This is a genomic window from Candidatus Dependentiae bacterium (assembly GCA_016191325.1).
In the GTDB taxonomy this organism is placed as follows: Bacteria; Babelota; Babeliae; order Babelales; family JACPOV01; genus JACPOV01.
This window is the reverse complement of record JACPOV010000008.1, coordinates 1,038,087-1,153,429: the sequence shown is the minus strand read 5'-3', so window position 1 is coordinate 1,153,429 and position 115,343 is coordinate 1,038,087. Positions and strand designations below refer to the sequence as shown.

Sequence of the window (115,343 nt, the reverse complement as noted above, 5' to 3'; positions counted from 1 at the left end):
GCGTTCTGCAAATACGCGAGTATTATCTGGAAAATAGATAGATGATGGTGCTTTTTTTGCTCCTAAAATGCGCGCTGCAAGCCCGCGAGGATCTTCAGCTTGAGTCAATTTATCGTAAAAAGCTTTTACTTCTTCAGCATCCGCATGTTCTAGTTTAAGAACAGAAAGCGCTTCAGGAGAACTTGTACTATCAAGTTCCTCAACAATTTGCATCACAGAACGAACGTTTGTTCCCTTATCGGTTAAAACGAACGCATTGAGATCGGGCAATGGATTTACGGTTCCTGTATTACTTCTAAACGCATCTACGATTCCTTGAAGCGTTGCTAGCGTACTGTTACGAATAAAATAAATATAGCGAATCCGTTCATCACTATTTGGCAAGCAAGACCAATGAACGTTTAAAAAAGAAGTAAGTGTTGAACGAGCCGCAGAACGAACTGCCTTAGGATCGGTTGAAACAACCTTATAAAGATTCGGCGTCGGGCCTTTAACAATGCTCAAACCAAAAAGATCGAGAAAGGTGATAAACAGATCCCATACTTGCCTTCTTGTGAGCGGCTTTTGCGTTTTAAACGTAATTTTATTACCACTCACTATTCTTGCGTTTGCTGGCTGCGGATTAATTGCATCATCAGCTAGAAAATTAACTTGGAACACATCAGAAACCCACAATAAAACATTCTGGAGATCAGTGTTATCAAAATTTATTTCGATTGCTTCTTTAGGATCGTCGGTTGCGGTTATCGGGCGGGCTAACGCACCAATAATGGCTGTTTCCTTCGCCTCATCTTTATCAATCACAAGCCGCTCACTTTGATCGCCCTCATTTATAAGGCAAACTTGCTCAAAACGGGGATCTTGATCAAATACAGGAGTATTATGAATATCGCTATTTTCAATTGGTGGGTTTGTCGGTTGATCGGGGGAAACCGGAGCCGCAGCAACTTCATTTTTTCCATTAAGCTTTTTTGCCGGAGTTTTTTGCTCAGCGGAGAAAATCGTACCCGTAAGCACGAAAGTAGATAACGCTAAAAAAACAATATACTTATTCATAATGTATCCACGCGGTTATATGTTGCGCTCAAAGCTATCCTGCAATTTGCCACGCAATGTTCGCTGCGGTTTTTGGGAGACCATAATTCGTTTTTCATGTTTATTATTTTCATTAACCACTGATCTGTATTTTTCTTGCTTGTGGCGCAGCGCCAAACGTTGTTCTTCAAGCTCAAACGTGCCCAAATCTCGAGCTACCGTTATACGATCGGGCTCTTTTATTGTGCGTTGCGCAGTTATTGTTGAATCGGCCGTTTGCACATCCTGAGAGGCTGGCGGAACGACTTGATCCATCTTTTGCAATGTATAGAATAAACTAATTGGTATATTTTTGCGCAATAATTTTACTGCAATCGTACCGCCAATAGGCAATGCAGAAACTTTTTCATACGCTTGCATGCGTCCATTTACCGTTGCGCAAGAAATACCATTTATTTCCTGAACAATGTCTCCAGGCAGAATACTTAGCGCAAATCCTGGCGATGTCGCCTGCATTTTGCCAATGCGGCATCCAATGCTCACGCCTTGCTGGAAAACCGTGGTGATATTGAACATATCAATAAATTGTGCAAGGTTTTCAACGCGCTCTACAAACAGATCTGGATCAACCAGATATTCTGTTTCATTCACTTTCTTAATAACTGAATCCCAATTCGTTTTTGGCGAAAGAAGTTGTTCAAGCTCAGCATCAAATTGGTTCACATAGAGCGTTTCTTGTTGTCCATTTGCACGAATCAGAATAATTTTATTTTTATAAATCTTTATCAGCTGTGCATCTTCAATTTTCTCGCCAAGGCGATAATTTTTCGATCTTCCTTCTTTGGTGCTTTCAATGATCGCAACGTCAAGGCGCTCATCAGAACCAACTACGATACCTTTTAAATTGATTGCTAATGGTTCAAGGAATCGAGGAGGAGGGGCTTGTGGAATAGTGCTTACCTTAGGCGTCGGAGGTGGAGGCAATGGCGTGCCCAAAGAATCTGGAACTTCAGGCTGCATTACTGCCGGTGCTTTATACGTATCAAAAAGATCATTGGCATAAATTTTTGCCAAATCGATTTTTGTTATCTCTTGTTTGTGTGCACGAACTTCACTCGTCGGCTGAAAAGAAACTCGCGCCGGTAGCTTTGGCCGTGCAAAAAACATAAATGCTATTGCTAACGCTGCCACTAAAACAAGAATACTATTTATTAACCACCATGGCTGTTTCATCGCGTCCCTTCGTGAGAACTACCTTCAAACAATAACCCTCTAGGTCTGAGTTTGTCAAGCGGAATATAACGATGAATGCCGCATTTATTCCTCATCTTCTGCGATACAAGTTAGTTAAGCCAATAGAGAGCTCGAACGTCATTGATTTTCATAACTCCTAAAAACATTTACGCAAAATAATTTTTACGGCGTTGGCACTGTTTGAATAATTGTGGTAATTACATCATCCGGTTTTATAGCATCCGCTTGCGCATCATACGTTAGTGTAATGCGATGACGCAAGAGTGGATGTACCACCGCCTTAACATCATCTGGAGTTACAAAATGCCGTTTTCTCAAAAAGGCGTGTGCTTGCGCAGCTTGAAATAAACCAAGTGTTGCGCGAGGTGAAACACCATACTCAATGAGAGATTTCAGCTGAGGCATTTTATAGGCACCTGGATTACGCGTCGCAAAAACAATAGAAATAATATAATCAATTACTTTTTCATCGACATATATTTTTTTTACGAGTTCTTGCGCTGCAAAAATATCATCGTGCGTTAATACTTGATGCACGGGAGTTGTTACCGAACTTCGCTGCAAAAGCTGTTTTTCTTGTGCTGGCGTCAGATAATCAATAAGCAATTTAAACATGAAGCGATCTATTTGCGCTTCCGGCAAACGATAGGTGCCTTCTTGCTCTAATGGATTTTGTGTAGCAAAAACCAAGAACGGTTTATCGAGCGGAAAAGTATTTGAACCGATTGTTACTTGTTGTTCCTGCATCGCCTCTAGAAGAGCCGCCTGAACCTTTGCAGGAGTACGATTGATTTCATCAGCTAGAATAAGATTTGCAAAAATAGGGCCTTTTTTCGTTTCGAATTCTTGCGTTTTGGGATTATAAATTAATGTACCAATCAAATCTGCCGGCAACAAATCGGGAGTAAATTGAATCCGCTTAAAATGAAGCCCTAACGCTTGAGTAATTGTTTTTATCATCGTTGTTTTAGCAACGCCGGGAACCCCTTCAAGGAGAATGTGCCCATTTGAAAGAAGAGCAATCATGATAAATGAAATCGTATGTTCATTGCCCACGATTACTTTCTGCACTTCTTGCTGCAGCGATTGAAATCGCACGCTTTCAGATTTTAACTGTTCGATAATTTCTTGATTCAACAATTCCATATAAATCCTTATTTATCTGTCCGCATGGTTCGATACATTTTGTTCACAAAATTCGCAAAACACTCACCACGAGCGGACTGCCCAACTCTCTCAGAAAACTGATCTCTCAAAACTCTAAGGCCGCTCGCCCTGAGTGATTTCGAGCATAGCGAGAAATTGTATCGAAGGGTGTGCATACTTTTTATTTCACTACAAAATTTATTAATCGATCAGGAACAAAAACAACATTAACAAGTTGTTTTCCCTCAACATATTTTTGAACAAATGTGTACGCTTGCGGTTCAATAATCGCACGATCAGATCCTGGCACAATCATTAATTCGCCGCGCAATTTTCCGTTTACTTGAATCATAAATGAAATTTCATCACGCAGTGCAAGTGCAGGATCAAAATGCGGCCACGAGCAATTTTGCAATTCTTTGCCAAGTAATTGTTCCAACAATTGTGAAGAAAAATGAGGAATAAGAACCGATAACGCTACTAATAATTTTTCCATCGTTTCGCGGCTTAATTTCATTTTCTGCGCAGAAGCATCGTTAAACCATTCCATGCAAGCCGAAACTGCCGTGTTAGGTTTAAAATGCGCAATGCGCTCTTGATAATCTTTCAAAAAGCGATTGAAGCGTTTTGTAACTTCACTCTCTTCACGCTCACCTGCAGGCAACATGCGCTCTTTATCTGTCAAAAAGAGCCAAAGTCGATTGAGGAAACGCTTAACGCCTTCAAGCCCTAAATCCTGCCATTCGCAATCAAGTTCAGGAGGACCCATAAATAAAATGTACATGCGAAGCGCATCGGAGCCATATTCTCCAACGATTTCATCAGGATTAACCACGTTCCCTTTTGATTTAGACATCTTCTCAACATGGCCGGATAGTTCAGAATATTTGCATACCATTCCTTGATTAAATAAATGCGCAAACGGCTCATCAAAAGAAAGATAGCCCAAATCATAAAGCACTTTTGTATAAAATCGTGCATAAAGCAAATGCAATATCGCATGCTCAATCCCGCCAACGTATTGATCCACTGGAAGCCAATATTCCATATCTTTTTTATCAAAAGGTTTATCTTTAAGATGTGGATTAGGATAGCGCAAGAAATACCAGCTTGATCCTGCCCATTGCGGCATCGTATTAGTTTCTCGTTTTGCCGGGCCGCCACATTTTGGGCATGTTGTATTTACAAAAGATTCAATAGCTGCAAGCGGTGATTCTCCAGTGCCTGTTGGCTGATATTCTTTTACCCGAGGCAATACAACCGGCAACTGATTTTCAGGAACGGGCACAACGCCATCTTTTGGGCAGTGAATTATAGGAATTGGCTCACCCCAATAGCGCTGACGCGAAAAAATCCAATCGCGTAATTTATACGTTACTTTTTCCTGAGCTTTACTTTCTTTGGAGAGCGCTTCTATCATTTTGCGAGCGCCAGCTTTTTCTTGAGTGCCGGTAAACGCACCGCTATTAATAAGCGTTCCTTGATAAGGATAACAGCCACGCGGGCCATTTTTTTGCTCACGCACTTGATCATTATCAACGACGTATACTATTGGAAGATCATACTGGTTTGCAAATTCATTATCTCGCTCATCATGCCCCGGCACGCCCATAACAGCACCGGTTCCATAACCGCTCAGCACATAATTAGTAACCCAAATAGGAATCTCTTGGTTATTTATTGGATTAATTGCATAGCTTCCAGTAAAAAATCCAAATTTATTCGTATCATGCTCAGATTGTTGATGCAATTGATTCATGAAACTCGTTAATTCTTTCTCTTTACCTGCAGCCAAAATCTCTTTGATATCTTTGTAATCATGAGCAATCGCGACGAACGTAACGCCAAAAAGTGTTTCTGGGCTTGTAGTAAAAATCGGCATCGGTAATTTTTTGCCGGCGGGCGTGACAACGATAAATTGAATTTCAGCTCCGTGCGATTTACCGATCCAGTTTCGCTGCATGAGTTTTACTTTTTCAGGCCAATCAAGACGATCCAAACCTTCAAGTAATTTCTCGGCATATTCGGTTATCTTAAGTACCCACTGCCTAATTTTCTTTTCTGTAACAATAGTTCCGCATCGTTCACATTTTCCGTTAACCACTTCTTCATTTGCAAGACCGGTTAAGCACGATGGGCACCAATTGATCGGCAATTCTGCTTGATAAGCAAGGCCGGCATCGTACATTTTGAGAAAAATCCACTGCGTCCATTTATAATAATCGGGATCAGTGGTGTTTATTTCTTTAGACCAATCGTAAATAGCGCCGATTTTATTAAGTTGCTCCTTAAAAACGGCAATATTTTTGGCAGTACCTACTTCCGGCTGGATGCCTTTTTTTATTGCATCGTTTTCAGCGGGAAGCCCGAACGCATCCCAACCCATAGGATGAAGAACGTTAAATCCTTCAAGCCATTTAATACGCGCATAAATATCAGAAAGTACATAGCCGCGCCAATGGCCGACATGAAGTCCTGAGCCTGAAGGATAAGGGAACATATCCAGACAATAAAATTTTTTACCGCTGCCCGTCGGTTTGGTTTTTGCTGGATTATTTTCAGCCCATCGCTGCTGCCATTTCTCTTCAATCGCTTTAAAATCGTAACTCATGCCAGACCTTTTTGAATGCGCCCTTTAAGTACTTATTATCTAGTTACTATAGCAGATTTTTCATGATCATAAAGCGCGGTACAAATTCTATGACATGTGCTATGATAGATTTGTGTTGGGTGAGTTAAAAAGTTGTAAGGCCATTTTGGGAACTCTATGTATATTCTAAAAGAAAAAATCTCGATTGCCGATTTAAAAAAAATGTCCGAGAAGATGTATCATCGTTTAGTAAAAGCGGTCGTTGATATTGAAAAAGAGATTATAGCGATCGACGCAGAACTACACTCTGATGAGGAAATGCTCCTTTTAGAAAACGGATCGCAACAAGAGAATCTTTGGGGTATCAATATACATCCCGGCCTAGCAGAAACGACAGACTGGATCGAATTTGACTCCATGATAAACCTGCGCCCTTCGCATGGCAATAGTAGCCGATCAGTAAACGATCCAAAAATTAGAGAGAAAATTGTATTAATCGTGAACAAATGGATACAAAAATGACGATGCGACACGATGGGCTTGCAGCTGGGCGTTGGTTTGAACTTCCTCTCGTGGAGCAATTAGCAAATGTTGGTAGCGACATTGAACGAACGATCCGATGGAGAGATAAAGGAAATCTTGAATATAGCCGCGATGCCTTTGAAAGGGCTCTAGAGCTCCTTTTTTTAACTGTTGCTGACCCAAAAAATAGAAAAAGATTAAAAGAAATCGTTCGCGCGCGAGAAATGCTCATCGATTACTTTGTCTATGATAACAGCTATTCATCAACCGATAAATTCTGGCAAGATTATTTTATGGATTTTAATTATGCGGTAGCACTTGCCCGCGGTAAATAAAGCCATTATTTTATATAATTTTTTATCTCTACAAAAAAAATAATTTCTGCTTAACTTAAAATTATATAATTTTCCCCTACTAAGCGTGCAAGCGCTATCAATAAGGATTACCCATGGTAAATCAAACCCAAATTACCCCTTCTCAATTAGCTCAAAAACAAGATGAGCTTATTCTTGTTGTTCCCCGCGCAGAAATTTTTAAACACCAACCTGCTTGGAATGGATTAAAAGCGGTTAATTTTGATGATTATCTAGCAATTATCAAACAACATAAAGAATTCTTGCCCCGCTCATTGATGGAGCAAGATTCAGCTTACAAACAAATTATCCCCTATCTCGTTTTTGAGCACGAAGGGCGCTATTTTTTAATGCAGCGAACGGCGCAAGCGACCGAAAAGCGTCTTCAAAACAAATACTCGCTCGGCATTGGCGGCCATATTCGCCAAGAAGATATGGAAACCGATTCTCTTTTTGACTGGGCACGTCGCGAGTTTCATGAAGAAGTGAATTATTTAGATGAGTTCTTCATCAAACCGCTTGGCATTTTAAATGATGATTCAAACGCTGTCGGGCAAGTGCACATCGGATTTGTATTTTTGCTTCAAGGAAAAACGCCAAACATTTCAGTAAAATCTGAACTCAAAAGTGGAGAACTACTTTCGCTTGAAGAGCTAGGGACTTATTTTCCAAATATGGAAAGCTGGTCTCAATTAGTAGTTGAGTTTATAAAAAAATAGTCTTTTTAGTTATTTATTGTGTGCAATTGCAAAGAGGGCTCTCTCGAATTCGAGAGAGCCCTTTTTAGTATAAGCCTGTCGCTTTAAACCTGAACAATGTTGTGAAAAGGGGACAATGGCGGTTGCGAGATTCCTCCAACCCCTACAGTAGTACTATAATTGTATTCCGCAACCACGCCGCCAGAAGCCGGTTTGTCATATTTATTTTGTATGATCAAAGCAGCGCCGGCTACTGTTTGAATCGGACTGCCAGCCCCATAGGTGTTACCAAAAATGGTATTTTTGGAAACCACTCCTGATCCGTTTGCTGCTATACCAAATAAATTTGCTGCAGCTCCAGGAGTATTTCGCGCCACAGTACAATGTCTTATGAGACATGTTCTATCACCAGTTAATGAATTTATGACATACAGATTACTACCACCTACCGGCGCTGAATTATCATTCACTTCGCAACGCTCGATCACTGTATTACTACTATTTGCAGAGAGAATAATCCGTGGAGAATTGGCAGCGCTTCCGCCGGACTGAAGGAAGACGCTATTAGAATACCAGGATGAATCTTGAAGGATGGTGTTAGTGGATGCCGATACGGCAGTAATCGTATCATAATTTGTGTTATTAAATAAAACACAGTTATCCATAACGGTGCCGGTGGATCCAATTATCAAGACTGTTTGCGACGTAGGGCCCCCCGCGGTTGTTCGTCCGGTATTATCGCGAAGAGTGCAGTTTTTTAACATCGTATCAATTGAAGATGCAATACTTATTGGCAGTACACACCCAATAAAAACACAATTAGTCACCTGCACATTTTCACAACTTGAAATTGACAATGCAGTGTTAGTAATAGTGCTCAGCAGAATATTATCAAAGGTTACGTCGAAACACGAAGATATCTGAATGCCTTGACCACCAACGCCAGGACTAGTAATCCGTCCATTCTTTACTAAGATGTTCTGATGGGAGCTGATGACCAAGGGAACTGCACCCGTGATCTGTTTATTATTCATATCAAGAATAACGTTGTCTGCATTGATAGTTATCGTTCCCACGATATCTTGAGTAAGACAATAAGTGCCAGACTGCGTAATTACAGTTGAGCTACTTATAGGAGTTGGAATCCCACATACGGTTAGTGTATCTTTCAGTTCAAGAATCAACGAAAATGTAGATACATAACTGAGCGGTTGGGGAACCATTGAAAGATTATGATAAGAAGATAGAGGAGCATCTACAGGAACTGGTACTATTATCCCGTTGGCATAACTCAGTTCAGCAATCGGAATAATTAAGCCACCAGTTGTAATATAGTTATTTGTATGTTGCTGGGATTCGTTCATCGTAACCATACCCCTGCTTGCGCTTATTTGAATACCAGTGCTCGTAGATCCTATATTTCGTGTGACTATATTTTTTTCAATAACCGAGTCTTCTCCGACCACACTTATTCCAATCATCTGAAGCGGGCACTGGTTCAAATTAAGAACGTTTCCTCTAACAATCGCATTACTAGTTGCTTGAATTCCAAACGCAGCACCGGTGCTGCTTGAATTCTCGATCATTATATTGTCTTCAATAAGCGCTACAGCTGAAGTATTAATATAAGAAGCGACTGAACTAATGCCATCGTTAAACATATTAGAATTGATTGTATTTTTCGTTATAGTCGCATTAGTAGAAGCTGAATCAGCTATAATAATATTTTCTGATGCGCTAACAGCATTGATGACGTTATTGTTAATAATATTACCAGAAACGTTCAAGCTCTGCACGCCCGTCGCTTCGATCAAATTTAATGAAACGACAGGTATTCCGGATGTATTGAGAGCATTATTCTCTATTCGACAATTTGTCACCTCGCATCCCGTAACTGTTAATAGAACGCCCGCACTAAAAACAATTCCGTTTTGGCCTCCAGCAAAGGTGTTGTTTTCAATCACAACATTATTAATTCTGATAAAATCACTAGCCTGAGCAGTAATGATATTGTCAGCAGTGTTTGATGCATTATCGGAGAAAATGCAGTCATCAAAAATTACTTTCGGCGAGTTTGTAACTCTTGCAAAACTAATCGAACTCAATGAGTTATTGTTTGTAACTTTAAATCTGCTAATTTGAATATCTGGAGCGGTATTGATATTGAATACTGAAATAAGCGCGCACTCATTTAATGTCCAATTATCAAATGTTAATTGAGCACCAGTAGTCGTTCCAGAAGAGGTATTATCTACCACAATAGCAGGAGCAGATAAAACACATTCTGAAGCATTATAATTTTCAAATACACAGTTAGTAATATCTGTGGCTAAAATTACTTCATTCCCAACACAATTCTCTACGTTAAAATTTGAAACTCGGATATTGGTTCCCGTAACAATATTTTGCAGCACGCCGCCCACAACATCAGAATCTCTGCATATACAATCTGCTATGCTAACGTTTCGAACGTTGTTCATAAAAGAAAAACCATTTGTCGATAAGCTTGATTGAACATTTTCTATTATAATACCTGTAGATGTTACAACGAATATAGCACCAGCTTCGGTTATTACATTTCTAATACTTAAATTCGTGACGCTCGTGGCAGCGATAGACGAGGCATTGATAGTCGCGCTTGGCGTGCTGGGATTATTTAAGAAGAGGTTCTCTACCTCAAAATTATCAATAGAAATTATAGTAAATCCTTGGGCATATTGCGAATCATTCACATTAAAATTTTCAAATGAAATATCATTACTTAGTTCTGCACTTACACATGAAGAAAAACCATAATGATTAAAAATTGAATAATTAGACACGCTTAGGCGATTCATTCCCGTACAATTAATATCCGGCACTCCGCAAGAGAAGGAGGCTATCGAATCGATCAGTACATTTGTGCATGTGCTCGCAAAAATGCCGAGTTTATATAACTGACCGTTACGAACCGATACGTTTTCAACATTATTCATACTTATTGCACCCCATTGAATAATAAACGGAGGCGTAGGAATTTCAGCAATTCCCGTTGTGTCTGTGCTAATGATCGAGAAACCATTTAAATCTAAATGAACTTCATTTGATGAAATCGTTATCGTTCCGATAATATCATTCGCTAAACAATAGTTACCAGACATCGTAATTTCTGTCGATGTAAAAATCGGTATAGCGCCGCAGGCCGTCAGCGTATTTTTTATATCAAGCGGTTGCGGTTACCGTTAAATTCGCAAGCACGCTGAACGTGCCATTGCAGCACGCATTAATTACACTAAACGTTCCAATCACTTCTCTATCTATTTTATCTAACATCGAAAATGTGCTTTCACAGCATGCGTTCAATGCAGTAAATACTGGATTGAAGTTCACCGTGATTGCCGTCAATGATGATTTAATATCGGCGATTGCAGAGAATGTGCCATTGCAGCATGCAGCGATCGCCGTAAACGTTCCTTGTTCATTTATGATAATCGTATTCAATACTGAGAATGTACTAATTACTTCTGTGTCAATTTTATTGAGCATTGAGAACGTGCCATTGCAGCACGCATTGAGCGCAGTAAATACTGGATTGAAATTCACTTGGATCGCGGTCAGCGATAATTTAAGATCTGCTATTGCTGAGAATGTGCCATTGCAGCATGCATTAATAACGCTAAAAGTGCCAATCACTTCTCTATCTATTTTATCTAGCATTGAGAAAGTGCTATTGCAACATGCGTTCAGTGCGGTAAACACTGAGTTGAAGTTTACTTGGATTGCGGTCAGCGATAATTTAAGATCTGCTATAGCACTAAAAGTTCCATCACAGCACGCGTCAATCGCACTAAACGTACCCTGCTGATTGATAATAATTTGATTCAGCACAGAGAATGTTGCGATCACATTATTATTTACATTATTGATCGCCGTAAATGTTCCATTACAGCATGCATTAAGCGCGGTAAATACCGGATTTAAATCTACGACTGCAGTAAAACTCAGATTTGCAAGCGTACTAAAGGTACCATTACAGCAATCAGCAATAACTGAAAACACTGGGTTTAAATCTACTGTTGCAGTCACATTCAAATTCGCGAGAATACTCCATGTTGCTTGAAAATCGAAACGAATTTCATCGCAGCATTCCACAATCAGATTATTTATTATTACTAATTTTGCTTGTATTGAGCCAAGCACCGCCAGAATCTGAGATAAATCGCAGCATCCGCAGCATCCGCTTATTGCGCCGTTGCCCAGTGCATCAGGCGCATCTGGCCGCGCTGCTCTTTCTTGCTCAGCTTTCATGCATTCAAGCATTACTGGCAGCAGTTCATTGAGATCTTCTATTTTAATTTCGGTTTTTTCTGTTACTGCTTGATAAAGCCGCAATATACTTTCAGTTGGCTCTTCATTATTTTCCGCCATGCGCATCAGCATATGTTCAAGCGCATGTTCTATTACCGTCGATTCTTCATGCGTGACGAACTGGGCGGCAGAACCCGCTTTACCGGCTACTTGATTGGGTTCATTGCCAAATGCCGCTCCAAAGAACGTCAGTAAAATCCCAATTATAATCTCGCGACCTCTACTAAAAAAAATCTGCTTCATCATCATCCTTTTTTTGCTTCTTTTTATTTCTCTCTATCAAATACTCAGCTACGAGGTAAAAAATCAACAAACTAATACAAGGGAATTATTAAAATCAGGGATTATCTGTTATTGCGAAATTGCTAAATTGCTCCATGGCGCCGTTACCGTCTGTATCAAATCACTCGTGATCTGAATTTGAGATCCGGAATTTACGTTAACAAACTGATTTGCAGCAATTGTTCCGTTATTATATGCAATATTTCTCGTGACTAGAGAGGCGCGTGTTCCACTGAACGAGAAACCAATCGAGCCTGCATTAGTAGGTCCTTGGTTTCGATGCGCTATATTCTCATAAAGCACTACATGCGCCGGTGTTTGTGGCAGATTGAATCCGAGACTTGTATTTACTGAAGAAGTATTATATGCCGCTATACAACTCTTAAATAAGGAGTTCGTATCTGGACAATTAAATCCATCAGTCGCGCCGGTAATAGGAAAACTACTATTTCCAATGGCGCAACAGCCATTGAACACGTTTGCATTCGATCCATTAATCGTTCTCAGCCCATTTAATCCCAAATTATTTGTAGCCGAACAACTCACTATAAAACAACGATCAAAAATTGAATTTGTCCATATTCCAAAAAAACCGTTCATATCTTGCGACTGAGAATTTGCCATAACATTTGAAACAATTTGACAATTTACATATCTATTAGAATCGCAAACCGAGGGAGCGGCGAATCCATTAAAACGATTATTCGCGCCAAGAGTGCCCGTATTAAAACATTGATTATTGCGTATTAATACAAAATCAAATTCACAGTTATTGTCGCCCGATTCTTGGATGAGGCTAACGTTGGGAATTTGGCCCGTTGCTCCAAAAGCTCTAAAAAAATTGTTTTGTATCCATATATTCTTAAACGTACACATACTGCATGAAGCAAGACTCAGCATTGCAAACTGAGTAGTTTGCGTGTTGATTCCAATCAAAGTGTTAACAGTATTATCAAGCACGCAGTCAAGCATTCGCGAACGGTTACAACGTGAAAGAAGCACCACGTTACGATCGGTACCATTCGAGCAGCAGCCGCTCATGATGCAGCTACGAATTTCCAGATTATTAATGGTGCCGCTCGTTCCATCTGCCACGAGTGCCGCGGCGCTACAATTAGTGAACGTCATGTTAATTATTTCGATACGCATATCAGATGCAGTTACCACGATTCCGGTGCCCGAGATATTTTGAATCAGACCATTTTGTATAACAATATCATTGAGCGCAGGATTAATAAAAACGCCAGCAATATTTTGAGTGGTATTCAGTTGCGAAATAAAATGGCCATTGAAATCAATGGTCACGTCACTTGAGGCGACCCTTATCACCGCATCGCCATTTGCGGTTGGAGATACAAGAAAATCTTCCCCAAGTTGATAGAAACCTGGACGAGTGATAGTTAACTGCGTACTGCAAATTTTAGGCGCAGTGGCGCACAAGAGCGCAATGAATGATAATTTAAATAAATTGATTTTCATAAAACTCTTTCTTTTTTGCAGTAATTTTTCACGCAATAATATTCAAATTTGTCCAATAAATGAGAGCCGTATTCATATTATCGGTCGCTGGGGCAGTTGGCGTAGTGAACGAAGTGCCTATGATGCCAGTTATTGGGCTTTGGGCACTGCCCGTGCTCCCCTGATAGGCAACATTGCGCGTGAACAATGAAAAGCTATTGGTTTGACTTATGATTCCACGAGATGAAACGCCTGCATTGACGCCTAAATTATTAAAAAAAATCCCATTCCGACAAGCATTATTTGCGCTACTTATTCCATTCAGTCGCTGCAAAATAATTCCTGCGGTATTTCCTACGACCGTACTGCCAATATTATTAGCGCCAATGCATGCATCAAAAAATATGAAATTAGCGACCGGCCCCGTTACATAAAATCCCACGGTTGAAGCAAATACGTTGGTCAACCCTCCAACAGGCGTCGTGCCAGTATCCTGATTAAAATTAGTATTGCTTAAGGCAAAACAATTAAAAAAGGAATTATTGGGGGCATCGATATAAAATCCAAAAAGACCTTGTTGCGCCACTGAGACATTAGACATAGCGGCGCAATTTTGGAAAATATTATTCTGCGCATTATTTGATCCCGTAATCGCAAAGCCATAGAAAGCACCATTTACACCGTTTGAATTACTCATGCACAAACAATTGGAATAGAGATTACCAGAAGATACTATTAAAAATCCGTTAAAAGTACTGGTCACAGCGAGGTTCTTGCGTACGATGACCTCATTGAATGTGCATGCCGTGTTACTAAAATCTGCCAATCCGACAAAAGCGCTCGCCGTGGACACATTATCTTCAATGCGCAAATCATTTATCGTTATGAGAGAACTGCTTAAAATGGAACATGGAGCAAACGTTGTCGTTGAACTGTTGGATGATCCAGCAATTTCACATTCATTTATCGATCCATCGATACAACTAACTAATGCAAGAATTGTAGTTGAAGTACTATTTGATCCGCAACCAATAAATTTGCATCCGGAGATGCCAATATTGTTTATAGAGCCAGCAGAACCGTTTGCAGAAATTCCCGTAGCGCCACAGTTTTCAAACATCATATTGATAACCTGAATTTGCGTATCGCTCGAAGTAACTGATAAACCGTTGCCGGTGACATTGCGAATAACACCGTTTTGAATCGTAACGTCTGTTAATCCTGGATTGATACGCACGCCATCAATAGGGGAAGTAGCATTATTTTGCACGATTGGATTACCGTGAAAATCAAGAACCACGTTGCTGGCAGCGATTAAGATGAGCGCGTCGCCGGGAGTTGAAGGTGACGCAGCTAATGTTTGCGATAATTGATAAAATCCTGGCTGAGAAATGGTCAGACTCGGCGCATAAAGTTTGGCACAAATGAATACCATGCTGGCTATTGCCGTGCTTATTACTATTTTTTTCATCACGTTCCTACTTTTTACCAGTATTAATTCGCTACAGGCACACTACTCCACGGTAATGTTGCGCTGTTAATATTACTCGTTTGAACCGCTGGAATAGTATTGACCGATCCGGCCGCAACGTTAAATAACTGCTGTGTCTGCGTCTGGCCGTTGTTATAAGCAACCAGTCGAACATATAAGTTTTGAATTCCCGAAACCTCTAGTACGCCAAATGAGGTCGGATCACTTGCGCCCACATCTCTCATGAGGATTCCCCCAAGAACCGCATGGCGCTGAGTACTATTTACAAACATACCGTACACGGTATTATCACTCTGCTGAGTGCCGATACAATTTAACAACGTATTTGCCGCGCCACCGCTTTGGAGCAGAAAGCCAGCAGAAGCTGTATTCCTTGATGGGTTGAATAAATGGCTGGAAATACAGTCAATTAAAGTACATGAAAAGCCACTTATTAAAAACCCAGATCCTGTGACGCCATTATTTATATTATTGTTAACGAGGCACCGTTGTAATACACAAAGACTTGCGTTTGGCTGAATAACGAAGCCATTAAAAAGGCCGCCAGCGGTATTTGCAACGCATGAGCAATCAGTGTAAATGCCATACGTTGATGTTGTGCTCAATCCATTAAAATTGCCAGAGGCTTGATTAAATTTTACGTTAACATCAAAAAATTGGCAGCCTACGCAGATTTGATCATTCAACCCATTAAAGGCGGTTCCAGCGGCAGAACAATTTTGTATAGTAACCGATTCAAAATTACATGCATTGCATCCGTTAATAAGCATTCCTGAAAAAGTACCAGGTGATGTATTTATGGTATTATCGATTACGCAATTCTTTATAGAACCATTGCTCACGCTTGTAAGTAATACCACATTGGTGCTTGTACTGTTTGAACAACAACCGACACAATAAACATCTTTTATGTAAAGATTTTTTACTACCGTACCGGTAATTGCAGTTGTGCCGCACGTCTCAAAAGTCATGTTAGTTATAGTAATATTCGTGGTAGTTGAACTTATCGATAACCCATTTCCAGTGACTTGCCGAACGACGCCATTTTGAATCGTGACGTCAGAAAGATTCGAGTCAATTAAGATGCCATCGATTCCGGTTGTTGTATTGAGCTGCGAAATAAAATGGCCATTAAAATCGAGCACTACCCCGCTGGAACTAATTCTGATTATTTGATCGTTTGAAGCAGTTGGGGTCAATGTTAAATTTGATCCGAGTTGATAAACGCCAGGCTGCGCTATTGTTAGCTGCGTTCCATTGGAACTATTAAAAGCTACCAGCAGGAATAATATAACTTTTTTCATCTCACCCTTTTTATCGTTAAGTACTTACCCCTAAATTAGTCCAAGGTGCATTTCCTGTAGCGTTAATCGTATTGAAGCTTACCGCAGAAGTCGCACTAGCTGCCACATTCAAAAATTGATTAGCGCTGGTCGTGCCATTATTAAACGCAACATTCTCACAAAGCGAAATACGCGAGGCGGTAGTTGGCTGTGCGTAACCAAACGAAGTGGCAGCAGTTGCCCCAATATTACGCCCAAAATAGGAGCGAACAATAAGCGAATTTGTCGAATTTGTCTCAATCATACCTGTCGCACTTGCACTCGACACATTATAAGATCCTATGCATTCAACATATGTTTGGGGCCCGGTGCCGATATTTAAATATCCAACTGAATTGTTTCCAGTGCTTGCTAAGCCATTTGAAATGCATTTTAAAAAAACATTGCCGGTACCGGTAATTGAAAAACCTGCATTGGCAATAGTGCCGCTCGCCCGATTTGAAATGACCGAGCAACCAGAAAAAATATTGAACCCATTGGTTGCATTGATAATAGAAAATCCGCTAAATGTTGTTGCTAAACTTGCATTACCATTGATATTTCCAATGCATGAACAAGCGGTATATATCCCGCCAAAAACTTCGTTGAGCAAGAAACCGGTTAAGGAAAGAGCAGCAGTATTATTGCGCACTGCAACTCCTTTTAATCCACATGCATTATTGAGGGTTTGTGAAATTGCTACAAAGTTGCCTGAGTTGTTCGCATTATTTTCAACGGCGGTATTAATCACATCGCAAGCGGTGCAATTACTCATGGTAATAGCCGTAGCAGTGCCGCCATTATTAATCGCGTTACTAAAAACGCAGTCCGCTATTCTAGATCCTTGGCAGTTTTGCAGATCCGCCACGCGCGCGTTTGTAAAAGTAGTTCCGCATGAAATGAATTGGCATCGTTGAATATCAAGATCATTAATAGTTCCGGTCAATCCGTTAGCAAGCAAACCTCCAGCTCCGCAATTTTCAAACGACATGTCGATAATCTTAATACGTGCATTGCTTCCAGTAAGAATTATACCAGTACCAGTGATGTTCTGAATAATGCCGTTTTTAATGATAACATCGTGCACATTGGAATTAATAAGGACACCATTAAAGCCGGTCGTCGTATTAATTTGGGAAATACTATGAATGTTAAAATCTAAAATGACGTTACTTGCCGCAATAACAATTGAATTATCGTTAGGCGCAGCAGGCGTTGCGAAAAAATTACTACCTAATTGATACGAGCCGGGCTGAGAAATAGTTAATTGCGTTGCGCTGCACGGCGCACTGCAAACTAGTAATGCATAAATTAATAACGCATATTCTCTAAGACGCATTCACTACTCCTTGAACCTTTTTTTTGCTCAATTTTTAATCGTTATACCATGGTGCGTTCGCTTACGCAAGAAACCATAATCCCTAAAAAGCCCCTCGCAAATGCAAAGGGCTTTTTAGTGCTTTTTTATGGCAATAAAAGTAGATTATGGAAAGTGGTCGCTGGCATCATGAGCGTTGCGGTCGTTTTAATAAGTGATGCAGTTAATATTGCACCAGGCGAAATATCATAGTTTGTTGCGCTGCCATTATCTGCTTGGTTGCCAATAATTGTTGCAGTAAATGGATTAGTATGATCAGAAATGCTGAATGACGTGCCGCCCGTTAACGTATTATTGCGAATCAGGTTATTGCGAATTGTTGAAAGTGAACCGGCGTTAAAGATCGCTGAAAATATTCCCGTTGCTGCACGATTGCCATTAATATCGCAATTTTGCACCGCTATATCCCCATCAGTACTTGCAATTCCAATTCCTATAAATCCATCAGTTGACCTATTATTATAAAGAATGCAACTATCGATGAGCGTTGTATTATTATTTCCCGCACTTGCAATAATCGAACCGGTGATCGCATTATCGTGGAAGTTACAGTTTTGCACGATCGTATTTGAGCTGCTTCCGACACCAATCGTATTTTGGCTACTGTTATTATACAATCGGCAACCAGCCATTTGTGCGCCGCCTGCTCTCAAAATATTAACAATAGTGCCGGTAATCGTATTATCAAAAATATCGCAATTGACAAATCGAGCTCCGGTAGAAGTATTTATAAATAGTTGCCCAGTGAGTGCGTGAATTGTATCTTGATTGAAAAGTACGTCGTCCGAATTGACGATGTTAATAGCAACACCTGAAGGGCCCGCTACGTTAACTATTTCAACATGATCGAATGTAACAGCCGTGGAGCTTGAAACAAGTGCGCCGTTTCCATTATCAATAACACCATTATAAATATTGATATTTCGAACGCCACTTACCTGAATACCCCCATTCAATAAGCGACGCGAATTCATATTTATAGAAACATTATTCGCGCTAACAGTGATTGTACCTACAATGTCATTTTGCAAACAATATGGCCCTGAAACGACGATATTAGTTGGGGCAGTAATTGGCGCTGCTTGGCATGTTAAACTACTTCTTAAATCGGCCAAAGAAGAGAATGTGCCATTGCAGCAGGCGGTAAGTGCGCTGAAAGTGCCGTTAAATCCGGCAGCCACTTGCGTGAATACTGGACTCAAATTTAAATTGAGGTTCGCAAGAACACTAAAGGTACCATTGCAACATGCATTCAAAGCAGTAAACACAGGGCTGAAATCAACCGTTGTAGTGATACTAAGATTGGCAAGAACCGTAAATACAGTACAAATATCACACGGAGGCGTGAGCGCGTTCGAAACCATTTCAAGATTGTGATAAGAAGAAAGTGGTGCATTTGAAGGAATCGGAAGTATAATACCGTTAGCATAACTTAGTTGCGCAATTGGGATGACCAATCCGCCTAGCGCTCGATAGTCCTGCGTGTGCCCCTGAGCTTCGTTCATGGTAACCATCGATGTGCCAGCTACATCAAGACCAATAGAACCCCCAGCACCTCCAATGTTGCTATTGAGAATATTTTTTTCGACTACAACATCAGCACCACTAGCTACAATACCTGTTGCAGCTCCAGATCCTGTTGCAATTGGGAAAGCCCCGCAACGATTAAAATTAACAACGTTTCCTCTAATAATCGCGTGATCGACTGAGGCAGCAGATATCCCAATTAAATCATTACCGACTACGTTGCCAGTTATTGTATTATATTCAATAGAAGCAGCCGTGGTCGTTTCAATCAAATTACAATCTACTGATGTCGTCCAGAGATTCCCAAGAAGAGTATTCTCTCTTATGATTGCATTAACAGATCCAGCATTTAAAATACCATGGAAGATGTTAGCAGCACCGAAGTCACCGCGGATTATAGTGTTGCCGCTTATATTATTGTTAGCAATAATCGAATTAGCTATCCCACTGACTTGTATAAGATTGCATTCAGGTAAACCATCCCCAGCAATACTATTATTCTCCAAGCGGCAGTTGGTAATTTCAGCCGCTGATACGGTGAGCATCAAGCTTTGCAAAACGATACCATTTTGACTTCCTGCATAGGTGTTTTTTTCGATCACAACATTATTAATCCTTGTAGCATCACAATCGGTAGCCAAAATTATATTTCCAGTCGCTACCGCAGATGAGCTATTATCACTAAAAATGCAATCATCGATGAACACTTTTGGCGCTAAGTCCATAGTTGCAAAACTGATTGGGGTAATTGTCGACGAGTTATGAGTGACTTTAAATCTACTCATACCCACATCCGAAACCAGATTCAGATTTATTGCTCTTGGTAGCGTACAGTTATTAATCGTAACGTTATCAAATGTGAACTGAGCACCAAGAGCGGTACCACCAAAAGCCGCATTGTTAGCCGAAATAGCTTCACTCGAGAAAACACATTCTGATGCGTTCACATTCTCAAAGATCACGTCGATTGCTGGCACCAGGCTTAATAGATTCAATGCTGAACAATTTTCTACATTTAGATTTCTAATTACAATATTAGTGCCTGTGATGATTGAGCATACAGGAACCAATGCCACACTATCAAAATAGGTACAATCTACTATGCTGACATCCCGAATATTAGCAAGACTAGCCAGACCGTTCGTTGAGCCAGCCATTTGTACATTTTCCATTGTGATTGCAGTTCCGGTAGTGACCGATATTACTCCGGCTTGCGACAGAATATTGGCAAAACTGAGATTGCGCATGTTGCTCAAAGCTGCCGTACCAGCACTTGAAACGCCGGGATTATTTAAAACAGCATTGATTATTTGGCATGTATCGATACTGTCCATAGCAAAGGCATTGGCATACCGCGAATTATTTATACTGAAATTCTTAAATAAAAGATTGTTACTCGAAGCGGATGTGACGCAGATACTGCTATCTCTAAAATGGTTAAAAATGGAATAATTGGTTACCGCGAGTCCATTGATTGCAGAACAATCAATATCCGCATTACTGCATGAAAATGATCTAATCGAATCTAACGTTAAATCATTACAATTACTAGCTATAATACCCAGCCCATACAGTTGACCATTGCGTACTGATACATTATCAACGTTGGCAATATTAATTGTCCCAACGCCCGAAGCAACGCCTGGAGCGATAACGGAGAACCCGTTTAAATCCAAATGAACTTCGCTCGATGAAATAGTAATAGTGCCAATAATATCGTTTGCTAAACAATAATTACCCGATGCTGTAATATCCGTTGATGTAAATATTGGAATAGCGCCGCATGCAGTGAGCGTATTCTTTATATCAAACAGTGAACTGAATGTGCCATCACAACAAGCAGCGAGTGCGCTGAAAACGCCACTCAAATCGGCTGTTGCGGTTACCGTTAAGTTTGCAAGCACCGAGAACGTCCCCTCGCAACATGCATTCAACGCGGTAAACACTCCGCTCAAATCGGCAGTTGCAGTTACCGTTAAATTCGCCAGCACGCTGAACGTGCCATTGCAACACGCATTAATAAAAACGTTCCAATCACTTCTCTATCTATTTTATCTAACATCGAAAATGTGCTTTCACAGCATGCGTTCAATGCAGTAAATACTGGATTGAAGTTCACCGTGATTGCCGTCAATGATGATTTAATATCAGCAATCGCTGAGAAGGTGCCGTTACAGCACGCAGTCAGCGAACTAAAAGTTCCTTCGCAGCATGCATTCAATGCGGTAAACACCCCACTCAAATCGGCAGTTGCAGTTACCGTTAAATTCGCAAGCACACTGAACGTGCCATTACAACATGCATTAATAACACTGAAGGTGCCTATTACTTCTCTATCTATTTTATCAAGCATCGAGAAGGTGCTATTGCAGCATGCATTAAGTGCTGTAAATACAGGATTTAAATCTACAACCGCTGTAAAACTCAAATTTGCGAGCGTGCTAAATGTTCCATTGCAACACGCATTAATTACACTGAAAGTACCTATTACCTCTCTATCTATTTTATCAAGCATTGAGAAGGTGCTTTCGCAGCATGCATTCAACGCCGTAAACACCGGATTAAAATTCACTTGAATAGCCGTTAACGATAACTTAAGATCCGCTATTGCACTAAACGTTCCATTGCAGCATGCATTAATAACGCTGAACGTACCTATTACCTCTCTATCTATTTTATCCAGCATCGAGAAGGTGCTATTGCAACATGCATTAAGTGCTGTAAATACAGGATTTAAATCTACAACCGCCGTAAAACTCAAATTTGCGAGCGTGCTAAATGTTCCATTGCAACATGCATCAATTACCGAAAATACTGGATTGAGGTCTACAGTTGCTGTTACATTCAGATTGGCCAGAATACTCCAGGTAGCCTGAAAATCGAAACGGATCTCATCGCAGCATGCTATCAAAATATTAATCTTTGCTTTTATCGCATTGAGAATCGCTATTATCTGACTAAAATCGCAACATCCGCAGCAACCCGAAATTGCTCCATTGCCAATTCCAGGCGCGTCCGGGCGCGCTACTCTCGCTTGCTCATCTTTCATGCATTCAATCATTGACGGCAAGAGCTCACTCAGATCCTGTATGGAAATATGGCCACCCTCGGCTATCACTTTGCAAACGCGGAGTAACGTTTCACTTGGCTCATCAGTGCGCATCAGCATGTGTTCAAGGACGTGTTCTATTGCCGTCGATTCTTCTTTCGTGACGAGTTCAGTTGCAGAACCTAACATTTTATCGTTTGATTCAAGCTGCTCATTGCCTTTTGCAAATACTGAAATGCACAATAATAGAATATAAAGAATTTTTCTACTCTTAAAAATAATCTGCTTCATCTTTTTCCTTTTTATTTTTTTGCTTCTTTTTTCATTCTATCAATACAAATAATGACACTGAAAATCAATAATTGATGCAACCACTTAATCTTTATGGCAAACTCGCACTGTATTTAGAAGTAATAGCAGCGCATATTAGCGCTGCCTGAGTTCTCTTTTGCCTTTCTTTTTTATTCACAACATGTCAGTATTGTATTTACTGAATCAAAAATGCAATGGCTGATTTTAAAGATTCTGGGGGGAATAAAAAAATGATCAAATTATCGCGCATTATCGGCAGATCATCCTTTTTTTCTGCCAGCCTTACTGCTTTATTTTTAGCGCTGACTTTGTGGAGCGGACTTTTTCCTACGAACACTGCACTCTCGATTTATCGGCATTTTATTTCCAGTTCACAGAATTATTTGGAATCTCGAACGGCGCAATACGGCCTTGCGTTAAATCTGCACTCAGAGTATGACCAATTAGCATTGATAGCGACGATCATTATAGCAATTTCCGGCATCATACTTTGTATCCAAACAATAAGAACTCCAATTATAGGCTGGTTGAAAGAACTTATCATAAACGGAGGCGCAATTTGCTGGCGAATGGTTCTTTATATTTCAATACTCTGTATAGTTTCTTGGGCCGCAGTCGCTGTCTATTTTGGTACGCAGCTTTCTGCGCTTTCGCCAGCGAAACCAAGCACCAGTTATTGGCAAGCTTTTTTAACGTATGTAAATCCAATAACGCTGGCCAAAATGGGATGGCGATCGATAAACAAACTTTTTAAAGCACAAAATCTTTTTGATTCGATGAACTATGTAAGCTTTGCGGGCTATTGCATCAGCTTAGCAATCGATATTATCAGCACACTTATTTTTTTTCTTTTGCTGTATAAAGCGCTTTCAGCAAACAAAAAAGCCACGTCATAATCGACGTGGCCCATTATTTTAATTGCAAACTTATTATGCACGCGCTGCGTGTTCACGCATTAGATTAATAAACGGTTTTGCATTTTCAGAGAGCATGCGTTCACAGGTTTTATTTTCGTAATCGACGTCACAAAGACCATAATGCTCCGCATAACCTTCATTCCACTCAAAACCGTTAATGAAACACCAATAAAAATAGCCGCGAACATCAAAACCATCTTTTATAGCTTTTGAAATGACATAAAGATGCTTTTTAATAAATTCATCGCGGATCGTTCCCTCACGATCACTCACGCCATTTTCGGTGATATAGATCGGCTTTCCAACCGCTGCAGCTTTTTCTATACATGCATAAAGACCTTCAGGATACATAGATTTCCCGTGATTAATTTTTTCAAATTCACGATGAGCACCCGAAGATAATCCTAAAAAACTTGCCGCAAGCAACAGAGGAGAAAGAAGCAATGCGGTTGATTGATTAATAACGCCTGTAATTGCAAGAGCAATAAATAAAGCGCCGCCAGCTGCTGCGGCAATCAAAGATTTTTTTTGATCTTGTTTGATAATTATATGCGTATAATAATTGAGGCCCATATAATCGATAGATTCAGATGCTTCTGGGTTATAAGATTTTACGAGTGATCCCCAATTAAAATGACCAGTTTTGAAAAATTCAAGTATTGTTTCATTCGTTAACTTTCCAAAATAACTACATATCGCATTCTCAAGAGGATTATAATCATGATAAGGATGAAGTGGCTGCATCACATGCGCAATACCAATTTCTGCGTATTTGTCTTTTTGATGAAATACTTTTGCTATACGCACATGAGCGTCCAACATATTTTTTAAAACATGGCCCGCTTTTATTAAATACCCACTTTTGCTCGGTGCCAAATTGCCGCGTAAATATCCTTCCAGAACAACTACCGTTGGCTCATTGAATGTCATCCACCAATGAACACCAATCGGCATCATTGCGTCAAAAACATAATGCGCAAATCTATCAAAGTAATATGCATTTTCTACTTTTTCAAAACCACCAAGGTCGGCAAACCAGCAAGGAATTACAAAATGGTGTAAGCAGACAACAGGTATAATTTTTTGGCGTAAACATTCGCGCGCAATATCAACGTAATGATCCAAAGCATCTTGATCCCAAATACCTTCTTGTGGTTCTATCTTGGACCAATCTACGGAGAATCGATATATCTTAATACCTGCTTGGCTCATTAATTTAATATCATCTTTGTATCGGTTCCAATGATCGCAGCCAATTCCTGGCTGAGGCCGGAAAGTTTCACGAGTCCAGGAATTTTGGGAAAATTCGCCGCGCGCCGTTTGATTTCCTTCAAGCTGAAATGCCGAAGACCCAGTTCCCCATAGAAAACCAGCGGGAAATCTTGATGCATCATAATTATATGAAAGCTCATTCCAGTTCCAATAATCTTCGATTGCGTCACTTGTTGGTGCAATAAAATTAAGAGCCATTAGAATAACTATTAATTTATTTTTCATCATTAATTAATCGGATTCATGCCAGTATGTTTACGCATCAGTGCAACAAACCATTTTGCATTTTCGCGTAATGTACGAGTTAATGTATTACCTTCGTAATCAACTTCATAAATTCCATATTTTTTCTTAAAACCTGCAGTGCTCCAGCTAAAATGATCCATGAAGCTCCAATAATGATAGCCACGAATATCATAACCATCCTTAATTGCTTCTGAAACAATATAAAGATGCTTTTTGATATATTCTTCGCGTTTATCACCAGAACGATCACTAATACCGTTTTCAGTTATGTAGATTGGTTTACCCGCAGAAGATGCTTTTTCAATACACCCTCTCAACCCTTCTGGATAAATTTGTTTTTCATCAGAAGCAGATGTTCCCTCGCGATGGGATTTAACCGATAAACTCAAACATGAGCTCACAATGGCCGAAATAACGCCCAGGCCTAATCCGGTTGATGGTTTAATCAATCCCTTTTGCACAAGCCCAGTAATTGCCAAACTGCTTGCGCCAAACGCGATTGCTGTTTTTTTCATATTTTGTTTAATCAAACTATGCGTATAGTAATTTAAACCAAAATAATCGATCGAGGCCGGAGCAGCTTTATTTTCATCTTTAACCAATCCGCCCCAATTGAATTTACCGGTTTTGAAAAATTCAATAATTGTATCATTATTTAAGCCACCAAAATAACTGCATATAGATTTTTCAAGCGGATTGTAATCATGATAAGGATTGAGTGGCTGCATAATATGGGCGATACCGAATTTAGCATCTTTGTCATTTTTCTTGAACTCTTGCGATATTTCAACGTGCGTATTAAGCATATTACGCAAAACTTGCCCTGCTTTTATTAAATGCCCAACTTGCCCAGGTGGCAATTTGCCGCGTAAGTACGATTCGAGTACAACTCCAACTGGCTCATTGTATGTCATCCACCAATGCACGCCAGCAGATTGCATATTTTTTTGCACATAATATGCGAAATTTTTGAAATCTTCTTTGTTTTCTATTTTTTCAAATGCACCTTGATCGGCAAACCACGTAGGCCAAACATGATGAAATAGACAAACAATTGGCTCAATATTTCTTTTTTTACACTCACGCGCGATAGCAGCATAGTGATCCATAGCATCTTGATCGATCTCACCTTTTTTCGGTTCGATTTTCGACCAATCTACAGAAAATCTATAGTGGCGCATTCCGGCCTTTGCAATATTTTCTATATCTTCTTCGTATCGATTCCAATGATCTGCCGCAATGCCCGGCTGTGGGCGAAATTTATCACGGGTCCAATTATTTTCAGAAAACTTTCCATTGGCAGTTTGATTTCCCGCAATTTGAAAATCGGATGATGCAGTGCCCCACACAAAATCTTTGGGAAAATTAAGCGTTTCTTCGGAAATTAGAATATTATCCCAATTTCGATACTCTTCAACAGCATGCGTCATTGCCGTAAAAAGATTAATCGCGCACAGCGCTATGATCATCATTCTATTTTTTCTCTGTTTCATAATAAAACCTCATGTTTTTTACTGCGCTGTTTGCGTTTGTTCATTTCTAATTTTTTCATTTTCTAAAATAATACCGCGCTTTTTAAGCTCATCCCGTAACTGTGCAGCACTTGCAAATTGAATACCATCAATGCCGACTTTTACTGAAGCTTCAGTATTATCCTTTCTATCATCGATAAAGATAATCTGCCCTTGATTCCACTTGTGCTCTACTAAAAATTCTTTTAATGCTTGGAAATATTCTATTGTAGGCTTTACTTTATAGGTGTAACGCTCTCCATCCATTTTCAAAGCGCCATCGTAAAACAATCCATCAAATAATAAAAAAAGTTCAGGATATTTTTTTCCATTCTCATCAATGATTCATGGCCAATATTGGATGCAAGCACCTGAACATACCCTAATGCTTTTAAACTTGTGATGATATCGACCATTTCAGGGCTAATATAATGGAGCGTGGCAATGTTATAAATTTTTTCTTTATGTTCAGCAAGCTCTGCAGGATGAAGCGCAACAATCTCTTCAATCATGCGATCGCCAGATTTTGTTTGCCCCAATCCATACCAAAGTTCTTTAATAAATGAGGGCGAGAAAATGAGTTTAATTAAATCCCAACGATTGTTTGCATCTTTAACAACTCTGATGCTTTCCCACGTCATTGCGCCAATTGGTTTATAAGCAATAACATCATGGAAATCCCAAGCAATAACCGTATTTTCGGGTGTGTATTCTTTTTTTTGGATCGAGAGAGCAAGCGCGAGTCCTGCAATAATCAATGCACAACTATAAAAAAATTTCTTCAAGAGGGATCCTCATCTGTAGGGGGCGCTTTTTTTAGTTTCAGCCTAAGAAAACCCGTTTGCAAAATCAATTAATGCCAAAACGAATGCCCACATCTTGAATAGCGTCGCTTAAATTAGCATCTTGTGACAAAAGTCCACGCGCTTGAAGTTCACTCCAAACCTGCTTGCCAGATTTAAATTGAATAGATTCAATTTTTATTGGTGAGCCGTCATTAGATTCCTGTGCGGCAGAAATATAGTTAGGATTATCATCGATAAAAATAATATTTTGCCCATCTTTGATCAAATTATTGTCGTTCAAATATTTGCGCAAACCTATAAAAAAGCGCGCATCGAGCTTTTCGTAGGAGCTATAAGGTTTTCCTGTTTTTGGATCAATTAAATTTTTGCAAAAACCACCATCAAAGTTTTTGAAAAAACTCGGATAATGTTTTTGGCTAATATAATTGTAAGAATCAACACCAATATTTGAAACGAGCGCTTGCTTCATTCCTCGCTTCTTTAACTCATTCACGATCGCTGCCATCTCAATATTAAGCTTGTGCGGATTTGCAAGACGATAGAGATTGTTGCGATGCTGTGCCAAAATAGTAGGATATTTTTCAATTACATGATTGAGAATATCGTCAACACAACGCGTTTCTTTTCGTTTTTCTTTATACTCTTTATAAAATGTTGGTATAAATTTGATGAGCGCCGCTCGATTTGGTGCGCCATACAAGAATCTGCACACATCGACCAACGACCCAATATAATCTGAGGTGCTGTCATACCGCTTTGATAACGTATCGTTCCAATCAATTGCGCCGACCGGCAATGGCAATTCCATTGCGAACGCAAGATTCACTATGCAAAATATACTTATTACTAATACTTTAAGCGTCCGAAACATATAATTCTCCATTTACGGTATATATTTTACGGCAGAAAACACTGCGCTATACTTCCTCTTTGCTCATACGCTTCAATCGCATTTATTTCTTTATCGCAATCAGAGATGGTTTTGCAAATATTTGCGTGAAGTTCTTTGCCACCTTCTAAATATACCAGATCAGCGGAACGCTTTTCTAACGATCTAAGATCCCATCTTATATTGAGTATATTTTTTTTTGTTTTATCATAAGTAGCGACCTTCAAAAGCCATTGGGCATAAAGACAAAGTACGCTTGCAGCACTAACGAAAATTTTTTCACTCAATCGCAAAGATTCAATTTTGAATTCAGAGAATGGCATTGCCATGATCGCAATTGAGCCAGCCTGGATACCCCGCCGGGCTATCCACTGGCCGTTCAATCTTGTTCTAAGGTCGTGATATTCACGCTGGATAGATTTATATTCTTTGAGAGCATCTTCCACAGAATAAGGAACAGATTGCATTATTTGCATAATAACTTGTTCATCTGCATGAGAAAAATGAACTGGAACCAAGAGAGAAATCAACAAATAAAAGTATTTATACATGAAAAAAACCTCGCATTTACCTGGAATAATCTACGTATTAGATACTACCACAATTTAAATCCCTTGAAAACCGCTATTTCTTTTTGATTTATTTTATAGCGGAGGAAATGCAAATAGTTACAGACTGAAAACATACTTCGTCCATATTACATACCTCTTTAAGGCTTTATTTTTACTCATCCCTCGATACAAACGCAAGGCGTTCACTCGGGACGAGCGCAATTGATGCTATTTTTTTTTACCTTAATTTGGTTTTTATAATTTTATTAATCAGAGTCTTTTCCTTCGCGCTCGTCCCGAGTGATTTTTAACCGCGTTAAAAATTGTATCGAGGGATGCGCGCATTTAATTTTGATAATTTCAGAATAGATGTAAAAAAACGCCCAGCACATTTCTGCGCTGGGCTTAATTGCGAGATTTATCCCGAGTGATTTCGACGCGAAGCGAGAAATTGTATCGAGGGATTACGCTTCGTAGATTCTTCTGCTAAAACCTCGGCTGCTGCCACTGCGACCACCGCCAAAGCCACCGCTGCTACGACGTCCGCCGCCTCTGTTGCCGCTAAATCCACCGCCAAATCTTCTTGGGCGGTATGAACGATCGCCACCGCGATCATCGCTTGAAGGAGCGACATTAAGATCTTCACCTTCTTGGGCTACTGCACCATAAAGTTGCTGCGAGCAGCTCACAAGCGCTTTGATCAGTTCACCTTGAGAAAGTGATGATAGTTGCTCAGAGAGTGCAACTTCAGCTGGCTTTGAAAGTTCTTTTCTAGCTTGCTGAGTAATTGCTGTGTAAATTTTTTGTACACGTTTTTGGTTTATTTCTTCAGCCGTAGGAAGCGACATCGGTTCAATAGTTACATTATAACGACGCGCGAGCGAATTAACACGATAGCGCATTTGCGGATCAATAATAGTAATTGCTACGCCTTCTTTTCCTGCACGGCCAGTTCTGCCGATACGGTGAATATAGCTTTCTTGATCTTCAGGAAGGCCATAGTTAATAACGTGGGTAATACCGGCAACGTCGATTCCGCGAGCTGCAACGTCGGTTGCTACTAAAAAGCTGAATTCGCGATTTTTAAATCCTTTAATAACCTGATTTCTTGCAGATTGGCTCATATCGCCATGAATAGGCTTTGCTTTGTAGCCACGTTTACCGAGTAATTCGGCAACTTCGCCTGTAATAATTTTTGTTGGGCAGAAAATGAAGCCGTACATATCTTCTTCACTTTCAAGAATACGAGAAAGTGCTTCAAAGCGTTGACGGCGAGAAACGACAGCATAAAACTGCTTGGTGCTTGCGTTTGCAATGCTGGTTGAGTTAATGCGAACCGAAACAGGGTTTGGCATATGCGATTTCATTAAATCGCTAATTCCTGATTTCACCGTTGCAGAAAACAACCAAATACTGCGATTTGCTGGGGTCATGTTAATAATTTCTTCAACTTCATCTTTAAAACCCATATCAAGCATCGTATCTGCTTCATCAAGAACGACTATTTTAATGTCGGCCAAGCTGAGCGTACGGCGTTGAATATGATCGTTAAGACGACCCGGTGTTCCAATAACAAGATGAGGCTTTGCATTAAGCTCTCTCATTTGGCGATCAATAGGCATACCGCCATAAATAGGAACAATAGAAATGCCGCGATAGCGTGCTACCTGAATCAAACTTTGATAAATTTGATCGGCCAATTCGCGAGTTGGCGCAACAACCAGTGCCTGTACTTTTCTTATAGCAGGATCAATATCCTGTAAAAGTGGTAAACCAAAAGCGAGCGTTTTACCTGTACCTGTTTGCGCTTGCCCGTGGAAATGGGTGCGTGAATTATCAAGAAGCACAGGAAGAGCTTGAGCTTGAATAGGGGTTGGCGTGGTTAAACCAAGGCTTGTAAGAGCCTGTTTAATCTGCGCGTGGAGAGAAAAATCGTTAAAAGAACCAAGAGAATTTGTACTCATAAAGTATCCTTGCGTAAGGTAATCCTAGGCCCCCGCAGGCCCACTCTAGTACAACTATTGGTGATCCCTTACGAGGATAACATCGAAGCGATATGCTACGATCTTTTCAGATAGGAAAATATATATATAAAAAAGGCCTTGTTTAGCCTCTTTATTAGAATAACAAAATCCGGGAAATTGACAAGCTCACAATATTGATTAGAATGAAGGATAGAGGTTTTGCCCTGGAAATGGCATGGCAAAATTACTATAAAATGGAACTTTCGGAGGTTATTCGCATGTTTTTTAAAAGATCTTTTACTATTGTTTTAATAGCTTTACTGGCTATTTCTACCCAATCGCCCCTGGCTGAGGCGTTTCCAACCCAAGAAGCATCAACTCTCTTAGAGCAGTTGGCTGAAAAAACGAGTTTTAATATAAAAATTAGCCCTATCATGGCGCCATATCAAGTAGGTGTTGGTATATACAACCACCCCTGGGTTGCCTTTGGGTCTTTTTTAGGGCTAGTTTTACTCCGCAACTATTATCAAAACAAAATTCACCAAATAGCAGGCTATGCTGACCAGCAAACGTTTGCCGCAAAAGGGCGTAAGGGTTTAAACAAAGACTGCACTGATCTTATTTGGCCAGTAAATAAGCTTTTATGTATATATCCAGCCGAATAGATTCTTCTATTAAATGAGAAGAGGCGCCTTGGAGCGCCTCTTTTATTTGATGCTATTTGTGGTGATGGTGTGGTGGGGGTGGCGCCATTAGATGGCGAATCACTGAAGCTATAAATGAAATGACGAAGATAAAAAACAGAACTTTGACAATAAGCAGTCCTGCACCTACAAACATCGTCGTGAAAAAACCCAAAAATCCGGTCGCACCTGCCAAAAGCAGGAATAAAATAATTAATCCGATCATAAACATAACTCCTCTTTATCGTTTTTTAGCTTTTACCGTCTTTTTGCGGCTAACAGTTTTGCGTGCCGCTGTTTTTCTTTTAGCTGAAGCGGCCTTTTTTTTAGGCGCAGCTTTTCTTTTTGTAGGAGATGCTTTCTTTTTTGCAGATGGCACCTTTGCTCCTTCTGCGCGAGCCTCAGAAAGACCTATTGCGATAGCTTGCTTACGGTTGGTCACCGTTTTGCCGCTTTTTCCGCTTTTTAGAGTTCCCTCTTTCATCTCTTCCATCGCATGTTTTACTTTTGCTTGTGATTTTTTGCCGTATTTGGCCATCGCAAACCTCTTTTTTTAATAGATTCAACAGAGCTCATAAGCTTTAATAATTTTCAGAATTACGCATTTTCTACTCATAAAACAAGAGAATTAAGAGCCGAAAAAACCTGAGCCGCGCATAAATCGATCTAATCGAGCTAAATTTGCCAATTGGTCAATCTCTTGGTATGCTATTTTCTAATTATTTTATAGTTATATGTTTCACCTTCTAACCATCTCTCGATCAGAGGATTACATGTCCAAAGAATTAATGCGCCCGCAGCAGTACCGCAAAGTACAAACGTCATGGGCACAAGACGAATCAATCCAACTCAATCAAGATCAACAAACCGAACTTGCTTCCTTGTATGAAAGCCAAACAGATAAGCTTTCTCAAGGAAAAATCGTTACCGGAAAAGTTATTCGCGCCGATAATGATGGCGTTCTTGTGGATATTGGATTCAAATCATACGGACTTATTCCTCCGTATGAATTTAATAAAATGGATTTGCAAAAAATCACTCCCGGCACCGATATTGAAGTGTTGCTTGAAGATTTAGAAAACGTTGATGGTAACGTCAGCCTTTCTTATGAACAAGCTAAGGCGCTTCGTGCATGGGATACTATTATGAAGCTCTTTGAAGAAGGCAAACCTGTTGAAGGTATTGTTACTCACAAAGTTAAAGGTGGCTTGAGCGTTGATATTGGTATTCCGGCATTCTTGCCTGGTTCACAAGTTGATTTGCAACGTGTTGCTGATTTTGATCAATTTGTTGGTCAGCCAATTACCGCTTACATTATTAAGGTTAATAAAAAACGTGGAAACGTTATTATTTCCCGTCGCAAATTCCTTAATGAGTTGCGTTCCGAATCTCGCAAGAAGATCTTGGGTACACTCTCTGAAAACCAAGTTATTCAAGGCGTTGTCAAAAATATTACGAATTACGGAGTATTTATCGACATCGGCGGCGTGGACGGATTGCTTCATATTACCGACATGACCTGGGGCCGCATTGCTCACCCAAGCGAACTTGTTCGCATCGGTGACAAAATTACGGTAAAAGTCCTTTCGTTTGATAAAGATAACGAGAAGATTTCTCTTGGCATGAAGCAGCTTACAGAAAATCCATGGGATAAAGTTGCTGGCGGTCTTGCTATTGGCGCGAAAGTCAAAGGTAAGATTTCAAGCATCGCTGACTATGGTTTCTTTGTCGAGATCGCAAAAGGCGTTGAAGGCTTGGTCCACATTTCAGAAATTTCATGGACCGACCGCATCGAGAATTTGCATAAGCATTTCAAAGTAGGCGATGAGGTTGAAGCGGTTATTGTTTCGATCGATAAAGAAAATCGTCGCATGTCGCTCAGCATTAAACAGCTGCAAGATAATCCTTGGAAACAAGTGAGCGAGAAATTCAAAATTGGTCAAACTATTAAAGGGCCAATCACGAATATTACCGATTTCGGTATCTTCATTCAGTTAATGCCAGGAATCGACGGCCTTGTTCATATTTCGGATCTTTCATGGACCGAGCACATTGCGCATCCTGCTGACGTTTATAAACGCGGACAAGAAGTTGAAGCGGTTATTTTGGGCATTGATGAACAAAATAAGCGTGTATCACTTGGCATCAAGCAACTAACGCAAGATCCATGGGCAACAATTGAACAACAATATCCAGTTGGCAGCATCGTTGAAGGTGAAGTTTCAAAAATCATCAACTTCGGCGCATTCGTTAAACTTCCAAATGGTATTGAAGGGCTTGTACACATTTCAGAACTTTCAGATCAAAATATCGAAAAAGTAGAAGATGTGCTTAAAGTCGGCCAAAAGAGCGAGTTCCGCGTTATCAAGATCACCAAAGAAGATCATAAACTTGGTTTGAGCTTGAAAACAAAAGAAGAACCTGTAGAAAGAGAAGTTCAATCTTCTCGCCATCAAATGCCGCGTGAAAAACCGGCAATGATGAAAAAGCCAAGCAAAATGCGCACAGAAGAACCGGCTATCAAGCCAAAATCTCTCTTGCAAATTGAGCTTGAAAAGCATGCAGCTCGTCAAAAATCTGGCGATGATAAGGAATAACCAGTATGGAAAGAACACTCGCTATTATTAAACCGGATGCAGTTGCGGCGAAAAACAGCGGAAAAATCATCGATCTTATTGAGAACAATGGTTTTACGATCGTCGCAATGGAAAAAAAACAATTGAGCACAAAACAAGCTCAAGAGTTTTATGCGGTTCATAAGGAAAGACCGTTCTTTGGAGAAATGACGACGTTCATTTCTTCAGCGCCGGTTGTTATTATGGCACTTGAAAAAAATAATGCGATAAAAGCATGGCGTGATTTGATGGGAGCAACCGATCCTAAAAAAGCGGAAGCTCACACAGTTCGCGCGCAGTTTGCCACCGATATTGGCAAAAATGCAGTGCATGGTTCTGATGCGCCTGAAACGGCTGCAGAAGAAATTGCATTCTTCTTTCCGCATTTAAAAAAATAAACGTTTTAAAAAGCGTTTTATCAGGGGCAGCATTTTTGCTGCCCCTTTTTTTGTTTTGTTTTATAAAAATAATTCTGGCAGATTGGCATTTTAACCAATATTCATTATGATTAAGCGCCATAATACAATGTAACTTTATTCCATTAAGGGTGCTTAGAAATGCTAAAAATAATCTTACTGCCCATTATTTTAATTTCCGCATTTTCATCTGCGATGGAACAAACAAATGAAACTGCTCCCGCACCCTTAACTGAAGGTACAATCAAGTATTCTTCCCTCTCTGAAAAATTTATAAAAGACTTTTCAGAAGGTTTACAAAAAAATCCGAAAAAGCTCCTCGAGCTAATCAACTTGCAATGCAATAAAGCTGAAACATCAAAACAACTTGCTCAAGCAAATCCATCCATAGTTAATTTTCTGGTTGAACAATCTCCACTCTCGTGCACCAAGCATCTCTATGAACTTCCTACTGAACCACATTCCTTTGCAGCTTGCGCAAAATATTCGGCAAATGGCTATCAAGATAGTATTCATCTAATAGATGGACCAATAAAAAGACCTTTGAAAGGACATCGTGGAACGGTTTCATGTCTTAAATTTATTAAAGATGGAGACCAACTTATCTCAGCGGACCACGAAGGCAATATTTGTATCTGGGATACAAAGTCAGGAACAATCGAGAATGTTTTTAAGACGAAACAAGCAGTTACCGATCTTGTATTGAATCATAAAGAAACACTTTTTGCGTCGGTAGGTCGCGATACGAATGTGAATATCTGGGAGATCCCAACAGCCAAATCTCCAGAAACTACGAGTGCAGAAATCTTGAGTTACGATAAATCGGTTGATAGCACCATAGTGAGCGTTGCATTTGGTGAGCAGGATACCCAAATTGCGGGCGGGCTTGCTAATGGAAAAATTGCTTTTTGGGATATTGACGATAAAGATAATCCTCATATTTCAAAGCAAACACATTCTTCACAAATAAGTTCTCTCGCCTACAAAGGAAATCTTTTGGTTTCTGCTGCATGTGATTCGACCGTGAATTTATGGGATGCCAAACAAAAAAAACTTATAAAAAAAATCAAACCATTCGATAATGAGTACGTAACAAATTTTAAGCCCCTAGATTTTGGCATAATGGCGCTCACCAATAAAGGAAAAATCTATTTTCTTAATGCGAATAATGGAGACATAACCCCTATTATCCACAGAGACCTAAAAAATAATCTTTACTTGGATCTCAGCGATAAAACCACTCTCACCTCATTATCAAGAAATGGTGCTGTATCTACAGATTTAAGCTTTCTAAAAAACACCATGGACGCCGTTAATAATGGTTCATTTTCTCCGATTCAAATGAGTTTTATGATACTCGCTCTGCATCACAAAGGGTCATTTGATCTTACAAACGAAAAACTATCCCAAGAGTGGAGTAAGCTTGATCCTCGTTTGCAAAAAATGCTTGAAAAGAAGATAACAGTATATGATCCAAATGCTTCAACGTATCTGCAATCGGGAATGCGCGCATTATGGGGATGCGTTGGGCACACATATATAGATTTATAAAACGTGCATAAAAAACGGGAAAATCATTTGATAAGAAAAAGAATTGGCGTATTTGATTCAGGAATCGGCGGGCTAACTGTTCTTCAAGAATTAATGAATTCGTATGCTGCCGATTATTTTTATGTAGCAGATACCGCGAATCTACCCTATGGAAATAAAACAGCTGAGCAGATAAAACTTTTTAGCGCTCAAATAGTTTCATTCTTAATAACAAAACAAATAGATGTTTGTATCATCGCCTGCCACACTTCATCTGCCATCGCGCTTGACGATCTGCATCACTTATTTCCCGAACTAAAAATAATTGGCGTGATGAACAGAGTCTGCCAAGTAGCCGCCGCGCAAACAAAAACGGGGCAAATTGGCATCATTGCCACGCCCGCCACCATTGATCGCCATGCTCACAAACAAATGCTCTTGTCCCTCAATAATCAGTTTTCGATTATTGAACAAGCATGCCCTGAATTAGTACCGACTATTGAAGCAGCAAAAATTGATAGAGAAAAAATTAAAGTATTACTTGAAGAATATTTAGCACCGATGAAAACTCATTCGATTGATACGCTTATTATAGGCTGCACCCATTACGCGCTCATAAAAGATGAAATTAACTATGTTTTGGGTGATAACGTTACATTAATTTCCGCCGATGAAACGCTCGCGCTTGCAAATTTTTACCCAAATGAAGAGAATGCAACTTTTCCCTCGTCGCTCGAATGTTTTGTGACTGGAGATAAAAATTCTTTTGAGCAAAAGGCTTCGGCCATTTTGACAACAAAAATAAGCGCAGTGTACGTAAATTTTTCAAAAAACCCTGAGCCTACCAGTCTCGGCCATAAAATTTTATAAAAAACGCCTTTTCTCTCTTAAATCCTTGAGAAATTCCCTGAATAACCTTTATAATAATTCTATGAGAATAGTTTTAGCAAAAAAGGTTTTTAAATGAAGAATTTTTTAAAATTTATTGTGATTCTTTTTAGCACAATGAGCGTAACTGCTATCGGTGCAATGAGAACCAGCCAAACAAGCGGTTACTATGACGATATACCATCTCAAGCGGACTTGAGTCTTTTCAAAAAAACGAACGTGAACGATAGCAACAACGCCTCAAAAACCGGCTATTATGAAATAATACCAACGGTAGACTCTAACGAGCCAGAGAATAGAATGACATTTATTAATTTGGCAGAAAGTTTAATCCAAGAAGCAGGCCGCACAAAAAATCTTAAAGAAGCATACCCAAAATATGACGGCGCGATAGCAGCTTTAAAAAATGTCGAGCTCAATGAGCTATTAATGCTTTCAGTTTATAATGAACTCTTATCGCGATTAGCGACTGATAAATCAAACATTGTTTTAAGTAATCAACGAGTTGTTAATGCAACAATCGGAGATGCACAAGAATATTTAGGGATATTAAAAAATAGTACTAAAAAAAATATTAAGCCAATAGAACTAATTAAATTAACAGAATTAAGAAGATCTATCTTAAATAACGTTGCCCTTATTAAAGTGCAACAACTATTGTTTGCGGATCAGAAAAATATCTCCACTCCAAATTTAATACAAGCAGTACAGATTCTTTCATTTCTAAAAAGTGATAAAGTTGATCAGCAAAAGTTTATAAACAATTTAATTGCACTTGCGGTTGCATTTATTCTTGAGAATGAAATTTCTTCTGGTGGAAATAATTTAAGTGGTTATTTAAGCAACGCACAAGAAGCAGTTAAAAATATGGATGATATGATTGATAAAAAAGGTTTAGGATACCAAAGATTAACGAACGCTTTAAATAACGCAAATGAATTGCTAAACGCACAAAGTGAATAGACCCGAAGTCCCTATTGCGGTATTTTTTCGTTGGCGATTTGTGCACGGCCCGGCATAGTTTTGAGCACTTCCTCTACTATTCCGTTAATGAATTTATAAGCATCGCGCTCTGCGTACGCTTTTGCTAACTCTACCGCTTCGTTAATTATGATCGCAGATGAAACATCGGTATTAATTAATTCCCAAATTGCATAACGCAAAATAAGTTTTGTAGCAACGCCAAGGCGATCAGCACGCCAATTAGTTAAAAATGGCAAATATTTTTTATCGAGCTCAATATGCTGCGCAACGATAACATCTGCAGTTTTAACTACATCACTATCAAGAGGAATATCGAGGTCGTACCCTCTATTGAACATATCGGCAACACCTTCAGCCGAAACAGAAGAATCGTACGAATCGATTGCATAGAGTAAATGGAAAATTAGTGCACGCTTACTGCGCGCCGAAAGATCGCTAAATGATCGCCACTGATCAACCTGGGCATCATTAATCTCATTTTCAACCAGAGCCTCTGGCTTAATTTGATCGTCCACCGCCGCCCACCTTTTTGTTATGCTTGTACACGTTCGATATAGCTGCCGTCTCTGGTATCAACTTTGAGTGTTTCGCCCTCGTTGACAAACAAAGGCACTTGCAATACTAATCCCGTTTCCATTGTCGCCGGCTTGGTCGCGCCGCCTTGAGCGGTATCGCCCCGAACGCCAGGTGGCGTTTCTTTTACCTTCAACTGAACAAAGAGTGGCGGAGTGACCGCAATCGGACGCTCAGAGAAGAAAAGAATGGTATAGATAATCTCTTCTTTCATATAGGGAAGCGCTTCATCAACTTGATCTTTATTGAATGAAAATTGTTCATACGATTCTTGATCAAGAAAATGATAAATATCGCCCTCTCTATAGAGAAATTGCATTTGGCGATATTCAAGATCTGGCTGCGGAAGCTTTTCGCCTGAACGGAACGTATCCTCATGGATGAGGCCGCTTATCATATTTTTCATTCTGGCTTTGACGTATGCACCGCCCTTGCCGGGCTTGGTCCATTGAAAGTCAACAACCATGTAGGGCTCACCTTTATAGAGAATTTTTGTCCCTTTACGAAAATCGCCTGCCGAAATCACGCTTAGCCCTTTCTGAGCACAAAACTTCTTTTTTTAAACAATAATTTTTGATTATACCATCAAAAAACGTAGTTTAAAAGCGGTATTTTTTTAATTGCCTTCTTTCAAATAGCATGTCAGCGAGCTTTTCTTTGAGCGTTCCAGGCTGATAATGAAGCCCTTTAAGCCCAATCTTCTGGCCAGCATCGATATTTTCCCAAGAATCATCAATAAACAGTGCATTTGCAGGGTCAATTTTAAAGCGATAAAAAAGCTCTAAATAAATCTCTGGATCCGGTTTAATTTTTCCATGTTTTGATGAACAAACAATCCCATCAAAAAGATTAAAAAACTCGGGTCGTCCAAGAACGAATGTTTCATAACTTTCATGGGAAAAATTAGATAAAATATACAGCTTATATCCTCGGCCTCTCAACTCATTAACCATTTGCCAGGTTTCATCGATAAATGCTCGATTGGCACTTAAAAAAAGTGATAGCAAGGCCTTAAGCGCCGGTCGATTATCTCCCAAGGCGACCAGATCACCTTGCGTTATTTTTCCAGCATCCCAGCATCGCCACGCTTCAGATTTGGTAAAATCTACTAATCTCGTTTTTTCATCGTCTGGCAAATCAAGCTCCTGAAGTAACGAATGGGCATTGCCGTCAAGCAGAACTCCTCCAATATCAAAAATAATTGATGTAATATCTGCTTGCATACCCAAACTCGATAGTATGAAAAATAAATGATTTCATAGCTTATTTATCTTTATGATTGCGTTCTTTTTGATTTTTATTTTTTACTAAATGACAAACATACAAGTTTGGTTTATTATAAGCAAAAACTCATTACGAGCAATAGTGGCTATGGAAGATAAAATACAAACAGCTGAACACATTAAAAAAACCGCAAAAGTACGGGCTCTTTCGAGTGTCGACAGTGAAATTTTTGCTGTCGTTACCCAAGAGGCAAAAAGAGAAGAGCAAACGCTCAACTTAATCGCTTCAGAGAACTATGTTCCCAAAGTTATTCTTGAAGCATCCGCATCGGTTCTCACGAACAAATATGCAGAAGGATATCCTGGAAAACGCTATTACGGCGGCTGCCATGTAGTCGATAAGGCAGAAATTCTGGCACAAGAACGCTGTAAAGAACTTTTTGGAGCAGAACACGTTAACGTGCAGCCCCACGCCGGCTCTCAAGCAAACATGGCAGTTTATTTTTCATCACTCAATCCTGGAGACACGATCCTGGGAATGAGTTTGTCTGAGGGCGGCCATTTAACGCACGGCCATCATGTTAATTTTTCTGGCAAAATTTTTAAAAGTGTTTCGTACACGGTAAATAAAGAAACAGAACAACTAGATTTTCAACAAATTCGCGCGTTAGCTCACGAGCATAAACCCAAACTAATTATCGCAGGCGCATCTGCCTATTCGCGCACCATTGATTTTGAACAATTTGCGCAAATAGCAAAAGAAGTAAATGCACTTTTCATGGCCGATATTGCGCACATTGCTGGGCTCATTGCAGCAAAGCTGCACCCAAGCCCTATTGAGAGCGCAGATTTTGTCACAAGCACCACACACAAAACATTGCGCGGCCCTCGCGGCGGGTTGATAATGTGCAAAAAACAATATGCTACGCAAGTAGATAAAGCGACCATGCCGGGCATGCAAGGCGGGCCTTTAATGCATGTTATTGCTGCAAAGGCGGTGGCTTTTAAGCTTGCGCTCGCTCCAGATTTTGCTCTTTATCAGCAGCAGATTATTAAAAATGCACAAGCACTTTCAAAAGCGTTTAGTGAACTCGGTTATCGAATCGTTTCGGGCGGAACCGATAATCATTTAATGGTTCTTGATTTAAGAAGTAAGAACCTGAATGGAAAACAAGCGGAACAAATTTTAGATCAGGTGCACATTGTTCTTAATCGAAATTGTATTCCATTCGATCCGCAACCTGCTTTATTAACAAGTGGCATCCGTATTGGAACCCCAGCGCTCACAACTCGCGGCATGAAAGAAGATGATATGCATCAAGTTGCGCAACTCATTCATGACGCACTGGAACATCACGAATCAATGCAACATATGAATGCAATAAAAAAAGAGGTTAAAAAAATGTGCGCGCAGTTTCCGATTTATTAGAAATTGAAATCGTCGTAGTCCTGCACCGCATCCCTCGATACATTTTGCTCACTATTAAATAGATACGCAAAACACTCGGGACGAGCGGGGACAAAAAATGGCTTTCTTAGGCCGCTCGTGGTGAGTGATTTCGAATGAAATGAGAAATAGTATCGAACCATGGCGGACAAGTCGACGACTGCACGCCCTGTTCAATTTAAGATACAATCCCCTAATTCTGGCCCGATTCTATTGCGTAATAATCGGAAAGAACACTTTTTTTATTAGGCGTATTTTCATCGTTCATAGTTGGCGGTTGGTAAAAACGAGGCGCAGTTTTTTCCGCCTGTTCCTGCGTAAAGCCGATTTTTTCCAGGAACGAAATAGTGTCCATCCCGGCTTTAACACCACTACCACTTGCAACGCTAGCTTTTCCATATTCCTTATCTGATGCTGCAACATTTCCTGCGGCAAAAATTCCTGGCATGGTAGTTTTTTGCGTTTGAGGCTCTACTTTAATAAATCCTTGATTATCTACGGCCAGTTTAGTTTTAAACAATGCAGAGTTTGGAATATAACCAATTGCAAAATAGAGACCGTTAATAGGAATCTGCTGCGTTTCATTCTTCCCTTCGCGAATAACCATTGAAGTTACCGCATCATCGTCGCCACTAATTTGCTCGAGCTTGGTATTAACATAGATATGAATGTTCTTTGCTTTTTTTAAATAATCTTGCACCGTGGCGCATGCTTGAAGCCGAGACTCACGAACAATTAAATAAACATTTTTTGCGTACGCAGCCAACTGCAGTGCTCGCTCACCACTTGTATCACCACCGCCGACCACCGCGACATCTTTATCTTTGTAAAATGGTGCTTCACATATGGTGCAGCTGCCGACTCCTTTTCCCCAGTATTTTTCTACGCCAGGAATATCAAGACGCCGCGCAATGCCGCCCGAAGCAATAATTACCGCTAATGCATGAATAATAGTTCCATCATCTAGCGTTAGAACGAAAGGCCATTGGGAAAAATCAACTTTCGTAATTGCCTGGTTTACCAACATTGCGCCAAAGTGTTTTGCTTGCTTTGTTAGATCGTCGATTAACTGCGCACCGGTAGAGCCCTCTCTGCCAGGCCAATTTTCGATAAGTTTAACACCGGTCAATTCGCCGCCTGGCTCCATGCCGCCAAAAACGACAGTTCTAAATTGCGCTCGTGCTGTATAAACCGAGGCGCTCAGCCCCGCAGGGCCGCCACCAATAATTGCAACAGGAACAAGATTTTCTTTTTTTGCGGAATCACATAATGAATAAGGGCCTGTGCATTGTTGCCGCTGCCAAATAAAAATTGTGGCGCACGCAACAGCTAGGCCAACCGCAAGTATGCTAATAATTCTTGATCGAACTAAACTCATTTCCCCTCTCCCCCGTTTTGGAGTAGCTTTTTGAGTGTTAGTTTAGTAAATAGGCATAGCAAATCGCAAGAAAGCGAATCTGATTGTTAAACACCCGCACGCGTGGCTTAAGATCATTTTCCTGATTGCTCACTCTCATTTTTAACTTTATTTTTTTGTTGTTTTGATGCAAGAAAAAATGAATCTTCTCTGACTCCACTAAGTTTTTGAAAATTTTTCAATTCTTCAGGATTATTCATTTTTTTGCCGTTATTTTCCATAATGAGGGCAGCTTTTTTATTAACAACTATAAGCTCTAACGCACGCTTTAATTCAGGAATACCATATTTTTCTGAATACTTTGTTGCGATCTCTTGAGCCTTTCGCAGCAGTTCCATGTCCATAGAAATTGAATGTGTTGGATCACACATAATTCCAATAATATCTTGCGCTTTTTTTACTTCGCTCAAATCTTCCCTATTTTCTTTTTGCTTTTTAAAATTCTTAAGCGCAGCTATGAGCAAAGTTTGATTTTTTTTAGATTCTCGATAATTAATATCTACGACATTATTTTTGCTATATATACTTCTAACCGCCTCTACATCATTTTTAGAAATTGCGGCAAATAATGCTATATGTTCCATTTGATCGATGTCAGGAACATTTTTTTCCGAACTATCTCTATGCATTTGCCGTTGCCTTCCCTGAATATTTTGTTGGCCGAATAGGCCTACCAAAAAATCAATGTGCTCATACCACTTCTTAGGCTTGATCGATGGCGTTTCCATACAACAAGCGTGAAAACATAAAAGTGCTAATACTGCAAAGGCACTAAATTTTTTACTGACAACCATTTCCCATCCCCCATTTTTTCCATTTACTTTTAGTGTAATCAATGGGGGATACTAATTGGAATGTATCTAGTGAAACCACCGAGATTATTTTTGAGAATCTTCTTTCTTGGAAGATGCATCCCAACTATCTGGTTGAGGCTTCATATCTTTTTCTAATAGCTCTTCGCCCTCTGAGGGATTATTTAGAGCGGCCTCAGCAAGAAGTGCAGTAATTTGCTGCTGACCCATTTCGATCTCTTTTTTTCCATGCGCAATTGCCTTAAGCGCTTCTTTTAATTTTTGATTCTTTGCGCAATCGATCGCAGTCCGATTCTTTTTATTTTTTATAGTCGGATCAGGAAGCGGCGAATGAGTAATAATCGCTCTGAGCACCCCCTTTGATTCATCTTTGTTTATAATTGCTTTTTCCCAAACTTTTACTGCTTTAATCAAAGGAGTATTTCCAGTTTCGCTTTCAATTAAACAATCAGAAGAAAGTGAAACTTTTGAAAGGTTTGCCAAGCAATTCTTCACTTCGTCAGGATTCTTTTTTTTAATGAAATCAAAAATTCGCGATTCATCTTCGAGTATCAAACTTTTTTTGGAAATATCCTGCTTTGTTTTAGTGAACCGAAGTGTTGGACTTTTCTCCATAGCCAATACAGAAACACAACAAAACAAAAACGAAAGCGAATAAATCGAAATTCTCTTATTCATAAACCCCCACTTATAGTATTATTTGTAACTATTACAAAATAAGATTATTAAATTAAAGCTTTTGCTCATCCCAGTGAATTAAAAAAACTTAACTGGCCTGCCCATTTCTCATTTTCTTAGTTTTTTTCGGTAGCCGCGAATCAAGAGAATCTGATGTGTCACTTTTTGAAAGTCTTGAAGACTCGAAACTATCATCACTCATCTTAAGGTTCCCATGCGACATTTCTACACCCGTAGCTAATCCCCAGAGTTTGCGATAGTCAGAATCGCTCTCCAACCGCTCAATATTAGCATTCGATATTTCTTTCATTTTTCTACCGGTATGGACAACCAGATTTATTGCTTGCACAATATCATCCATTTTATTTTCTTTTGCGAAATCTATAGCTTTATCAACTTGAAGCGTTTCATCTGTCTCCAATCGATCCAATATACTTCTAATTAAATTGCGCAGCGGCTTTTGCTCCATTTTGAGATCACTAATTTCAGCAGCAAGTTGGTCAATTTCTTTCTGATGGTCGCCCTTATCAGATAATTTTTGCACTTGTTGTGTTTTTACCCACTGTTTTTTGTAATAAGGTTTAAGCTCGTCAATTAAACCTATGAGCATCTTTTCTAAATCTGCTTGCTTGCAGTGTATTACGCATCCGGCCACCTTCGGATTTACCTTGCGCAGAGCTTCTTCAAATATTGCCTCAGGAGTAATTTTATTTTGAATCATTTGCTGCTCTGCTAAATTCGCTTTTCCTTTTTCGAATAACTCAAAAATGAGTGGATAGTGAAAATTATTTCTCATTCCATTCGGGCCATGAGAAAAAAATTGAACTAATCGGGGTCTGGAGGGCGAATGAATTGGATCACTTTCGCTTTTTACAATAGGAATGATTGGTTCAGTTGGTTTTTCAGAGAACCGCGGCGTTATCTTTGGTGTATTTTGAACGCTTGAACTAGTACTATGCGAAGGTTCAGCATTGTGTTGTTTTTTCTCTTTTTTTGGCGTTAATGAAAGAAATTGGAAAAGTTTTTTTATTGAGCTTGAACTTTTCTCATTTTGTTCCATTCCCAAAGTGCACCGCGAAATAAGCACCAAAGAAACAATCAGCATCCCACCGCATATTTTTCCCATCCATCTTCCCCTCGCAGATAAAAATCATTGATGGGAATAGTATAGAAATTTAGCCCCTAGAAATGGAATACCGGAAGAGATTATTTTTTCTTTTCATTCTTTTTTAAAGCAGAGAGAGAAAAGCTGCGAAATCTTTGGAAAGATGTTGAATTGCGCTGAATCGTTTTACCATTTTCTTTTTTTACTTCTTCAGTAACTACCATCAATTGCTCAGCTCCTTGAGCTTCTTTCATGTGGTCTATCGCTTCATCTAAATTATGAAAAGCAGCAAACTCCAAGGGTGTTTTACCTTCGCACTTTACCGAGAAATCAATTTCTTGTGTTTTGATAAGACTCGAAATTATAGCCATAGCAATTTCGATCTCTTTTTCACTCTGCGTTTTTTTAGAAAGCGCTATTTTCTCAAGAGCTTTAAATATTGGTGCAATTCCATTGATATCCGGCTTATTAACATCAACCTTATAAGTTTTTAATAATTTTTCTAATGGGACGAGTTCTTGCTTTTCAATAGTTTCATGAAAAAGTTCTTGCCAAGAAGTCTTATTGTTCGCCGTGGTCATTATAAGCGCTGCCAAATCGCGCCGATCATTTTTTATATGATCCGAAACCCACTCTTCAATTCTCTTTGTATTGATAGATTTTGTTTTTTTAGCAGTTACAGATTCAGAGCGTCTAAATTTCTCCATAATTTTTCTACCAAAGTCCATGGCAAATAACGAAGACGAAGAAAGCAACGTGCATAGAATAATAATGTTTCTCATGGTTTCTCAGCAAAAAATGAATTATTAAGCGATAATATAATGCATTATTTTTCATAATCAGCAAAGCGAGTTATAGTTAATTATTCGCCTGATTCTGAGCTTGAATCGGAGCTCGAAATATCTTTTTTGCTAAACAAACTAAGTCGTTTTTCTTTTTTCTTCTTTTTTTCTTTTTTTGCCCAGTATTGTGTAACTGCAACCAAATTGCCTTCATTTCCTAGCATACCAATCTGAAGCATATCATTAACGCTTTGGGTTTGAGGCTTCAGGCGCTGCAGAACTTCATTTTTTTCGCAATTAATAACAATTGCGCCGACAATTTCTTTATGCGCCTGGTTCTTAGATTGATTAGCATATACATCAATCGCATATTGACCAATTTGAGGCGACTCAACGTAGCTTGAATGTTTTTCAGCAATGCGCTTTACTTCTTGCACATTCCCATCCTTGATCGCTTTCATAAAACCTAATTTAGTTGTGTGCTGTTGGCCATGCACCGGATTAAAATGGCCATGAATGCCACTGCTTTCACTCAAGCGTCGCTGCCCTTTTTTTTCGAGTTGCTTAATAACTGCGCCGAATCCCTTTTTTGGAGTTTCTTTATCTTCCATGCTATAAGCGGGAATAATATGAACCGCCAGACCGAGAAAAGCAATCAAATGAATTTGATTTATCTTTACCATTTTTTATACCTCACCATCAAAAAAAGAAATTATTTATCCATCAAAATAATCGCTAGATAAAAAGAGCGTTTATTACCTTATAGCATAATTGAAATAATCAAAACGGTAAACTATTTATTTCAATATACATCAACCCATTTCTGCACTATGTTGCACATAATAAAGTAAAAAGGACAGTGCTAACAAAAAGGGATAGTGATGAGTAGCCTCTTAAAAAGCTTTCTTATAGTATCAATCTGCGTGGCCCCTGCCACCTCTCATGGGAAATCCCAAGATAGCGCCGACACCTTTATCCAGAAACTTTTTGGCGATAAAAGAACAGGCGTATTTTTCGATGTTGGGGCTACCGATGGGATCACAAATAATAGAACCTATTATTTGGAGAAAGAGTTAGGGTGGGTTGGCGCGTGCATCGAAAGCACGCCCTCGTCGTATGAAAAACTCCGCACTTGCAGGTTAGCGGTTTGTATAAACGCCGCAATCGCTCCCCAAAGTGGATCTTTGCCCTTCTTAAGAATTACAGCGGGGCATAATGAACAAAATATAGCAGCTTTAAGTGGCCCGCTGGCATCGTTTGAACCAGTAGAATTAAAAATCGCTCTTGAAAGGGCTTATAACCTTAAGGGTAAAATCGATTTTACCGATATGCCCTGTTTTACTTTTGCACAAGTTATGGAAGCGCTCGAACTCAACCACCTTGATTTATTATGCATAGCAAAAAGCGAACAAATGGCAGAAGTACTTAAAACCATAGATTTTAATATGTTTGACGTAGACGTTATCGTCGTAGAAAATGCGGGTAGTAACCACGAAATTCAAAAAACGTTAATAACTAACGGTTTCGTTCTCATCAGAAAATTTGAATCTGAAGAAATCTATCGCAATACGAAATACTATAGTTCGAAGAGCAACTATATTTAGAGGCATAGCGTCTTACACCTTGCAAGGAATCACATTGAACAAATTAATGAAACTATCCATCATTTTATACCTATTATCTTTCAGCCATCCTTCTTTTAATTACTATAGCCAGATCGGGCAAGATAAATTTGTGCATGAGCTTTTGGGCAACAAGAAAAATGGAATATTTATCGACATAGGTGCTTACGATGGAATCGAATTTAGTAACTCATACTTCTTTGAAAAAGAATTAGGTTGGACCGGAATTTGCATAGAGCCGCTTCCATTTGCCTTTGAAAGATTGATTAAAAATCGTTCGTGTATATGCATTAATGGCTGTATCGCAAACTTTAATGGCAAAGCTCCGTTTCTTAAAATAGCAAATAGCGATACTAATAACTATTGGCCACAAACCTTGAGCGGCCTTATTGAAAAATATGATCCGTATCAGTTAGCGCTGGCAGAATTCGTTGCTCGAGAACAAAGCGCAACGATGGAAATTATTGAAACTTCGTGTTTGATTCTCAATGATCTTTTGGAAAAAAATAATATCACCCATATCGATTATCTAAGTCTTGATACCGAAGGCGGAGAACTTGAGATTTTAAAAAGCATTGATTTCGATCGCTTCGATATCGATATTATCGACGCGGAAAACAATTTTATTAACGGCAAGCAAGATACTCAAGTGCAAGAATTTTTGCTCTCCAAAGGCTTCATTCTGATTAAAAAAATCGAATGGGATGATATTTATCGCAATAAAAAATATTTATAATAATATTTGCCAGACACACAACTACAAAGCAAATAGCGGTCTTACTTTCATAAGTTTTTATCAACTTTTTGAACAATAGTTAACCCATTGCAAAAGGGATAATGAATCATACGCCATGTTATTTCGCCTTTTGGAAACTTGAAATTTAAATAACTATGCTCATCAAATTCGATAGCAAAATATTCTTTAAGGGCTCGCGTTACTCCTCGCGTATTGCCAAGAGCCTGCCCTTTTGTATAGTTCAGTCTGATGTATGCTGTCCCTTTGTCTAAGGGAGTTACATTAGAATCGTGAAAGATAATCATTCCATTTTTAGATAACATTGGAGCAAACATTTGAATTTCAGCTAAAGTATGCTCATATTGATGCGATGTATCAATAAAAACCATATCAATTTTTTCATTTCTAAATTGGCTTTTTTCATAATAGGAAGCAAACGCTAAATCGTTCATACGAAGAAAAGTACCTTTTTGCAAACCTGCATAAGCACTATTTACATCAACCTCAATGTCTATTCCAATAAGCTGCGAATTGCATTTGGCTGCTACTTCTTTAAAAGGAATTGTGGACTCCCCGCCCCTTACGCCAGCTTCTACAATGATTTTTGGGCATTGCAGTATGCCGTAGCAAAACAATGCTGGCAAATGGCTTGAGATGTCTGTATTCTTTCGATTGCTATATGCTAGCAAATCTCTGTACCTGCTAAGAGCAGTTTTTGGCAATGCGCATACTAGAAAAATTGGATCTATGTATTCACATTCTGTAGGAAAATAATAATAATGCGCAACACGCGATTGATATCTAGCAATATTATTCAAATTATAATCCCAAACCGCTATTGCATTAGATAGCTTTTCTAAATAGGCAGAGGCTATGTTGCCTTTGCTAAGATCTAATGATTGATAAGCGATGTAATTCTGAGGCAAATGATCAGTTTTAGAAATATCGCATATAATATAAAGCGCATCAGAATCATCGTTTACTGAATCGACAACGGTGAAATTAATATCGCATTTCTTCAGACCATCAATCACAGTTTTACTATGCGGACTTTCATTCTCTATCACATACAGCTGGCTCTGTGGCACTTTGTGGTCACCTGCAACAAGTGCGGTACATAAACTTAACCCAAAAAATAAAAACAGTTTCCGTGTCATTTCTTATCTCCTATTTAAGACTAAATTGCTTCTCTTTAATAAATTGAAAATTACTTAAATTTAATTCTGACAATGCATGATTAATACTCGTTATACTCCATAGCGTGGCACAAGCAATAAAGCCCAATGAATATTCATGCAAAGGAATAGCAAGAAGCGGAAATATCGAATTCCAGCCCATCCCTAAAAAAAACGCTACATCTATAACCCATGATTTTCTATAAAAGAACGCCGCAAGCAAGCCAATGTTTGTAAATTTGAGCAAATAAAAAATCAAAATCCCAAGTTTGGCAAAAAGGGTTAAAATTAAAAAAGCCCATTCATTTTTTATGATGGATAGCACTTCGCCTCTTAATATCTCTTCATATTCGTTTGAACAATAAACAACGGAGGGATTTGTGGCTCTTGCCGTTTCTAATCCAAAAGCATCATCATAACGAATATTTCTCTTATTTTTTAAATTGAGAAAACCAAACCCTAAATATAATGGATGCCATAAGGGGTGTTTTTCGGCAACGCTGCCAGTTTGGTTTAAGATTTCTCGCTCATAAACTTTTGCTTCTTGGTACTGAGCATTAAAATAGTAATAAGGAACGAAATAACCGAATAGTATTGCCAGAACAAAACCCATTTTATTTTTTTTTGAATGCGTTCTAGAACTGATCATTAAAACGAGAATGCATAATAAAGTTCCAATGCCTGAAAACGATCGAATATAATGAAAAAAACCTGCTATCATTCCTGATAGTACACCAAAAAACGTGCTCGTCTTAAAATTTTCTGATTCGCGAATTACTATGCCCCAAGGAATAAGCATGAGTGCTGCGGCACTAAAACCTAGATAGACATCACCGATCGAATATGCAAAGCGAGTTAAAAGAAGGATAGCTGCTATTGCTACAATTCGCTCAGAAGTTTTTTTGTAAACACAGCAAAACCCAATTACAGCACACAGCATAGGAATGATTAACAAAGCAAGAAAAAAGCTCGTGACCGCCCTCTCAAGAGATATACCAAAGTATGTTGCTATCTTTGGTATAATAATATAAATACCGATGTCATCGCCGGCATTGCTCAGCAAAAGCTTTGACCCGTCCCATTCAATTAGGGGAACACCGGTCTTAAGATATCCAATCATAGCAGCAGAAAGATGAATCAAACGCGAGCCCATTAAGTTCATTAATGCTCCTTCTTGTTTTTTTTTATTGTACTATACTTGATGTGTTTGAGTAGATAAAGAAGGAGATTCATGGACTATCAAAAAACACTCTTTTCTCAATATCACGAGACCAGAAGTGCCTTGCTTGATCCTGCGGATAAAGAAAAGATTGCATGGTTCCAATTCTACTTTGATAAAGTTTATAAAGCTCATTTTAAATCACTTCCATATAATGCAAGAATTCTTGAACTTGGTTGCAATAAAGGATTTTTATTGGCAGCACTTCAAAAAGAAGGATACGAAAATCTAACTGGCGTTGATTTGTCCACGGGTGACCTGTCAGTCGCTCGCAAGCTTCTTCCCGAAGCAAGCTTCTTCGAAGAAGATATTTTTTCGTTTCTTGAAAAGCATCCCGATAGCTTCGACTGCATAGTTTTGAAAGCGCTTATAGAACATATACGAAAAGAACAGATCTTACCTTTTTTAGAAAAATTAAAAACGAGCCTAAAACCTGGTGGCTTAGTGCTGATTGATGTGCAAAACTCTGATTGGCTCTTTGGCTTACATGATCGTTATGTTGATTTTACCCACGAGGCTGGATTTACTCAGGAAAGCTTGCGACAAATCATGCTTCTCTATTTTAATAATGTATCGGTTGTTCCCACACAAAGCCCCTATTGGTGCATGTCTCGCAAAGACACCATTAAACATAAAATCGCTCGAAAATTGCTCTCCTCTCTTCTTCGCTGGGCTGAACCAGAGGCTCCATCTTGGACTGAGCGCCTACTTATTGCAACCGGCAAAAAAATAGGCTATTAATGCTCACCTCTTATTTAAAACGAGGATCATATAACTCATTTTTTTTTGGGCTAAGCTCTGCAATTGTCCGGGGGATTAATTTCATTTTTCTTCCTTATTTATTAGCAAACCTAACCCTTCAAGAGTTTGGGCTATGGGATTTTTATCAAATGCTCTTTTCCTATTCTAGCTTGCTTCTTTCATCAAATGCTGCAACAGGCATGATTAGATTTTTTTTACTCTATCAAGATGATCCCATAAAACAAAAACAGGCAATCGGCAATAGTTTCATTACAGCTTTTATAGGTGCAATAATTGCACCGCTACTGCTAACATTCATCAGTTGGAAATATCAACTGTCACTATCTAGCGAATATCTATACATCGCAAGTGCAAGCATAGCCTCTTTTACTCTTTTTTCACTTGTACTAGCCTACCACCGAATGAAAGAAAGGGTTACGGTATATCTTATTCTTTTTTGTAGCCAAAATATTATTGCAACCGTTTTAACGCTCTTCGGAATTTGGGCAGGCTACAAGTTTAAAGCGTTATGGTACGCCAATATGTTCTCTCTTTTTTTATTTATCCCACTTTTCTTCAAAATCTGGATGCGCTATCGAATCTATTCTCTTCAAATTTTCAAGCAGCAGCTTTCCTATAGCACCCCTTTACTCTTATATAGTTTTATATATACCAGCTTTATCAGTCTTGATCGATGGTATATTCAAAATTATTTAGGCTTTGAGCAATTAGGCGTCTATGCGCTTCTTTGGCGATTTGGAGCACTATTCCAATTTGCGATGATCGCACTTATGGATACATGGCCCTTGCTTATTTTCAATGCTCAAAAAGAGGCTAACGGGCTTCAGTTAATCGCTCAGCTGACACGTGTTTTTTTATTGACCATAGGAACAATAGGATTATGCGGAATTATAGGATCACATTTTGGCATATTGTTTTTTCTACCTCAAAACTATCATTTTCTCATCATATATTTGCCTAGTTTTTTTATAGCATGTGTTGCTCTCGAAATGGCCCGTGTTCTTCAGGCAGGATTCGGTTTGACCACTAAAACTCATTATATTCCCTTGATCGCTGTCGCAATTATACCCTTCCAATCATTTCTATTATTTTTAGCGATTAATTTAGGCTTATGGGGAGTCTTTTTTGCGAATATATTTTCGTTTTTTATATACGGCTGCCTCAGCTTCTTCATGAGTAATAAGCTTTTTCCAACCACATTTTCCTGGAGAGCCTATTATAAAATAGTTAGTTCATTTTTTTTTAGCGCGGGAATTTTGCAGATAGCTGCTTTGAATGGTGCTTCATTTATTCAAATAATTTTTATTAGCTTATTGTGGCCAACTCTCATTTTTTTAACCAACAGCATAGATCGCGGCGAACGATCAAAGCTCGGCACCTATTCAAGGAAGTTTACAATTCGCTTACTTAAATTTCTTATTCCTCCAATGCACAAAAGAGAGTGTTTTCAAATCAAAAGCCTTCTTTACTTGAGGACCGATCTATGCTCAGAAGAAATTGTGGCTGGAGGATCTGTCGCACATACTCTAGGGGTTATCAATGGCTTCAAAAAACATGGCCTGAAAATCCTTATAGCTTCTTGCGCTATTCAAAGCATCCTAAGAAAAGAATACACTGAAGCATTTATGCATTTAACAGTTCCGCCATTTTTTTGTTTTTTGCGTTGGAAATTAAATTATTTGCGATGGCGGCTTGAATCTTTCTTCTCAACATTCTTTTTTGCATTCACGCTGCGAGAGCGTTGCAAAAATAGTTTTTTCGATAGTATTTATCAGCGTTACAGCTTACTAAATGCAACAGGAGTGATTTTAAGCGTTAGGCATAAGATACCCTTGATTTTAGAATATAATGGCTCTGATGTTTGGCAGTTTGATCAATTAGCACCAAAAAAATGGTTTAAATTAAATTGGCTCGCCCGCCTTATTGAACAAATAAATTTAGAATATGCCAGCTCGATAGTCGTAGTTTCGCAGGTGCTCAAAGAAGATTTAATTTCTAAAGGCATCAATCCACTAAAAATTTTGGTAAATCCAAACGGCGTTGATACAGATCTTTATGATCCAGAAAAATTAATAAATAAGCGAAATCAGATTCGTAAAGAACTTGGCATAGAAGATAAGTTCGTTTTTGGCTTTGTGGGAACATTTTCCTTTTGGCATGGAATAGAAGTCATTGCGCAAATAATTCCTCAGATCATAAAAAAAACATCTCATGCTCATTTTTTACTCATCGGCGATGGCCCACTCAAATCATACATAGAAAATGAAATTAAAAGAGCTAATATCACAGCGTCCGTCACGTTAACTGGCCTGGTAACCACCGCAGCTGCAAGAGAATATTTATCAGCATGCGACTCTTTCTTATGTCCAACGCAATCAATGCCAGATGGAAGCAGATTTTTTGGATCGCCAACAAAAATGTTTGAATATTTAAGCATGGGAAGACCAATTATCGCATCAAATCTTGAGCAATTAAAGGAGATTATGTTGCCTTCATTAGTCAATCCCCAGCTCAATAACCATTCTTTATTGATCGACAAAAGAGGAATTTTAGTAGATTCGCAAAATCATCAAGGTTTTGTTGATGCAGCATTTATTTTGATAAAATCAGCAATAGAAGATCTAAATCATATTGGTAAAAAAAATCGGAATCAAGCTATTAATAATTATAGTTGGGAACATCATGTAAATAAAATACTTAAGTTTTATGTTGATCATTAAAAATCGTTTATGCATGAATAAAACATCCCCATTTAGAGGCGCGGCTTGCTTCAACTACTTCCGTATTGCTTCTTTACCCTTAATAAATATTTCCAAAACAAATAGCAAATAAGCAAGGCGAAAGTCGTTACTAAGCTAATAAAATATCTTCTTGAGCTACTATCCCAAATGAAAAAGAATTTAGACCAAATAATATAAGCCCATTTCTTTAAAAATACGTTTCTATTCTGTTCAAAAAAAAGCTTCTTATCTTCTAATCTTATTTTTTCGTGTGACTTCCTTAGTCCATCGACTCGATAGAGCTTTTTTGCGGTATCTTCATCGAAAACAATTTCGGGTCTATAATCTGGGATTGCGTGAATAGCCATAGTATGAACAAAGTAATCTAATGAAAACAAAAAGCACTCGTCACTTTTAAGAAAACTATCGATATTGGCTATATATGTATTGTATTCCTCTTTAGAAATGTTTTTGATATAGTTGTATACATCTTCAAGATTAGCAAACTGGCGTCTATCAATAAAACACCCCTCTGGGATGAAATCGGTAACGTTATCCGCCCCCAAATAAATGGGAACACATCCAGCAATGAAACAATCGAATATTTTTTCGCTCACATAACCAGTTATATTTTTAGAATTCTCATAGCAAAAAGAAAATTTATAGTTTTTTAAGACATCCTTTTTAACTTTCGTCGCCCCTTTATAGTTCCTCGATCCTTTCCATCCTATACCATAATAATCAAAATCATCGATGCATTTACTCTCAAAAAAACTAATTACTTTTCTGCGTTCCGAATAGAGTTCATAGCGAGATGCGTAGTACTTATTTCCCGAAATCTGAACGGCTAATTTTTTATCTTCAAAGCTCACAGGATCTATCATTTTCAGGGATAACTGCGGGAAGTAATATTTAAAATATTTCTTATTATCTACAAGTGGATCAATCATTGTTAAAAATTTTTTAAAGGGGGCATGTTTTTGAATATCGTACATGTCATTCAGCACTGTTGGGGGTTCCCACATTACACAAATACATTTATGTGTATATGGCAGATTCATGCAAGCCATATCAAAGCCTATAATAGCGTCAGCATTTTCGATACCCTCTTCTTCAGGTAAAGCGTGCCTCAATTCATAACCCATCTTTTTAAATTTTTCCGAGAAATATTTCATCGTTTCCTGACTTTCAATTGATCTATTGAAATCCCACGGAAGATCGTCAGGTGAAAAAATAGGAGTACCGCAGAAAACAATTTCTTTCGCAAATATTCCCGATGCAAAATTGGTTAAATTAAACAATATAACGCAAATAGAAAATAAAAACATGGCTCTTTAGTCCTTGGTAAACTACTCTTGACAACCTCTGGCCAATACCTATAAATGAAAATTTTAGATATTCCTTAGTAGAAGTATCAAATCAGACTCACTTTTCATCTATAACGCCAGCATTCCAACTATTTTCTCCCCAATGAATTGCATATGTTTCATTTTTAACTTCAGCCCACTTTTTGCCAAACGCATTACGCCAGTCACCATGTAAATCGGCTGGTTTTTCAGAATGGACGTATGGAAAAAAATACGCAGATGGAAAAGCTACTGAAATCAATTCGTCATGCGGTAAATAATCGAAAAATTCCTTTGTAAGTTTTAGAATACCTACTCGATCCGCTATATAAGTAGCCCGTTCATCTTTAAGAGAATCAATCAATTTTTTCAAAAAAGGGTGCCCAGGTTTGGATCCTAAAATTCCATTAATGAGCCAAACTTCACCTGCTTGGCATCCCCAAAGTGGCATCATGCTCCCGTAAAAATCTGCACTTTTATGAAAAGAATCGAATGGTTTGACGCATTCGTAATCGGTATCTATATAAAGACCACCAAACTGGTAGAGAATTTCATAACGCAGAATATCTGAGGCTTCACCATAATTTGCTGCTTTTTCATAGAGATCTCTATTTACCAAATGTAAGCTTTTAGCCATTTCATCATTCCATATAATAATGGACCAGTCGGGATGATAAAGTTTCCAAGAGTTCATCCAATTGATATATTTTTTGGGAAATGGGCTTCCAAGCCAAATAATGTGTATAATTTTAGGGATACGATATGGTTGACTATCAGGTTCATTTTGCTTATGAAATAGCTTATTAAAACACGTTCTCAACAGCCCCAAATAGATTCTACCCGGCTCAGCCCAACCTGGCTTGCGTGAGTAGTTTTCTACTGCGTGAAAAAAACCTTGCGATCGAGGATCTTCTTTTCCGCAGGCTGTATCAAAGTCAACATAAATTGGTACTTCCGAAAAAATCGAACTAGATGTCAAAAAAGAAATCAAAACTTGCGCCAATAATATTTTTTTCATACTACCCTTCACTTTTTCAACTTTCATGATACATGTTCAAATTAAACTAATAGAGCGATAGTTGATCCGCTATCTCAAAAATTAAATGCGATTTGGGCGCCTCACTAATCGAAAAAAAGGCAGATGATCAAAATTTATTTTCATATCAAATGATCCCAACGCATAATTAATACTCATAATTCCATAGATCACACAAAAAGCGATAAATCCCAAAGAGTAGGTCAAAAAAGGCATGCTTATAACAGGAATAATAGCGCTACATAAAATTCCACTGGCAAAGCATAGCTCAACTTCCCAGGGCTTTCCATACAACCAGGCGCTTATGATGCCAATATTGGCAGATAATAGAAAGAAAAGGAGAAGGATGCCCAATTTGGCAAAAATCGTAAACCAGACAAAAAAAGATTGCTCTCTAAAAATGCGCATAACTTCATTCTTTAGAATCTCTTCGGTGGGGATAGAGATTAAATCAGAATTTTCAATACGTTTCTTTTCGACCAGCACTGCCGCCGATTTGTCTTCGAATTTAATATCATGAGTATTTCCAAACTTAAGCAGACCGAATGCTACGTAGATGGTATGCCAATAATGAGTTTGGCTTGAGAGCAATCCTTTTTCAAAATGCATTCGTGCAAATCGCTCATAAACAGATTCTTGATGAATCATATAACTATGCGCAATAATCATTCCGATCAAGAGTGCAAAAATTAACGATAGCTTTTTTCTATTCGATAATGCTTTATTTAAAGCAGCAAACAGAATAATAAAAATCAATGAAGATAATCCGGCAAAGCAACGAAAATAATGCGCAAATCCTATTAAAATTCCTGCGCCTACGCCATAAAAAGGATATATATACCATTCAAGTTCTTGGGAGCACACATAAAAAATCCATGGTAATAAAGCGACGATGATCGATGAGTAAACCACGTACACGTCTCCAATGCGAAGCGAAAGCAGAAGTACCGCAATTAGCCCAATAGCTGCTACGATTCGCTGGATTGGCAGACGAAATAATAAAAAAAAAGCAAGCATACCGCTTAAACATGCAATCAATGGTAACCCGTACGAAAAAAGCTTCATAACAGTATCAATCGAACAATTAAAAGCAAGAGCAATTTTTGGCATAAGCCAATAAATTCCTATATCGTCACCTGCGCAAAAAGGATACAACGCTCCGTTCGAATATTGCACTAGCGGAATATTAGTTTTTTTATAACCTTCAAATGCTTGCTGCAAATGAATATAACGCCCGTCTGTTTTTCTAAATGTCCACAAGAGGTTCAAAACTCTTTGTAATAGTGCGTATGCTAACATGTACAATTCTCCCGACTGAACGGTTTCTTATAATTTACCAAGGGAAGCGTTCTTTCAGCACCATTGTCTTGCATGTTTACTGTGTTAGCAACGACATAAAGAGGTCTTCCTTTTATTTCTTCATAAATTCTTCCAATATACTCTCCCAAAAGCCACACTAAAATAAAAAGTACTCCCAAAAAAATATAGATTATCGCGACTAAACATTTAAAAAGCCAATAATGCAGTGGCGCAAATAGGAAAGCTCGCACACTCAAATAAGCAAGCATGGCGCTACCAGTAGCAATGACAAAAACACCAATATAGGACGCTATACGCAGCGGAAAAAGTGAAAATCCTGTGAGCCCGTCAAACGATATTTTTAAAAGTTGAATAAACGAAAAAGCACTAGTTCCCTTAAATCTCTTTTCATATAGTACATCTATGCATGTGTATGAAAACCCGGTCCATGCTACCATACCTCGCAAATAGCGAGCTTTTTCTCGAGAATGCCGCAAAACCTCAATAACTTTTTTATCTGTTAACCTAAAATCTTGAACATAGGAGGGTATATGTACAGATGAAACTGCATCTAAAAGTTTGTAATGTAAGAATGCCGCCACTTTTTTAAACCTACTCTCATAATGCTCTGCGTTTCGTGTATAAACGATATCAAATCCTTCTACCCATGCACTAAGGAGCTTAGGTATAAATTCAGGTGGATGCTGTAAATCACTATCCATGGTAATAATCGCGTCGCCAACTGCATGATCGTATCCAGCAGTGATGGCCAACTCTTTACCAAAATTTCTACTAAATGAAATTCCTCTTATGCGATTATCATGCTTTGCTAATGCCGCAATTGTTCGCCACGATTCATCACGACTACCATCATTAACGAGCAGAAATTCAAAATTATAAAATTCTTTTAGTTCAGATGCAACTCTTGAAAGACGATCATAAAGAGCCGGTAAATTTGACTCTTCGTTATATAATGGAACAACAATTGAGACTAAGGGTAACGACATAGTGTTTCATCTTTTTTTAATTATAGCAGCATACAAACCACCACACGGTATTTTTTTCAAAATTTTCTCTAAAGGGCGAAACATACGCATGAATCTGGGAAAAAAACAATAATAATTGATAGTACATCCACCATACGGCCGTGCAATTTTATATGTATACCAAGGCTTAAGCATCTTTGCATTATCTTCAAATGGCGAACGGTGAAACATTAGCTGCGTGCCCGGATTGAGCGGGTTAAGTTCAAAAAGGATTAATATTCCATCCCTTTTTAAAATGCGCATAAGCTCATTCAAATACCCTTCGTGCATTCGATAAGGAATGTGATGAAATGCACCTGCCGCAACAACCAAATCAAACATAGAATCATCCAATTCTATTTTAGTATCGCTATCAGAATTCACTGCAAATGTTATGTGTGGGTATTTTTGTTGCGCAATTGCAATACTTTTTGGAGAAGGATCTACGCCGTATACCTTTGCTTTTTTAAACATTTCACTAGCAAAGCAAGTCATCATCCCATCGCCACATCCAAAATCTAGAATTGTAATCTCTTTATTAACTAATTGAGGAAACCATTCCGCTAGTTTTTGAATTTTTAATTGCGCAAAATATTGGCTCGATTCACCAGTTAATCCGCAGACATCATCTAAAATGCCACGATAATCTTTTGCAAATTGATCAAACTCTTGATGTACTTGTTTCATTAAATTCCTTCTTCTCTTTGCATTATAGCTGCATACAACGCGCCTAACGGCAGCTTTGTCAAAAATTTCTCTGAAAACCTCAGCCTCGCAAGCATACGTGGAAAAAAACAATAAAAATTGATATGCGCTTTCCCATACTTTTTTAATAAACGATACGAATACCATGGTGTAAGCATTTTTGCATTCTTATCGATAGGATTGTTTTTAAAAGTCCTCATAGTCAAAGGATTAAGCGGATTAAGCTCAAATAAAATAAAAATTCCGTCAGGTTTTAATATTCTATAAATTTCATTAATGTATCCTTGATGCATTTCAAATGGAATGTGATGAAAAGTCCCTGCTGAATAAACGATGTCAAATCTATCATCGGAGTAATCAAGACTGGTAGTTGTTTCTGAATTTATTAAAAAATTAAATTCCGGATAATTCTTCTGCGCAATTTCTATACTTTTTGGGGATGGATCAGCGCCATGAATTTGCGCATTTGCAAAATAACGTGGCAAAAATCCGGCCATCATACCATCTCCGCATCCGAAATCCAAAATTGAGATTTTCTTAGTAGCTAAATGCGGGAACCACTCAGCAAGCTTGCGAGCTTTGAGTTCAGCAAAATAGGCACTTGATTCTCCAGATAGCGATAACGACTTGTCTAAATTTTCTCTATAATTATGTGCAAATTGATCAAACTCTTGGCTGATGTGGCTCATTTCTATCCTTTTTTAATGATGCAATCATTTTTTCTTGGTTGACAACATCATCAATAATATAAAGAGGTCTGCCTTTTTGTTGTTCAAAAATCCTACCAATATATTCGCCAAGAATCCACATCAAAAGAAATTGTATCCCCATGAAAATATACATGATTGTTGTTAGCCATTTAAATAATGGATAATAAATACCATAAAAAAAGGTATCGCAACAAATAAATAGGAGCATTGCGCCTCCAGTTGCTATCACAAAAATTCCAATAAATGCAGCTAACCGTAATGGAAAAAGTGAAAATCCGGTCATGCCATCAAAAGCCAACTTAATCATTTTGGCCCAAGTATAGCCTGTTTTGCCCGCATGCCGATTTGATCGATTGAAATCGACATACGTAGATCTAAATCCTGACCATGCGACCATACCGCGCAAATACCGCGACTTTTCTCGACAGTTTCTTATTGTTGTAAGAACTTTTTTATCGATCAGCCTGAAATCGCCCACATTGCGCGGTATATGAACATCAGCTATTTTATCAAGTAAAAGATAATACCACTGAGCAGTAATTTTTTTTAAAAATGAGTCTTTTCGATCAGTTCGACGAGCATACACAATTTGAAAACCCTGATCCCATTTTTTAAGCATTTCAATGATCAACTGTGGAGGATCTTGCAAATCTGCATCCATAGTGATTATTGCGTCGCCATGAGCATAATCATAACCCGCCGTCAGCGCCATCTGATGACCAAAATTACGACTAAAATTAATGCTTGTAATGCGTTTATCAGATTCAGCGAGTTTTGAAATTAAATTCCATGATTCATCGCTACTGCCATCATTAACAAAGATAATTTCAAAATTATAACAATCAAGCCGCTCAAAGATTTTACTGAGCTCTATATATATTAACGAAATATTTTCTGCTTCATTATAGATAGGTAGAATAATTGAAATTAACTGTCCATTTTTTGTTAATGAATATTTCTGCAAGGATTCACTTTCCGCATCATTTTTTACTAGCGCAAAAATTTTATTAACCAAGCATGTCTCTTATGTAAACAAACAACTCTTCGCTTACATCTGATATCAGCGTCAAACTCAATTTAGGGGAATACTTAATTTAATAATTGCTCAATCGCAATCCAGTGTGGAAGTGTTGCATGAAAATAGGAAACATAATAAACAATTCCTTCATTGAAATATCCAGCAGTATAACCAAATGAACTTCTACCAGCAATCAACACGTCCGCAAATGCCATCGCTATATACGTATCATTTGAATCCTCGTTAATATGAAATATCGTATCAGGAGCTATAAATTCTTTAAAATCATTCTCGTTACCCTGCGAGAAGATATGAAATAAGAGCGGCTTTTTATCAGAATATATTTCTCTTAGTTTACGAATAGCGGTGCTGTATATTTCACTGGGGACGTCTGTTCCATAAACACAACAATCATGAGCGTTTGGGCGACGTATGTGAACTGCTATGTTATAATAATGGTCATCAAAATAATCTGATTTGTTTTTACCAACCCGAAATAACGATCTCATTTTTTTTAGAAAAGAGCTTTCTGCGAACTCATACCTTTTTGCATTGAGAAAAGCCAGATGATCGTCAGCATTAATTCTGTACCCTGCAGCAATCGCTTTATCCAGCGTCGGGAAATTATTAATACAGTTTATAATACTTTCTTTTTTTGATAAAAACGCTGGATCATTTGCGTTCCCGGAATAGTTGTGCTCCATTGTTTCGAAGGGCTGATAAAAAAATTCATAATTATTAAGCTCCGCATAAAGTCCCGCAGCCATAATCCGAAGCATATTTGATCCAAAGCCATCGGTTCTTTTCATATTTGTTATAACGATTTTCGGGCCCATTCTCTCAATTGGTTTAGCCCACAAATCAATGAAATGGATAAAAAAAATAAAATTAACTACAAATAAAAAGCCGTATTGAATTGTTTTCATTAACTTCCTTTCTGATTTGGAAACCGCATGATATCCGAAACGATAATAGGATTGGCAATCATCATTAAAAAATATAACTAAAAAAGCGCGCTTTTCCCTTTTTGGGCATGCATAGGATATCGTCAGAACTTACCAATTTCCACTCATAACCAAACGCTGATAATAGATTATTTATCTTTTCTTTGCTTGAGCCGCATTGCCTCATATTTGCCTCATTATATTCCATAATAATAATCGGATGATCGCGCATAATCATTTTTTTTGCGCCATTCAGAATTGCAAATTCTGCGCCTTCTGTATCGATTTTTATAAAATGCACCTTTTCAATATTCTCAGCTAATACAAAACTATCTAAATCGACACATTCAATTTCTCTTTCCATAACAACCGTAAATCGCTCTATATTTGATCCTATACATGCCAACCCCCATGCATTCATCGCAGGCATCTTAAGAATAGCCTTACCCTTAAAGTCGGCTGCTGCCATTTGGTAAACAAAAACATTCGAAATATCATTAAGTGCAAGATTTTTTTTTAGTGCGCCAGCTGCTTCTTCGATAGGCTCGAACGCGTACCATTTTGAATTTGGAAAAAACTTGGCCAACAAAGAGAAACAACCTGTTTGTGCCCCCAAATCAAGCGCAACAAAATAGTCATCGTGCTTTTTTAGTAGTTCATAAAATTTTTCTATCAAATGCTTATCATAAACTGACCCGTTCGACCACGTATGCCCAATGCTTTCCGAAATTGGACATACTAGAATATTTGATAGGCCGCCAACTAGATCATAGGATAAGCTATCAGAGCAATATAAGTTTTCTTGATTATGAATCAAAGAAAGAAACACCAAAGATAGAATTAAAATTTTCATTAGCCTCACTTCTAATATAAATTAAGTAGAATCCTTTTTTCCATACTCATCCTAAGCTGGACAAACTCATTCAGTCTTTTTCTTCAAATTTATCGTCATAAAAAAACCGGCCCGTTGCCACCCGAAAATGCAAGCTAATAAATAGGCAGATACCCTAAAAGGCCATGATTTGTATACCAACAGGTCATGATAACCGACCTCTGCCTTTATTTCGTTAATAGTTATCGGCAAAGATTTAAGCATCTTTTTTACTTCTTTAAAAGTGTAAGCCTTTGTTCCCAAACTTTCTTGATCATGAAAAAGAATATTGCTCAATGAACGAAATGGCCTGCCCCTACAAAGACCCGCTAGCACATAACGATAAAAAGCAAAAAGCGAATAGCGATGGTATATCATTAATTTAATAGTTCCGCCAGGCTTACAAACACGAACAATTTCTTCTATGCATCGCATGGTATTTGACGAGTGATGTATAACTCCCCATGAATAAACGACATCAAACGAGTTATCCGGATACGGAATATTTTCTGCATCTGCAACTTGTAAATCGTATGGCCTCAGATCTTCCAACATTAAACGATGCCGCACATTTTCGATTGCTTCAGCAGTCAAATCAATTCCGTATGCATGAGCTCCCGCGCGCACCCACTGCACAAAATCGGTACCCGCACCTACACCCACTTCAAGTAAACGTTTATTGCGGAACCGAGTAAACTGTGCAAATGAAAAAATTTCTGGCTCAATCCGATAGCGGTATGCTTCTATTTCATTAAAATATTCAGCTGAATATTTTTTCTGGCACGTGACTTCGGTGCCACAACTTCGTTGATTCCAATAATTATGAATAGATTGTTTTAATTGCTGTTGATTCATCCTATCTCCAATTTAAAAAAACTAGTTCATTTTTTATTCTTAGATGTGCTAAATATATCCATTTTTCATCCCCTGATAATGACTCTTTTTGAGATTAGATAGACTATATGAAAAAACTATATATTTATCAAAAAAGTATTCATTGTATTTGAATGAAGCATATTATCTTAACCATTCCCAACTATCGTGCAATTTATTACGCTCGATTTATATTCAAAAAAAGGAAAAAAATGAAGAACAAATATCTTTTTTTCAAACTTTGTGCTGCTTTAATACCTTGGCTTCCCGCAAAAGGAACTGTATTTAATTTTAGTGATCCAAAAGAAACTTTGCCTTATGTGCTCCAATTTATGCCCACTGAGCCAATAATTGTTGAAGCAGGATCTTTTGATGGAAATGATTCTGTCTTTTTAGCGACAAGAGTACCAAACGCAAAAGTACATTCATTCGAGCCGGTTCCTGAGCTTTATAAAAAAGTCAAAATTGCTACCCAAAATTTCAAAAACATATTTACTTATGAACTCGCTTTGTCTGATAAAAATGGTGAAGCAATATTTCATGTCTCAGAATTGACATATCAACAAGGCACTGCCTCCGCCTCCAGCTCTTTGTTGCCCCCAAATCAGTATCTGCTCAATACCACGCCTCTCGTGTTTCCAAGGAAAATCACAGTTCGGACAGCAACTTTAGATACATGGGCGCAAGAAAATGGAATTTCTCACGTGGATCTACTATGGCTCGATATGCAAGGCTACGAATTAAATATGCTAAAAGGATCCCCAAATATTCTCAAGACAGTAAAAGCTATTTTAACGGAAGTCGAATTTGTTGCAGGATATGAAGGTCAGTATTTATATGAAGACGTTAAAAACTTTCTTGAGTCCGAAGGTTTTGAGCTCAAAGGGCTTAATACCGCTCCAAAATGGTATGGAGACGCATTATTTATTCGTCCATGACACAATCTTTGTCTTGCACAAATTGCTGATTTGCAATGCTTTTATATTTTATTTTTCCAAATGTTGTGCCCTACTATAAAAAATAGTGCTACACGAGCTTCGGCTGAATATCTTCATTTTAATAAAGTGACAATGCTTGTTGCTATGAGGCGAATAAATATAGACAACCGACTCTGATTCTAATCCGAAGTTCTCGGTGCCAAATGAAACTAGTGGTATGAATAAATACAAAAAAATTACAAAATGCACTTTCATTATTTTCTTCATAATTCCTAGTGCTCTACCTTCGCTCTTTTATGTTCTTAATCGCCCGCACCGATACATACCAACCAAAATATCGCCCAATAAAATCCAGAATTGATTGAGGTATATATTTATATGTGCGCCAAACCAATCTAATCATTGGCAGATCGTCAGCCACAAGCTTTCGTATCTCTGTTTTAACAATTGAAAAGCCAGCGCCCTTGAGCAATGTTTTAAGCTCTCTCTTACTATACACATTCACAAGCGGGCGCGCCCCACTTTCAGAATGTTCTATAAATGATCGCTGCGTAGCCAAAGATCGCTTCAAAAAGCCTCTTCTACAAATCCATTCCCAAAAAACAGTAGTCATAATATAAAAAATAGACCATTTGTTATAAACAATTACTTGTATTTCACCATCATACTTTAAAGCTTTATAGCAGTTTGAAAGTGCTTTTTGCATATCAGGCGTATGATGCAAAACGCCAAATGTATAGATATAATCAAATTGCTCAATAAACGAAATATTCTCAACATCCATTTCTGAAAACGTTGCATCATATCCATAATATAGGAGATGTTTTTTTGCCAAAATTGGATTTTGCGGTGTGATATCAATACCCGTATAACTCGCACCTGCCTTGCAAAACTGATATGCATCGTAGCCGCAACCACTTCCAATTTCCAATATTGATTTTCCCCTAAAACGCTTAAACTGGACAATCTCATCGAGCCATGGAACTTCATAGGAAAATCGCTTTGCAATTACTGAATCAAAAAATTCTTTTGTCCCTGGTTTATACGATTGTCCAAAAGTCCATCCGGCTGGGCTTGCACCCCAAACCTGTTTGGAAGACTCCTTAATTGTGTTATTCGGCAGCTCCATGGAAAATCTCCTTTTTTCTTATCAATAAATCATCAAACTTTTCTGATTGATCATAGCTATTCACGATTATTTTGTTATTTAGATTCACATAATAATTTGAAATAATAGACGGCGCATATTTTTCAACCGCCGCATGCACATCATAGTTGTTTCCGGTCAATCGCTCATAAATCGGTATTAAATCTGATTTGTCGTGATTCATACGTGCTTCAAACCAAAAGAAATCGACATCGTGCCTGAACAAATTAAAAAAACTTTTTCCATCGTAAACAGATGAGCCTTCTGGAGCATTATTCAACACAAAATTAATTTTCTCATGCGGCTCGCGATTAATTCCTTTCACCACCATTTTTACAACTTGATAGGCGTTTCCAATAAGTGATCCCCAGGAAAGAGCAAAAATAATCATGAGCATTTTATACGTATTTCCCATGCACATTTTGTAAAGCGCGTATCCAGCAATCATCGCCATAAGCGGAATTGCTGGCGCATAATATTGCGCATACGAAAATCTTGCAATAACTATTGCTGCAAACAAAAGCCATAGAGAGCACCAACCAATTATTTTTTGATAATAGCTCTCAAGATAATAAAAAATACCTATTGCATAAAAAGCGCACAACAATTGACTCATTGCCAAAAGCTGCAATGTATAAAATGGCAAAAACCTGCCGGTGTGCATCGCATTCAGCAGCCAATTGAATTTTAAATAGAAATCCCATGCACCAATGGACCATATGTATAAAAAATAAATAAGTACCGGTAGTGAAAAAACAATTGCAAATACTGCACATTCAATGAAAGAAACCTTGCGCTGATATAACTGGAACAAGAGAATAGATCCAATAGCAGCCATTAAGAAAATCGCCTTTTGCAAAAATAAAAAAGAGAGCGATAAAAACAATGCACTCACGATAAGCTGCACACATCGCTTTTGTTTATTTTGTTGTTCAAAAAAAGAAAATAAAAAAAGAAGCGAAATCATTCCGCAAAGAACCTGTGGGCCATCTGGCCGAATTTGCAAAAGTTTTGTAAAAATCACTGAAGTGAGCAATAAATAAACGCTTAAAATCGCTGTTTCAGCATTGAAAAGTTTTTTTGCAAGAAGATAGGTGATCAATCCGATCAAAAAATATTGGAAAAAAACGATCATGCGAATAATGAGCAAGGTGTGATATACCTCACCAAAAAACTTAATAATTGGCACCAACAGATAGTATAAAAACGGATGATGATGCTGAAAAAAATCGCGATAAATTTCGCCATCATGGATCACTTTCCATGCAGTATGCACTGCTTCAATCTCATCTTGATCAAATGGTGCATAGATTTGCACAATGCCCATTAAGATCACCATCAAAATTATTAGTGAAGTTCCAATTTGTGTGAATCTGCGCGATGAAATTTCAGGAAAATAGTTTTTAAGCGCGTTTAGATTCATGATATTCTTGCTCGGTATTTACCGCCCAAATATTATTTTTGTCAGGATTTGCAGCGATAATATTTTCTACCGCTTGCATCGCTGTCAGCATTGAATGATCTTGATTATTATATTTATGCATGCCATTGCGGCCAATAAGAAAAAGATTTTGAAATTGATCTACGTAGTTTCGTATCTGATCAAAGCGATTATAAGTACCAAAATAAGCTGGATACGTTTTTTCAACGCGCAAAACCGTCGCATCTAAAACATCTGCTCGATCAATAAAGCCCATTTTGTACATTTCTTCGATGGCGAGGGCAATCAAATCTGATTCAGATTTGCTCCACAGTTCATCCCCTTCATTGCAAAAATATTCAAGGCCAACCCACGCATTGCTAGGATCAGCAACCATGTACGGGCTCCAGTTATTGAAAATTTGTAACCGCCCGACAAACACATCGGGCTCCTGAATATAAATCCAATTATCTTTAATGAGCCCACCATTAGCATCTTTAATTTTTAATTTCTTTAAAAGGAGGCCGACTGTAATAAAATCTCGGTACATTAAGCCGTCGCCGAGCATTTTAATCTCTTCGGGCGCTTGCCATTGAAACGATTGAACGAGTTCTTTAACCGGCATGGTGGAAAATACATGAGACGCATCAAAAAGCTCTTCTTTGCCGGTGTGGGAATCAAATGCGCTCACTTTTGATATCAATGCATCTTCTTTATATAATTTATTTACTTGCCAACCCATTCTTATTTCACCACCGCCAGCACGAACGCGATCGGCAACCTCTTGCCACATTTGGCCCGGCCCATATTTGGGATACAGAAACTGTTCAATTAAGCTTGTTTCAATATTTTTTTGTGCAATATCCTTTGCCGTAGGCTTTACTAACTGCTTTGCAAAATGCTGAATTGTTTTTGCAACCGAAAGACCTTTAATGCGTTGCGCGCCCCATTCTGGGCTAATTTCTCTGCATGAAAGACCCCATACTTTTTCTGTATATGATTTAAAAAAGGTTCGATAAAGTTCCGTGCCGAACCGATTGATAAAAAAATCTTCTAAGTTTTTTTCTTTTTTTATTGGAAAAGCACAGCTTTTCATGTAACTTGCGCCAATTTTTACTGTAGAGGTAAGCCCTAGATTGCGAACCGTTTCCGGATTAAATTGCAACGGATAAGAAAAAAATTTTCTTTTAAAATAAATACGCGAAACGCGGGAACGCAAAAGCATTACACGATCTTCAATTGCTGGATTTGGGCCACTCAAACTACCAGAAATTGTGCGCGATTTATTTTGATATGAAATATTTGTTTGCCCTGCCTGAAGCGCTTGAAGCGGCAGAATCTCTGCCCACCAATTCATCACACGGTCCGACTTTGAAAAAAAACGATGACCACCTATATCAATACGATTACCGCGATAATTAACGGTGCGAGAAATACCGCCCAAGTATTCACTTTTTTCTAAAATAATCGGCTTAATATTAGTGCGTTTAATGAGCTCGTATGCAGCAGTTAGTCCTGCAGGCCCTGCTCCAATTATAATCGCCTTTTTTTGGCTCATTATCTTCCTTTTGCAAATTCATCAATACGTGCAACGTGTTTATTCCATGAATAATAGTGCAGAATTTCATTTCGTGCATTATTCCCGATACCAAATCGTTCATTGCTAGAAGCATCACAAATCGCCGTGATTGCAGAAATAAATTGATCTGATTTGCCACTTTCTGCTAAAAATCCGCAGGCACTTCTCCATTGATTCTTATCATTATAGCTATCCGCGCGAACTGCTGGTTTAATCACTTGTGCCAACTGTTCAAGATCTGAAGCAATAACAGGTTTTTCTAAACTCATATATTCAAATAATTTTGTTGGTGATCCAAAAAACCTACTGCCATCTTTGTTAGGCACATTAGGGGAAATAAATGCATCACATGCCGCGAGGTATTTGCGCGCACTAGCATGCGCCAACAGGCCAGGCATGATAATTTTAGCCTTATCAAGATATGCAATTTCATTATCAAAAAAGTTTTTTAATGGCCCATCACCAACTAAGATAAAATAGATATCATCTCTTTTGTTGTTTAACTTTAAAATAATTTCAGCAAGCGTCTCAATACCATGCCACAAAGAAAAAGTGCCCACAAATCCAACAACAAATGCATTACCTGGAATATTATGGAGAACGCGAATCTCTTTCGCCTGCGATGCCAATATATTTGAATTAAATAGCTCTGGGTCAACGCCGTTTGGATTTACCAAAATTTTGTTACTCGAAATACCGCGATTTATTAATTCTTCTTTGAGTGGCTCGGAAACGACAATAATGCGATCAGCAGAGCGCAAGTTAAAAAGTTCTATTTTTTCGATCAACCAGAGCATTTGAAATTTTTTCTTAAATGCCCATTCCCTTTCAACCCATACTTCTGAGCCGTTATATTCTAAAACAAGAGGTATTCTTTTAATTTTACTTACTAATATACCGACGCAATTGAGAATCCCGTAGCGCTGATAAATATATGAAATTCTTTCGGCACGCGTAAAACGAAGAACCTGAATAGTAAAAAAAATATTTGAAAATAAGCAGTTGAGTTTCCACCGCAAAAAAGAGATCAATTTTGGATTTGACAGTTTGCGCAATCGAGCAATTGATAGTTCTTGCATGTGCGATTGCATCATTGATGAGGCAACGATCATGCGATAACCAAGATTTATAAAACCGTTAATCACACCAATGGTATGCGAAACGGAACCTCCTGCAACAATTTCACGATCAGAAATATCTGTTCGTAAATAAAGAATAGTTCCCTGCTCATTTTTCATAACGTTGATCCCGCAATCAAATTCTGCAACGTCCATAATTGAACCGCGCATTCCCGCTGACCTGCTGCATTTTGCTTATACATTCGCTCCATTGCATCGAAATTAATATACGCTCCCCATTCCGCGCGTTTTTTCACGAGCATTTCTTGGAAATAGGGCTTAAAATAGATGCCTTCTTTAAACCAACGCATCGTTGGCGCTGCAAAGCCAACTTTTTTTCGATACACAACATCGTGCGATAACGATCGCTCAGCAACTTTTTTGAGAATATATTTTGTTATCCCATTTTTATATTTGAGAGCTTGAGGAATTCTAAAAGCATATTCAACGAGTTCATGATCCAGGAATGGAACCCTTCCTTCCACCGACGTTGCCATCGCCATTTTATCAAGACGCATCAGCAAAAGCTCTGGAAGACGTTGCTTCATCTCCAAATAGATCATTCGATTTAAAAAATCTAAATGCGGTGCACGCTCATCAACTTGCTTTAAGTGATAATCAACGATCGCGTAACTATCAGCTTCTTGATCGAATCCCGGATAAATTGCTTGCAGAATAGAATCATATGAAGCATGCGCTGCTGCATCAAACACTTCCTTTTTCAATAATTCAGGAAATGCGATCGCGCCGCTCCAAAATAAATTTCTTCCCTCAGCCCATTGTTGAACAAGCGAAAGACGATGGGGTTTGTGCGCAATAGCGCGCTTTGCCAATCCATAAACGCCTGTTTTAATAACTCTCGGAACAAATTTTGTCGCGGGACTCCAGTATTTATTATAGGTATCAACATATTGCGCATACGTGGTATAGCCGCAGAAAAGTTCATCCGATCCTTCGCCCACAAGAACCACGGTAACACCAGAATCGCGCAAAAGTTTTGCTACAAAATAAAGAGGAATGCATACACAATCCGCCAGCGGTTCATCTTGATGGTAAACCATTGATTGGAAAAACTCGAACGCCTCTTTTTCGCTGATCGTAATTTCATGGTGATCTGTTTTAAATTGCGTTGCTACTTTTCGCGCCCATTCAACTTCGCTGTATTCCGGACCATCAGAAAACGAAACGTTAAACGTTTTGACCATATCGGAAGTACGACTCATATGCGCTACGATCAAGCTTGAATCGATTCCACCCGATAAAAAAGAACCCAATGGCACGTCCGACATTAAGCGTTTATTTACTGCGCGGCTAAAAATCGATTCAATATCATCTATCGCTTGCGCTTCATTCGTGATAAGAGATTGCCCCGCAACCGCATCGAGCGGGTTATACCATTCTTTAAATGAAATGTTATTATTTGCGTCTGCTTTAAGATAAAAACCGGCGGGTAACTTATAAATACCTTCATAAAGCGTAAGTGGTGCGGGAGTTACCATATAGGTTAAATAATGAGAAACGCCCCGCACGCTAATATTTTTTTCAATCCATGGTAAAGGCCAAAGTGCCTTAATTTCTGAAGAAAAACTCAAAACACCATTTTGTAAAGAAAAATAAAGAGGCTTAACGCCAATTCTATCGCGGACCAAATAAAGTTCATTTGTACGCATATCAACAATAACGATAGCAAAATCGCCTTCGAGGCGATCTAAGCATGCAATTCCCCATTTTTTATATGCATAAAGAATTGTTTCTGTATCAGAATTAGAGCTAAATCGATATCCATCCGCTTCTAATTCTTTTCGCAGCGCAGGATGATTATAAAGTTCGCCGTTGCAAATAACCGCAATAGATTTTTCTTCATCAAAAAGTGGCTGAAATCCGGCTTGAGAAAGGTCAACAATGCTTAAACGGCGATGTATGAGTGTTGTTTTTTTATCTGAAGCATGCCAAATGCGAAATCCATCCGGCCCGCGATGGCTCATCGATTCTTGAACACGGTTAAGGACCGTTTCATCAAGCGCATAGGGCGCAGCAGAAAGAAATCTATACCCCGCTATTCCGCACATACTCGCTCTCCAATATTTTATCCCAAAAATTCATACGATTTTTTAGGAGCCCAATAACTATTTCTAATCGATATGATCTTTATACCACTAAATTTTTAAAACTTAAACTTGCGCAATGCAAAGAGCCACATTTGTGCAAGCAATATACCGTGATAGAATCTGCGGATTTGCGTTTGCCCATACGTGCGTGCTTTATAATGCACCGGTATATCGACAATTTTTAAATGCAATTTTGCAGCGCCGAATAATAAATCGAAATCACCAAATGGATCAAAATCACCAAAATAGGAACGATTTTGAGCAATAAGCTCGTAATCTCTTTTAAATAAAACTTTGGTGCCGCAAAGCGTATCTTTTACTTTTTGCCCCAACAACCACGAAAATCCTAAACTAAATGCGTGATTTGCAATAATGTTTAAAAACCGCGTTGCTCCTGATTCCATTCCATAAACAAAGCGGGAACCATTAATCATTTCCCCTTTTCCTGATGCGAGTGCATCAACAAAGAGATGAAGTTCATGCATGGGTACCGTATTATCCCCATCATGGATCATTAAAATGTCCGCTTTTGCCATTTCAAATCCAAGGCGCACCGCATCACCTTTACCTTGGCCCTGCTGAACAGCAAATCTAATATTTTTCTCAGGATAAAGCTGCTCAATTCGTTTTATTTCATCAAGCGTCCTATCCTTTGAATGACCCTCGATAAAAATAATCTCTGTATGATCGCCTAGTTGAGGCAATGTTTTGGCTATCAACTCGACATTACCCTTTTCATTTCGACAAGGAACAATAACGGAAACGCTCGGCTTTTTTTCGCGCTGATGAGCAATTGGCCGCGAGGTAACCCATTCCATTAAGCACAATCGATTAATCAACGGAACATGCGAAACAATGGTATTTAAAATCCATGAAAAAATGGGAATATAAAAAGGAAATAATAATCTACGGCCGCTTGTAATAATTTCAAAACCACTTAAATACAATAAGTTTTCAAGATCATTAAGAGAAAGCCAATTTTTTAAAGGGGTTTCGCGACGCATTCCTAGTTTTTGGCCAATACGCAGGAACGGCTCCCATAAAAAAGAATACATATCTAGAACAATGCGCGTGCGATCATGGCAATGTTGTTTTAGCTGGTTTAAAAGTATTTGAATATCATCTATTTCCATAACGGTAGAAGAAAGAATGATATAATCAAATGATTCTCCGTGTTCAAGCTGATCGAGCGAGCTAAAAAAACGATAAAATGGCAGCTCTTGTTTAGCAAGCTCAAGGCACTCTAATTCAGACTCGATACCGACGCCATATGAAGGCCTTACTGCATGAAGCAACGTTCCGGTCTTACAACCAATTTGCAAAACGCGCGCATCTGCTGGAATCGCCCAATTATAAAATTGCGCAACCGACGCATGATAATACCAATTTTTTTTTAACCAAAAAGAAAAGGATTTTTGCTGCGTGCCGGCAACTTGGCTCAGTATATTATTCATTGATTAATCGCCTTTTTTTGGATTTTTTTGCTAGCATACAAATGGATAGGTAATAAGACAAATTATCAAAAAAGGAATGTATGATTCTCTATCTTTTTATATTCGTTGGAGCGATGAGTTCAAGCACTTTATTTACAATGGATAATGAAAAATCTAATAGTTCAGGGTTTTTTATCAAATCTCAATCTTCCAGCTCTCCCCGCTTTATCATTTCAAGCGATTTGGTCGCCGGGAACGCGCTTGATGACAAGAACATCCTACAGCTGCTTTATCATTACAGTCCCATCATTTCGGAGCTTTCGCAAAAGAGATCATGGTTTGAAAAATGTTTTACTATTCCCGCCAATACCATGGCTATCGTAAAAAAAGGAAACGAATACGCTCGCGGAACCGACCCAAAAAAGAAAGGCTTGAGCAACGCGATCGACGGTGTTAGTTTCTACTTAAGCTTAAATAGCATGACACCGCTCAGTGATGATGAAAAAGCAAAGGCTTTAGAATTATCGACACAGCCACAACCCAATGAAAAAGTGATTAATCATTTAAAAGAAAAAGCATTTCTAGGTTTAATTTTAGCAACCAATCAAGATGTTTCTGAACAAGCCTGCTACCAGGATCAATTGCGCCAACGAGGGGTAATGATCAGAGAGCTATTCACGGAAGGAATCGTAACCACGCCGCATTACAGATTGCTCGAAGGAAAAGAACTTTCGAAGGATCCCTTTGAAAAAGTCGGCGATAAGTGGCTTGCAGCAAAGGGCAGAATAGGCTCACAAGAATTTGAAGAAACTCTTTTAGAACTTTCAAAAGATAGAAAACCGATTTTTCTAACAGGCCGCAAAGAATATTTTAAAGCATTGCAAAAATCAAAAAAAATTACTGCTGCTTATTGCCCTTCCCCTGAAAAGTTGCGCGAATTTCTGGATGAAACGACAACCGACTACGCAGCTGAATATCCATTTGGAGAGGATTGGCTGGAAAAAAAATAATTATTTATCGTCTGATCCAAACGTAAATGCGTACGCTGATACTTCTTTTGGAAAAATTAGTGTCAATTGATGGCGTCCATAATCGCCTTTAAGATCTAAAATATCGTACATGCGCGCTTTATTCACGCGAAGTTTTCCATCGCTGTTCATATCAGCGGTGCGATATTTTTCTGGCAGCGGACGCCCATCAAGTAAAATCTCTACCAATGCTTCGCTCGTTGAATTCATTACAAGATATACTCGATTTGCGATAAAATTCAGATCTAATTGAGCGCCGTCGCTCTCAGATCTTATAAATTGCGGGGCAGCAAACCAACGCCCCTTAAGCCCGATTTTATTAGCATCAAGATTTTGAGTAAACGAATAATCGGCTATTTGGTTTTTCATAATTTTAATTTCTGAAGTATATGCGCGTGCTCGTTCGTATCCTAAATAAGTTTCTGGTGTTGTCGCACGAGTAACTGCAGTTTCTGCTTTCTCAGTTTCAGGCGAAAGGCTAAGAAGAAGGCGAATTGCGTTTTCGGTTTCACCATGCTTTCCTTCGCCAAAATGGGTTTGAATCACTTTTCCGTTTTGATCGATCAAATAATGCGCAGGCCAATAGCGATTATTATAGTTTTGCCATGTTTTATAATTATTATCTAAAGCTACCGGATAATTAATGCCAAAACGCTTCACTGCATCTTTTACATTCGCACTATTTTTTTCAAATTCAAACTCAGGCGTATGGACCCCAACTATAACAAACCCTTTATCTTTATAATCGTCGTACCATTTTTTTAGATAGGGAAGCGTGCGAACACAATTTATGCAGCTATAGGTCCAAAAATCTACTAATACAACTTTACCCCGCAAATCTGCCAGGGACAGCGGTGCCGAATTAATCCACTCGACAATTCCCACAAAATCGGGCGCTTGAGATTTATTTTCTGATGGAGCAAATGACGGATTGCTTAGTGGATTTATTTTTTCTAATTCTTTTTTAACCACCTCACTATTTTCAACCGAAAGCATAGGAAAATAGTTGAGCGCTATTTGTTGTAGTACAACGTCAAAATGAAAGGCGATCGCAATCGCGCCAAGAATCATAAGAACGCCGAAAATTTTTCTCAAAGGCTGAGCATACGTTGAAAGCGCGACGGTTGAATTAATAATTTTGCTACTGCCGTACATGATAAAAAACATTGGAATTGCAGCACCCATACTATAAGCAAGCGTCACAAGCACTGCCGAAAAATTTAATGAACTTGTTGCCACAAGCGTCGTAATTGCGGCCAAAATTGGCCCAGCGCAAGGCGTCCAAATTAATCCGAGTGTAATACCTAAGATCAAACCACTCAAAAATCCCGATCCGCTTCCCGTTGAGATCGCCTGCAATTGCTGGCCAAGGCGCGCAACTCCGGAGGTTGTTCGCTCAAACCACTGATCAATGCTTGGAAAAATAAGGGTGAGGCCAAAAAAAGTAATAATAATTATGGCAATATAACGCAAAAAATCTGGAGACACGCCCGTTGCATGCACTAATGCGGTGAGCGTTAGGGTAAAAAAAGAAAAACTAACCACTAATCCAATTACAACGCCAAGCGGCCTTTTCTTTCCCTCATCAACTCCGGCTGAAAGCAAAAGAGGCAGCACCGGCAAAATGCACGGCGAAAGAACGGTGACTATTCCTGCAAGGAAAGAAAATGAAATAAGAATAAGCACGATACCCCTACTTTCTCATCCTTCGATACAAATGCTACCGCATTCACTCAGGACGAGCGCTCTCACGTAATTTTTTTATTTTTGACTATTTCAAAACTATTATTAATAAATAATAACCAATTCGGGAATTAAACTGCGCTCGCCCTGAGTGATTTCGAGCAAGGCGAGAAATTGTATCGAAGGGTACGCAGATCAATCAGATTTGTGGTGCTTGTTGTTTCCACCGCGTCCAAATTGTTCTTTATTTCCCCATTTGCCTCGCGTTTTTATCATACGCGCAATATTTGAAGCACCCCGAGACATTTTGCGATGCATGTTGCCCAGGCGATCTTTGAAGTGATTTTTAAAACTGGAATTATGCTCCGCCCGCTTTTCATCACTATTGAATATTTTATTAAAAAATTTTCTCATGCCCTATCTCCTTTTCCCTCTGTTGCTATCTTAGCAGCTAGAAAATAGGAAAATCAATGCTACGGCTACTGGCGATGCTCAATTAAACAAAAATTATCAAATTTTCGCGTTGAAAATAAAATAATTTTTTGGTTTATTATATAACGATATTAATTTTTTTAAATCGATTCTTAACACAACGAGATAATGACATGAAAAAAAATATATTGATTGCAGCGCTCATACTTACCGCAAACATTCATCTTTGCGCCATGGAAGACGAATATGCTGAGTATCATAAGACATGGGGGAGCGTGCCAAATCAAAAGATACAGAAAATGCGCGTTAGGGGCAAATCTAATTTAGAACTGGCAGCTGAAAATGATGATATTGCACTTGCAGAATATTTTGTTCATGAACGAGGCATCAGATTTTCTAAAATTGCCGTAAAAAAAGCACAAAAAATAATAATGGAATCGCATAAAAAAACAGACCACAAATGCCCGAATAATAATTAGCAATTTGGTTTAAACCAAAAACCGAATGTGCGTAAAATACACATTCGGTTTTTTTAACTACTATTTTTGAGCTGCTCGCTGTTCAGCGGCCAAATAGTTTTTGGAAAACTCTTCACGTTTGATTTCAGCCCGGCAAAGAGGGCAGGTATCTTTTCCTTGCCCATGAATCCAGTTTTTTAAGCACGTTGGGCAAATTGAATGGCCACAATATAAATTCACACGATGGCCGCTCTGTTTGAAATTTTGGCTACATACCGGGCATTCTGGTTCTCTAAATTTATTTCTTTTTAATATTTCTACTTCACTAAAAAAGGTCTTATTCCTGCGTAATCCATCGGCATTTTTTTCATTAAATTCTGGGTACGTCTCGCGAATTTCATCTTGTGCTCGCGGCCCTGCGCCCATACCAGCACCCTGCTGCACCGCTTGGTTCATCAATTTTTCTTGCTCTTTTTTTACTGCCTGTTCGATATCCCACTGAATATAATAATTATCCAGATGCGCAACGATTAAATTCCTTCTTACGATATCGTCTTCGATTTTCTTGCCCTGCAATTTAACAACAATCGGACGAACCGTCGCTTCATCAACAACATCGCCGTTGCGGGTCATGTTTTGCACCACTTGTGCGGTAATCTTTTCGATAATAAAAGTTTTCAACTCACCTTGAACCGTGTCTCTCAATAGACTTTCAGCACATTGCTTGGAGCTTAAGCAATTGGCAAAAAGAAATTTCATAAACTGATTAGCAAACTGCCGTTGAGCTGCCTGTTCTTTTTTGTTTGGAATAGTTGCATAAAAATATTGTTCTGTTTCTTTGTCTACTTTTTCTCTGACAATGGGATAATTCTCCAACATTTCAGGCATCGCTTTGGGCTGACAATACGCAAAAGGTGCGGAAAAAATAAATGATAAAATTAAAAAATAGTTTTTATGCATTATAAAACTCCTTGTGAAATTTCTTTATCAAAGAATTCTACCATTTTTTTTCTTTTTTTAATGCATGATCTCAAGATGCCAAAGCTGCTTTGGTTTAAATCCCATTTTAAGATATAGAGATTCTGCAGGAGGAGTTGCGTTTAAAACCGCAGTGATTGCTCCGCAATCTTTTGCTAAGCGCAGGCATTTTTGCGTGAGTGCTCGCCCGATACCCTGTTTTCTAAAACCTTCTTTAACAAACACCATCCAAATGCCAGCTGTTCCATGGTCGTCGATAAAAAGTTGCGCTCGGCCAACTGTTTCATCTTGGTAATAAGCGACAAAAAAAGTAGAAACAGTGCTCATTGGCTTCAGGGCTATTAAGGCTTCATCAATTGATAATGAAAATGCGGGCGCAAATAATTGAGCGAAATCGTTAAGCTCTTCTTCGTTGGTAACGGCGCGAATAGAAAATTCTTCAGAATCCTTTTGAAACACAAATGATGAAATATCGAGTGCCATTTCTAAGCGAGTTACTGGAGTTTTAAACCATTTTGAAATATTAACATCTAACTGATCCGGAAGATGCTGAATATAGAATCGATTGCCTTTAAAAAAATCTTGCGCGCTTTTAAACTCTTCTTCGTTTCTAATGTTCCAAGCCGCATTGAAATAGCCGCATTTTATCGGGCCTAAAAAAAACTCGGCATTGCCAATTTTAGTTGTTGGCCAACCGAGCTTTTCCCAAAGTTTAGAAAAATTATATCGAGTTGTTATATACGGTTCGCTGTTTACCATTTCACTTTGCAATGAAAGCCAAAAAATGGGCATTATAATCAACAATAAAGCATGACGAAAGCTCTTCATCTGGTTATTTTTTTTGGATAGTAATTTGTCCTTTTTTGACGCCCACTTCAATGCTCTTTGCGTCAGGATGCTCGAGCATAAAATGTGAAAGCGGAACGGTAACGTATTGGGCAATAGCACGCTTAAGCGGACGCGCGCCAAATTCTTTAACATAGCCACGCTGCGCAACCTCTTTTATTACTGCATCGTCGATAGTTACGGCCGTATTTTTTTCTGCCAAACGCTTTTCTATTTCTTTCATCTGAAGTGCGGCGATTTTTTCTACATCCGCTTCATTGAGCATTTTGAAGAAAACAATTGCGTCAATTCGATTGAGGAATTCTGGGCGGAAAGATTTATGCAATAATTGCTCAATCTGCCGTTTTACGGTTTCATTGAGTTCTTTAGCTTCTAAAATTAAATCGGCGCCAATGTTTGAGGTCATAATAATAATACAGTTTTTGAACGAAACGGTGCGGCCTTGACTATCGGTTAAATGGCCTTCATCCAGAATTTGTAAAAATACATTAAAGACATCCGGATGCGCTTTTTCAATCTCATCAAAAAGTACGACGCTATAAGGATGTTGGCGAACTTGTTCTGTAAGTTGCCCACCTTCTTCATAACCAACGTAACCAGGAGGCGCACCAATTAAACGAGCAACCGCATGCTTTTCCATATATTCAGACATATCGATTCTAATAAGTCGGTTAGGATTATTAAAGAGAAAGTCCGCGAGTGTTTTTGCCACTTCCGTTTTACCAACACCCGTTGGCCCCAGAAACAAAAATGAGCCGATAGGCTTGCGCGGATCTGCAAGCCCAGCACGATGCACCTGAATCGCATGAGAAACGGTGGTTATCGCTTCGTCTTGCCCAATAACGCGCTTTTTAAGAACCTGTTCCATCTTGAGTAATTTTTGTGTTTCGGTTGTTTCCAGCTTTTCTACGGGAATCCCGGTCCACCGAGAAAGAACTGCAGCGATATCTCGCTCATCAACCTCTTCTTTGATCAAATGCGTTTTAACTTTTTTCGATTTCTCTTGTTCTTTTGCAAGTTCTTGTTCAAGTTTTGCAATTTTTCCGTATTTTATTTCGGATGCTTTTGCATAATCGCCCTCACGCTCAGCTTGCTGGAACGCATAACTTGCTTGTTCAATTTTTTCTTTTATTTTTCCAATGGCTTCAAGCGGTTTTCGCTCAGCTTCCCATTGCCCTTTAAGAACCTGATATTTTTCTTTTGTATCCGCCAGTTCTTTTTCCAGGAGCTCAAGTCTTTTGATGGCGTGATCCTCTTTTTCCTTTTGCAAAGCCACTTTTTCAATCTCAAGCTGACGAATTTTTCTATCAAGTTGATCGATTTCTGGTGGATATGAATCGATCGACATGCGCACCATCGATGCAGCTTCATCAACCAAGTCGATCGCTTTATCTGGCAAGAAACGATCCGGAATGTTTTTTGCCGAAAGCATCACGGCATCAACAAGCGCCTGATCTTTTATATGAATCCCATGATGCATTTCATAACGCTCTTTTAAACCCCGCAAAATTGAGACCGCATCTTCAATTGAAGGTTCTTCAATGAGAACTTTTTGAAATCTGCGCTCGAGCGCCGCATCTTTTTCAATATATTTTTTATATTCTTTAATGGTAGTCGCACCAATACAATGTAATAAACCGCGCGCCAAAGCAGGCTTAAGTAAATTGGAAGCATCCATGCCACCGCCAGTTGCTCCAGCTCCAACGAGCATATGCAGTTCATCTATGAAAAGAATAATTTGATCACTTTCATCTTCAATTTGCTTGAGGATCCCTTTAAGGCGCTCCTCAAATTCTCCTTGATATTTTGCTCCAGCGATAAGCAATCCAAGATCAAGCGCATAAATTTGTTTTCCGCGCAATCCTTCAGGAACATCATTATTTACAATTCGTTGGGCAATTCCTTCCACTATGGCGGTCTTACCAACTCCCGGCTCACCAATAAGAACCGGATTGTTTTTTGTGCGGCGAGATAAAATTTGAATAACGCGACGAATTTCCTCGTGCCGACCAATTACCGGATCAAGCTTTCCTTCGCGCGCCATTTTAGTAATATTTTGGCAATATTTTTCAAGAAGTTGATATTGTTTTTCTGCGTTTTTTTCTTGAACCGTTTTTCCTTTTCGCAATGTTTTTATGTGCGCAAGAATGCGATCTTTAGTAAAACCGGTTTGTTTAAAAAACTGTTGAACTTGAACTGGCAATTGCTCGGTAGTCGACCAACAAATGAGAAAATGTTCGATGCTCACATACGCATCTGCGAGCGAATGCGCCTCTTTTTGTAACTCTTTATAGAACGTATCAAATACGTAGTCGGTCGCTAATTTTCCACCTTCAACGCGGACAATTTTAGTTAATTCTCTTGTAACGAGCAAACTTAATTGATCGATTGGAATATTAAGTGCCGAAAAAATGGATGCACAAAACCCATCGGCAACTCCTGCAGCGAGCGTATGAAGCGGAAGCAATGTAGGATTATGTTCAGATTGCGCAAGCGTGATACTTTTTTGCAATAACTCACTTGCTGCATTGGTGAATAATTCTTGATTCATATCTTAACCTTCCAATCGCTTTGAGCGCTTTTGACGATGATACGTGATCGCAAAATGATGAGCGTAATCACGTAATGCGATAAGTAATCTGCCAACCTCAGTTTGCTTATCTAACAAGATACCATCAGGAAATTCTTTACTAAAGAGTCTTTCTTCCCTCTTTGCTAAACTCACAATTTTGGCCGCATGTTCCGGAAAAAGAGAAACTACCGCACTCAATTGCCCCTTGCCCCCATCAATCAAAATCAAATCGGGCATTTCTTCAGGATTGCGATAGCGGCGACCGACAATTTCTTGCAGCGCCGCATAATCATTTTGCTGATCGATTGTTTTTAGTGCAAAGCGGCGAAAATTATTTTTATCGGGCACACCATTAACAAATCTAATGCACGAACCCACGATCGATTTACTTTGAAAATGGGAAATATCAAAACAGTCTATTGAAGATGGCGCTGTATCCAGCTTCAACATTTCTTGAAGTTGTTTTCCGAGCGTTAAATTTCCAATTTTCAATGGGCGCTCGGGCGCCGTTGCATGCGCAACTTCTTGTGCATATTTTTTTTCAGAGAATTTAACTTTAAGGTTTGCAAAAATCGTATCTAAATTCTGTAAATAATAGTTAAGTTGACGCGCTTTTTCAAATTGAAGCGACAAAACGCATTTTGCAATCTGCCCACGCAGCTCCGCAAGAGAATCTTTATAATTACCGCGCAATAAACTTGTCGCAAGATTTATTCTAAAAAGATACCCCTCTTTATCAAAATCATCCTTGCAGGCACCAGCACAAATACCAATATGATATCTCAAGCACCCATCAGGAATTTTGCGATTGCAAATGTCTAAGCGAAATGTTCTTATTAAATAATCGTACCCAGCGCGAACAGCACCTTTATTTTGTATAAATGGGCCAAAATAGACCCCTTTTCTTTTCTTTGTGCGCGTAAGTTCTAACCGAGGCAGTTCATCGGCCGTTACCGTCAGATAAAGGAATGGCTGACCATTTTTTAGGAATACATTAAATTTTGGCTGATGTTCTTTGATCAGTTGCGCTTCAAGTAAAAGCGCTTCAGCTTCGGTATGCGTGACGATATGCTCAATCGTTGAGTGTTCATCAATCAACGATTTTATCTTCCAGTCTTCATGCTGTTTTTGAAAATAGGATGCAACACGTTTTCTGAGCAGCTTCGCTTTACCAACGTAAATAATGGCGTTTTGACTATCCTTGAAAAGATAAACGCCCGGCAATAACGGCAATGAAAGATATGACTTTTCCATGAGCTTTTTGGCACCTTTTTTACCTCAATCCATAGGAAATTATACCAAATTAAACTCAAATTGTAAAATTGTATAAAATTTGGATGGCTCAAAAATCATGTTAAACCCCAAATGCGTCATCCCAGCTTATGGCCGCCAAATTCATGGCGTAAGAGCGCAACGAGCTTAGTTGCGTAATCGCCGTCGGTTTCCCGCGAATCTGCGCGGATTTTTAGCGCATCTTCAATGAGCTTTACCGGAACATGATGGCGATGTGCCTCTTCAACCGTCCATTTTCCTGTGCCGCTTTCAAAAATCTTTCCTGAAATTTTTGCAAAGTCTTGATCACGTTCTAGAATGCGGTGCGCGAGATCTAAAATCCATGAACGAATAATCGATCCGTGATTCCAAATGTCGGTGATTTGCGCCAAATCTAGTTCTTTGTAATGAGAATTTGCATGAAGTAAATGTAAGCCTTCTGCATACGCCTGAAGAAGTGCATATTCAATGCCATTATGCACCATTTTTACATAATGCCCTGCACCCGATGGCCCAACTAACCCATATCCTTTGGGTGCCGCTATCGCTTTAAAAACTGGTTCAATTTCTTTATACGCCTGCGCATCCCCACCGATCATCAGCGAGAAACCATTTTCTTTGCCATGCAGCCCACCTGAAGTGCCGCAATCAAGATAGCGAACGCCTTGAAAATTAAGTTTTTCTGCGCGTTTTATTGAATCGGTAAACTTACTATTGCCGCCATCAATGACGATCGCTTTGCTGCGCAAGTTCGGATAAATTTCGTCGATCACTTCATCAACTGCATCACCAGCAGGAACCATCAACCAAAAAATCTGCGTATGATTGCCAACTTCTGCAGCAGTTCGAACTCCCTGGCCGCCCATTTTTTCGAATTCTTTTACCGCGTCAGCATTTTCATCAAAACCCACAACATGAATTTTTGCTCCTAGCAATCGCTCCGCAATTGCAATACCCATTCTACCCAAACCAATGAGCCCTACTTTCATACTCGCCACCTCATTTTATTATTGCGCGCAAAATCTTTTAATTCATCAGGCCCCGATGAGAGCTGCTTATAGTTATAAAGCGGCAAATTCATATTTTTAATCGAATCGATCACCGCCCATGCATATTCGATCTCATCAAAACGAACTGAAACCGATTGTTCGCCAGCCATAATTTGCTCTAGCAAAATTTCATAACTTTCTGGCGTTGCCGATCGGAAAACATAATCATGGTTAAATGTTAATTGAACGGGAGCAACTCCGTAAAGCGTTCCCGGTAATTTAGTGTTTAGTTGCAATGAAAAAGTAGCATTCGGCTCGATTTGGATCGTTAAATAATCGGATTCATAAACGCAACTTTCCTTGAGCGTGCAATCAACGTTTTTAAACTTTATATGAATCGAAGTATCTTTTCGATCAAGCTTTTTTCCTGCTTTAATATAGAAAGGAACTCCGCGCCAGCGAGGTGTCTCTACCGCCATTTTCAAGCAAGAAAAAGTAGGTGTCTGTGAATTTGGCGCAACATCGGGTTCATTATGATAATCTTCATATTGCCCCAGAAAACCTTCCTCTACGCGAACATTTTTTAAGACTTCTGTTTTCTGATCTTGAATACCTTCTGCGCTCAGTTTTACCGGCAACTCCATTGCTATCAAAGAAAGAAGCTGCATTGCATGATTTTGTACCACATCGCGAAGCACGCCATAACTATCGTAATAACGTCCTCTGCCCTCAAGGCCAAGCGTTTCACTTAAAATAATTTCGACGTAATCAATATAATTGCTATTCCAAAGTGGCTCAAAAATAATATTGGTAAATCGCACCAAAACAATACTGCTTACCAATTCTTTTGTCAGATAATGGTCAACCCTGTAAATCTGATTTTCGTCAAACCAAGTGGCTATACAGTGATTTATATCACGCGCAGATTGCTGATCAACACCAAACGGTTTTTCATAGACAATGCGTTGCCATGGTGCATCGCCAGACTGATCACGCTGAACGATTTTACTCATCGCCAAACATTGAGTGATGGGGCAATAATAAAGCGATGGTGCGGCAACATACACAATGCGATTGCCAGATAATGCAAAGCGTTTTTCAATTTCTGCAATTTTAGACCCAAGAATATTAAATGATTCCAGATCATCAAAACCTATGCGCTGATAAAAAATTCGCGGTCTCATTAGAGGAAAAAGATCTTTATCTAAACCCAAAACGGCATTATTGAAACGTTCTTGAAACTGCTCATCAGAGATGTCGCTATTTGCAGCGCCAATAATCGCGTAATTTTTTACTTTTTCATCTTTTATTAGCTTTGCGAGCGCCGGCATAAGTTTACGCTTTGCAAGATCACCGGTCGCTCCTAAAATAACAAACGTACAATCACTCATGCGCTAAGATCTTTCTCGTTTCTTGTTTATAGAGTTCAACATGCGGTTGATCGAATGGATTTATATTGAGTAAATAACCCACAAACATTGTTTCTATCATAGCAAACTGTAACAACTGGCCAAGATAAAAAGAAGATATTTCTGGTAACTCAATAGAAGTAAATGGCAATCCTTCATTTTCATATGAATCCTTAACCCCACTAATAACCGCATTCATAATTGCCGAAAAAGAAATACCTTGAATATTTTTTACGCACGAATCAAATTCGTTCATTTGAGGCACGTGAACATCAGCGCGCATTTTTTTTACGGTAATAAATGTCGTATTTTTATCTCGCGGACCGCCATAATATAATTGGCCCACTGAATGCAAATCGATAGTACCAATTGAGACAAGCGGCGTAATACCAACGCGTACTTCCTTTTTTTGTACATCGAATTGCTTTCCTAAGCTTTCGCCAATGTATTGACGATAGCAATGCCCAATCCCTTCAAGAAGAACCGAAAATAAAAAAATATCCCGCATAGGTTTGCCATTTATATAATGCCAATAATTTATTGCCGCACTTTGTGCACTATCATTTGTTTTTTCATCGACAATTTCATCGCGAATGATCGAAGCTGCCCCATCACAAAGCGCATCAACATCAATACCCATTAATCCGAGCGGAAAAAGACCAACAGCAGAAAGCGTCGAGAATCGCCCACCAACTTTTTTTGGTACGCTCAATAGGCCAAAATTATGATGCACCGCAATATCGTAGAGCGGAGTTTGATGATCTGTGATTATGGTCACAAATTGAAAATAATTATCCGGCCGATACTTTTTTAATATTCCTAAAAGTAGCTCAAAATTAGCTATTGTTTCAGTGGTAGTTCCAGACTTAGTTGCAACAACCAACGCTACAGTTTTATTATTAATAAGTATGTTTTCAACTTTTTTTATCAAGCAAGCGGAAAATTCAGGATCCACCGTATCGGCATAACACACTTCAATTTTTTGTGCAGTGTTGCAAAAACCTTGCATTGCCTGCCAAATTGCTTTCGTGCCTAAGTTTGAACCACCAATACCTATCACCACTATAAGACTTGGATCATAATTACTTACACGAGCAATTTCTTTTTTAATTATGTGGCGCGCATCTTGGTCAAATGGCGCATAAAGTGACGCATAATCTGTCTCATAACGCTTTTCAACGCCACTTTTCATTCGCTCTTTTTGGCTTGAAAGCTTTTCGACAATTATTTTAATTTCGCGATCCGGAACCAACGAGTTATTATCTGAAAAAAAAATGCGCTTCATATACTTTTTTCCTTTTTTAAAAGCTAAAAGACATTTATTCTATACTGCAACTTCATCAGAGACGCAAATTAAACCGCGGGGATTACAAAAATGAAAAAAACAATTCAAATTATTTTTGCGGTAGGAATTCTTTTTTTTACCGGAATCATTCATACGGAAAAAAAGGGTAAAATTAATGCAGATGATGCTGCTGAAATACTTATTAATATGCAAAGAGCTTCAAAACTGATGGCTTTCGGAAACGATGCCATTAAAAAAGCAATTAAACACAAGAAAAATCGCGCCGTAAAATTCCTGCAAGGGCTGCAAAAAGAAAAATATACCGGAGCCGATCTCAATACGATTATTATTCGAGAGGATGGATCTCGCTTGGTTCATCTCCTGGCTGAAAATGGTCTATTGTCTTATATAGGGGAATTAAAAAAGAAATATGCGCTGGATTTAAAAGTGAAAAATAATATGCAACAAACACCAGCGATGGTTGCAATAGCAGCGAAACATCCAAAAGTCGCAAATTTTCTTCTAACTGAGAATGCACAATCGATAACCAAAAATTATTCCTCCCTGCCATAACTTTTCCTAAGTAAGAAATTTCAAAAAATGTAATTGCTTTATTTGTAGCCAAACGTTGTTATCGATCTATTCGTATTTCAGCTTTATACCAACAGGCATTCTTGTATTTCTAAAAGAGCTATCTTAAACTTAATTTGATTAAGCGATATAAAAAAAAGGTTCGCATAATGAAGAGCTTTAGGATAATTGCACTCTTTTCGCTTATCGTCCATCAATTCTCTTATTCAATCGACGATTGCTTTGAATTCCTGTCTCGCTGCCAGCCGGTTGAGGAACACGAAAAAACCGCTCAATTTTTTATGATGACTCGCCCAATTTATCGCAATCTCGCAGCACAATGGGCCACTGGGTGGCGCGATTTTGTCTACGAAAAATGCGGAAACCGACTCGCTAGCCTACAAGCGATTGGCATCTACCAACAATCACAACCAATGCATAAGATTTCCGCTTATTTTTTATTTAATCGTTTGAGTTCCCTAGTTGTAAAAGGTGATGCTACGTTTCAACCAACATTACGGGATGTTCGAGCTGAGTGGATAGGGCTTCCATCAAACTTTTCTGGAACGTTTGCTATAAATCCAAAACAACAACAAGGCGGCGTTTGGCTTGAATACAATCAAGATTTGAAAAAACTTGTTAAGCACAAATTTTTTAAGCCGTTTTGGTTGTCATTCGCCCTGCCAATTCAATTCATCGAAAATGATTTACAAGTAACGCAAACAAACGTGCAAAATACGGGCCCAAATAATCAAGATCTTATTTCGGCTTTCAATCAAGGGCTCTGGCGCTATGCGCGCTTTAATCCAAGCTCGCAAAAAAAAGCTGGCGTTTCCGATATCACTGCAAAACTTGGATGCACTTTTTTATCGCGAGACGGAATTCATGTTGGGCTGTATTCACTATTTTTAATACCGCTTTCTGGCGGTCAAAACGCAAAATTCGTTTTTGATCCGTATCTTGGGTACAATGGCCATTTTGGATTTGGCATCGGCGCCAATTTTCAACTTCCGCTCAATAATGATACCGACTGCAAATTACTCGCGCTCTTTTTTGATATAGAAAATATTTATCTTGCTCGCCGCAGCCAACATCGCATCTTTGATCTTTTGTTTAAACCCTGGAGCCGTTATTTACCTTTTAATAAAATCGATGGAACGAGCAACATACCAGGGCCGAATATTCTCACCTTTAAAACAACGGTACATCCCTATAATTTCGTTGATCTTACCGCTGGCTTTAGATGCAATAAGGGAATTTTTGATGCCGAAATTGGTTACAATCTATGGGCACACGGGAATGAAAAAGTTGAATTAGATGAACCGTTTCCTGCGGGCACCTATGGTATCGCTGGATCAGCTCCTTTTAAAACATCAAGCGAAAGCACGATTAATAATCAAGCAAGTGACGATGCATCGTTCACGCCAATTGCAGTAAATGATCTCAATTTTATTACGCCGCAGGCCCGCGCGGCCGTGGTTAATAAAGTTCATATTGCCGCAGGAATAACTATTGAGCGCTGTTTGTTTAGTTTTCTTGCAGGGGTTGGCGGTCTTTACGAATTTCCAACACGCAATACCGCGCTTACAAATTGGGGAGTTTGGGTGAAGTTTGGAGGAACTTACTAAATGGCTTTTTTGTTATTTTTAATTTTTCTTCCTTCACTCCTTTCTGCTACATGGGCAGAAAAAACATTGGAAAATCTTAGTTTACGCGAAAAAATTGGGCAACTTTTTATTGTTGCCGCAGTTGCTGATGAAATTTCTCTGACCTCTACGTATCACTATTTTGAACCATACCGCGTCGATCGATCTTATATTGATATGCTTATTTGCGAGTATGGAATTGGGGGAATTATTTATTTGGGAACAAGCACACTTATGCAAGAAATAGTTGCAACCAACATCTATCAATCGCGAGCGAACATTCCACTTTTAATTGCCCAAGACTGCGAATGGGGATTGAATCAGCGAATTCCGGAAGTTATTCCGTTTCCTAAACAAAAAATACTTGGCGCGCTGGAAAATAGCGAAATTATTTATCAAGTCGGATATCAAATTGGATTGCAATGCAAATTAGTTGGCGTTCATTTAAATTTAGCGCCTGTAGCAGATCTTAATAGTAATCCTTTAAATCCGATTATTAATGAACGCTCATTTGGAGAAAATAAAGAAAAGGTCGCCAACTGCTGCGTGCTTATTAATCAAGGAATGCGCGATGCGGGCATTTTGACCTGCGCAAAACATTTTCCTGGCCACGGCGATACTTTTGTCGATTCACATCTCGCGTTACCAATAATTAATCATGATCTAAATCGTCTTAATCAGTATGAGCTTTACCCATTCAAAAAACTTATCGCACAAAACATACCGTGCATTATGATCGCGCATCTTGAAGTGCCCGCGCTTGAAAAAGACTGTATTCCTACCACTTTTTCTAAAAACGTCATTACATTTTTAAGAAACGAGCTGGGATTTGAAGGATTAATTATTACCGACGGCCTGGGTATGGGAGCACTTATGAATAACTATAAGTCGGGAGAAATAGAATTACGGGCCCTGCTTGCTGGTAATGATATTTTATTATGCCCTATTGATGTTCCAAAAGCAGTAGAACTAATTGAAAATGCCATTAAAGAAAATATAATTACGCACGAAAAACTCGATGCGCATGTTTTAAAAATTCTACACGCCAAAGAGGCGGCAGGCATTGCACATAGAACAGTAATTGACGTAAACACCGCAATAAATAATCTGCTAGCAGACAAGGTGCGGCTTATTGCTTAATTGAGATCGGCCCTCGTTTTGTAGTAATGTAGAGCCACAGGGGGAACAATACTATGAATTTTTCAATCAAGCGCATCAGCGCAACTCTCATTACGTTGCTTGCATTAAGTTTTATCGTTTTTTTTCATGAATTAGGCCACTATCTTGCGTGCCACGCGTTTGGTGTACCAACGCCGACGTTTTCAGTTGGTTTTGGGCCAGCGCTCATTCAATATAAACCGCAAAATACAACGTTCCAAATAGCCCTTATTCCATTAGGCGGTTACGTAAGTATTGCCGCGCATGAATTAAGCCAAAAGCCCTATTGGCAAAAAATGATTATTACGCTCGCTGGTATTTTTAATAATAGTCTGCTTGCTGCAGTTTTATTATTTTTTATTTTTTTTTCTCAAGAGGCAAGCTCCCTTACTATAGCTTTGAATGCGACATTGAAAAAATTGAAAGAACTTTTCAAAGAATTTGGCGGTATCTTTTCCCCTGCTTATAAAAGAGCCAAACTCATGGGCCCATCAGAAATTATTACAACGACCCATCAAAAATTTAACGAAAGCGCTGCTTTCTTTTTCCTTTGGCTTGCCGTTATAAGCATTCAAATTGGTCTTTTTAATCTTCTACCGCTTCCTTTGCTCGATGGCGGCCAAGCAGTACAAATTACTGCCGAAGCATTGATACATCGCGATTTAACCGCGCAAGAAATAGTATTTATGCATTATGCAATGGTATTCTTCTTCATATCGCTTATTTTATTATCACAAAAAAAGAAAACACCTTGAAATCGCAGCACTATTTTTTCTTATTCTTTTTCTACTTCCACGATTGATACATAAATGGAAGAAGCCCATAGCAGAGTTGACGTGTTGAAGGAGGAAATTTGATGAGCGTTTCACGCATAGGCTCCATTTCTTCTTCTGTATACTTCTCTTTTGAATAAGAGGAATTTTGCCAGCCGTAACTAAACGTCCTCACTGTTCTACTCTTAGTAACTAATTTATTTTTAGGATCTAATTTTTCTTGTAAATCGATCGGTTTCGCGTACGATTTTCTTATTTTTCCTAAAGCATAAGGTGTTCCGATATACGCCGACGCCAAAATTTCTGGACTAGGCTTCAATTGGAATTCTTCGACAAGCTTTGCAATAAGGTATTTATTAAATTGCTCTGTCGCCGAATCTACTTCTTTTTCATCTTTTTCCTTGCCGCATCTCAACTGGTAGGTTGTCTGATGAATCTTCTTATTAGTTAGAGAAAAACGTTTTAAAGAGGTAAGTAGTTGCTTATACCCATCTTTGGGATCATGAACGTTTACGATTGCATACATAACTAACTTTGTTATATCTGGTATTTCAAGGGGATGGGTAGGTTTGGCAAGTTCCATGCTGTATGAATAGGTTGAAAAACCAAGAATTAAGAGAATAAATTTATTCATATGTTTTCCGTTAAAGTGGTTTCTACTGATGCATATAACATATTTATGAGCGCAAATATTTTATATGCGCGCCGCTTCTCACCAATTTTTTCACGCGTTCGTATTCTTCTTTATATTCAGCATCAATTTCAGAAATACGTTTGAATCCCTTTTCTGTGAGTACAAGCGGATCCGTACCACTAAATTTTCCACACACAAAAAGATCACTTTTTTCCGCATCGCATATACAAAAGCTTTCCCGCGAATGCTGCACCCGATTAATCCATTGAACAATTTCTTCGTCTTTGCTCTGTGCGATTTTTTCCCAAATAATATCATCGGTTGAAAATTGAATATCGTTTTTTGTGATTAAACCAAGAGTGCATGCACGCTTCATCGCTTGCGCAGCAGAATAATCAATAAACGCGCTCCATGCTGATCCCCAGCGAGATTCAGATAATTTCAATGAAATTAAACCAAATTTTTTTGCATTATCCACCTCATCAAAGAACCATTCATCTTTCTCAAAATGCAAATGCGAAAGAATTGTGCATAATTCATCTTGGGTTATCATGCCGTCAATATATGCACCAGTTAAATTATATTCGATACGATCAGTACATAATCCTGGAAGCGGCTGATCAAAGCAGCGCTGGCATTGTTTATTAGTTCCATTGCACGCATCAGCAAAACCATGTTTTTGCAAAATAGCAGCTATACCAGACTCTTTAAGATACTGTTCATGAATCTCATCTTGGTATGATTGTTTTCCGGTTCGATAATCGCTGTTATAAAAAATATCGCCAACATGCGAAAACACCGTATGAGAAATATCATGCAGTAATGCAGCAATTTGCTCACTCAATGGTGCACCATATTTTTTTGTCAAAAAGAAAACACCAAGTGAATGTTGAAAGCGCGTATATTCAGGCTCGTTTCGCGCATGGCACACAACGCCGTATTGACGAATGTATTTTAACCTCTCAAATGGAGCACTTTTAATCAAATCTATCAAAACTGGCTCTTCAATGATCATTTCACCATAAAGTGTTTCGAGCTTGAGACAACTATTCTGCTCTTCAAGATGAACTAATGCAAACAAGTTCAAACAATAAAAAAGTAATCCGAGTAGTATTCCGATTTTTTTCATTATTTCCCCTTAACCAGCAATTAATTTCGATATTTTTCAAACCATGCCAAAATCTTCTGCTGAATCTCATTACGATGCATCTTAAGAAAGTGCCCACCATCATCGTATTCTAAATATTCATAATCTTTTTTGTAAAATTTTAGCTTTTCTATTAGATTTCGTGATTCTTCAATCGAAACGATGGTATCGTCTTTTGCGTGAGTTATAAATAGAGGCACATTAAGTAAATCCGCCCAACAAACAGCTGAGCGCTTTTCGTACTCTTCATTTTTTTTATCTGGCAAGTTTGGAATACATTTATTAAGAAATGCATCCTCCACTTCGGGACGAAATTTAACAAACGTAAAAAAATCTGCGACTCCCGCTTCTGTTGCTGCGGCTTTTATAGGCATTCCCACTTTAATTGCCATATAGGTCATCATGCCGCCTCGAGAATGCCCGTACATAAAAATATTATCGCGGTCGATACAATCCAGCTCATCTATAACCTTAAAAAGACTAAGAACATCTTTAATATCTGCTCCACCAATCTCGTCACTTCCCTGCCCACCATCAACACCGCGATATTGAGCCGCTAGCACGCAATAGCCATTTTTAATAAATTCATAAATTTTTTCTTTGATAGTAAGAATGGTTACTTTTCCAATATCTTCACTACCACCCCGATTATATATCACAAGAGGATATTTTTTTTGTTCCATATTTTTTGGTGTAATAAGAAGTGCAACTACCTTATAATGATCGCTCATATATTCGATTTTTTTACACTCCATCTCAGAGCATTCTTCAAACCAATTTAAACATGCCTGGTACTTTTCGCTGCTTAAATATTGACGCTCAAATTCGCTTAATGATGCATATTCATGCGGTACGAAAGCATTAATTCTTTTTATATATGCTTGTTGCGCTGTAAGGCCCTGACTTATCAAAAATAAAGAAAACAAAAAAAATAACATTGCCCATACCTTTTCTAAACAGAAAAGGCCGCGAAATGCGGCCCATCTATTATCAATTATTCCCACTCCAGAGAACCGGCGGATTGATATTCAGTCACGCGCGTTTCAAAGAAGTTCTTCTCTTTGCTCAAATCGGTAGATAAAGACATCCAAGGGAATGGATTCTCTTTAAAGTACACACGCATTAATCCAATTCGTTCAAGACGACGGTCAGCTATATGCTCAACGTAATCTGCAAATTGTTGTGCGTTAATGCCAAGCAATCCCTCTGGGCATGCATCGAATGCGTATTTCTTTTCAAGAATTACCGCTTTTTTGATCAAGCCGATAATTTCTTCTTCAAAAGCAATGGTCCAGATTTCAGGATTTTCAGCTTTAATCGTATTAATTAAATCGCAGCCAAATGCTAAATGAATACTTTCATCACGCATAATATATTCAAACTGCTCCCCAATACCAACCATTTTACCCTGACGCTTAAGCGCAAGCATCATTGCAAAACCGGCATAGAAGAATATCCCTTCCATGATCACATAGAAACCGATCAAATCGCGCACGAAGCGACGAATATTTTCTGTTCCTTCGGTTACAAAGCCTGGATCAAAGATCGATTTTGTAAGTTCGATAACAAACGCATCCTTTTCAGCGATAGAAGGAATGGTGTTATACATATTATAAATCTGATCAGGGTCAAGGCCCAATGTATCGCAGCAATAAATAAACGTATCGGTATGAATCGCTTCTTCGTACGCCTGACGCAATAAATATTGGCGACATTCAGGGTTTGTTACATGCCGATAAACGGTTAGTACCAAATTATTCGCGGTCAGCGATTCTGCTGTAGAAAAAAATCCAAGATTCCATAAAATCAACCGTCGTTCCCGCTCATTTAATGCGGTTGGCGATTTCCATTGCTCAACATCCAATTGCATAGCAATTTCTTCGGGAACCCAATTATTCGCGATACCATTTTTATAATGTTCACGCGCCCATTGATAGGTCATGGGTAAAATTTTATTCGGATCTGTTTGTGAATCGTTAATGATTCTTTTTTTTGCCATTGTGTCTCCTAGCTACTGACAAGATTCGCATTCAGCATTATCAAATGGATTGCAAGATGCACCGGTCTTTGGCGCTTCCTGTTCAACCGCTTGAGCCTTAATTGCATTTGCATCGGCAACATCATCATTATATTCACGTTTTTGCGTAAATCCATATTCAGTGCCAAGTGTTGATTTTTCTATCTGTGTCGCTCCAAGCGTACGTAGATAGTAGGTGGTCTTGAGTCCATACTGCCATGCGGTCATATAAATATCGTTTAATTTCTTTCCAGAAACGCCCTTCATAAATACGTTATGCGATTGGCTTTGATCGATCCATTTTCCTCGAGCTGCAGTAATTTTCAGCAACCAAACAGGATCGAGCTCAAACGCACCACGATATTTTTCTTTCAAGTGCTCAGGAATAGATGGCACGCGAGTAATATCACCATCATAATACTTTAACTGCTCAAGCATTTGGCGATTCCATGCGCCAATTTTTTTCAAATCGTTCACAAGATAGCGATTTACGATCGTAAACTCACCAGCGATGTTCGATTTTACATACATGTTTTTATAAAGCGGCTCAATGCTTGGATAACAACCGGCAATGTTAGCAATCGTCGCGGTTGGCGCTACTGCCATCACGTTTGAATTGCGCATACCATGCTTTCTTACATTTTCACGCACCAAACTCCAATCAAGAGTTGCGCTGCGCGAAACTTCAATACGCATGCCGCGTTCTTGCTCAAGAAGATCGATGCTATCAATTGGGAAAATTCCGCGATCCCACTTTGAGCCTTTATATGTTTGATAAGCGCCGCGCTCATGTGCTAATTCAGATGATGAAAGAATCGCATAATACGAAATTAATTCTTGCGAATAATCTGCAAACCAAATCGCTTTTTCAGATGCAAATCCAATATCAAGCTTGATAAGCGCATCTTGAAAGCCCATAACCCCAAGCCCTATTGGGCGATGGCGCAAGTTTGAGCTGCGCGCTTCAGCAGTTGGATAGAAATTAAGATCAAGCACGTTATCAAGCATGCGAACTGCTGTGCGAATCGATTTAGCAAGCATTTCAACATCAAGTTGACCGTTGATAATATGCTCAGAAAGATTTATAGATCCAAGATTACAAACGGCAGTTTCTTCGGCAGAAGTATTAAGCGTGATCTCAGTGCAAAGATTAGAACTATGCACAACGCCAACATGATCTTGCGGTGAACGAATATTGCACGGATCTTTAAACGTAATCCATGGATGGCCCGTCTCGAATAATCTGCTGAGCATTCTGCGCCACAATTTTTGCGCAGAAACTACTTTAGACAATTTTATTTGGCCAGCGCGTGCTTTTTCTTCGTACTCTTCATACCGTTTTTCAAACGCTCTACCATAAAGATCGTGCAAATCAGGAACTTCATCTGGGGAGAAAAGCGTCCAATCTGCATCGAGCATAACGCGCTTCATGAACAAATCAGGTATCCAGTTTGCAGTATTCATATCATGGGTGCGACGTCGTTCATCACCGGTATTTCTACGCAAATCGATAAAATCTTCTACGTCAATATGCCACGTTTCTAAATAAGAACAGGTACCACCACGGCGAATACCACTTCGTGTAATTGCAATAACGACATCGTTCACAATTTTTAAATAAGGAATAACGCCTTGGCTGGTTGCATGAATACTTTTAATAAATGAACCGGTCCCGCGAATATTTGTCCAATCGTTTCCGATACCGCCAGCCCATTTTGAAAGCTGAGCATTATCGCCAATAACTTTAAAAATATGCCCAAGATCATCATTTACCGTTGAAAGATAGCAAGAACTGAGCTGCGCAATTTTATAACCTGAATGGAAAAGCGTTGGCGTAGAAGAAACATAGCGCAATGATGAGAACGTCTCATAAAATTCAAGCGCTTTTTCTTCTTTATTTGTTTCATTAAGCGCAAGCCCCATCGCTACACGCATCCAAAAAGTTTGCGGTAACTCGTAGCGCTTTTTTTCAATCTTATAAAAGTAACGCTCATAAAGAGTTGAAAGGCCCAAATAAACAAAAAGATGATCTCGCTCAATATGCAATCCATTTGCCAAGCGCTCTAAATCGAACTCCAGCAATTTTTGATTGAGAACATCGCCCTTCACTCCTTGATAAATACTTTTTATAAATGCATTTCTATATTCATGCTCAAGAGTGGCGGGATTAACGCTTTGGCCAAGCACTTCGCGATATAATTTTTGCAATAATAAACGCGTTGCAACTTTATCATATGCAGGATCTTGTTCGATAAATGCAACAGCAGATAAAATAAGCGCAGACTCAACCTCTTCTGTTTTTACTTTATCATAAACATTGCGCACAACTTCAGCGATGAGCATATCGATCGATACATTATCCATGCAATCGTATGCAGCGCGGACAAAACATGATCGAATTTTTTCCAGATCAAGTTGTTCCAAACTCCCATTACGCTTAGTAACACTCAACTCATTATAGGTTGCCCCCATAGCAACCGGTACTGCCCTGTTATTAATGGTTTCCATATAAGTCCTCTCGATCCGATCGGTCGTAATTTTTTTCAACTCATAACTCGTGACTACTCATTCTTTTCTCCGCTCCTTCCCCTTTTTTGGTAAAAAAATATCCATCCGCGCTTTTTTAAAGCATTCCTTTTTCACTCAACAAATCATGTTCAAAAAAAATACGGCAACTAGAAAAAGTCGCCTGTAGCAATATTACAACTTGAGTATGCAGATCAGTAATTTCATAAACTTACTTTAACATGATGACAACCCATACGCAAACGAAATAAACTATTTTTTTTCTGAAAATATATTCTAAAATTTTTTTTAAAAAATTTTGTTTTATTTTTCAGTTTGAGCAATTTTTTAAGTGCAATTACAACAATGCTTGACCAATTTTTTTTAACTTCTTTATGATGAAGACCATGACCCTCTCATCATTATTTTTTATTAAAGGAGTTTTTATGAATATGTACTTCAAGCGCATCGCAGCACTTGTTGGTATCTTTGCACTCACCGGCACGGTTGATGCAGTAAGCGTGCGTGGAGCAACAACTATAACCAATAAGAAACATTACGAAGAACTCACCAAAGGAAAACCACACGTTATTGTATTTTCTGCTGATTGGTGTGGCGCATGCAAAGCAAACTACGAAATTATTGAGCAAGTTATTGCACAATACCCAGATGTTGTTTTTGTCGTTGTCGACGGTGATAATCAAGAAACACTGTATCTTAAAAAAGCACATGGATTAAAAGCATTGCCAAGCTTTGCTTTTGTTGATGCAAATGGCAAAAGCGTTGATATGCTACACCGCGGCATGATCACAAAAGAAAAACTTGAGCGCCATGTTAGTAAACTCAGCGGAAAAAAGGCTATGGCGTCACCAGCTCCTGCAGTAGCTAAAACAGAAAAAGCTGTTGCAATGCCAATGGCAACAACTGAAAAGAAAATGATGCGAAAAGAACCTATGGCTATTAAACAAGCGCCTGCTGCAGCTGTTGAACGAAGAGTGGAAAGAAAAGTAACAGCAGTAGAAAATGGCAAAATGACCACAACAAAAGTAACTGCAAAACGCAAAGTCATCTGCCCAGCTAACGAAAGATAATCAGCTTTGCTTATAAGACAAAGAGGGCTTGGTACAAAACCAAGCCCTCTTTATTAGTTTTAAAGTTCTTTTTTTGATTGAAATGCATAACTCAACATAGCCATATTTGCTGCATGCTGGATAAGCACAATAGGATTACTGCGATCGATAACACCAAGAGCGATTAGTTTCTCTTCACAGATTCGATTTTCAAATCGGTATTCTCCGGGCGCATTAGCTAATGCATAAAGTTCTTTAAGGGCACAAGCGCTTGCTCGGTCGCCCTGTGCACCTTCATTGGCTAGAGCGTCTAGGATCGCATGCGTATCCTCCATCATAGGCAATTTTACTGCGATTGCAGATGAACCGAAAATTAAAAACCCAACCAATATTTTTTTCACGATTATCCCTTTAATTTAACTAACTTATCACTCACACCATTTAATTATTAAAGATAGTGAGCAAAAAAATCATATCTATTTTCCAAGGCATATTATTTTAATAAAAACTACTTTTTTGATTTTTGAGATTCTAAAGTAGCCATATACTGTTGTACTTCAGGCTTAGCGCATCCCTGATCGTCCAATAATTCATAGATTTTTAAAATACGCTTGGCATCTTCGTTAATAATTGCGTGTTTTTGATCTGTAACTGTTTTCTTCAAATACTGATGCGCTTCTTTAAAATCTTTCTCGCCATTCCTTGCGCCAATTCGAATAAGCTCTATATACCATTTTTTTGCATTATCTATTTTAGACTTGGTATCCATACCCAAAACAGAATAGTTGATCAAAAATAATAATGAAACGAATAGTTGTTTCATGCGATGTTTTCCTTAAAAACTTGATTAAAAATCAATAGAAATTATTGGAGGTTTCGGTCTTTCTCTTCGCAACTCGGTTCGCCTGACGATTCACCATTATTAATCATGTCATAAAGAATACTGCGTATTTTGGGTTTAATATCCCATCCATTGAGAAATCCATGCGTCTCGAGAATTTGATTTGCCCTACAGTGTCCTAATCGATAGGTCTTATTGACTGCGCAAGCTATTAAAATTTTCACCGCCTGCTGACTTGCAGGTTCCCCATTTTGCGCCAGCGACCATATGACTAAAAACTTTTTGGCAAAAGTTTGTTGCTCTTCTGACGTATATGCAATACATGTTGACTTGCTCATGGAAAATGCAAACGCCGTCCGAAAAAATATGCAAAATATCATCACCTTTTTCACATGCCGTCCCTTTTTAATGTAACCATCAATGCTGGAATTAACTAATCGAAATACCCTGCTGTAAGTATTAAATAAAAGCACGTTTCAGAATTTTTTTATGATAATAAAAAATTTATTTTTGAGTTGTTGCTTCTTCGGCCAAATACTTTTGTAACATTTCGCATACGGTCGGCAATATATTTCCATTTTCATCAACACAATTAAGCTCCTTTAACTCTTTCAGAGCTCTTTCTGGAATCGATTTCTGCTTTTCACAAAAACCTAATAAGGCGACATCGGCAGCAAAAGATTCTTGACTCGCTGCTAAATTATTACCGCTTGCGCGCATATCGTCTAATTCTTTTGTCCATGAGCGAAGCTTAGCTTCAATTTGAGCATCATCCGCCGACAAACCTGAAATAGACAACAGCATACCTACTATTATTCTCTTCATACGTTCTCCTCTATAATAAATAACAACGTCTATTTGATTTTTTTCTTAGGTGATTCTGGAAATTGGTCTTTGATAATATTTCTGATCGGCTCTGAAATTGCGTCATCATTTTCAGCAAGTAACTCATAAATTCTTAAAATCTTTAAACTGTCTTTATTCGTTATTTTATATTTTTGATCTGCAGTAGATTTCTTCAAATCAATTAGGGCTAGTTTAAAGTCTGGATCACTTTTTGAGTTATGAAGAATGCTTTCAACAAACCACAGAATTTGATTTGAACTGCTTTTTTGATCGTCCATTGCTAATAAAACATTGCTTATAGAAAAAATTAACATAAACATACGATGTTTCATGGTGTTCCTGAAGGCGGCATTATTGATTAAAAAATCTAGTCCATTCTAGCATATCATCATGAATTCAGCATATCCTTAATAAACTTCAATGCATTTGGCTTAACGCAATTATCATCAAGAAATCCATGCAAACGCAAAATTCCTTTTGTTCTCACATCAGTAATTTCTATTTTATGATCTTGCTTTGCTGACTCTATTAAAATATTAATTGCAGTTTCGGCTGTTTTATTACCCCTATCTTTTTCTTCTTTAAGCAACTGATAATTTATTGCTAGGCATTTTTTCTGAATTTCATTCGTTTGAATTTCTTGGTTAGAATCCATAGCTAAAATATGTATTGTGACTAACGCATTAATTATTAGTAGTTTTTTATGCATATATAAAATCTCATTTTTACTTACTTCTTAGTTTCCTGTTCCAACAAGTCCGAAAGATGAATTCCTTTAAAATCAAGCTTCCACGCATTCATATAGCCTGGTTTTATTGTAGAATCGTACTGTATTCTTTTACGCGCTACCTCAGAAATTTTATCCCCGTCCAAAAGACTCAAATCGTCCAAATACTTCTTTGCATCAGGATTTTTGATCGTTTTCTCTGGATTAACATATAAATCGCAAAATTCGAGAATAACCATGCTATAGACCAGATTGCTGCCTCGCGACGCGATAACCTCGTCAAGAATTTTAACAAACCCGGTAACGTTCGGCTTTTTTTCCATAGAATATGCGTGCGCAAATAGAAACAAGAGAATTAAAATTATTTTCTTCATATCTTTATCCTCTGGGCAAATAGATTCTAACAATTTTTATTTTTTCGTTTTTTATTATTCGAAAACTTCTCCTTTACCAGCTCTCTGATATCTTTTCGAACAGTATGGTCGAGATTGAGTAACTTATAACCATTTAAAATAGAAAGACTAGCTTCGTCTTCCGCTACATGCTTTGAATTTAAAGTAGATGCTTCCAAATCTTCATAAGCTTTAGCGCAACCGGGGTTATTAGACTCGGCTGCCAGCTTAATAAGTTTTATTAAACCATATAAAGGTTCGTAAGAATCATTTTCCATCGCATGTGCAAAATTACTCAGCAACATTACAAATAATATTTGATAGTGCATGCGTATTCCCTTTTTTTAGTAAAAAGAAAAGCCTGACTTTTGCATCAGGCTTTTCTTTTTAAATATTCTATTTTTTTATTTTGAAACTAATAACAAAGATACGATCGACATTAATTTAATCAAAATATTAAGTGATGGGCCAGATGTATCTTTGAAAGGATCTCCTACCGTGTCGCCAATGACAGCAGCTTTGTGAGCATCAGATCCTTTTCCACCAAAATTACCCGCTTCGATATATTTTTTTGCATTATCCCATGCACCACCGCCATTTGCCATCATGAGCGCAAGCATAATACCAACAACAGTAGCGCCCACAAGCAATCCACCAACGGCAGCTTTGCCCATGAAATAATTAATAACAAGTGGAAGCATTAAAGTGATAAGCCCTGGGGTAAGCATTTCGCGAAGGGATGCTTTAGTACTAATTGCTATGCAGCGTTTATAATCTGGCTGCGCAGTGCCTGCCATCAAACCTGGAATTTCTCTAAATTGACGACGAACTTCCATCACCATCTCAAGAGCCGCTTTTCCAACAGAGCGCATCGTAAGCGCTGAAACTAAGAATGGTAAGCAGCCACCGATAAACATTCCAGCAAGAACATATGGATCTAAAATATTAAGAACTTCCAAACCTGCTTCTTTTGCGTATGCAGAAAACAATGCAAGTGCAGTCAGTAATGCTGAGCCAATTGCAAAGCCTTTACCCATTGCCGCAGTCGTGTTTCCGAGCGCATCAAGTTTATCAGTAATTGCACGCACTTCTTTTCCAAAGCCGGCCATTTCCGCAATACCGCCAGCATTATCTGCAATTGGGCCATACGCGTCGACCGTCATTGAAATACCAACAGTTGCAAGCATAGCAAGCGCAGCAAGCGATACACCAAAAAGGCCACCGCCAAAGAAGAATGAAAGTAATACTGCAAGAACTAATACAAGCACCGGCAATACTACAGATTCCATGCCAATAGATAATCCGTAAATCAAATTAGTCGCAGCGCCAGATCGAGATATATCTGCAAGTCTACGAATTGGTTCACCCCCCGTATAATATTCAGTAATTGAACCAATTATAAGGCCAGACAAACAACCAATAACAATAGAACCCAAAAGAAGCATATTCATTTGAGCCATATAGAGATAACCACCAACTAGCGCAACAAGCACAGCAGATGCAACAAAATTCGCATTGCGCAGCTTTGCCGCTGGATGTAAATCTAAGAATGAGTTAATAACAAGGCCCGCAACTGAGCCTATAAGGCCGAATGAAATAATCAAAAGAGGGAAAATTAAATAATGAAAGTTATTATATTCTGGAATAGTTGCTGCCAAGATAATAGCAGAAAGCGTCGCACCAACATACGACTCGTAAATGTCCGCACCCATACCGGCTGTATCGCCAACGTTATCGCCAACGTTATCAGCAATCACTGCAGGGTTTCGTGGATCGTCTTCTGGAATTCCTGCTTCAACTTTACCAACTAAATCAGCACCAACATCGGCAGATTTGGTATAAATACCGCCGCCAACCCGCGCAAAAAATGCAACCAAGCTGGCACCGAGACCAAAACTGGTAAGAATGCGCAAGAAATGTGGATTATCTGAGAATATATAGAAAAGAATTCCAAGCCCTAAAAGACCAAAGCTTGCTACTGCAAATCCCATAACGCCACCGCCAAAAAAAGCGATCATGAACGCTTCAGATTCACCCGATTGCTTTGCAGCCATCGTTGTGCGAACGTTTGCAAGGGTCGCAGCTCTCATGCCTATCAAACCAGCAAGCAATGAAAGTGCTGCGCCAAAAATAAATGCTCCCGCTTCGATGGGAGACATTAGATAACCAAGTACCGCTGCTACAACAAGTGCGACAGCGCAAATAATTTTATATTCTTCAGCAAGAAACGTCATCGCACCATCGCGAATCAACTTCGCAATAGCGTTCGCTTTTTCATTGTCAACCGTGATTGAGGTAATCTTATTAAAAAGATAAAGCATTACCACAATGCCAAACAAGCCGGTTGCTCCAATTATTCCATAATAACCAAGCAGTTCCATAAGATGAATACTCCTACTGAAAATAAATTACTTACTAATGCCAATTTAGCGTAAACGCAAAGATCTAGCTTGTAAAGCTGGGTCAACCCCTCAGCCCGCCCTCAAAAAGCTTCTAGTTTTCCAAATCATAACAAAAGAGAAGTATATCAAAGTCAGCCATAATCGTCTATTGGACGAAGAAAACAGGGCTTCATTGACAATGTGAATTTATTTTCGTATACATGACACAGATTTTACGAAAAAAGGATATCTTCATGCCATTTCTAATTACTTTTTTTATGGTTTTATCGTTAAATATGATCTCGGCTGAAAATACAAAAATCTATATTGCCCAAATTCCAATATTTTCCTCAGACGATAACCCCTGGGCGCCCAATAGGCCCCGAGAACAACAACGAGCAATCGATATAATGATTGAAGCATTTAAAAAGCATGATTGCGATCTTATCCCAACCGATCTTTCACAGCCGCTACCCGACGCGCATCGCATTATTATTTTCGATGTTCCCTATTTATATGATGAAAACTATTTAAAACTACATGATCCCTATAAATGCGTATGCCTTTTATGGGAGCCGCCCACGGTATTACCTTTTGATTATGATGTGCGCAAACATGATCGGTATTGCCGAGTGTATACTATGATCGATGATTTTATTGGATACAACCATTACCGAAAGTATTATTACCCGCAAATGTGCCTAAAAATGATTGATCCGGTTGTCCCATTTCATGAAAAAAAATTATGCGTTCAAATATCTGCAAATAAATATTTTCCATCCCCATTTGAGCTTTATACAGAACGTTTTAATGTTGTTAAATTTTTTGAAACTCAACCTACAAATGATTTCGATTTTTACGGAATGCATTGGCCAAACAATGTTTTTCGCAACTATAAAGGCATAGTAAAAACCAAAAAAGATATACTCAAGAACTATAAATTTGCTTTTTGCTACGAGAATTCAAAAAATATTAACGGTTATATCAGTGAGAAAATATTTGATTGTTTTATAGCAGGGTGCGTGCCCATTTTCTGGGGAGCAGAAAATATTACTCATTTTATACCGCCCAATTGCTTCATCGACCGACGAAATTTTAGTAGCACCGAGGATGTTTATCGGTTTGTCCAAGAGATCTCAGAATCAGAATACAACCGCTATTTGGCCAATATTAAAGAGTTTCTAGCAAGCAATGCAGGATTTAAATTCTCTCTTGAGTATTTCATCGATACACTCGGAAAATTTGTAATACCCCATTACGATCGCAGGCGCATCTTTGATGATCGAACGTGCGAAAAATTAATCGCATTGAACTAAAAAATGCAATGCTCTTCGTTCATTAAAATTTCCTGACTGTAACATTAACCAAAAAATGATATACTCAGAAGCTCAACTCGAAGTTACCCAACTCAAGAGCTATGAATTATTCATTTCGTTTTTTATCATTCTTCTTTTTTTTGCGTACCAGTACTTTTCTGGCTGCTATGTGCCTTTATTATCGGCATTATTGTCAGTTCTTTTTTGGTGCCATGCAGTATAGCCTGCGCGGCAGCATTGCCCATTATACTAATTCCAATATGGCTCATTTATACAGAAAAAATTCGCTCTGATTATGCATGGGTAATTCTCATTGGAATTTTTTTTAGCCTCGGTGCCTACCATTATGAAAAAACAGTTGGTGATTATAAAAAAAATACCGCTTTAATTGCAGGAAAATCTAGTTGCGTGCGTGGAACTATTACCGATATTAATAATTTGGATCATCCACGATTTAAACAGCTTGTGTCGCTGGCAATAACCGAAGCGCACAGTACAGATAATTCATTAATTAAAGAAATAATCGGAAAAAATATTCACATCTACACCGCAAAAAAATCGCAACTCACGGTTGATGATCAAATTGAATTGCGCAACGTTGCCATAAAACTCCCTACAAAAAAATCGATTGAACTTTATCTGCAAAAAGAAAATGCTCTAGGAATTCTGGTTCGTGATTTTAATACTGAGCAACTTGTGCATAGGCCAACAAATTCGATACGGCGCTGGATATACGAAAAAAAGATGCAGCTCTTTTCCCGCTTAAGAAGTCGGATGTCTGCTAAAACTTTCACTTTTTTTTCCGCATTTTTTCTTGGAAATAGAAAAATAAATAAAAATGAAAATGACGCACTAAAAAAATCATGTAAAAACTGGGGAATTTCTCACTATTTAGCAAGATCCGGGCTTCATCTGGTTATATTTATCATGGCGTGGGAATATATACTGCGCTTTATCCCATTGGCCTTCTTTATCAAACAATTCATTCTACTATTGTTAACAATTTTATACTTTCTTCTTACCTGGAACAGCATTTCATTCCTCAGGGCTTTCCTGACTTTTCTTTGCTATAGGTTTTTTGTTTTAAGTAGCATGCAATCTCATACGCTTCATGCAATTATTCTCGTCAGCCTTGTAGTACTCCTATGCAATCCAAGCCAACTTTTCTTTCTCGATTTTCAATTGAGCTTTGGCATTACCTTTCTTCTTTCATGGATTAATCAGTTTAGAATGCGAGAGAAAAGAATGGCACAGCAAAATTCTTGAGCTCTTAGCTCATTCTCACGTAAACTTGAACTAATCATTAAGGGGGTAGAATGAAAAAGATGCTTAGCTCTTCACAAATAGTTTTTTTTATTTTAATAACAACACATCAATTCACAGAGTCAAATACAGCCGCGCACGCGCCGAATGCTTCGGCAGAACTGCAGTTATTTGCAGCATCATCAGATCTGCACATAACCGGCACGATTCCTGTTAATAGAATAGGGCAGAAAAATCTTGAACAAACAAGAGCTCCAATTATTTCCGTTAACAGAGCTGTGCATGCGCAAAATGTTCCGGCGGGGTTGGAGTTACCTGCAGCATCTCCAGATTTACATATAAATGGAAATCACAAGCGCATCGTCAAAGAATGGACGATCATGACCTATATGGCGGCAGTAAACGATCTGGCCCCATACGCACGCAAAAATTTAAAACAACAATCTGATGTTGGATCCAACGAGCGCGTTAATTTGATTACGCAACTTGATACGGTGGTGGGTGCGCACAATAAAGTAACCAAGCGCTATTATATTGAACGCGATAAATTAATTGTAAAAAACCAAAACGACCCCGCAACGCAGCGAATGGATAGCGGATCACCAGAAACACTCATAGATTTTTGCGGATGGGCAATTCAAAATTATCCAGCACACAATTACATGCTCATTCTCTGGAATCACGGGACAGGAATTATAGACATTGGCAGGCCGCGCAGCATTAATCCTGTTCAACTTTTTTACTTCAATCCAGAAACGCAACTCATCGAACTCGATCGAACAATTCCATTTTTAGACTTTGTACAAGCGACGCAAGACAACGATCCGCGCGCAATTTGCTTTGATGATATTACCGGCCACTACATATCAAACCAGGGGCTTGAGCGCGCGCTGAAAGAAATTACGCAACGATTTATGGGTGGAAGAAAATTTGCAATTGTAGCCTTTGATGCTTGCTTAATGTCAATGCTTGAAGTTGCAAACATTATCAAAGATTATTCACAAATAATGGTAAGCTCACAAGAAGTTGTACTCGGGCCTGGATACGATTATCGCAGAATTCTTTCACCAGTAGTTGAGCAATCACTTAATCCATTTGCGTACGCAAAACAAATTGTGAGCGCTTATGAGCAAACCTACAACACAATTACCAACGACTACACCCAGTCAGCACTTTATCTTGATAAACTTGGCGCACTTGAGCAGAATGTTCATTTTGTTGGACTACTGCTAGCTGAGTGCCTTGCCCTTCAACAAGGAACTGCAGTTCGCGATGTAATAAAATCGGCGCGGCACAAACTTCTCTGCACCCACTTTGACGAACCAAGCTATCTCGATCAGCACCATCTTTATTCAAATATTCTTGCAAATCTTCATCAATTTAAATTTAGAGATGAGCAAAAAGGGCGAGCGGCTGCAATGATTTTGCGAAAGCATCTGCAAGATGGCCTTGCTATCATCAGCGGTGTTGTGATTGCCAATGCAACCGGTAAAAATCTCAATAAGGCCAAAGGCATATCAATCTATTTTCCCGAAAGAAGCCTGCACAATTCGTACCATCGCACAAAGTTTGCCTCAAAGAATGCTTGGTATAACTTCCTCACAACTTATCTTGCCGGGCAATAATATTTTCTTGGGCTATCGCAGCGCTGCGATAGCCCACACTCTTTGATGCATAAGATTTGCCGAAAACCCACAAGTAAAAAAAGTATGTTTTATTTCCAATAAAATAAAAATCGCCAACTCAAAACTAGTCGCCGGATGCCCCAATGACCACAACATGAGAATGAAGGCACGCGCACTATCAACCGAAAACCACTTGAGCAGACAATTGTGCCAGAAGGAATCGCTCAATTGCCGAACCGATAATGGAAGCGAAGAATCGCCAAATCCCTAGAAAAGCCGGGCAGCGGCCAAATCTAAAGAAATAAAGAGCCCAACAGATAATACAGGCAGAAATTGTGGATAACCTGTGGATAAGTTGTGGATAACCTGTGGATAACTATCGCAAAAAAACATGGGCACGCCCAAGGAGGGCTCAACCACTCGCGTTTTTCAAGCACATCCCAATCAGAACACCAATCCACACCGGCCGTTGCGAGAGAGCAACTAATTGTCCACAATCCATCCACAGGTTATCCACAGGTTATCCACATCCAGCTCCGCTCTCGATAGCGCCTGCAGGCGGCAATTCCGATCCAAAGAGGGCAAAGTTATCCACAATTTTGAGGGCCATCTATTACTATTAAGAAAAGAACTTTTATATTAAATAACAATATGATAGTTCTCGAAAAGAAAGTGCCCCACATGCTTTCATTTTCTTAATTTTTTGCTAGACTCGTAAATGCACTGTAAAATTTTGGATCATAAGGAATCACGTGAAACTTTCTCAGGTAATCGAGGAGCTAGTAGAAGAAAAAGGCCTCGACCGAACTCTTTTAGGCTCAATTATTTGCGATGGATTGCTGGCTGCTTACAACAAGCGGTTCCCGGATCTTGTTTTTCAGGTTTCATATAACCGCAAAACAGATGAGATTGAGACCAAGGTTCACAAAAAAGTAGTGACATCCGTTGAAGACGAAGATGCGGAAATTTCCCTAAGAAAAGCAAGGGCAATAAACCCTGAAGCCGAAGTGGGAACAGATTTAGCAGTCCCGTTTGAGGGAAAAATTGGCCGTATTGAGATTTTGCGCGCAAAGCAAGTTATCGCGACAAAAATCCGCGGCGTTGAAGCTGCTGCTGTTTTCAATGAATATAAAGACCGTAAAGATACGATTGTTCACGGGACGATACATAAATGCGAGCGCAATGGCATGTCCCTTAAGCTGGACGACTCGTTAGCCTTTTTGCCAAATTCTCTTTCGCTCCCGACAGATAAATGCATTGTTGGTTATTCAATTCGCGCCTTATTAAAGGACGTTTTAGAAGAGCCGCGCAATGACTATCAGTTGATTCTGGATCGCGCGTCGGCAGATTTTGTACGACGCCTTTTCGAGCTAGAAATTCCTGAAATTTTTGAAAAAATCGTTGAGATTAAAAAAATAGTTCGCATTCCGGGTTACAAAACCAAGGTTGCTGTGATTTCCCACGATAAGAACATTGATCCCGTAGGCACCTGTGTGGGTGTTGGCGGTGTTCGTATTAAGCCAATTCTAAAAGAGTTGGGGGGCGAAAAAATTGACGTTATACCTTGGCGCGAGTCAGTTGATGATATGATAGCCGATGCGCTAAAACCTGCGGTTATAAGCCGTGTTGAGGTTATTGACGCTTCTAATGCACAAGTGTGGCTAGATGAAGATCAAAGATCGCTCGCTATAGGAAAGATGGGCCAAAACATTGCATTGGCGTCGCAACTTGTAGGTCTTAATCTTAATCTCGTTCAGGGTGAAAGAACCCGTGACCATGGTATTGACTTAGGCCATGAGTCTAATGGTACGATTGAATAAGTAATAATTTTTACTCCAATTAAGGACATATGCAATCCATGAGAGTGTACGAGTTTGCAAAGCTGCTCAGTGTTTCAAACAAAGAGCTAATAGCTGAGCTGGCGACCAACGGCTTTGAGGTCAAGAGCCACATGGCTGCGCTGTCTCCCGAAGCAATTGATTTTCTCAATAAAAAAGTTACTGAAAAGAAAAATTTAGAATCGGCACAGAAACAAGTGCCATCAAAAGATGAAAAGGCAGCATTGCATACTCAATCACGGGTTGATAAACCTCAAGCAACAAAGATAGAAACGCCACAACCAGCACCAAAAGAGGCGCCGGCACTACGCCCTCAAGCTCCTCGTGTTTTCACCGAACAAAAAGTAGCGACGAGAATCACTGAAGAGCCAATGAGCTCGATTGAAGTAGTTGCTGTTCCGATGACCGTAGGTCAGCTAGCTGAAAAAATTAAGAAACCTGCGAGTGAGCTCATAATTACGCTTCTTCGCCAAGGAATCGTGTGCGCAAAAAATCAATTGCTTACTGAGAAAATGATCGAGTCCATTGGAAGACAATTTGGATTTTCTGTCGTTGCACCTAAAGCTGAAAAAAGAGATGTGCAGCAACGAGTGAGTGTCGCAACGCAAGGCGAGCATTTACGCAAGCCTATCGTTGTGATTATTGGTCACGTGGATCATGGCAAAACAACGTTGCTTGATTTTATTCGTAAAACTCGCGTTGCATCTCGAGAAAAAGGCGGGATTACTCAACATCTTGGTGCCTATGAGGCAGAAACCCCGCAGGGTGGCTTGATTTTCTTAGATACTCCCGGCCATGAAGCTTTTAAAAATATTCGCGGCCGTGGTTTAAATATTGCTGATATTGCAGTGCTCGTTGTCGCAGCAGATGATAGCGTTATGCCACAAACGGTCGAAGCATTAAAGACCGCACAAGCGGCGCAAGTGCCGATTATTGTTGCAGTTAACAAAATAGATAAAGCAGATAAAACTCGTCTTGAAGTTGTTAAGCGTGATCTTACGCGTTACGATCTTGTTCCTGAAGAATGGGGCGGGCAAACTGTTATTGTTCCAATCTCTGGAAAAACAGGGCAGGGCGTTGATCAACTTCTTGAACTTATAGTTCTTCAATCACAAATTATGGATCTTCGTTCTCAGGAAGACAGAACCGCTCAAGGTTTTGTTCTAGAATCGAAGCAAGAAAAAGGGCGAGGGCCAGTTGCAACTGTTATTTGTCGCGATGGAACATTACATGTAGGCGACTATTTCTTGGCTGGCACGTTGGTTGGCAAGGTAACCTCGCTAGTTAATTCTTATGGTCATCAACTCAAAAAAGTAGGGCCTTCTGTTCCTGTTCAAGTGGGTGGTTTCACCGAGTTACCTCAAGCTGGAGATGTGTTTAAAGCCATTTCCGAAGCTGAGTATAAAAAGGTGAGAGATGGCCGCTCTACGGGAGTTCAGCCTGTTCTTGCCAAAAAAGTTTTCTCAGGAGAAGGCATCAACTTCATCGTTAAAACTGATAGTACGCTGACGCAAGAAGCTCTTATTACTTCTCTTGAAAAAGTATCTGAAAAGATGGATGAGAAATTTCAAATTATCGCTGCAGGCGTTGGAAACATCACAGAAAGCGATATTGAATTTGCATCCGATACTCGATCCCAAATTATAGCTTTGCATGTTAAAGTGGAACCAAGCGCCGCTCTTGCTGCACAAAAAACAAAAGTATCGATTCGTTTATATGATATCATCTACAAGCTTCTAGAAGATGTTGAAGCTCAACTGCAAAAAGCCGCTCCAATAAAAATGGTAGCTAAGAAAATTGGCGAAGCAGTAGTGCGCAAAGTATTCGACATTAAAAATGTAGGTGTTATTGCCGGTTCGTATGTAAAAGAAGGCAGATTTGTTCGGGATGCACGCGTTACGGTTTGGCGCGGCAAGAAAAAGGTTGCTGAAGGTCCAATTCGCGGGTTAGAGCGCGATAGGAAATCGGTAAAAGAAGTTCATGCTGGATTTGAATTTGCTTTCCTTGTCGATGGTTTCAACGAATGGGAAGTTGATGATCGAGTAGAATGCTTCATTGATATACCGGACAACAAATAGCTTTTTTTTGCATGGTGCCGCCTAGGTATTTCTACAGGTTTTTGATATGATGAAAACCTGAAAAAATAATCATAGGCCAAAGAGAGAGGGCACCATGGAGCTGATAGTAGTTAAGCTGATTTTTGCGTTTCTCACATCATTTCTTTTTACTCTCTACTTAGTTCCACTTTTTTCATCAATAGCGTTTAAGTTGGGCGTTCTAGATGTACCGGATGGCCGAATCAAGAAGCACGAAAAGCCGATACCGTATCTTGGAGGCGTTGCTGTTTATGTCGGTTTTATACTTTCGTTAGCCCTTACGCTTTCTTTTGATAATAGGCTCATTTTTTTACTCGTGGGCGCAACATTATTGCTTTTTATTGGCCTTATTGACGATCTGATTAACCTCAAACCATATCAAAAATTTGCAGGACAGTTTATTGCTGCATTTTGCTTGGTTCGCTCCGGCCTTTATTTAAAAGAAAGTTTTTTTCTGAATAACTTTTGGGGCATTCCGCTTTCGATGCTTTGGATTCTTTCTATTGTTAATGCCTTTAATCTAATCGATGTCATGGATGGGCTTGCGTGTTCAGCAGCTGCAAGCGCTGGAATTACTTTTTTTATTTTTGCTTGCTTGAGTCAGCAATGGCAGGTAGCTCTTTTATTAGCTTCTTTTATAGGCCCTGTTGTTGCATTCTTATGGTATAATAAGCCGCCAGCGAGTATTTATTTGGGTGATGCGGGGTCGCTTTTTATTGGTGGCGTGTTGGCCATTGTTCCTTTTTTGCAGACCTGGAGCCTTCACAATCCGTTTGCTTTCATTGCGCCGGCAATTATTTTAGCAATACCGCTCTTAGAAGTGGGAACATTAATTGTTGTTCGGACGTATAAAGGTATTCCTTTTTACAAGCCAAGCCCCGATCATTTCTCAATTTACCTCCGCCAAAACGGATGGACAAAATTTAACATATTATTATACGTTTTTTCCCTTTCTTTGGGACTTTTTTTGAGTTCGCTGGCAATTGTTTTAAATAAAGTCTCATTTTTACAGTTTGTCTTACTATCGATAATATTCTGTTTTATCTGGTTCTTTTTTCTTCTGATCAATTTCCGTTTGCCAGTAAAATTTGTGAGATCTTCCTAAGTTGCGCATTTGTTGCAATATTGTTGTTTTTGTAAAAAATAAACACGATAGTCCAAAAAGACCGCTAAAATAGCCCCCTTTTTTGTTGTTGCAAAATCTGTTATATTTATTTTATTGTTTTTGTTAGCAAATGTATGAAAATAGACATTGTTGATCTTTGAAAAGACATAAAAATACTTCCTATGGCAGGTTGGCTTCTAAAGGTAGTATGGTTAGATGCACTGCTGTTTATAGAGGGCATTAGTTCATGGGTATTCGGTTTTTTACTACAATTCCTTCTTAGCTGTAGATAAAAATTCTTTGAGCTAATGCCCCCTTTATTTTTATCCTATCCTCGAGATGTCTTTTTTCTTGTAGTTACCCACCAATAGATAATTGATCCCCGCCCGCTTGTTCTTGGCGTTCTTGGATACTTTGCTGCGTTGAGCCTTGAGTCACTTGTTGCGGTGTTCCGCTTGGTGCTCCGGTATAGCCTCCAGATGGATTTGCAATAGATCCAGTGGTAACTGGTTGCGCTGTTGTCGTTTGAGATGATCCCGATTGTGCTTCTTCTTGTTTTGCAGCTTGTTGGTAGGCCGTGATTGAAGCGTTAATGCTATTGAGAAGTGTGGCGGATAAGGTGCCATTGTTTTGCTGGTAAGAAGAAAGCATTGGTCGATAATGTGCACCCGTTGGCGTGCTGCTTCCTTTATTATATTCATATCCTGAAACTAAGCTGCGTATGGTATTAATAGAAGGATCGTAAGGAACGCCTAATACTCCGTCGCGGCTTTTCATCAAGAAGTAATCATAAAGCGGAATTCCTTGGCTGCCTTTAATCGCTACACCTTGTTTGTCTTTTAATTCTGGCAGGGGTGAAATTCCTTTATAAATAAAGTGACCCTGAACAATATCATCTGCGCTCGTTGCTTGCAGCGACAGAGAACCAAACATAAATGGAGTTGTTTGGCTAGCCGAATACTGCTTGCGTAGATTCGTTATTTGCGTAGTTAATACGTCCGGAAGTTGGCCATGAACTTGTGTGAGCGAATCAAGTACATTTGGGCATGTTGCAATATGTTTTCCATTTTTATCGTACGCATTTTGTGTTATTAAGCTGACTACAACTGGATCGGCCGCGCCTGGCTGAAGAGCATCTGCAGGTGATTGCCCGATATTGCCGATAGTAGTACCGCCTTCTTGATTAAAGTTCGCTTGCCCCAATACTACATAATCTGCAAGTGGATTTTTCTGCTGATCTAAAAGTTTGGTAGCGTTCGTATTATAAATATAAAGACCCCTTAGAATTAATTCTCGCTGTGCTGCTTGTAGATTTAAAGAGCCCAAAGAAGGAGAAAGTAATGAAGCTAATTGAGTACGCGCCTTACTTTCACGTTGTTTTTCGGGTTGAAGTCCGAGGTTGCCGGAAGGGCGAAGTGGAGCAACAGTTTGAGGAGTTATAGTTGGCAAGATAACCTGATATTCGATCGAAGCTCCGGAAGAAATTACGCCCAATGTTTTTTGCGGTGTGGGCGAAATATCAAACGATTGTGATCCATTTGGCATTTCGCCATCTTTCCATACTTGAATTTCTATTGTTTTGCCGGAAAGAGTGGCACGCATATGGTACCATTGACCGATGCTGAAATCAGGACCTTGAATTTTACCTATCCAACCTTTTCCTTCGTGTTCATAGAGATTGAGAGATGCGGCATCTTCTTTGTTTTCTTTTTTAAAGACAATCATTTTTGCAAGATGTCCGCTATCAAGAGGGCCAGCGCCAGATTTTTTGATTGTATCAAAATCAATAGGTTCGCCACCAAAATAGAGGCCAATATAGAACATGTTAAGGGTGTAGATAGCTCGCCATCTAATCTCAACTGTTTGCGTTTCTTGATTGAGAGGGATGGTTTCTTTTTGATTAAACCAGAATTTAAGTGGCGTTGAAGATGCTGTTGCTTTTTGATCATCGTCCGAAATAGCGAGCGCTGGAGAAACCGCTATTTCTTGGCTAAATGCTTTGCGCCCCGCGTTGTAAAGCGGGAACCCTTGCGATGGGTTTAGATCGAAAACACCTGTTTTAAAACCATAAATGGTACCAACATCAGCGGCTAGCAATCCATTATTATTAGGATCCGGTGTGATTTGTGGTGTTAATGATCCACCAAGATAATAAGCCATTTGTTGTTCCATATTTTCAAAATAGCTTTGCATGAAATTTTGATAAAAACCAAGCTCGCGCTCTTGATTGGTGATTTGTGCATTGTATTTCTTATCGAGTTCGTCGGCCCACGAAGCTTTAGCGTTTTGAGCTATTGTTTCATTATTGTTTACGTACGTTTGAAAATTACTTACAAAATCGCGCTCTTCTTTTTTCTTCGCGATTGTTCTTTCGTCAGATTGATAACCACCAACAACTTGAAACGCCTGCGGCCCGACGGTCATTGCGAGCACTGGCAATGCCAGTCCATCGGTTGCTACCACCGCAGCAACTAAAAGTCCCGTCGTTACTGTGGCTTCAATAAGGCGGCGATGATTTTCAAGAGCATCGCCAATATTTTCAAATGGGTTTACGGCGTTATCA

Annotated in this window: 101 protein-coding genes (2 of these 101 cut by a window edge); 29 read left to right on the top strand and 72 right to left on the bottom strand. The window is 38.9% G+C overall.

Annotated elements, in window-relative coordinates; translation table 11 throughout:
- The 4 genes from HYX58_06045 to HYX58_06030 form a co-directional block, all read right to left on the bottom strand.
- Nucleotides 1-1,056: the 5' end (the start) of a hypothetical protein gene (locus tag HYX58_06045; GenBank protein ID MBI2775544.1), read on the bottom strand. Its footprint begins 1,671 nt before the window's first position; 1,056 of the gene's 2,727 nt are visible here — the first part of the coding sequence; its start codon is at nucleotides 1,054-1,056; its stop codon lies beyond the left edge, outside the window.
- A gap of 15 nt (nucleotides 1,057-1,071) precedes the next feature.
- Nucleotides 1,072-2,268, bottom strand: coding sequence for a hypothetical protein (locus HYX58_06040; protein MBI2775543.1), 1,197 nt, complete (start codon nucleotides 2,266-2,268; stop codon nucleotides 1,072-1,074).
- Between the two features lie 183 nt (nucleotides 2,269-2,451).
- Nucleotides 2,452-3,435 carry a MoxR family ATPase gene (locus HYX58_06035; GenBank protein MBI2775542.1) on the bottom strand — a complete coding sequence of 328 codons (984 nt, stop codon included), beginning with the start codon at nucleotides 3,433-3,435 and terminating at the stop codon, nucleotides 2,452-2,454.
- A 181-nt stretch (nucleotides 3,436-3,616) separates the two neighbouring features.
- On the bottom strand, nucleotides 3,617-6,046 hold the full coding sequence (locus tag HYX58_06030) for a leucine--tRNA ligase (protein MBI2775541.1): 2,430 nt from the start codon (nucleotides 6,044-6,046) through the stop codon (nucleotides 3,617-3,619).
- Between the two features lie 156 nt (nucleotides 6,047-6,202).
- Between HYX58_06030 and HYX58_06025 the strand changes: the two genes are divergently transcribed.
- From HYX58_06025 to HYX58_06015, 3 genes are all read left to right on the top strand, one after another.
- Complete coding sequence (locus HYX58_06025; GenBank protein ID MBI2775540.1) at nucleotides 6,203-6,547, top strand: hypothetical protein; 345 nt, start codon at nucleotides 6,203-6,205, stop codon at nucleotides 6,545-6,547.
- Nucleotides 6,544-6,882 carry a hypothetical protein gene (locus HYX58_06020; protein MBI2775539.1) on the top strand — a complete coding sequence of 113 codons (339 nt, stop codon included), beginning with the start codon at nucleotides 6,544-6,546 and terminating at the stop codon, nucleotides 6,880-6,882. The genes HYX58_06025 and HYX58_06020 overlap by 4 nt, the downstream gene beginning before the upstream one ends.
- 113 nt (nucleotides 6,883-6,995) lie before the next feature.
- Nucleotides 6,996-7,619 carry a hypothetical protein gene (locus HYX58_06015; GenBank protein MBI2775538.1) on the top strand — a complete coding sequence of 208 codons (624 nt, stop codon included), beginning with the start codon at nucleotides 6,996-6,998 and terminating at the stop codon, nucleotides 7,617-7,619.
- Nucleotides 7,620-7,702: 83 nt separating this feature from the next.
- On the opposite strand, the gene HYX58_06010 is transcribed toward HYX58_06015, so the two are convergent.
- The 8 genes from HYX58_06010 to HYX58_05975 form a co-directional block, all read right to left on the bottom strand.
- Nucleotides 7,703-10,738, bottom strand: coding sequence for a right-handed parallel beta-helix repeat-containing protein (locus tag HYX58_06010; protein MBI2775537.1), 3,036 nt, complete (start codon nucleotides 10,736-10,738; stop codon nucleotides 7,703-7,705).
- A gap of 61 nt (nucleotides 10,739-10,799) precedes the next feature.
- Nucleotides 10,800-12,188, bottom strand: coding sequence for a hypothetical protein (locus HYX58_06005; protein MBI2775536.1), 1,389 nt, complete (start codon nucleotides 12,186-12,188; stop codon nucleotides 10,800-10,802).
- 108 nt (nucleotides 12,189-12,296) lie between these two features.
- A complete protein-coding gene (locus tag HYX58_06000; GenBank protein ID MBI2775535.1) occupies nucleotides 12,297-13,706 on the bottom strand; it encodes a hypothetical protein in 1,410 nt (469 codons plus the stop codon).
- Nucleotides 13,707-13,734: 28 nt separating this feature from the next.
- Entirely contained in the window at nucleotides 13,735-15,156 is a 1,422-nt protein-coding gene (locus HYX58_05995) for a hypothetical protein (GenBank protein ID MBI2775534.1), read from the bottom strand.
- Nucleotides 15,157-15,179: 23 nt separating this feature from the next.
- Complete coding sequence (locus tag HYX58_05990) at nucleotides 15,180-16,481, bottom strand: hypothetical protein (protein MBI2775533.1); 1,302 nt, start codon at nucleotides 16,479-16,481, stop codon at nucleotides 15,180-15,182.
- 16 nt (nucleotides 16,482-16,497) lie between these two features.
- A complete protein-coding gene (locus HYX58_05985) occupies nucleotides 16,498-17,838 on the bottom strand; it encodes a hypothetical protein (protein MBI2775532.1) in 1,341 nt (446 codons plus the stop codon).
- Nucleotides 17,839-17,963: 125 nt separating this feature from the next.
- The gene (locus HYX58_05980) at nucleotides 17,964-21,395 is read right to left on the bottom strand and encodes a hypothetical protein (protein MBI2775531.1); all 3,432 of its coding nucleotides are present in this window, start codon (nucleotides 21,393-21,395) and stop codon (nucleotides 17,964-17,966) included.
- Nucleotides 21,380-22,744, bottom strand: coding sequence for a hypothetical protein (locus HYX58_05975; protein MBI2775530.1), 1,365 nt, complete (start codon nucleotides 22,742-22,744; stop codon nucleotides 21,380-21,382). Before HYX58_05975 ends, HYX58_05980 begins: the two co-directional genes overlap by 16 nt.
- A 251-nt stretch (nucleotides 22,745-22,995) precedes the next feature.
- Here HYX58_05975 and HYX58_05970 point away from each other — a divergent pair, with 251 nt between their 5' ends.
- On the top strand, nucleotides 22,996-23,661 hold the full coding sequence (locus tag HYX58_05970) for a hypothetical protein (protein ID MBI2775529.1): 666 nt from the start codon (nucleotides 22,996-22,998) through the stop codon (nucleotides 23,659-23,661).
- A 33-nt stretch (nucleotides 23,662-23,694) separates the two neighbouring features.
- Here the strand turns inward: HYX58_05970 and HYX58_05965 are convergent, their stop codons facing one another.
- The 7 genes from HYX58_05965 to HYX58_05935 all read right to left on the bottom strand — a co-directional run bounded on the left by HYX58_05965 (nucleotide 23,695) and on the right by HYX58_05935 (nucleotide 30,921).
- Entirely contained in the window at nucleotides 23,695-25,182 is a 1,488-nt protein-coding gene (locus tag HYX58_05965; protein MBI2775528.1) for a glycoside hydrolase family 1 protein, read from the bottom strand.
- The gene (locus HYX58_05960) at nucleotides 25,182-26,693 is read right to left on the bottom strand and encodes a family 1 glycosylhydrolase (protein ID MBI2775527.1); all 1,512 of its coding nucleotides are present in this window, start codon (nucleotides 26,691-26,693) and stop codon (nucleotides 25,182-25,184) included. The genes HYX58_05965 and HYX58_05960 overlap by 1 nt, the downstream gene beginning before the upstream one ends.
- A gap of 18 nt (nucleotides 26,694-26,711) precedes the next feature.
- The gene (locus HYX58_05955; GenBank protein MBI2775526.1) at nucleotides 26,712-26,978 is read right to left on the bottom strand and encodes a hypothetical protein; all 267 of its coding nucleotides are present in this window, start codon (nucleotides 26,976-26,978) and stop codon (nucleotides 26,712-26,714) included.
- 2 nt (nucleotides 26,979-26,980) lie between these two features.
- A complete protein-coding gene (locus tag HYX58_05950) occupies nucleotides 26,981-27,496 on the bottom strand; it encodes a hypothetical protein (GenBank protein MBI2775525.1) in 516 nt (171 codons plus the stop codon).
- Between the two features lie 64 nt (nucleotides 27,497-27,560).
- Nucleotides 27,561-28,388, bottom strand: a complete 828-nt coding sequence (locus HYX58_05945; GenBank protein MBI2775524.1) for a hypothetical protein — start codon at nucleotides 28,386-28,388, stop codon at nucleotides 27,561-27,563.
- A gap of 26 nt (nucleotides 28,389-28,414) precedes the next feature.
- On the bottom strand, nucleotides 28,415-28,957 hold the full coding sequence (locus HYX58_05940; protein MBI2775523.1) for a hypothetical protein: 543 nt from the start codon (nucleotides 28,955-28,957) through the stop codon (nucleotides 28,415-28,417).
- Between the two features lie 464 nt (nucleotides 28,958-29,421).
- Nucleotides 29,422-30,921, bottom strand: coding sequence for a DEAD/DEAH box helicase (locus HYX58_05935; protein ID MBI2775522.1), 1,500 nt, complete (start codon nucleotides 30,919-30,921; stop codon nucleotides 29,422-29,424).
- 203 nt (nucleotides 30,922-31,124) lie between these two features.
- On the opposite strand from HYX58_05935, the gene HYX58_05930 reads away from it, so the two are divergent.
- The gene (locus HYX58_05930; GenBank protein ID MBI2775521.1) at nucleotides 31,125-31,586 is read left to right on the top strand and encodes a hypothetical protein; all 462 of its coding nucleotides are present in this window, start codon (nucleotides 31,125-31,127) and stop codon (nucleotides 31,584-31,586) included.
- A gap of 52 nt (nucleotides 31,587-31,638) precedes the next feature.
- On the opposite strand, the gene HYX58_05925 is transcribed toward HYX58_05930, so the two are convergent.
- Together HYX58_05925 and HYX58_05920 are read right to left on the bottom strand one after the other, a co-directional pair.
- A complete protein-coding gene (locus HYX58_05925; GenBank protein ID MBI2775520.1) occupies nucleotides 31,639-31,830 on the bottom strand; it encodes a DUF1328 domain-containing protein in 192 nt (63 codons plus the stop codon).
- A gap of 15 nt (nucleotides 31,831-31,845) precedes the next feature.
- A complete protein-coding gene (locus tag HYX58_05920; GenBank protein ID MBI2775519.1) occupies nucleotides 31,846-32,142 on the bottom strand; it encodes a hypothetical protein in 297 nt (98 codons plus the stop codon).
- Between the two features lie 235 nt (nucleotides 32,143-32,377).
- Here HYX58_05920 and HYX58_05915 point away from each other — a divergent pair, with 235 nt between their 5' ends.
- From HYX58_05915 to HYX58_05895, 5 genes are all read left to right on the top strand, one after another.
- The gene (locus HYX58_05915; GenBank protein MBI2775518.1) at nucleotides 32,378-34,201 is read left to right on the top strand and encodes a 30S ribosomal protein S1; all 1,824 of its coding nucleotides are present in this window, start codon (nucleotides 32,378-32,380) and stop codon (nucleotides 34,199-34,201) included.
- A gap of 5 nt (nucleotides 34,202-34,206) precedes the next feature.
- Nucleotides 34,207-34,617 carry a nucleoside-diphosphate kinase gene (gene ndk, locus HYX58_05910; GenBank protein ID MBI2775517.1) on the top strand — a complete coding sequence of 137 codons (411 nt, stop codon included), beginning with the start codon at nucleotides 34,207-34,209 and terminating at the stop codon, nucleotides 34,615-34,617.
- Between the two features lie 159 nt (nucleotides 34,618-34,776).
- A complete protein-coding gene (locus tag HYX58_05905) occupies nucleotides 34,777-36,186 on the top strand; it encodes a hypothetical protein (GenBank protein ID MBI2775516.1) in 1,410 nt (469 codons plus the stop codon).
- A 27-nt stretch (nucleotides 36,187-36,213) separates the two neighbouring features.
- A complete protein-coding gene (murI, locus tag HYX58_05900; protein MBI2775515.1) occupies nucleotides 36,214-37,035 on the top strand; it encodes a glutamate racemase in 822 nt (273 codons plus the stop codon).
- Nucleotides 37,036-37,128: 93 nt separating this feature from the next.
- Nucleotides 37,129-38,016, top strand: a complete 888-nt coding sequence (locus tag HYX58_05895) for a hypothetical protein (protein ID MBI2775514.1) — start codon at nucleotides 37,129-37,131, stop codon at nucleotides 38,014-38,016.
- An 11-nt stretch (nucleotides 38,017-38,027) separates the two neighbouring features.
- On the opposite strand, the gene HYX58_05890 is transcribed toward HYX58_05895, so the two are convergent.
- The 3 genes from HYX58_05890 to HYX58_05880 all read right to left on the bottom strand — a co-directional run bounded on the left by HYX58_05890 (nucleotide 38,028) and on the right by HYX58_05880 (nucleotide 39,833).
- Entirely contained in the window at nucleotides 38,028-38,552 is a 525-nt protein-coding gene (locus tag HYX58_05890; GenBank protein MBI2775513.1) for a hypothetical protein, read from the bottom strand.
- Nucleotides 38,553-38,569: 17 nt separating this feature from the next.
- Complete coding sequence (efp, locus tag HYX58_05885; GenBank protein MBI2775512.1) at nucleotides 38,570-39,136, bottom strand: elongation factor P; 567 nt, start codon at nucleotides 39,134-39,136, stop codon at nucleotides 38,570-38,572.
- A gap of 73 nt (nucleotides 39,137-39,209) precedes the next feature.
- Nucleotides 39,210-39,833 carry an HAD-IA family hydrolase gene (locus HYX58_05880; GenBank protein MBI2775511.1) on the bottom strand — a complete coding sequence of 208 codons (624 nt, stop codon included), beginning with the start codon at nucleotides 39,831-39,833 and terminating at the stop codon, nucleotides 39,210-39,212.
- Between the two features lie 148 nt (nucleotides 39,834-39,981).
- Between HYX58_05880 and HYX58_05875 the strand changes: the two genes are divergently transcribed.
- Nucleotides 39,982-41,262 (top strand): serine hydroxymethyltransferase, encoded by a 1,281-nt coding sequence (locus HYX58_05875; protein MBI2775510.1) that lies wholly within the window; start codon nucleotides 39,982-39,984, stop codon nucleotides 41,260-41,262.
- Between the two features lie 211 nt (nucleotides 41,263-41,473).
- Here HYX58_05875 and HYX58_05870 read toward each other — a convergent pair whose 3' ends face one another.
- The 6 genes from HYX58_05870 to HYX58_05845 form a co-directional block, all read right to left on the bottom strand.
- Complete coding sequence (locus HYX58_05870) at nucleotides 41,474-42,658, bottom strand: FAD-dependent oxidoreductase (protein ID MBI2775509.1); 1,185 nt, start codon at nucleotides 42,656-42,658, stop codon at nucleotides 41,474-41,476.
- A 113-nt stretch (nucleotides 42,659-42,771) separates the two neighbouring features.
- Nucleotides 42,772-43,491: a hypothetical protein gene (locus HYX58_05865; protein MBI2775508.1), complete on the bottom strand. Its 720-nt coding sequence runs from the start codon at nucleotides 43,489-43,491 to the stop codon at nucleotides 42,772-42,774.
- 84 nt (nucleotides 43,492-43,575) lie between these two features.
- Nucleotides 43,576-44,187: a hypothetical protein gene (locus HYX58_05860; protein ID MBI2775507.1), complete on the bottom strand. Its 612-nt coding sequence runs from the start codon at nucleotides 44,185-44,187 to the stop codon at nucleotides 43,576-43,578.
- A gap of 88 nt (nucleotides 44,188-44,275) precedes the next feature.
- Entirely contained in the window at nucleotides 44,276-45,313 is a 1,038-nt protein-coding gene (locus HYX58_05855) for a hypothetical protein (GenBank protein MBI2775506.1), read from the bottom strand.
- An 80-nt stretch (nucleotides 45,314-45,393) separates the two neighbouring features.
- Entirely contained in the window at nucleotides 45,394-45,999 is a 606-nt protein-coding gene (locus HYX58_05850) for a hypothetical protein (GenBank protein ID MBI2775505.1), read from the bottom strand.
- A 155-nt stretch (nucleotides 46,000-46,154) separates the two neighbouring features.
- A complete protein-coding gene (locus tag HYX58_05845; protein ID MBI2775504.1) occupies nucleotides 46,155-46,757 on the bottom strand; it encodes a hypothetical protein in 603 nt (200 codons plus the stop codon).
- A 198-nt stretch (nucleotides 46,758-46,955) separates the two neighbouring features.
- Here HYX58_05845 and HYX58_05840 point away from each other — a divergent pair, with 198 nt between their 5' ends.
- Together HYX58_05840 and HYX58_05835 are read left to right on the top strand one after the other, a co-directional pair.
- Nucleotides 46,956-47,678: a hypothetical protein gene (locus tag HYX58_05840; GenBank protein ID MBI2775503.1), complete on the top strand. Its 723-nt coding sequence runs from the start codon at nucleotides 46,956-46,958 to the stop codon at nucleotides 47,676-47,678.
- Between the two features lie 34 nt (nucleotides 47,679-47,712).
- On the top strand, nucleotides 47,713-48,432 hold the full coding sequence (locus HYX58_05835; GenBank protein MBI2775502.1) for an FkbM family methyltransferase: 720 nt from the start codon (nucleotides 47,713-47,715) through the stop codon (nucleotides 48,430-48,432).
- Nucleotides 48,433-48,479: 47 nt separating this feature from the next.
- Here HYX58_05835 and HYX58_05830 read toward each other — a convergent pair whose 3' ends face one another.
- A complete protein-coding gene (locus HYX58_05830) occupies nucleotides 48,480-49,589 on the bottom strand; it encodes a class I SAM-dependent methyltransferase (protein MBI2775501.1) in 1,110 nt (369 codons plus the stop codon).
- A gap of 10 nt (nucleotides 49,590-49,599) precedes the next feature.
- Nucleotides 49,600-50,769 carry a hypothetical protein gene (locus tag HYX58_05825; GenBank protein ID MBI2775500.1) on the bottom strand — a complete coding sequence of 390 codons (1,170 nt, stop codon included), beginning with the start codon at nucleotides 50,767-50,769 and terminating at the stop codon, nucleotides 49,600-49,602.
- 69 nt (nucleotides 50,770-50,838) lie between these two features.
- On the opposite strand from HYX58_05825, the gene HYX58_05820 reads away from it, so the two are divergent.
- Nucleotides 50,839-51,567, top strand: coding sequence for a class I SAM-dependent methyltransferase (locus HYX58_05820; GenBank protein ID MBI2775499.1), 729 nt, complete (start codon nucleotides 50,839-50,841; stop codon nucleotides 51,565-51,567).
- A 200-nt stretch (nucleotides 51,568-51,767) separates the two neighbouring features.
- On the top strand, nucleotides 51,768-54,308 hold the full coding sequence (locus tag HYX58_05815) for a glycosyltransferase (protein ID MBI2775498.1): 2,541 nt from the start codon (nucleotides 51,768-51,770) through the stop codon (nucleotides 54,306-54,308).
- A gap of 50 nt (nucleotides 54,309-54,358) precedes the next feature.
- Here the strand turns inward: HYX58_05815 and HYX58_05810 are convergent, their stop codons facing one another.
- The 10 genes from HYX58_05810 to HYX58_05765 form a co-directional block, all read right to left on the bottom strand.
- Entirely contained in the window at nucleotides 54,359-55,636 is a 1,278-nt protein-coding gene (locus tag HYX58_05810; GenBank protein ID MBI2775497.1) for a hypothetical protein, read from the bottom strand.
- A 97-nt stretch (nucleotides 55,637-55,733) separates the two neighbouring features.
- Complete coding sequence (locus tag HYX58_05805; protein ID MBI2775496.1) at nucleotides 55,734-56,672, bottom strand: hypothetical protein; 939 nt, start codon at nucleotides 56,670-56,672, stop codon at nucleotides 55,734-55,736.
- A gap of 81 nt (nucleotides 56,673-56,753) precedes the next feature.
- On the bottom strand, nucleotides 56,754-57,989 hold the full coding sequence (locus HYX58_05800; GenBank protein MBI2775495.1) for a hypothetical protein: 1,236 nt from the start codon (nucleotides 57,987-57,989) through the stop codon (nucleotides 56,754-56,756).
- Complete coding sequence (locus tag HYX58_05795) at nucleotides 57,983-58,996, bottom strand: glycosyltransferase family 2 protein (protein ID MBI2775494.1); 1,014 nt, start codon at nucleotides 58,994-58,996, stop codon at nucleotides 57,983-57,985. The genes HYX58_05800 and HYX58_05795 overlap by 7 nt, the downstream gene beginning before the upstream one ends.
- 6 nt (nucleotides 58,997-59,002) lie before the next feature.
- Entirely contained in the window at nucleotides 59,003-59,701 is a 699-nt protein-coding gene (locus tag HYX58_05790; protein ID MBI2775493.1) for a class I SAM-dependent methyltransferase, read from the bottom strand.
- Complete coding sequence (locus HYX58_05785) at nucleotides 59,701-60,408, bottom strand: class I SAM-dependent methyltransferase (protein ID MBI2775492.1); 708 nt, start codon at nucleotides 60,406-60,408, stop codon at nucleotides 59,701-59,703. The genes HYX58_05790 and HYX58_05785 overlap by 1 nt, the downstream gene beginning before the upstream one ends.
- The gene (locus tag HYX58_05780; protein ID MBI2775491.1) at nucleotides 60,383-61,444 is read right to left on the bottom strand and encodes a glycosyltransferase family 2 protein; all 1,062 of its coding nucleotides are present in this window, start codon (nucleotides 61,442-61,444) and stop codon (nucleotides 60,383-60,385) included. The genes HYX58_05785 and HYX58_05780 overlap by 26 nt, the downstream gene beginning before the upstream one ends.
- Before the next feature lie 74 nt (nucleotides 61,445-61,518).
- On the bottom strand, nucleotides 61,519-62,373 hold the full coding sequence (locus tag HYX58_05775; protein MBI2775490.1) for a hypothetical protein: 855 nt from the start codon (nucleotides 62,371-62,373) through the stop codon (nucleotides 61,519-61,521).
- Nucleotides 62,374-62,437: 64 nt separating this feature from the next.
- The gene (locus tag HYX58_05770; protein MBI2775489.1) at nucleotides 62,438-63,244 is read right to left on the bottom strand and encodes an FkbM family methyltransferase; all 807 of its coding nucleotides are present in this window, start codon (nucleotides 63,242-63,244) and stop codon (nucleotides 62,438-62,440) included.
- Between the two features lie 66 nt (nucleotides 63,245-63,310).
- On the bottom strand, nucleotides 63,311-64,117 hold the full coding sequence (locus HYX58_05765) for a class I SAM-dependent methyltransferase (protein MBI2775488.1): 807 nt from the start codon (nucleotides 64,115-64,117) through the stop codon (nucleotides 63,311-63,313).
- Between the two features lie 230 nt (nucleotides 64,118-64,347).
- Between HYX58_05765 and HYX58_05760 the strand changes: the two genes are divergently transcribed.
- On the top strand, nucleotides 64,348-65,073 hold the full coding sequence (locus HYX58_05760) for an FkbM family methyltransferase (protein ID MBI2775487.1): 726 nt from the start codon (nucleotides 64,348-64,350) through the stop codon (nucleotides 65,071-65,073).
- A 280-nt stretch (nucleotides 65,074-65,353) separates the two neighbouring features.
- On the opposite strand, the gene HYX58_05755 is transcribed toward HYX58_05760, so the two are convergent.
- The 6 genes from HYX58_05755 to HYX58_05730 all read right to left on the bottom strand — a co-directional run bounded on the left by HYX58_05755 (nucleotide 65,354) and on the right by HYX58_05730 (nucleotide 73,899).
- Nucleotides 65,354-66,202: a methyltransferase domain-containing protein gene (locus tag HYX58_05755; GenBank protein ID MBI2775486.1), complete on the bottom strand. Its 849-nt coding sequence runs from the start codon at nucleotides 66,200-66,202 to the stop codon at nucleotides 65,354-65,356.
- Nucleotides 66,186-67,643 carry a glycosyltransferase family 39 protein gene (locus tag HYX58_05750; GenBank protein MBI2775485.1) on the bottom strand — a complete coding sequence of 486 codons (1,458 nt, stop codon included), beginning with the start codon at nucleotides 67,641-67,643 and terminating at the stop codon, nucleotides 66,186-66,188. The genes HYX58_05755 and HYX58_05750 overlap by 17 nt, the downstream gene beginning before the upstream one ends.
- Nucleotides 67,624-69,198 carry an NAD(P)/FAD-dependent oxidoreductase gene (locus HYX58_05745; protein MBI2775484.1) on the bottom strand — a complete coding sequence of 525 codons (1,575 nt, stop codon included), beginning with the start codon at nucleotides 69,196-69,198 and terminating at the stop codon, nucleotides 67,624-67,626. The genes HYX58_05750 and HYX58_05745 overlap by 20 nt, the downstream gene beginning before the upstream one ends.
- Nucleotides 69,198-70,508 (bottom strand): glycosyltransferase, encoded by a 1,311-nt coding sequence (locus HYX58_05740; GenBank protein MBI2775483.1) that lies wholly within the window; start codon nucleotides 70,506-70,508, stop codon nucleotides 69,198-69,200. Before HYX58_05740 ends, HYX58_05745 begins: the two co-directional genes overlap by 1 nt.
- On the bottom strand, nucleotides 70,454-72,406 hold the full coding sequence (asnB, locus tag HYX58_05735; GenBank protein ID MBI2775482.1) for an asparagine synthase (glutamine-hydrolyzing): 1,953 nt from the start codon (nucleotides 72,404-72,406) through the stop codon (nucleotides 70,454-70,456). Before asnB ends, HYX58_05740 begins: the two co-directional genes overlap by 55 nt.
- A 95-nt stretch (nucleotides 72,407-72,501) precedes the next feature.
- Nucleotides 72,502-73,899, bottom strand: a complete 1,398-nt coding sequence (locus HYX58_05730) for a glycosyltransferase (protein ID MBI2775481.1) — start codon at nucleotides 73,897-73,899, stop codon at nucleotides 72,502-72,504.
- Nucleotides 73,900-73,979: 80 nt separating this feature from the next.
- On the opposite strand from HYX58_05730, the gene HYX58_05725 reads away from it, so the two are divergent.
- A complete protein-coding gene (locus HYX58_05725) occupies nucleotides 73,980-74,888 on the top strand; it encodes a hypothetical protein (protein MBI2775480.1) in 909 nt (302 codons plus the stop codon).
- Here the strand turns inward: HYX58_05725 and HYX58_05720 are convergent, their stop codons facing one another.
- Both HYX58_05720 and HYX58_05715 read right to left on the bottom strand, forming a co-directional pair.
- A complete protein-coding gene (locus HYX58_05720) occupies nucleotides 74,889-76,592 on the bottom strand; it encodes a cytochrome c biogenesis protein DipZ (protein MBI2775479.1) in 1,704 nt (567 codons plus the stop codon).
- Between the two features lie 192 nt (nucleotides 76,593-76,784).
- Nucleotides 76,785-77,003 (bottom strand): hypothetical protein, encoded by a 219-nt coding sequence (locus HYX58_05715; protein ID MBI2775478.1) that lies wholly within the window; start codon nucleotides 77,001-77,003, stop codon nucleotides 76,785-76,787.
- A gap of 191 nt (nucleotides 77,004-77,194) precedes the next feature.
- Here HYX58_05715 and HYX58_05710 point away from each other — a divergent pair, with 191 nt between their 5' ends.
- Complete coding sequence (locus tag HYX58_05710; GenBank protein ID MBI2775477.1) at nucleotides 77,195-77,500, top strand: hypothetical protein; 306 nt, start codon at nucleotides 77,195-77,197, stop codon at nucleotides 77,498-77,500.
- A gap of 60 nt (nucleotides 77,501-77,560) precedes the next feature.
- On the opposite strand, the gene HYX58_05705 is transcribed toward HYX58_05710, so the two are convergent.
- From HYX58_05705 to HYX58_05675, 7 genes are all read right to left on the bottom strand, one after another.
- On the bottom strand, nucleotides 77,561-78,439 hold the full coding sequence (locus tag HYX58_05705) for an E3 ubiquitin protein ligase (GenBank protein ID MBI2775476.1): 879 nt from the start codon (nucleotides 78,437-78,439) through the stop codon (nucleotides 77,561-77,563).
- Nucleotides 78,440-78,496: 57 nt separating this feature from the next.
- Nucleotides 78,497-79,285: a GNAT family N-acetyltransferase gene (locus HYX58_05700; GenBank protein MBI2775475.1), complete on the bottom strand. Its 789-nt coding sequence runs from the start codon at nucleotides 79,283-79,285 to the stop codon at nucleotides 78,497-78,499.
- Nucleotides 79,286-79,289: 4 nt separating this feature from the next.
- Nucleotides 79,290-81,854 (bottom strand): AAA family ATPase, encoded by a 2,565-nt coding sequence (locus HYX58_05695; GenBank protein ID MBI2775474.1) that lies wholly within the window; start codon nucleotides 81,852-81,854, stop codon nucleotides 79,290-79,292.
- A gap of 3 nt (nucleotides 81,855-81,857) precedes the next feature.
- Nucleotides 81,858-83,129 (bottom strand): GIY-YIG nuclease family protein, encoded by a 1,272-nt coding sequence (locus tag HYX58_05690; protein MBI2775473.1) that lies wholly within the window; start codon nucleotides 83,127-83,129, stop codon nucleotides 81,858-81,860.
- Nucleotides 83,130-83,245: 116 nt separating this feature from the next.
- Complete coding sequence (gnd, locus tag HYX58_05685) at nucleotides 83,246-84,136, bottom strand: decarboxylating 6-phosphogluconate dehydrogenase (GenBank protein ID MBI2775472.1); 891 nt, start codon at nucleotides 84,134-84,136, stop codon at nucleotides 83,246-83,248.
- Nucleotides 84,133-85,527: a glucose-6-phosphate dehydrogenase gene (gene zwf / locus HYX58_05680; GenBank protein ID MBI2775471.1), complete on the bottom strand. Its 1,395-nt coding sequence runs from the start codon at nucleotides 85,525-85,527 to the stop codon at nucleotides 84,133-84,135. The genes gnd and zwf overlap by 4 nt, the downstream gene beginning before the upstream one ends.
- Complete coding sequence (locus HYX58_05675; GenBank protein MBI2775470.1) at nucleotides 85,520-86,830, bottom strand: hypothetical protein; 1,311 nt, start codon at nucleotides 86,828-86,830, stop codon at nucleotides 85,520-85,522. The genes zwf and HYX58_05675 overlap by 8 nt, the downstream gene beginning before the upstream one ends.
- Before the next feature lie 90 nt (nucleotides 86,831-86,920).
- Here HYX58_05675 and HYX58_05670 point away from each other — a divergent pair, with 90 nt between their 5' ends.
- The 4 genes from HYX58_05670 (at nucleotide 86,921) to HYX58_05655 (ending at nucleotide 90,959) form a co-directional block, all read left to right on the top strand.
- Nucleotides 86,921-87,403, top strand: a complete 483-nt coding sequence (locus HYX58_05670) for a hypothetical protein (GenBank protein ID MBI2775469.1) — start codon at nucleotides 86,921-86,923, stop codon at nucleotides 87,401-87,403.
- 167 nt (nucleotides 87,404-87,570) lie between these two features.
- Entirely contained in the window at nucleotides 87,571-89,028 is a 1,458-nt protein-coding gene (locus HYX58_05665; protein ID MBI2775468.1) for a hypothetical protein, read from the top strand.
- Nucleotides 89,029-90,186 carry a hypothetical protein gene (locus HYX58_05660; GenBank protein MBI2775467.1) on the top strand — a complete coding sequence of 386 codons (1,158 nt, stop codon included), beginning with the start codon at nucleotides 89,029-89,031 and terminating at the stop codon, nucleotides 90,184-90,186.
- A 53-nt stretch (nucleotides 90,187-90,239) separates the two neighbouring features.
- Entirely contained in the window at nucleotides 90,240-90,959 is a 720-nt protein-coding gene (locus HYX58_05655; GenBank protein MBI2775466.1) for a site-2 protease family protein, read from the top strand.
- Between the two features lie 31 nt (nucleotides 90,960-90,990).
- Here the strand turns inward: HYX58_05655 and HYX58_05650 are convergent, their stop codons facing one another.
- The 5 genes from HYX58_05650 to HYX58_05630 are packed head-to-tail and all read right to left on the bottom strand — an operon-like array spanning nucleotide 90,991 to nucleotide 97,247.
- Complete coding sequence (locus HYX58_05650; protein MBI2775465.1) at nucleotides 90,991-91,611, bottom strand: hypothetical protein; 621 nt, start codon at nucleotides 91,609-91,611, stop codon at nucleotides 90,991-90,993.
- Between the two features lie 43 nt (nucleotides 91,612-91,654).
- Nucleotides 91,655-92,740 carry an HD domain-containing protein gene (locus HYX58_05645; protein ID MBI2775464.1) on the bottom strand — a complete coding sequence of 362 codons (1,086 nt, stop codon included), beginning with the start codon at nucleotides 92,738-92,740 and terminating at the stop codon, nucleotides 91,655-91,657.
- A 20-nt stretch (nucleotides 92,741-92,760) separates the two neighbouring features.
- Entirely contained in the window at nucleotides 92,761-93,696 is a 936-nt protein-coding gene (locus HYX58_05640; protein MBI2775463.1) for a S9 family peptidase, read from the bottom strand.
- A gap of 56 nt (nucleotides 93,697-93,752) precedes the next feature.
- Nucleotides 93,753-94,757, bottom strand: coding sequence for a ribonucleotide-diphosphate reductase subunit beta (locus HYX58_05635; protein ID MBI2775462.1), 1,005 nt, complete (start codon nucleotides 94,755-94,757; stop codon nucleotides 93,753-93,755).
- A gap of 12 nt (nucleotides 94,758-94,769) precedes the next feature.
- Nucleotides 94,770-97,247, bottom strand: a complete 2,478-nt coding sequence (locus tag HYX58_05630) for a ribonucleoside-diphosphate reductase subunit alpha (protein MBI2775461.1) — start codon at nucleotides 97,245-97,247, stop codon at nucleotides 94,770-94,772.
- 479 nt (nucleotides 97,248-97,726) lie between these two features.
- Between HYX58_05630 and HYX58_05625 the strand changes: the two genes are divergently transcribed.
- Entirely contained in the window at nucleotides 97,727-98,371 is a 645-nt protein-coding gene (locus HYX58_05625) for a thioredoxin family protein (GenBank protein ID MBI2775460.1), read from the top strand.
- A gap of 59 nt (nucleotides 98,372-98,430) precedes the next feature.
- Here HYX58_05625 and HYX58_05620 read toward each other — a convergent pair whose 3' ends face one another.
- The 9 genes from HYX58_05620 to HYX58_05580 all read right to left on the bottom strand — a co-directional run bounded on the left by HYX58_05620 (nucleotide 98,431) and on the right by HYX58_05580 (nucleotide 103,537).
- Nucleotides 98,431-98,751, bottom strand: coding sequence for a hypothetical protein (locus HYX58_05620; protein ID MBI2775459.1), 321 nt, complete (start codon nucleotides 98,749-98,751; stop codon nucleotides 98,431-98,433).
- 107 nt (nucleotides 98,752-98,858) lie between these two features.
- Nucleotides 98,859-99,173, bottom strand: coding sequence for a hypothetical protein (locus HYX58_05615; protein ID MBI2775458.1), 315 nt, complete (start codon nucleotides 99,171-99,173; stop codon nucleotides 98,859-98,861).
- A 41-nt stretch (nucleotides 99,174-99,214) separates the two neighbouring features.
- Nucleotides 99,215-99,529, bottom strand: a complete 315-nt coding sequence (locus HYX58_05610; protein MBI2775457.1) for a hypothetical protein — start codon at nucleotides 99,527-99,529, stop codon at nucleotides 99,215-99,217.
- Between the two features lie 166 nt (nucleotides 99,530-99,695).
- A complete protein-coding gene (locus HYX58_05605) occupies nucleotides 99,696-100,016 on the bottom strand; it encodes a hypothetical protein (GenBank protein MBI2775456.1) in 321 nt (106 codons plus the stop codon).
- A 29-nt stretch (nucleotides 100,017-100,045) separates the two neighbouring features.
- On the bottom strand, nucleotides 100,046-100,369 hold the full coding sequence (locus HYX58_05600; protein ID MBI2775455.1) for a hypothetical protein: 324 nt from the start codon (nucleotides 100,367-100,369) through the stop codon (nucleotides 100,046-100,048).
- A gap of 56 nt (nucleotides 100,370-100,425) precedes the next feature.
- Nucleotides 100,426-100,746: a hypothetical protein gene (locus tag HYX58_05595; GenBank protein MBI2775454.1), complete on the bottom strand. Its 321-nt coding sequence runs from the start codon at nucleotides 100,744-100,746 to the stop codon at nucleotides 100,426-100,428.
- Between the two features lie 20 nt (nucleotides 100,747-100,766).
- A complete protein-coding gene (locus HYX58_05590) occupies nucleotides 100,767-101,138 on the bottom strand; it encodes a hypothetical protein (protein ID MBI2775453.1) in 372 nt (123 codons plus the stop codon).
- A 26-nt stretch (nucleotides 101,139-101,164) separates the two neighbouring features.
- Nucleotides 101,165-101,485 carry a hypothetical protein gene (locus HYX58_05585; protein MBI2775452.1) on the bottom strand — a complete coding sequence of 107 codons (321 nt, stop codon included), beginning with the start codon at nucleotides 101,483-101,485 and terminating at the stop codon, nucleotides 101,165-101,167.
- A 75-nt stretch (nucleotides 101,486-101,560) separates the two neighbouring features.
- Entirely contained in the window at nucleotides 101,561-103,537 is a 1,977-nt protein-coding gene (locus HYX58_05580) for a sodium-translocating pyrophosphatase (protein MBI2775451.1), read from the bottom strand.
- A 254-nt stretch (nucleotides 103,538-103,791) separates the two neighbouring features.
- On the opposite strand from HYX58_05580, the gene HYX58_05575 reads away from it, so the two are divergent.
- The 6 genes from HYX58_05575 (at nucleotide 103,792) to HYX58_05550 (ending at nucleotide 112,780) form a co-directional block, all read left to right on the top strand.
- Nucleotides 103,792-104,853: a hypothetical protein gene (locus tag HYX58_05575; GenBank protein MBI2775450.1), complete on the top strand. Its 1,062-nt coding sequence runs from the start codon at nucleotides 103,792-103,794 to the stop codon at nucleotides 104,851-104,853.
- A 237-nt stretch (nucleotides 104,854-105,090) separates the two neighbouring features.
- The gene (locus HYX58_05570) at nucleotides 105,091-106,119 is read left to right on the top strand and encodes a ComEC/Rec2 family competence protein (GenBank protein MBI2775449.1); all 1,029 of its coding nucleotides are present in this window, start codon (nucleotides 105,091-105,093) and stop codon (nucleotides 106,117-106,119) included.
- A gap of 50 nt (nucleotides 106,120-106,169) precedes the next feature.
- Complete coding sequence (locus HYX58_05565; protein ID MBI2775448.1) at nucleotides 106,170-107,741, top strand: hypothetical protein; 1,572 nt, start codon at nucleotides 106,170-106,172, stop codon at nucleotides 107,739-107,741.
- 752 nt (nucleotides 107,742-108,493) lie between these two features.
- Nucleotides 108,494-109,561: a transcription termination factor NusA gene (nusA, locus tag HYX58_05560; GenBank protein MBI2775447.1), complete on the top strand. Its 1,068-nt coding sequence runs from the start codon at nucleotides 108,494-108,496 to the stop codon at nucleotides 109,559-109,561.
- A gap of 29 nt (nucleotides 109,562-109,590) precedes the next feature.
- Nucleotides 109,591-111,657 (top strand): translation initiation factor IF-2, encoded by a 2,067-nt coding sequence (locus tag HYX58_05555; GenBank protein ID MBI2775446.1) that lies wholly within the window; start codon nucleotides 109,591-109,593, stop codon nucleotides 111,655-111,657.
- A 94-nt stretch (nucleotides 111,658-111,751) separates the two neighbouring features.
- A complete protein-coding gene (locus HYX58_05550; protein ID MBI2775445.1) occupies nucleotides 111,752-112,780 on the top strand; it encodes an undecaprenyl/decaprenyl-phosphate alpha-N-acetylglucosaminyl 1-phosphate transferase in 1,029 nt (342 codons plus the stop codon).
- Between the two features lie 357 nt (nucleotides 112,781-113,137).
- Here HYX58_05550 and HYX58_05545 read toward each other — a convergent pair whose 3' ends face one another.
- Nucleotides 113,138-115,343, bottom strand: the 3' portion of a protein-coding gene (locus HYX58_05545; GenBank protein ID MBI2775444.1) for a hypothetical protein. 2,078 nt of this gene lie beyond the right edge of the window; 2,206 of the gene's 4,284 nt are visible here — the last part of the coding sequence; its start codon lies off the right edge, out of view; its stop codon occupies nucleotides 113,138-113,140.

Excerpts from the sequence above, each read along its gene's own strand:
- HYX58_05840 (MBI2775503.1), top strand. The coding sequence starts at position 46,956 with ATGAGTAGCCTCTTAAAAAGCTTTCTTATAGTATCAATCTGCGTGGCC.
- HYX58_05740 (MBI2775483.1), bottom strand. The coding sequence starts at position 70,508 with ATGCGCGGTTCAATTATGGACGTTGCAGAATTTGATTGCGGGATCAAC.
- HYX58_06030 (MBI2775541.1), bottom strand. The coding sequence starts at position 6,046 with ATGAGTTACGATTTTAAAGCGATTGAAGAGAAATGGCAGCAGCGATGG.
- HYX58_05615 (MBI2775458.1), bottom strand. The coding sequence starts at position 99,173 with ATGAAACAACTATTCGTTTCATTATTATTTTTGATCAACTATTCTGTT.
- HYX58_05765 (MBI2775488.1), bottom strand. The coding sequence starts at position 64,117 with ATGAATCAACAGCAATTAAAACAATCTATTCATAATTATTGGAATCAA.
- HYX58_05715 (MBI2775478.1), bottom strand. The coding sequence starts at position 77,003 with ATGAGAAAATTTTTTAATAAAATATTCAATAGTGATGAAAAGCGGGCG.
- HYX58_05595 (MBI2775454.1), bottom strand. The coding sequence starts at position 100,746 with ATGCATAAAAAACTACTAATAATTAATGCGTTAGTCACAATACATATT.
- HYX58_05690 (MBI2775473.1), bottom strand. The coding sequence starts at position 83,129 with ATGGAAAAGTCATATCTTTCATTGCCGTTATTGCCGGGCGTTTATCTT.
- HYX58_06025 (MBI2775540.1), top strand. The coding sequence starts at position 6,203 with ATGTATATTCTAAAAGAAAAAATCTCGATTGCCGATTTAAAAAAAATG.
- HYX58_06005 (MBI2775536.1), bottom strand. The coding sequence starts at position 12,188 with ATGAAGCAGATTTTTTTTAGTAGAGGTCGCGAGATTATAATTGGGATT.
- HYX58_05920 (MBI2775519.1), bottom strand. The coding sequence starts at position 32,142 with ATGGCCAAATACGGCAAAAAATCACAAGCAAAAGTAAAACATGCGATG.
- HYX58_05750 (MBI2775485.1), bottom strand. The coding sequence starts at position 67,643 with ATGAATCTAAACGCGCTTAAAAACTATTTTCCTGAAATTTCATCGCGC.
- HYX58_05655 (MBI2775466.1), top strand. The coding sequence starts at position 90,240 with ATGAATTTTTCAATCAAGCGCATCAGCGCAACTCTCATTACGTTGCTT.
- HYX58_05830 (MBI2775501.1), bottom strand. The coding sequence starts at position 49,589 with ATGACACGGAAACTGTTTTTATTTTTTGGGTTAAGTTTATGTACCGCA.
- HYX58_05725 (MBI2775480.1), top strand. The coding sequence starts at position 73,980 with ATGATTCTCTATCTTTTTATATTCGTTGGAGCGATGAGTTCAAGCACT.
- HYX58_05815 (MBI2775498.1), top strand. The coding sequence starts at position 51,768 with ATGATTAGATTTTTTTTACTCTATCAAGATGATCCCATAAAACAAAAA.
- HYX58_05575 (MBI2775450.1), top strand. The coding sequence starts at position 103,792 with ATGCCATTTCTAATTACTTTTTTTATGGTTTTATCGTTAAATATGATC.
- HYX58_05775 (MBI2775490.1), bottom strand. The coding sequence starts at position 62,373 with ATGAAAACAATTCAATACGGCTTTTTATTTGTAGTTAATTTTATTTTT.
- HYX58_05565 (MBI2775448.1), top strand. The coding sequence starts at position 106,170 with ATGAAAAAGATGCTTAGCTCTTCACAAATAGTTTTTTTTATTTTAATA.
- HYX58_05555 (MBI2775446.1), top strand. The coding sequence starts at position 109,591 with ATGCAATCCATGAGAGTGTACGAGTTTGCAAAGCTGCTCAGTGTTTCA.
- HYX58_05610 (MBI2775457.1), bottom strand. The coding sequence starts at position 99,529 with ATGAGCAAGTCAACATGTATTGCATATACGTCAGAAGAGCAACAAACT.
- HYX58_05605 (MBI2775456.1), bottom strand. The coding sequence starts at position 100,016 with ATGAAGAGAATAATAGTAGGTATGCTGTTGTCTATTTCAGGTTTGTCG.
- HYX58_05640 (MBI2775463.1), bottom strand. The coding sequence starts at position 93,696 with ATGTTATTTTTTTTGTTTTCTTTATTTTTGATAAGTCAGGGCCTTACA.
- HYX58_05855 (MBI2775506.1), bottom strand. The coding sequence starts at position 45,313 with ATGGGAAAAATATGCGGTGGGATGCTGATTGTTTCTTTGGTGCTTATT.
- HYX58_06000 (MBI2775535.1), bottom strand. The coding sequence starts at position 13,706 with ATGAAAATCAATTTATTTAAATTATCATTCATTGCGCTCTTGTGCGCC.
- HYX58_05975 (MBI2775530.1), bottom strand. The coding sequence starts at position 22,744 with ATGAAGCAGATTATTTTTAAGAGTAGAAAAATTCTTTATATTCTATTA.
- HYX58_05630 (MBI2775461.1), bottom strand. The coding sequence starts at position 97,247 with ATGGGGGCAACCTATAATGAGTTGAGTGTTACTAAGCGTAATGGGAGT.
- zwf (MBI2775471.1), bottom strand. The coding sequence starts at position 85,527 with ATGAGTGATTGTACGTTTGTTATTTTAGGAGCGACCGGTGATCTTGCA.
- HYX58_05945 (MBI2775524.1), bottom strand. The coding sequence starts at position 28,388 with ATGTTTCGGACGCTTAAAGTATTAGTAATAAGTATATTTTGCATAGTG.
- HYX58_05710 (MBI2775477.1), top strand. The coding sequence starts at position 77,195 with ATGAAAAAAAATATATTGATTGCAGCGCTCATACTTACCGCAAACATT.
- HYX58_05745 (MBI2775484.1), bottom strand. The coding sequence starts at position 69,198 with ATGAGCCAAAAAAAGGCGATTATAATTGGAGCAGGGCCTGCAGGACTA.
- HYX58_05770 (MBI2775489.1), bottom strand. The coding sequence starts at position 63,244 with ATGAAAATTTTAATTCTATCTTTGGTGTTTCTTTCTTTGATTCATAAT.
- HYX58_05660 (MBI2775467.1), top strand. The coding sequence starts at position 89,029 with ATGGCTTTTTTGTTATTTTTAATTTTTCTTCCTTCACTCCTTTCTGCT.
- HYX58_05995 (MBI2775534.1), bottom strand. The coding sequence starts at position 15,156 with ATGAAAAAAATAGTAATAAGCACGGCAATAGCCAGCATGGTATTCATT.
- HYX58_05670 (MBI2775469.1), top strand. The coding sequence starts at position 86,921 with ATGAAAAAAACAATTCAAATTATTTTTGCGGTAGGAATTCTTTTTTTT.
- HYX58_05965 (MBI2775528.1), bottom strand. The coding sequence starts at position 25,182 with ATGATGAAAAATAAATTAATAGTTATTCTAATGGCTCTTAATTTTATT.
- HYX58_05970 (MBI2775529.1), top strand. The coding sequence starts at position 22,996 with ATGATCAAATTATCGCGCATTATCGGCAGATCATCCTTTTTTTCTGCC.
- HYX58_05925 (MBI2775520.1), bottom strand. The coding sequence starts at position 31,830 with ATGATCGGATTAATTATTTTATTCCTGCTTTTGGCAGGTGCGACCGGA.
- HYX58_05845 (MBI2775504.1), bottom strand. The coding sequence starts at position 46,757 with ATGGTAAAGATAAATCAAATTCATTTGATTGCTTTTCTCGGTCTGGCG.
- HYX58_05865 (MBI2775508.1), bottom strand. The coding sequence starts at position 43,491 with ATGGTTGTCAGTAAAAAATTTAGTGCCTTTGCAGTATTAGCACTTTTA.
- HYX58_05795 (MBI2775494.1), bottom strand. The coding sequence starts at position 58,996 with ATGTCGTTACCCTTAGTCTCAATTGTTGTTCCATTATATAACGAAGAG.
- HYX58_05955 (MBI2775526.1), bottom strand. The coding sequence starts at position 26,978 with ATGGATGGAGAGCGTTACACCTATAAAGTAAAGCCTACAATAGAATAT.
- HYX58_05580 (MBI2775451.1), bottom strand. The coding sequence starts at position 103,537 with ATGGAACTGCTTGGTTATTATGGAATAATTGGAGCAACCGGCTTGTTT.
- HYX58_05990 (MBI2775533.1), bottom strand. The coding sequence starts at position 16,481 with ATGAAAAAAGTTATATTATTCCTGCTGGTAGCTTTTAATAGTTCCAAT.
- asnB (MBI2775482.1), bottom strand. The coding sequence starts at position 72,406 with ATGTGCGGAATAGCGGGGTATAGATTTCTTTCTGCTGCGCCCTATGCG.
- HYX58_05875 (MBI2775510.1), top strand. The coding sequence starts at position 39,982 with ATGGAAGATAAAATACAAACAGCTGAACACATTAAAAAAACCGCAAAA.
- HYX58_05755 (MBI2775486.1), bottom strand. The coding sequence starts at position 66,202 with ATGGAGCTGCCGAATAACACAATTAAGGAGTCTTCCAAACAGGTTTGG.
- HYX58_05650 (MBI2775465.1), bottom strand. The coding sequence starts at position 91,611 with ATGAATAAATTTATTCTCTTAATTCTTGGTTTTTCAACCTATTCATAC.
- gnd (MBI2775472.1), bottom strand. The coding sequence starts at position 84,136 with ATGAAAGTAGGGCTCATTGGTTTGGGTAGAATGGGTATTGCAATTGCG.
- HYX58_05590 (MBI2775453.1), bottom strand. The coding sequence starts at position 101,138 with ATGAAGAAAATAATTTTAATTCTCTTGTTTCTATTTGCGCACGCATAT.
- HYX58_05905 (MBI2775516.1), top strand. The coding sequence starts at position 34,777 with ATGCTAAAAATAATCTTACTGCCCATTATTTTAATTTCCGCATTTTCA.
- HYX58_05785 (MBI2775492.1), bottom strand. The coding sequence starts at position 60,408 with ATGAGCCACATCAGCCAAGAGTTTGATCAATTTGCACATAATTATAGA.
- HYX58_06040 (MBI2775543.1), bottom strand. The coding sequence starts at position 2,268 with ATGAAACAGCCATGGTGGTTAATAAATAGTATTCTTGTTTTAGTGGCA.
- HYX58_05695 (MBI2775474.1), bottom strand. The coding sequence starts at position 81,854 with ATGAATCAAGAATTATTCACCAATGCAGCAAGTGAGTTATTGCAAAAA.
- HYX58_05850 (MBI2775505.1), bottom strand. The coding sequence starts at position 45,999 with ATGGAGAAATTTAGACGCTCTGAATCTGTAACTGCTAAAAAAACAAAA.
- HYX58_06015 (MBI2775538.1), top strand. The coding sequence starts at position 6,996 with ATGGTAAATCAAACCCAAATTACCCCTTCTCAATTAGCTCAAAAACAA.
- HYX58_05930 (MBI2775521.1), top strand. The coding sequence starts at position 31,125 with ATGAAGGATAGAGGTTTTGCCCTGGAAATGGCATGGCAAAATTACTAT.
- HYX58_05760 (MBI2775487.1), top strand. The coding sequence starts at position 64,348 with ATGAAGAACAAATATCTTTTTTTCAAACTTTGTGCTGCTTTAATACCT.
- HYX58_05635 (MBI2775462.1), bottom strand. The coding sequence starts at position 94,757 with ATGGCAAAAAAAAGAATCATTAACGATTCACAAACAGATCCGAATAAA.
- HYX58_05940 (MBI2775523.1), bottom strand. The coding sequence starts at position 28,957 with ATGTATAAATACTTTTATTTGTTGATTTCTCTCTTGGTTCCAGTTCAT.
- HYX58_05645 (MBI2775464.1), bottom strand. The coding sequence starts at position 92,740 with ATGAAAAAAATCGGAATACTACTCGGATTACTTTTTTATTGTTTGAAC.
- ndk (MBI2775517.1), top strand. The coding sequence starts at position 34,207 with ATGGAAAGAACACTCGCTATTATTAAACCGGATGCAGTTGCGGCGAAA.
- HYX58_05550 (MBI2775445.1), top strand. The coding sequence starts at position 111,752 with ATGGAGCTGATAGTAGTTAAGCTGATTTTTGCGTTTCTCACATCATTT.
- HYX58_05870 (MBI2775509.1), bottom strand. The coding sequence starts at position 42,658 with ATGAGTTTAGTTCGATCAAGAATTATTAGCATACTTGCGGTTGGCCTA.
- HYX58_05860 (MBI2775507.1), bottom strand. The coding sequence starts at position 44,187 with ATGAATAAGAGAATTTCGATTTATTCGCTTTCGTTTTTGTTTTGTTGT.
- HYX58_06035 (MBI2775542.1), bottom strand. The coding sequence starts at position 3,435 with ATGGAATTGTTGAATCAAGAAATTATCGAACAGTTAAAATCTGAAAGC.
- HYX58_05825 (MBI2775500.1), bottom strand. The coding sequence starts at position 50,769 with ATGAACTTAATGGGCTCGCGTTTGATTCATCTTTCTGCTGCTATGATT.
- HYX58_05805 (MBI2775496.1), bottom strand. The coding sequence starts at position 56,672 with ATGAAAAAAATATTATTGGCGCAAGTTTTGATTTCTTTTTTGACATCT.
- HYX58_05585 (MBI2775452.1), bottom strand. The coding sequence starts at position 101,485 with ATGCACTATCAAATATTATTTGTAATGTTGCTGAGTAATTTTGCACAT.
- HYX58_05895 (MBI2775514.1), top strand. The coding sequence starts at position 37,129 with ATGAAGAATTTTTTAAAATTTATTGTGATTCTTTTTAGCACAATGAGC.
- HYX58_05985 (MBI2775532.1), bottom strand. The coding sequence starts at position 17,838 with ATGCGTCTTAGAGAATATGCGTTATTAATTTATGCATTACTAGTTTGC.
- HYX58_05665 (MBI2775468.1), top strand. The coding sequence starts at position 87,571 with ATGAAGAGCTTTAGGATAATTGCACTCTTTTCGCTTATCGTCCATCAA.
- HYX58_05935 (MBI2775522.1), bottom strand. The coding sequence starts at position 30,921 with ATGAGTACAAATTCTCTTGGTTCTTTTAACGATTTTTCTCTCCACGCG.
- HYX58_05880 (MBI2775511.1), bottom strand. The coding sequence starts at position 39,833 with ATGCAAGCAGATATTACATCAATTATTTTTGATATTGGAGGAGTTCTG.
- HYX58_05820 (MBI2775499.1), top strand. The coding sequence starts at position 50,839 with ATGGACTATCAAAAAACACTCTTTTCTCAATATCACGAGACCAGAAGT.
- HYX58_05790 (MBI2775493.1), bottom strand. The coding sequence starts at position 59,701 with ATGAAACAAGTACATCAAGAGTTTGATCAATTTGCAAAAGATTATCGT.
- HYX58_05915 (MBI2775518.1), top strand. The coding sequence starts at position 32,378 with ATGTCCAAAGAATTAATGCGCCCGCAGCAGTACCGCAAAGTACAAACG.
- HYX58_06010 (MBI2775537.1), bottom strand. The coding sequence starts at position 10,738 with ATGTCTGGTAACTATTGTTTAGCGAATGATATTATCGGAACGATAACG.
- HYX58_05960 (MBI2775527.1), bottom strand. The coding sequence starts at position 26,693 with ATGAAACAGAGAAAAAATAGAATGATGATCATAGCGCTGTGCGCGATT.
- HYX58_05700 (MBI2775475.1), bottom strand. The coding sequence starts at position 79,285 with ATGAAGAGCTTTCGTCATGCTTTATTGTTGATTATAATGCCCATTTTT.
- HYX58_05800 (MBI2775495.1), bottom strand. The coding sequence starts at position 57,989 with ATGTTAGCATACGCACTATTACAAAGAGTTTTGAACCTCTTGTGGACA.
- HYX58_05625 (MBI2775460.1), top strand. The coding sequence starts at position 97,727 with ATGAATATGTACTTCAAGCGCATCGCAGCACTTGTTGGTATCTTTGCA.
- HYX58_06020 (MBI2775539.1), top strand. The coding sequence starts at position 6,544 with ATGACGATGCGACACGATGGGCTTGCAGCTGGGCGTTGGTTTGAACTT.
- HYX58_05600 (MBI2775455.1), bottom strand. The coding sequence starts at position 100,369 with ATGAAACATCGTATGTTTATGTTAATTTTTTCTATAAGCAATGTTTTA.
- HYX58_05730 (MBI2775481.1), bottom strand. The coding sequence starts at position 73,899 with ATGAATAATATACTGAGCCAAGTTGCCGGCACGCAGCAAAAATCCTTT.
- HYX58_05810 (MBI2775497.1), bottom strand. The coding sequence starts at position 55,636 with ATGTTTTTATTTTCTATTTGCGTTATATTGTTTAATTTAACCAATTTT.
- HYX58_05675 (MBI2775470.1), bottom strand. The coding sequence starts at position 86,830 with ATGAAGCGCATTTTTTTTTCAGATAATAACTCGTTGGTTCCGGATCGC.
- HYX58_05705 (MBI2775476.1), bottom strand. The coding sequence starts at position 78,439 with ATGCATAAAAACTATTTTTTAATTTTATCATTTATTTTTTCCGCACCT.